The following is a 115343-nucleotide window of genomic DNA, read 5'->3' as shown; positions in this document are numbered from 1 at the left end:
CAACGCCAAGTTCCCCCGTTTCAAGGAAATGGTGGATTACATTCACTCCCTGGGCCTAAAAGCTGGTCTTTATTCTACCCCCTACATTTCGAGTTATGGCGGTTATGCAGGAGCTTCGTCAGATTCGGCACACGGGGGCGAAACCCACGAAACGATCATGGTGAACCGGCGGGCCTTCAATCACATCGGCAAGTATCGGTTCGAGGTCGAAGACGCCAAACAGATGGCCGAGTGGGGCTTCGATTTCCTGAAATACGACTGGCGCATCGACGTAAACTCGACCGAGCGGATGTCGACCGCGCTCAAGCAGTCGGGCCGGGATATTGTTTTCAGCTTGTCGAACAACGCGCCGTTTGAGAAAGTGACGGATTGGGCACGGCTGTCCAATATGTACCGGACTGGCCCCGACATCAAAGACAGTTGGACGAGCCTATACCTGACTACGTTTTCGCTCGATAAATGGTCACCATACACGGCACCGGGCCATTGGGCCGACCCCGACATGATGATTCTGGGCAAAGTGTCTATCGGCCCGGTCATGCACGACACTCGTTTGCTGCCCGATGAGCAGTACAGCCACGTTAGTATTTTCAGCCTGTTGGCGGCTCCCATGCTCATCGGCTGCCCCATTGAACAATTGGACGCGTTTACGCTGAATCTGCTGACCAACGACGAGGTGATCGAAATCAATCAGGACCCATTAGGCAAACCCGCCCGATTGGTAAAGGAAGAAAATGGTGTACAAATCTGGGCCAAACCACTGGAAGATGGGTCCGTGGCCGTTGGGCTGTTCAACACGGCTGAATACGGCAAGATGCCACAATCCTATTTTTTTTGGGGTACTGAAAAAGCCCGGCCGTACACCTTTGATTTTGCCAGCATCGGCCTGAAAGGTAAGTACAAGCTCCGCGACGTATGGCGGCAAAAGGACCTGGGTACGTTCGACGGCTCGTTCAAAACCGAAATCCGGCATCACGGCGTTGTGATGTTGCGGCTGTATAAGTGATGTTTTTCTGGTTTTTTTTCTGTCATTCCGACGAAGGAGGAATCTCACGGGCTTCTACCTGAGTAAGGCTTGAGATTCCTCCTTCGTCGGAATGAACTGTGTTAAGAAGCAATAGGTGAGGCTAATTTTTGATCAAAATTTAGTCCACTACGAGCCACGGCAAAACACTGACGAACTAATTTATGAGCCACCGCAATCAAGGCCACCAACTTCGGTTTGCCAGCCCCAACCAGCCGATCATACAACGACCGACAAGCCGGGTTAGCTTTTTTAGCCTGCATACTGGCCATGTACAACAACTGACGAATGCGGTTGTTGCCCAACTTGCAAATGTGTCCCTTGCCGTTCACCGAACTGCCCGACTCAAACACCCGGGGGGCTAGCCCCACAAAGCTCACTAACTGCTTAGCTGACTCAAAGCGGCTGAAGCCCCGGGTGAGCACCAATAAGCAAAGGGCCGTCTTGCGACCAATACCGGGGATGCTTTGCAAATGGGCATACAGCTTCGTATACTCCGTGTTGGCTAGCTGATCGAGTTGCTGCTCCAGGGTTTGAATTTGCTCATCCAGGTGCTCCAGACTCTTCTGTAAGGATTGCTCCAGGATGGGATTGGGTACGCCCGAGTGGGTAAAGGCCTCCTGCTGATTGCGCAAGGCGGTGCGTTGGTTGATATATTGCTCCAGTAAGGTCTGTAATTGAGTCAGTTGACTCATCAGTGTAGTGGGTGCCTGCCAGCATGGAGGGGTTTGATTAGCCCCAAACTGACTCAACAGGCGGGCATCAGCCTTGTCGGTTTTGGTTCGGCGCAGCAGCATCTGGGCAAACCGCCGGACCACCAGTGGATTAAGCACGCTCAGGGGTATGCGTTGGTGGGTAAGCCACAAGGCCAGCGGTAAATAATAGGGCCCCGAGGCTTCCAGCACACACTGGCTATGAGCAGGCAGCAGGTCGAGTAGTTGGCTAAATCCGGCCGGGTTGTTAGGCAGGCTATAATCCAGGAAGTGACCATTGGTTAGTGGTAGGGCCACTGTGAAGCTGGCTTTGGCGATATCGATGCCGATGTAGATTGGGGCCATAGGGGTAAGGGGTTAAAGGCGATTGACCAGTTGGCTTATCGATTCTAGATTCGGGCTTGTTGGCCCCACGAACTGTTCAAGCTGGCGGTCAAAACACTCCGTGGGCGACTCGCATTCCGAGCGGTCTAGTAGACCCTTGACAGAAGATAGTCTACCGACGGAGGCACTCAAAAAAGAACAAGTACAAACATAGAATGACAAAAAACTCCTTGAATTGCGGAGACACAGCCCATATAAACCTAACCCCATTCAATACATGAAAACCCTCGCCTTAGTCTTTATTATCTGCCTTACCATCGGCTCTGCACGGGCCCAGCAGCCGGAAGCAGTGTATGCCAAAAAATACACCTACGAAACCCTGTCACCCTACCAGAAACAGTTGTTTAACGACTTTCTGGCGGACGAGATTCCGGCGGGCAAAAAAGTGGCTGACGTCCTGACCAACCGAACCAGCCTCCGCAACAAAACCCGGCTGGCCGAAGCCCTGTTGTTTCGGAATAAACCCGGCGATAAGGAGAATGCGACCGAAATTCTGAAATGGATTCTGCAAAATCAGTACCGCGACGAAAACACGAAGATTTACGGCATCTGGAAAACGTCTATCGACGGCGACAACCTCGACCAGAACTGGCGGGAATTTATCGGCTGCGACTTGATTATCATCCGTAAAAAGTACAGCCATTTATTGCCCGACGACATTCGGAAAGAAATTGAAGTTGGCCTTACACACGCGGCAAAAGGTGCCCTGAAACGCAACGTCGCGCCCGACTACACCAACATTTCCATCATGAGTTCGTTTCTGATGGAATACGTCGGCACCGAATTCAAAATCGATGAACTGCGGAAAGCCGGGATCAAAAAAGCACATGACATTTTCGATCTGTACCAGCGGCATCATACCTTCAGTGAATACAACTCACCGACCTATTACGGCGTTACACTGGTAGCGATTGCGTTATGGCGCGAACTGGCTTTTTCGCCCGAAATGCGGCAGATGGGGCAGACACTCGAACGTGAATTCTGGCACGAGGTCACAACCGTGTATAACGCAAACCTGAAAAATATGGTGGGCCCCTATTTCAGAGGCTACGGCATGGACATGCGGAAGTACCTGTCCATCATAGGCATCTGGATTGCCATTGCGGTCGATAACGAAAAACAGGCCCCTATTCCACCCGGCAAAGGCGCTAAAAATGGTGAGATAAGCAACCTGGCACCCATTTTCAACCTGGGTCTGTCGATTCCGAAAGCTGATTTGGCCGCCTTGAAAGGCTTCACCGAACCGCGATTCATTACCCGAACCGTACCTAATTCCTACAAAGGCGATAGCATCAAACCCGTAACGGCCGTGCTTAACCGCGACTGGATGATGGGCGGTGTCTGGGGTAATCGGCGTGTGTGGAATCAGATCAAAACCGGAGCCATCCACTGGAAAACTGCCGACGGCGACATTGGCTGGCTGCTCGTTCCCGGCAGCGGCCAAACGAATGTAAAAGTCAGCAAAACAACGATGAGTGTGTACCTCGCCGACCCTACCGCTACAACCCTGGAATTGTACGTGTACGCGCCCAACGCAACGTCAACTGCTTTTTCAGACGCATCGTGGGCGCTTCCATCCATGAAGTTGCAGATTCAAACGTCATTGAAACGCACAGGGACAGAGTCGGTCGATACCCGGCAGTTACAAAAAGACATGGCCATTGCGGAAGCCTATCAGGGTGTTTTTAAGCTTGTCTACGAAATTCCGGCAGGTTGGGACCAGACGAAGCCCCTGCTGGAACTATCCCCATCAAACTAATCACAACTATGCACCGCCCCCTATTAATCCAGATGCTTCTCCGCTCAGCGACAGCCACGCTATGGATGTTTGCCGGCTGGATTGGCTTGAATTCATCACTTCATGGGGATGTTTGGGCCGGTATGCAGGTGAGCAAGTCGGCCCTGACGGTTGAGTATTGCGAGTTTAACCATACGGACCGATTTTTTCATCAGCCGATGAATACGTATTCCAATCTGGCCTATTTCTTCCTGGGTATACTGGTGCTGCAAATTGCCGTCAGCGACTATAAAACAGCGGGGAAACAACCCAAAAACCGGATGCAGGCTTTCCCGCTTTTATCGGCACTGACGGGCCTCTGTTTTATTTATCTGAGCGTCGGAAGTGCCTTTTTTCATGCCTCGCTTACCTACATTGGCCAGCGCGTCGATATGAACGGCACCTACGGCCTGACGCTTACGCTGGTAAGCATTGGCCTCTACCATGTGCTGCACAAAATCAACTTCAGCGAATCGGCCAAACAAATCTGGCTGGTTGCGTTAGTGGTACTCATTGTTCTGTTCTTTAAAATTTCGTTGCTGATCCCTAGCGGCATTTTGCTACCGACCCTGATTCTCAGCCTACTGCTGTTAACCGGGATTCATTATTTCCAATTCCGGAAAGAACGCTTCGGCTGGGTCGCCATTGCCAGTTTTATCCTGATTGTGGTGGCCATAAAGATTCGTACGCTGGATGTACAAAAGTTTGGCTGTAACCCCCATTCGCTGGTACAGGGCCACGCAATCTGGCATTTATTGACGGGGCTGAGTAGCTTTTGTAGTTATGCGTTCTTTCGTTTTACGAGATCTGATTCCTGAATCCCGACATGAAAACCAACTCATTACTCCTCGCCACGCTGGGCTTATCCGCACTGATTTATGCGTGTAAAGTGCAGATGAATGCTAAAGCACCGACCGGTGCCAACACAATGGTAAGCTCAGAGGTCTTTAGTAAAACCGAAAGTGACACCACACAGCCGTTGGCCCCCTTTTCGATTGTCCCGCTTACGCCAGAGCAGAGTCAGCGTGCGTTTGTGTTGCCCCCTGGCTACCACATGGAACTGGTGGCCAGCGAGCCGATGATTACCGAACCCGTAGCCATTGCCTGGGATGGTGACGCCCGCATGTATGTGGCCCAGATGGAAACCTACACCCAGGACGCCGACGGCACCGGAACGAAGGATAAGAAAAGCCGGGTAATGCTGCTGGAAGACACCAACAACGACGGCAAAATGGACAAGAGTACAGTGTTCATTAAAGACATGCTATTGCCGCGTATGCTCCTGTGTGTCAATCATGAACTATTGGTCAACGAAACGGATACGTACGACATTTTCAGCTACAAAGACACCAACGGCGACGGCGTAGCTGACCAGAAACGGCCCGTTTATGTCGTTGGTAAGGTAGCACCCGGTAACCTGGAACACCAGCGCAGTGGCCTGGTCTGGAACCTCGACAATTATATTTACCAAACTGTTGACCCGATTCGCTTCCGGTACGTCGGCGGGGTATTGAAACCCGATTCGCTGCATAGTGGCTCCAATGGGCAGTGGGGCTTAACCTACGACAATTATGGCCGGTTATTTTTTAGTCGGGGTGGTGGCGAAAACGCAGGGTCTGGCTTTCAGATCAACCCAAAATATGGAGCCCTGGAGTTTGCCGATGCCTACGACGAAGCCACCTTTAGCCCGGTATGGTCGCGGATTTCCAACCCCGAAGTACAGGGCGGACCTCCGCGCTTACGCCCCGACAGTACCCTAAACCATTTCACCTCAGGCAATGGTCAGTCGATATTCAGAGGTGACCGCCTGCCTGCCGATTTAGTGGGCGATTACCTGATTAACGAACCCGTGGCCCGTATTATCCGACGGGCGAAGGTGGTTAATCGGGCAGGCAAAACCCAGTTGGAAAACGTCTATCACAACAAAGAATTTATTGCCAGTACCGACTTCTTCTTCCGCCCTGTCAATACTTACACTGGCCCCGACGGACTGCTGTACATCATCGATATGAACCGGGGTATTATTCAGGAATCGAACTGGACTCAAAAAGGCACGTTTCTACGCAGCAAGATCGACTACTACGATCTGGCCAAAATAAATCAGCGTGGACGCATCTGGCGGCTGGTTCACGACGACTTCAAGCCCGGCCCCAAACCTAAGATGCTCGACGTTCCGGCGGCTAGTCTGATCAAGTACCTGAATCATCCGAATGGCTGGTGGCGTGATAACGCCCAGAAGCAGCTAATTCTCCTCGGCGACAAATCAGTCGTTTCTGACCTGCGGGCAATGGCTACGGGCCACAAGAACGCATCGGCACTCGGCCGCCTTCATGCCCTCTGGACGCTCGAAGGCCTGGACGCCATCGACAAAGAACTTATCAATGCAACTCTGACCGATACGGAAGCACAGGTCCGCAGAGCCGCCATTTGGGTTAGCGAACGGTATCTTAAACAAAACGACACCGACATGATTGCCCGCGTCGGGAAGCTGATAGACGACCCCAATTATGACGTTCGTACACAGTTGCTGCTGTCGCTGGGATCGAATAAAAATCCTCAGGCACAGCAGATTGCCCAGGAAATTCTGACCCGAAACCCTGATAACGAGATGTTGAACCGGGTCAAAAAGAGTATCGACCGTAACGAGGATTCCAAGATATATGGCATGAAACTGGGGAGTTTCCCGGCACCAGACCGCAAGCTGATTCTGGCCGGTAGCGAGATTTACAAAGGCATGTGCTCGCCCTGTCATGGTGGAGATGGAAACGGGCTACCGACCAATGCGGCCCCAGCCCTGCGCGGTGCCAAACACGTGAACCATGACCGGGACTTTGTGATTCGCATTCTGCTGCATGGTCTGAAAGGACCGATTGACGGGAAAGCCTTCCCCAGCGAGATGGCTTCGATGAAGGACAATTCCGACGAGTGGATTGCCTCTGTACTGAGCTACATCCGTTATGAGTTTGTAGGCACCTCGTCGCGGGCTGTTAAAGGGCGGCAATCGGCGGTTGTACAACCCGACGACGTAAAGAAAGTCAGAGAAATGTATGCTTCCGGTCGAGGAGCCTGGACGATTGACGAACTGGAAAAACTGATTATTCCCCCACCGACAGCCGCGAAATAAGCGCGGATTGCTGTATTGATACTACCTTTTTTGTCATCCCGACGATAGGAGGGATCTTAAGCCTTTCAGAGTTAGAAACTAATGAGATCCCTCCTATCGTCGGGATGACAAAATACACTAAATAGCTTATAATACATGCATAGAGCTTTATTCTATTTTTTCATCACAGGCATTGTAAACTTCGCCTACGGCCAATCTCTGCCTGCCCCGGCACGGCTCCGGTGCGACCTGCTGGCCAATACCCAGGCTGTCAGCCAGCGCGGTTTGCCGGTGTCGATACCGTTGGCCGAGGCCAGTAAGCAGCCGGGCCAGTACCAGTTTGCCAGCATTACCAGCAAGCACCCATCGTTTAGCTGGGAACTGGAAAAAAAGTTTCCACAGCAATCGGCGTATCGTCTGTTGGTGGCCTCTTCTCCGGCCTTACTAGCCCCCGGCAAAGCAGATTACTGGGACTCAAATCGCCAGAACGCGAAACAAACCAAAGCAACCTATGCCGGTAAACCCCTTGTAGCCGGTACTGTCTATTACTGGACGGTTCAGGTATGCAACGAGAAAGGACAACCAACGGCTTTGGCCCAAACCGCTTCATTTCATTATGGCGAACCAGACCCTGCCGAGCGTTTTGCCTATTACCCACTGGTAGCCGAGCCGCAAAAACCGCATCTGATTCATAAAAAGAGTCCGGGAACTTACTTTCTGGATTTTGGTAAAGACGCCCTTTGCCAGTTAACGCTTCGGCTCGAAAGCCCCGCCAACGATACGGTTTGGGTAGAAGTGGGCGAAGCTGTAGCCAGCCCTTACACCATTAACCCTAAAGCCGGGCAGCGTATTCGTTATCTTAAAACGGCTTTGCCGGTAAAACAGGGCACCCATGCCTACAAGATTAACTGGCCAGTCGATGCCAAACGCAACAGCCGCAACCCGGTGCTGATGCCCGACTACATTGGTGAGGTCTATCCATTTCGTTACGTAACGGTCTCCAACGTAAAAGGGCCCTTCGATCAGTCGTCGGTGGAGCGAACGATGGTGCATTACCCATTTGACGAAACAGCCGCCAGCTTTACTTCCAGCGATACGATACTGAATCAGATTTGGGACCTCTGCAAGTACTCCATGAAGGCTACGAGCTTTACGGGTTACTACGTCGACGGTGACCGGGAACGGATACCCTACGAAGCCGATGCGTTGATTAATCAATTGTCGCACTACGCCGTCGATGCCGAGTACAGCATGGCCCGGCGCAGCATGACCTACCTGCTGTATCACCCCACCTGGCCCACCGAATGGAGCCTCCAGAATGTGCTGATTGCGTGGAATGATTACCTGTATACGGGCGACGACCGATTGCTGCAAACGTATTACCCTGAGCTTCAGAAGAAAATTCTGATGCCACTGGCCGGGCCAAACGGCCTCATCAGCACTCGGACTAACAAGCAAACCGACGACTTTCTGACCTCGATCCATATTACAAAGCTATTCGATGGTCGGCGCGGGCTGCACGACATTGTCGACTGGCCGCAGAACGGCGAGTACATTAGCCCTGAAAAAGAACACAAAGGCGAAACCGATGGCTTTGTATTTACTACCTACAACTCGGTTATCAACGCCTATTACTACCGAAATCTGGTGCTTATGCAACGAATCGCCGAAGCCTTGCACAAGCCCGACGATGCCGCTTTCTATAAAACAAAGGCGCAGGATGTCTTTTCGGCGTTCAGAACGGTATTTAGAGATGAGAAAACGGGCCTGATTAAAGACGGTGACGAAACCAGCCATAGCTCGCTTCATGCCAATATGTTTGCGCTGGCCTTTGGGCTGGTTCCGGCGGAAGATGTAAAAACCGTTCGGGAATTTATCAAAAGTCGCCGGATGGCGTGTAGTGTCTATGGTTCTCAGTTTCTGATGGATGCCCTGTACGATTCTGGTATGGGCGATTATGCGTTCGATCTGCTAACGGCCACCACGCAACGAAGCTGGTATAACATGATTCGGGTTGGCTCAACGATCTCGATGGAAGCCTGGGACATTGCCTTTAAACCCAACCTCGATCTCAGCCATGCCTGGGGAGCGGCTCCGGCCAACCTGATTGTCCGAAAACTAATGGGTGTTGAGCCACTAACACCAGGCTTCGACACGTTTCAGATCAAGCCCCAGTTAGGCCGCCTGACACAGGCCAATGCCACTATCCCCACCATAAAGGGAGCCGTGACGGTGGCCATACAGAAAACAACGCATACTGAAACCCTGTCGGTAAGCGTGCCGGGAGGCAGTAAGGCTACGATTTATATGCCACAGTCGGCTGGAAAAACACGCCTGTTTTTAGATGGCAAACCGATTAGAAATCAACCCGATAATGGTTTTTTCGTAGTAAAGGATGTAGCCCCAGGGCAACATGTAATTGAGTTAAAATAAGAAGCTGTTTAAATTTTTAGGAAGAATCAAAAATGAACTTTTTTGTCATGCTGAAGAACGAAGCATCTTCGGAAGAAGCATTCTTATAGCTATCGAAGATGCTTCGTTCCTCAGCATGACAAAGAAAGACAACCCGTTTTAACGAAATCTGAAAAGTTCAAATAGCTTCTAAGTGTCTAAACCCCTTCAAAAACATATGGAAGAAAAACACGCTCTTAATCGCCGGGACTTTATCGGCAAAGCAGCCACCGCAGCGGCAGGCTTTATGATTGTCCCCCGTTTCGTACTGGGTGGCAAACGGCCCGACGGATCGAAGTACCTGGCCCCCAGCGACATGATTTCCCTTGGCTTTATCGGCACGGGCAAGCAGGGACGAGGGTTGACCTCTTCGTTTCTGGGTACCAACGAGACCCGGATTATCGCCATCAGCGAAGTGTATAAAGCCAAGGCTCAACTTACGTTGGACCGCATAAAGGCTCACTACGAAAAGACCCCGGATGCAGGCAAGTATTCCGACATTCCGGTGTACAATGATTTCCGGGAACTGCTGAACCGCAAAGACATTGATGCCGTCGTTATTGCTACCCCCGATCACTGGCACGCAGCCGTTGCCGTTCGGGCGGCCGAAGCTGGAAAAGACATTTACTGTGAAAAACCACTTTCGCTGACGGTGAAAGAAGGCCGGGCCATGGTGAATGCCACCCGAAAACATAACCGCGTTTTTCAGACAGGTAGTATGCAGCGTTCGTGGCCGGAGTTTCGGCAAACGGCGGAACTGGTGCGCAATGGCTACATCGGTCAGATTAAACAGATTAAAGTCAACGTTGGCCCACCGCCAAAGCCGTATGATCTCCCCGCCGAAACCATACCTGATGGACTCGACTGGCCAGCATGGCTTGGTCCCAACGAGCCGGTAGCGTTCAACTCCGAACTAGCTCCGCCAACATCCAAAGACATATTCCCCAACTGGCGCAACTACCGGGAATTTGGGGGCGGGATGGTCACCGACTGGGGTGCGCACATGTTCGACATTGTGCAGTGGGCGCTGGACATGGACAATAGCGGCCCGGTCGAAGTGATTGCGCCCGATGGCAAAGACCACCCTTTCCTGACCTACAAATACGATAACGGCATTGTAATGACTCACGAAAAGTGGGACTGGAGCAATGCTATTCATTTCATTGGAACAGAGGGCGACATTAAAGTACAACGCCGGAAAATTGAAACAACCCCTGCGTCGTTGGCAACGAAAGTAATCGGTGACAACGAAAAGCATGTATACAAAAGCGAGAACCACTATAAGGATTTCCTCGACGCCATGCGGAAGCGAAGTAAGCCCATTTGCGACGTTGAAGTTGGCCACCGGACAGCTTCGGTCTGTAACATTGGCAACATCGCCTACCGCCTGAACCGGGCGTTGCAATGGAATCCGAAGAAAGAGCAGTTCAAAGGCGATGCAGAAGCCAACGCCTTGCTGGGTCGCCCCATGAAAAACGAATGGGCCATCAGGATTTAATCTTTTAAACCACGGAGTTACACTGAGTTTTAGCACAGAGTGGCACAAAAAACTCGGTGTAACTCCGTGTTAAAACTTAGTGCTACTCCGTGGTTTAAACAAACAATGAAGACTCTTGCTAAACTTACCTGCCTTGCGGCTGTGTTACTTTCGCTGGCCCTGACAACTCGGCCCGAAAACAAGCAGCCGCCCAACATTCTCTACATCCTGGCCGATGACCTCGGCTATGGCGATGTGTCGGCTTACAATCCTGATGGGCAGGTAGCTACGCCTAATATCGACAAACTAGCCGCCCAGGGTATGCGCTTCACGGATGCCCACTCGCCTTCGTCGGTCTGTACGCCAACGCGTTATGCAATCCTGACAGGCCGATACCCCTGGCGCAGCCGACTGCCCGTGGGCGTATTGCGTGGCTACAGCCGTACACTAATCGAAAACGACCGCCCAACGGTAGCTTCATATCTGAAACAGAATGGCTATCAAACCGGCGTAGTTGGTAAATGGCATTTAGGGCTCGATTGGGTTCCCAAAAAAGGGAATGAACAGTTACTGTCCACGGCAAATTACGGTATCAAAACCGAAATGGACACCGCTGTGATCGACTTCCTGCAGAAGCCAACGCAAGGGCCGAATACCGTCGGCTTCGACTATTCCTACATTTTGCCAGCCTCGCTCGATATGCCGCCCTACTGCTACCTCGAAAACCAGAAACTGACCGAGCAACCCACGGGGTACACCAAAGGCAACAAGCTAGAGTCGGGTTATACGGGGCCATTCTGGCGGGAAGGCAAAATGTCGCCGTCGTTCGATTTTCATGAGGTACTACCCACGTTTGTCCAGAAAGCCAACGCGTTCCTGAAGCGGCAAACCGCTTCCAAACCGTTCTTTTTGTATTTGCCTTTTGCGGCTCCGCATACACCGTGGGTGCCTAAAAAAGAGTATAGTGGCAAGTCGAAAGCAGGTGAATATGGCGATTTCGTGCAACAGGTTGATGCGGCTGTCGGTGAAGTATTCCGCACGCTTGAGGCCTCCGGTCTGGCCGAAAACACCATCGTTATTTTTGCCAGCGATAACGGCCCTTACTGGCGGGAGAACTTCGTGAAGCAGTTCAACCATAAAGCAGCCGGTGAATTCCGGGGCATGAAGGGCGACGCTTTTGAAGGCGGTCACCGGATTCCGTTCATTGTACGCTGGCCGGGCAACGTGAAGGCTGGCAGTGTCAGCGCAGCCACCACAACACTGGCCAATCTGATGGCTACCTGCACAGACATCCTCGGCAGCACCGATACAAAATCGACGCCCGAAGACAGTTATAGCATCCTTCCAGTTTTGCAGGGTAAAGCCAAACAGGTTCCAAATCAGCCCGCCGTGGTACATAGCTCATCCATTGGGTTTTATGCTATTCGTAAAGGCGACTGGAAACTTATTGAAGGGCTAGGCTCTGGCGGCTTCACCGAACCGAAAGAGATCAAGCCTAAACCGGGCGAACCCGTTGGTCAGCTCTATAATCTGGCTAAAGACCAACTGGAAACAACGAATCTTTACCAGCAGAACCCAGAAAAAGTAAAAGAATTAACCGATCTGCTGACGGCTATTAAACAAAGTAAAACGAGGCTAGCCAGCCATTAGGGCAATGTTTAAGTTCGTCAACTCTGAACTTATATACAACTTTTCCTGTCGAGCTAAACGTTTTTTTTTCATCCCGACGCAGGAGGGATCTTCGGGTGATGGACTTGAATTTCTATATTCCGAAGAGCCCTCCTGCGTCGGGATATAGAAAAAGTACTAAATATTTGCTTCGTTTATCAAGGGAGAACAGCTTCATAGCAAAAAAGCCAGTCGACTTCTGTCAACTGGCTTTTTTGCACGTCTGGCAGTCACTGCCGATTGGCTTATTTCCAGCCACCACCCAGCGCCCGATAGGCATTAATCTGAGCATTCATCTGCTGCTTCCGGGTTTCGATCAGTTCCATACGCGCTTCCAGTACATCCCGTTGTGTTAGCAATACCTCCATATAATCCGCTCTGGCAGACGTAAACAACTTGAGCGATATGCTGGTCGATTGCGTAAGGGCCTGCACCTGGTTATTTTTTGAATCGTACTTTTTTTGCAGGTTGTCGATGTTCGACAACTGGTTGACTACTTCGATGTAGGCATTCAGAACAGTTTTCTCGTAGTTATAAACCGACTGAATTTGCTTGGCATTGGCACTCCGATAGGTGGCCGTGATCTCGTTTTTATTCACGACCGGTCCAATCATATCACCAACCAGCGAAGCAACCAGTGCTTCGGGCGTATACACCAGATAGAGAGGATTGTAGGCCATGATTCCCAGAAATCCCCTAAGTGTCAGCGACGGATAAAAATTTGCTTTCGCTGCCGCAACACTCAATTTATTTGCTTCCAGATTCCATTCCGCCTGCTTAATATCGGGCCGATTGGCGAGCAATTGCGAAGGCAGCCCAGCCTGAATTAGAGAAGGAGTCAGGTTGACAAATATTTGCGGATCACGTTGTACGTGCTGCGGAAACCGACCGACCAGAAAGTTAATCCGGTTTTCGGTTTCTACAATCCGCTGCTGAATCTCGTACTGGAGACTTACCGTTTTGGCAACTTCGGCCTCGAATCGACGAACGGCTAGTTCGGTTACTTTAGCCGCTTCTTTTTCCTGTTTGGTAATCCCCAACGCATTGTTCAGAATAACAATGTTTCGCTGGATGATGTCGAGCTGGTTATCCAGCGCCAGCAGCTCATAATACGAATTGGCAATTTCGGCAACCAGATTGGTAACCTGAAAATTCTTCCCTTCGATCGACGCCAGGTAACTGGATACGGCTGCTTTCTTCGCATTCCGTAGTTTATGCCAGATATCGATCTCCCAACTGGCTGTAGCCCCAAAGTAGAAATTTGGTAAAACGGCGGGCGTAGGCACACCGGGTTTAATTTCCGACACCTCATCAGCCGCTCCTTGACTCGTATAGCGAGACACTTTGTCGGCACCGGCACCACCACCCAGGCTAACGAAAGGCCGATAAGCCCCTGCTCTGGCTAGCACTTCGTTGTTGGCAATCTGAATTTCCTGTAACGTGATATTTAGTTCCTGGTTGTTATACAGGGCCGAATCGATCAGAGCCGTCAGATAAGGGTCCGTGAAATATTCCTTCCAGGGCTTCTTACCCGAGTTGGTGGAATCCTGCGAGCCATTGTAGCTCGCAGGTACTGATTTATTTTCTGTTTTTGTAACCAGACGAGGTGTAGTGCAGGACGAGATGCTCAGGATAGAGAACAAAATCCCAAAGCAACTCCATATTCGTTTATTAGTCATTGACTTCGCTTTCTTCAGGTTGGGGAAACTTATCGACTGAATGAACCAGATTTTCGGTTAACGAATCATCCTCTTCATCCTTAATCATCTTACGGCCATCCGCCAGATTACCAAAGATGTAGTATAGGCCGGGGATGATGATAACCCCGAAAATGGTTCCGAATACCATGCCACCCATAGCCGACGCACCAATGGTACGGTTACCAATAGCCCCGGCTCCCTTGGCCAGAATCAGCGGGATCAGACCGGCTACGAAGGCGAAAGAGGTCATCAGAATCGGTCGGAAACGAACCTTAGCGCCTTCAATAGCTGCATTGAGAATGGTTTCGCCCTGCTGTCGTTTCTGAACAGCAAACTCTACAATCAGTACGGCGTTCTTACCGAGCAATCCTACCAGCATGATCAGACCGATCTGGGCGTAGATATTGTTTTCCAGCCCCATAGCTTTCAGCAGGAAGAACGAACCAAAGATACCGACGGGCAGAGAGGTCAATACAGCCAGCGGAATGATAAAGCTTTCGTATTGGGCGGCCAGCACCAGGTAAACGAAGGCAACCACAATCAGGAACACATACAAGGTTTCGTTACCACGAATCGACTCATCGTACGACAACCCCTCGAAGGCAATGTCATAGCCTTTGGGCAACGTCTTGGCGGCCACTTCCCGAATGGCTGCGATGGCTTCGGCTGTGGTATACCCTTTTGCAGGTTGCCCCTGAATAGCTGCTGAATTATACAGGTTGAACCGGGTAATTTCGTTTGGCCCTTGTCCTTTTTTCAAGGTCATGAACGACGAGTAAGGCACCATTTCACCCGCTTCGTTTTTCACGAACAGCTTTAACAGATCGGATGGCAACCGGCGGAAACTCGGGTCGGCCTGTACGTATACTTTGAAGAACTGGTTGAACTTGATAAAGCCCTGTTCGTAGGTACTACCGATCATGATGTTGAGGTTATCCATCGCTTTTCCGATTGATACACCTTTCTGCATGGCCAGGTTGTTGTCGATTTCCAGTTCGTACTGTGGATAGTTGGCAGCAAAGAATGAGAACAAAGCAGTCAGTTCTTTCCGTTTAGCCAGGTTATCCATGAACTCTTTCTGGATTTTATCGAACAGGTGGTAGTCGGTGTCGGTGTTTTTATCCAGCAAACGCATCGAAAAACCACCCGACGTACCGAAACCAGGAATGGCAGGTGGCTCGAAAAATTCGACTGTCGCGCCCAGTCCTTTCGATTTTGCCTCCAGTTCCTCCATGATTTCCTTCACGTTCTTATCCCGATCGCCCCAGGGCTTCAGGTTGATCAGACAGGTACCGGCATTGGAACCCCGTCCTTCCGTCATGATCTCATAACCCGCCAGTGACGATACCGATTCGATGCCCGGAACCTCTTCGCAAATTTTCTGAAGTCGCCGGGATACTTCATTGGTTTTTTCCAGTGTAGACCCCGGAGGAGTCTGGATGATCCCGTAAATCGTACTCTGGTCCTCGTTCGGGATAAAGCCTGCTGGCAAAATCTGGTTCTCGTAGGCAATTCCTAAACAGAATGCGGCCAGAATCAGGAAGGTGACGAACCGGCGATTAACGATCAATTTCAACAGACTTACGTAGCGACCTGTCATTTTTTCGAAGCCACTGTTGAAGCTATCGAGTGCCCGTGTGAACAGGTTTTTCTTCTTCGCATGGCCGTGATGATTTTTCAACAGCATGGCGCACAAGACGGGGGTAAGCGTCAGCGCGATGAGGGCCGAAATCACAATGGAACTAGCCATCGTAATCGAAAACTGTCGGTAGAATGTACCAACCGGGCCCGACATGAACGAAATCGGCAGGAATACCGACACCATCACCAGCGTAATGGCGATAATAGCACCACTGATCTCACCCAATACTTGCCTGACGGCGCCAAAGGGCGTCAGGTGCGGCTTTTCCTCCATCTTGGCGTGCACCGCTTCCACCACCACAATGGCATCATCGACCACAATACCGATAGCCAGTACGAGGGCAAAGAGCGTAATCAGGTTAATGGAGAGCCCAAAGGCCTGGATCACAAAGAAGGCTCCCACCAGCGATACCGGCACCGCCAGAATCGGAATCAGGGTAGAACGCCAGTCGCCGAGGAAGATAAACACGACCAGCGCCACCAGGATAAACGCATCACGCAATGTATCAATTACCTGCTCGATCGACGCATCCAGGAAGTTCGATACGTCGTAGCTGATCTGGTAATCCATGCCTGGAGGGAACGACGTTTTCATAATCTCCAGTTTCTTTTTCACTTCTTCAATTACGTCGCTGGCATTACTACCATAGTTTTGCCGCAACACAATAGCGGCTGAGGCCTTGCCATCCAGGTTCGAATAAATATCAAAGAATTCACTTCCCAGCTCCACCTTGGCAATGTCGCGTAAGTGGATGCTTTCGCCCTGCGAGTTGGCCCGAATAATAATTCCTTCGTACTCTTCTGGCTTGTTATACCTCCCTTTATAGGTAAGCACATATTCCAGCGACTGAGCGGCAATACCCGAGCTTTGACCAATCCGGCCCGGTCGGCCAATGATACTTTGCTCGCCAATGGCCTTCATTACTTCTTCTACCGAAACGTTGTACGCCCGCATGCGCTCAGGATTCAGCCAGACCCGCATGGCATACCGGCGGCTACCCAGAATCTGCGCCCGCGCCACCCCACGAGTCCGCTGAATTTCAGGGATCATTTTAACCGTAGCGTAGTTGAACAGGAATTTTTCGTCCATGCTCTTTTCCTTGGAATAGAGATTGACGTACATCAGCATACTGGGCTGAATCGGTGTGATGATAACCCCTTCCCGTTGCACCAGTTCAGGCAAAAGCGGCATCACCTGGTCGACCCTGGTTTTTACCCGGATAACGGCATCGTTCGGGTCGGTACCCGGTTCAAAAATGATCCGCAGCGTAGCTTCACCGGCACTGGTCGCATCGGTGGCTATGTACCGCATGTCCTGCACCCCGTTGATGGCCTGTTCCAGCGTAATCAGCGTAGACTTCACCAATACGTCGGCACTGGACCCAGGGTAGGCAATAAATATGTTTACAGTGGTAGGCGCAATATCCGGAAACTGAGAAATCGGTAATTTCTTAATAGCCAATACACCTATGAAGACGATCATTACCGATATCACTATAGCGAATACGGGTCTTCGTATGAATTTACTAAACATGTCTTCTGGTTTTTAGTGTTGCTGGTTATTCGGCATATAATTCCAGATGAGAAATAACGGACTCAGGCTGAACGAATTTGTATGCTATCTTTTGATTTTCCCGTACCTGCCGTAAGCCTTCCAGAAGAATCTTATCATCTTTTTTCAGCCCCGACTTCACCACGAAGATGTGCGGTAGTTCGGCAGCTATTTCGATTTCTCTTGATCGCACTTTGTTGTCTTTGTCGATTACATAGACATATTTCTTTTCCAGAACCTCGAAGGTCGATTTCTGTGGAATAATGAGCGCGTTACGGAGAGGTAGCGTCATAAGAATATTACCTGTTTCCCCGTGCCGTAACAAACTATTGGGGTTGGGGAAGGTAGCCCGGAAGGCAATATTACCCGTCTCGTTATTGAAGTCAGCCTCAATAGTCTGAACTACCCCCGGATGGTTAAATACCTGGTTGTTGGCCATGAGCAGATTCACGTGGTTCAGGTTTTCCTGCTGAGCGTGGGTTTTATAATTCAGGTATTCAGCTTCTGGCACATTGAAATATACCCACATCTGGCTGTTGTCTGATAAGGTCGTCAGCAAATCACCCTCATCGACCAGACTTCCCAGTCGTACCTGAAAGTGGTCCATGATGCCATCGAAAGGTGCCCTTACTTCCGTAAAGCCCAAGTGCACTTTGGCCAAGGACACTTCGGCGTTTGCCTTATCGAGTTTCGCTTTTGCCAGCGCCAATTCATTTTTCGAAACAATATTGCTGTCGGCCAGAGCCTTTGTGTTTCGGAACTCAACACCCACGAAATTGGCTTCAGCTTCAGCTTTTTGTAGCTCAGCCTGGTATTGAATAGGCAGAATCTGGAACATAAGCTGTCCCTTCTTCACATATTGCCCTTCGTCTACAAAAATTTTCTGGAGGTATCCTTTTTCCAGAGCCCGTAATTCGATATGCTGGATCGACCGAATCTGACACACATATTGATTAGTAATCGTTGTGTCTCTCTGCAATGGGCTGGTAACCGAAAACTTGGTTTCTTCCTCCTTTTCTTCTTCTTTGTGCGAACAGCTTGTATTCCCCAGCACTACACCTAAGCTCATCAGAGTGAGCACGAATATTCTATTCTTCATAATCTTTCTTTACACGTAAATGACAGTATTTTTAAGGTGGGTATCGATCACGCGGATTGGCTGTATACTTGATAAAACCGTTTAGCGTATGTAGTCACGATCGGTCGGCAGCCTGCGTTGATGGGTTTGGGTTGACATACTTTTTTATTTTGATACAGTATGTCGAACGGTGGCAACTTTATTCGGTGGGGCGTTGGGAGCCTGTTCAAGCTGTCGAATCAGACTGTCTTTCTGCTGATTAGCTCGTTTGCATTCCAAAAGCTGCTGTTGCCAGTCGACACGGTCCAGCGGATGAATGGAGTTGGTCAATTCATATTCATAGGCGCTCCGCAGGTGATTTTGCTCGTACAGCAGTACCCCATTGTACACCAGCGAAAGTGCCAGTGCCAGGCCAAGACCGTAAAGCAAAATGGAAGGGAAATACCGACGTTGCATAGCTTATTTATGCGTTGAGCTATACAAATGAAGGGAGCCGACATTAAAACGGTATGAGAGGGAAATTAAAAACTATTGGAAAGATTATAATCTCACCCCATTTTTTGGACTAAATCAAACTATTATACCCAATAAATACTATTTTATATTTTAATGAGCCTAAATTTTGATTAAACTTAAGCGATTAGCTTTAAATAGATTAAAACGAGATTAAAGAAATAATTTAACTTCTTACTACAAAATTTCAGGATATATACATTGAAAATAGCCCTGTTAGTAACGACCAGGTCTGTAAGCAATCTTCCTGCAGATAAAACCCTGCTCCGTAGTAAATATCAGGTAGAGATCAGATCGGACTTGGTAATCGAATCGTAACAGACGTTCCCTGTGTCATAACAGAATGTATCTGAAGACTCCCTTGATGTAAGTCAATGATTTTTTGCGTTACTGCCAGACCAATACCATATCCAGGTACACCCTCTACGTTTTTCCCTCGGTAAAGCGGATCGAAAATGTGTGTTATATCGCTCTCAGAAATGCCCCGCCCCTGATCGGTTACCTTTATACTAATCTGACTTTCTTTGGCCTGCAATTCAACAGCGACGGCATCGCTGGAATATTTACAGGCATTATCCAAAACATTTAGAAACACCGTGGTCAAGAGCATCGTATTACCTTTTACGGTAAACGCTCCATCTTCCGCACTTGCCTTGAATTGAAGGGGTATATTCCGACCTGGATACCTGACTTGTACCTGACTAATGGCTGTAAGCAGACAATCATCTACCTGAACGGTCGTAAGGGCGACAGGGCCATCAGTTACTTTGGCTAAACCGAGCAATCCATTGGTTAGCGTAATCACTTTTTTAAGTTCTTCAATAGCCACTTCCATACTTTCTCGCCAGTCGGCCGGGTTCTGGTCGTAGCGAAGTGACGTTTCTAACGTGCCCAACGTGTTGGTCAGGGGAGTTCGGAGTTCGTGGGATGCATGAGAAACAAAGCTGCGCTGGGATACAAAGGCATCCTCCAGCCGAAAAAGCATCTGGTTGAAGGTCATGGCAAGCTGCGCGATTTCGTCGCGTTGATTACCCTCATTCACACGTTTGTGCAAATGCGTAGCTGTAATTTGTTCAACCTCATCGACAATGCGCGAAATCGGCTTCAATACTCTACCCGAAAAATACCAGCCTGCCAGTACAATTAGCGCAAAACCCAGCAGGTTGGCCAGTAACAGAATTTCCTGTAAAGTACCCAGCTTGGCAAACCCGATACGGTCGTACCCGGAAGCGAAGATATAGAACGTTTGCCCCCGATCCTGATAAGGAATAACGATGGATTCGAGATGGCCATGTTCAAACTCAAATAAGGAGTTGGTAGCCAGCAGCGGTATCTTCTCTTTATAATAATCCGACTCTTTTAAAGTACGGTTGGTAAAGACCAGATTGTGCCGTTGATCGAAAATACTGATCTGCTCCTCCACAATCGTCAGCAAATCCGTCCGTACCATATTCTTAAAAAAATCATCGTGCAGATGCCTCCGGGAAATCAGCACCCGACCGGCTACACGGGCTTTTCCTTCCAGCCGACTATAAAACTCTTCCTGACGATATAATGAATAAAAATACCAGACCAGCAAGGACAGCGTTATCTGAATAGCCATTGCGAGTAGGGTAAAAATGATTGTCAGACGATTGCGAATGAGCATGTGTTTGTCGTTTTAGCAAGGTGCAGCGAGTAATTTTACACCCAGCCCCTTGCTCCCTGCAGCTTACTCTTCCCGAAGCACATACCCCATGCCGACAATTGTATGTAACAGTTTGGGCGAAAAATCCTTATCAATTTTTTTGCGCAAATAGCTGATATATACATCGATCACGTTAGTACTACTATCCAGATTGAGACTCCAAACTCGCTCACTGATGTCGACCCGCGAAATGATTTTGCCTTTGTTAAGGATCAAATATTCCAGCAGCGCGTATTCACGTGTGGTCAGATCAATACGTTTGCCCGCTCGGGTAACCGTTTTGGTATCCAGATTCAGTTCCAGATCAGCCAGTTGAAGTCGTTGTTTCTGCTTAGGGCCGTTTCGACGGGTAAGCGCGCGGAGCCGTAAAAGCAATTCCTGAAATTCAAATGGCTTAGCCAGATAATCATCGGCTCCGGCGTTGAAGCCGTCGGTTTTATTAGACAGACTATCCAGCGCCGTCAGCATCAGCACTGGTACAACTTCATTTTCCGATCGAATCAACTGACATAAATCAAAACCATTTAGCAATGGAATGTTTACATCCAGAATGATAATGTCATAAATATCTCTGCGAAAAAGCGATAGCCCTGCCCGACCATCATAGGCCACATCGACTTCGTACCCCTCAGCCGATATGCCTTTGCGGATGAACGATGCTAACCGCTCTTCGTCTTCAACTAAAAGGACTTTCATGAAAAGATAGTGATGCGGCTTCAGGGTACTCCCTACAGTATCTGGCTTTCCTCAATCTAAACGCTACTTCACGCCCGACCCAGAGAACAGACCTCTGCCCCAAAATGTTGTTCATAAGCTATAAAGTACAATCTTAGTACGTTCTTCTCTACGAGCCAGATTTTTCTTTCAGGCATCCTAATAATACGAAATTTTAGACCAGGTAAACGATGTGGACACAACAAACTGGTCATAAAAAAACGCTGGCACCAAAGGCACCAGCGTTTAAAACCTAACCCATAAGAGCTTGCAGAAAGGCTTTCACCAATCTGCAATCGTGGGTACCAAAACAACAACCGGGCCATATCTGTCAAAAAAACCAGTATTCTGGCACCAGATTACTATACGGCCCAGTTTGCCATTAATCAGAGTAGAAGACAACTCATCTACAGACTACCTGTTATTCCCTTTATAAAATCATGGTCAATTTTTAGCTGTGACCTTGTGCTACAAAGCCCATTTGCTTATAGCTCAAGACCATTAATTATAATGTAGTGGATATTTCATCAGTTTTGCTTCGTCCTGATGGTCGATCAAATCAAGTAGAAAAACCAGATCATCGAAGTTTATAATTGGCACACTGAAATCCTGAAAAAGAAAGCTGCCTGTTTGTGGAATCAGACACCCCTGAAAGCGCTTGTACACATACTGATTTGGCTGGTCAGGTAGCTGCTTGAAACCGAGCGATAGTAAAATGTGGTGGGTTATAGTCATAAATTTTGCTGCAAAAAATTAACCAACAACGGTATAGGCAGTCGCTACTACTCTGATAACTAAGCCTAAACGGTGCAAATAGCGACTCAGGATGCCAGCGGGGCAGGACCAGCCAATTGATTCGAAATAGCGGCAATACGTCTACGTCCAACTGACAACGATACACCATCGGTCATAATCGTGAACGCTAAAACAGGTGATATTATCATCCAACGCCGTACATACGCCGGGTTAACGAGATACCCTTTGTGTATGCGAATGAACTGGGGCCACCGTTGATGGTACCATTTTAAGGTACGACTTGATAAAATCTGTTTACCTCCCTTCAGGTAAATGAAGCAATAATTGACATCGCCTGCTAAGTACATAACCTGAGACGGATCAAAGGCAGGCTGAGTTTGAACGGCTACTTGCGGCATATCGATCAGATGTGAATAGCTAAAAGAATGCGAAGTGGTTGGCCATTAGGGGCTGGCAGATAAAACCCCATCGGTTTAGCAGGCTGAGAGCGCTTACGGACAGGAATCGAAGTCGAGGAATTCGTTCTAAAACGGAAAGCTAAAATCAGGCAGTTAGAGGTTGGCATACTGGACGTGAACAGCCGTTAGAAAAGTTTTTGAAAAGAGCAGGTCACCGATTTAGGTAATGACCGGGGCAATTCTGCACGTTGCAGTAGGCCTACTGGCTAAGGCTTCGTGAATTAACTGCCCGATGTAAATTTCATCTTATGTTGGGCAGTAGGCTCTACTGAATCTGACAAAAACTCTACTCAAATGACCATTAGCCAACTTTTTATCACCAATACCTTAATTAGATAATATTACTATTAAATAATTCAGCAAAAAAGATTACTTAATTACACTTAATAAACTAGTCCTGTGTCGCTAATTACTACAGGCTCAATTGGCTAATTCTCATAACGGATGTGCAGATTTTATTGGCTACTTACTCTTATGAGCCGATGGAGCGTATCCATACTGATCTTTATACGCCCTGCCAAACGAAGACAAACTCCCAAATCCAACCGCATACGCAGCCTGTGTCGGTTGAACTCCTTGCGCCAGCATCTCATTAGCCCGCCGGAGCCGATACGAACGAATCGTTTCCCGCGTATTGAAGCCGAGAATGACCTTAAGTTTTCGGTTGAGGGTCCGGCTGCTTATCGCCAGCGCATCGGCCAACTGCTCAACGTCAAACTCAGACTGATCGAGGTGCTGCTCCAAAATCGTATATAATCGCTCTAAAAAAGGGGAGCTATCAGCCAAAAGCGGGGCTGAAAAGTCAGGGGTTTCCTGTCTATGCAAACTGGCCTGAGGTAGGCCACTCGTCAATGTCCGTTGCCAATAAGCCTGCTGGGCCGTCTGCCGCCGGAGGAGGTTCGTTAGCCGCACCAACAATTCGGCAGGCAAAAAGGGTTTGGTCAGATACTCATCCGCCCCTGTCGCAAGTCCTTTGAGCCGATTCTCTACGCTTGCTTTGGCAGTGAGCATTACTACAGGAATGTGATCGGTACGTGGGTCGGCCCGCAAAGCGGCACACAGCTCCAATCCATCAAGTCGGGGCATCATTAGATCGGTCACAATAAGGTCCGGGAGCAACTCAACGGCCATATCCAATGCCTGCTGACCGTCAGTTGCTTCGACTAATGAATAGTAAGTTGCCAGAATAATTCGCAGGTACAAACGGAGGTCGTCATTGTCTTCCACAAGCAAAAGAAGTGGCTTTTCAAATGAGTTTGCCAATCCATCCTTCTTAACACTCTGTTTTTCAGCACCTAGATCCAGTTCATTAACGCTATAGCCGATCAGATCCAATAGGTTGGCCGACGGTTCGTTTTCATTTACCAGGAGTTGCTCTTTCGCTTCCCTAACTGGTATCGACACATAAAATGTCGTTCCCACTCCAGGCTGGCTTTCCACTGAGATGACGCCCCCCATCAACCGGATCAGTTCATAGGTTATTGAAAGACCAATGCCTGTTCCAACCTCCAGTCGATTGACACGATCGCCCTGATAAAACCGATCAAATACTCTCGACAGCACTTTTTCCGACATGCCTGTACCTGTATCAGTCACATCGATGCTCACCTCCGTTGGCAGGTATGCAACGTCAATCGTAACAGAGCCTCCAGCGGGTGTATATTTAAGGGCATTACTAATCAGATTCGATAAAACTTTCTCAATTTTATCAGCATCGTACAAAGCAGACCAATGGGTTTGTGTCTGTCGTAAACTTATCTGTACCGATCTACTTTGCGCCAATGTACTGAACCCAGCTACCCAAGTCTGAATATCAGTAACCAGATCCCCCAAAGACGGAGAATGTTTCATCTGATGGGCATCCAGTTTAGCCAGATCAAGCAGTTGATTGATGAGTGTTTGAAGTCGACTAGCATTCCGGTACATAAGCCCGTACAGCTCATGGTCGGGGTAACGCTTGTACAACATTTGCAATGGCCCTAACAGCAGCGTAAGTGGGGTACGAAGTTCATGGGATACGTTGGTAAAAAAGTCGGTTTTAAGCCGGTCGAGTGCCTGAATGGTTTCGCGTTGTGCCTGTTCATGCGTAAGGCGCTCGGCCGTACGAATGCGTTCGCGGGTAGCCTGCCATAGCATTAAAACAACAAAAAACGGTTCGCTGGCAAAACAGCAAAACATCAGAAACCTGAGAGTTTCTTCACTGAGCGAACCGGTGAAAAAGCCAGCATTGCGTCCATAAAAATACGTATAGACCGGCAATGTAATCAGTAGAGCCAACACGTTCCAGATAGCGGGTCGTACTCCTCGCCAGTATAAACCGATCAAAAGCACCAGGGTAAAGCCCATCATAATTGCCAGCGTAGCAATTAGCGCCCAGGTTATATATGGGTGGCGGACAAAAAAACTGAGTACCGTATATACGACTCCTACGGCACCGAATCCCGCATACAACCAGACCAGCCGAGGAATGTGCTTTGTCAATTGATACGATTGAACGACGTAGTAAGCCAGCGTTGGCAGCAATAGGCCCACCGTTGCATAATGGCTTGTATGAGCCCAATAGGTTGACATGGGAAAGAATATACTTGAATAGCCCGAAGCAAATAATACACTTAGTCCCACTGCCAGCGCAAAAATGGCGTAGGACCGCAGCACCACATATTGATACATGAACAACAGCAGCGCAACTTGAAAGAGAGATAATAATATGGCCAGCGAAAACGTGATATAGCGATCAACATCCGGCAATCGATCCGTACGAAATGTCGCCTGATCCCACACACGCCATTGATAACTATGATGCTGCGTTGACTGAATACGGGCATAAAACGTTTGGGGAGTCGACTCCTGTACGCGTATAAATACGGTTGGATAGCGTGTTGGGGGTGTGCGCCGGGCCAATGGAATCAGATCGCCTGAATACTGAATGTGCCAGCCGCTACGCCGATCAGGTTGATAGAGCGTAAGGCTGTCAACATAAAAATTTGTCAGCTCAAGGGCATATCCGGAAGGTACATTCGTCGATTGCTGTACGATAAAGCGGCACCAGACCGGATGCGGTGTGAAGCCTAGAATTAGGCTTGAGTTGGGGGTAGATTGCCAGTGAAGCTGTGGATCGGTTATTTGCCCAATGGTCAATCGATCGGTGGTATCAACGAAATACTCAAAATGAATGATGGTAGGTTTGGCTGAATGAGAGCTTGGAAACCTATTTACCGATGGTTGCGCATCTGCTTCGAATCCACCCAAAAGTCCAACCAGACAGCCGATTAGCAACCCTGAGCGTACATATATCGTTTCAGCTTGCCGGAGAGCAGGAATTAAGACTAATAGTTGGTCAAGCCAACGCCAAATGCAAAACCACATATAACGTAAAAATCGATCATCCATGTGCCATTTCCACGCAGCTAAACAGAAATTTACCAAAGGCATATGATGGTGCTGAGATGGCTTGCTAGCCCGTGCGCGGCTGCTTCATTCGCAGTACAGATTAATGCCATTTAGCCTTTCCTTTATGACATTCCCCATTTGGTAGGGATTCAATCCAGTGGAAAAGGAAAAGCTGTCCGTAGCTGGTCACGTACACGGTTTCAGTCTGCCAGTCGTTTAGTACAAATCAGGCCGTATCTAATAAATACGGCCTGATTAACTCCCACCATTCACTAAATGAATTATTACAAAAATAACATATGATTGTCATTTTTCGTACATAAAATAGCTATATCCTTACGATTTAATTAGGATTAACAAGGGGTAATTGCTCTGGCTGTGAAGGAAAATTGATCAATTTTACCAGGTAAAGTAAATCTGTGAATTGAATAATAGGTAGTGTAAAATCGTCAAAGAAAAAAATACCGCTTTCAGGCTCCAGATGTCCTGAAAACGCTTTGTAGCTGTATTTCGGTGGTTGACCGGGTATCCACCGAAAACCTAAGCCAATTAGTAAATCGTGCGTTATTTCCATGCATTCAGGTTGTTTCCCTTAAAACACCATTTCTGCCCTTGAGTTAACGAATTTGACTATATAAAGCTTTTTCGTTACCTACCCACGCTGACAATGACTGAGTTTATGGCTACAACCTGTTTAGCCACTAAGACCTACAATTCTCTTGCTAAGAAGTCAATGTATGGAGAATTCGCTCGATTGATTTCTTGATCTGAAACGATTCCAGCAACAGATTCTCGTCCGTTTCTGCCGAAAGCACTATTTTGGGGCCTCGTCCCGTCAGTACATATCGCTCCGACAGGGTAGGCAACGCTGAACATAAAGCGAAGAGAATGCCCGTTGAAATCGTGGTTTGACCGGCCTTGTGTGCGTACAGTATCCGGCTTTCGACACCTATCAATTTGGCAGCCGAGTGAAGGTTATACCCCTGGGCTTCCAGAGCCTCTTCCAGCCATTTGCCATTTATGGCTGGTTTTCGTCCTTTATTCATCGGTTTCAATGTATAATTCGTCAATGGTGGCAATACGTTTACCTACAAAAAGGGTTTATCTAATCAGACAAACCCTTCTACACTCCTCTTACTTGAATCCTATATAAAATCGAGTCTATCTGGCTTCAACCTATGCATTTGAACAGTTACCTGATTTGTTTCCATCCGTGCTCAATTGCTTTACGACAGAATAAGCGTATCTGTTGCAAGCTATTTCATCCGTAGCCTGGATGGGTAATGCTACGAAAAGGCCAGTATCGATTCAATCTGAATTGAGTGGTTGGCGGTATTGAGCGAGTAATTGGTAAGAATGGATGAGTAGCAAAACCCTAATTGAATCGATTTAGGAGCACTTCCTTGCGGCTCCTTGAAACCGGAACGGACGAATTATCACTCATGATAACATACCCCCCTTCACCCCGTATATAGCGTTGTAGCTCATCCAGATTGATAAGATGCGACTGGTGAATCCGTAAAAATCCATCCCCCGCTAATAGCTCTTCGATCTCTTTCAATGTCCGGGATACTAATAGCGATTTGCCAGTCTTCAACACAACGTGGGTATAGTTATCATCTGCTTCACAGCGAATAATGATATCGGTCGGAATCACATCGAAACCATGCGCCGTTGGCAGAGCAATTTTTTGCCGGGCTTTTTTCGCACCCAATTTTTCGACCAGTATTTCGATCTGCTGGGCCATCTGGGCGATGGACTTTCGCTGAAACTTGCCTACTGCCTTCTGCAAATCGTCCCGATCAATCGGTTTGAGGAGATAATCCAGCGCACTGAATCGAATGGCTTTTATGGCATACATATCGTAGCCCGTCGTGAAAATAATGGCAAATGGTATGGCAGGTAGTTTTTCCAGTAACTCAAAACCGTTCATCAAGGGCATTTCAATATCCAGAAACAACAAATCAGGGGGTGTTTGCTGCAAATAGTGTAACCCTTCCGTTGCCGAAGGAAAAGAAGCGACAACGGTAATATCAGGGCAGTATTTATCCAACTGCATGGAGAGGGTTTCCCGGCAGTGTTCTTCATCGTCGATAATAACGGCTTTGATCATTGTGTTTTGAAAAGGCAGGCTCTATACGAGGGGAATGGTCAACACCACACGCGTACCGGCAGGCTCACCCAAGGCGTCGACCAGATCATGAATCGCGACGGTAGGCTGCTGCCCATACAAGGTTTGACTTAGCTTCAATCGGTCGGCCGTAATCTGCATCCCCTTCGACTTGGTATGCGTAGCCGACTTACTCTTCACTTCGGCCGCTCTCCTCCGGCCAACCCCATTATCTTCCACTGTGCCAATTAACTGCTTCCCCTGTTGCTGAATTCTGATCAAGATATGCCCTCCGGCTTCCTTCTGCATTAACCCGTGCCAAATAGCATTTTCTACGTAAGGTTGAATTAACATTGGAGGAATTTCAGTATACTCCGTCTCAATAGCCGGATCGACCTGAATAGCAAAGGTAAACCGACCTGAAAACCGGAGAGACTCCAGCTCCAGGTACAGCGAAAGCGTATCAAGTTCACTCTCCAGAGTAACCAGCGCAGCCGTCGATCGGTTTAGAATCAACCGGATTAGTTTTGAGAATTTTGACAGATAGGCCGATGCTGATTCCGACTCGTTTTTCATGATGAATCGGTTGATGGAATTCAGGCTGTTAAAAATAAAATGAGGGTTCATTTGGGCGCGTAATGCCTGCATTTCCAGTTCAGCCATCTTTTTATTCACCTCCGTCTTTTGACTTTCTTCCAGCTGAATCTGCCGTACCCGGTATCTAAAACCCAGGTATACTCCCCCAACTATACCACTGATAAGCAGCAGTATGAACCAAGCTGTCCGCCAAAATGGGGGGCTGATGGTAATGGGTAGTGACGTCCCCACCTGATTCCACAGACCATCGTTATTGGAAGCTTTTACCCGAAACTGATACGTCCCTGGTGGGAGGTTGGCGTAACTAACAAACCGACGCGTACCACAGAAAATCCAATTCTTATCGACACCTACCAATTGATAGGCATATCTGTTTTTTTCAGGATGAATAAAGTTTAGTGCCAGAAAATCGAACGAAAGGTAGTTATCGTCGTGAGCCAATACCAATGAAGTTTGCGGTAGCGGCACTGTACGAGCCCCAATCTGTACTTTGGTAATGTATACGGGTGGCTTACGGGTGTTCGTCTGAACGCTGCGGGGCGAAAATACACTAAACCCATTCGCGCCACCCATCAGTAATTCATGATGAATACCCCGAGCATACGCTTCCTGAAATTCATTCCCCTGTAGTCCATCACTTTTATCATAATTCTGACAAAGTCCGGTTTCAGGATTGAATCGACAGATACCCTGATTGGTCGCTAACCACAAATTACCTGCTTCGTCATCCAGAATACCAGCAATATGATTGCTGGGCAATCCCTGATGCGTAGTAAATGCGCTAAAGGTGTCGGTACTGGGGTTGTACAGATTTAATCCTCCCTGGTTGGTCCCTATCCAGATACGCCCCCGCCGATCCTGATAAATACACCGTATATCCTTATCATTCAATGCATAGGTAAATTGCCGATAATCGGGTTGATAACGTCTGAAACGGCCTGTTTTGATCGAAAGCCGACTGATACCCCTCCGGGTCGAAGCTGCCCAGACCGATCCATCACGGGTAGGCAAAGCCAGTATTAACCCCTCATCACCTAAACTAGCCGGGTTTTTCGGATCATGGCGATAGTAGGTGAATTGATGGGTTTGTTTATCAAAACGAGCCAACCCGTTTCCAGCAATCCAGAGTTCCCCAGCAAATCCTTCCCGAATGCTCCTGACACTGATGGCGCAGGGATACCGAATAAACCGATCGGTATTGGGGTCATACTGGTGTAGAAACGGCCCCGCTCCAATCCATAAACCCCCGCTTTGGTCACACCAGATTGCATTGACCACATGGCTGTACAACTGCCCAGAAACCGCTGGGTTAGCCGGATAATACCGGTACTGCCCTGTCGATGGCAGGAAGGAAACTAACCCATCCGACTCGTTGGCCAGCCAGATTCGCCCGGAATGATCCTGCGCAATCGCCCGAATACTGTTTTGTGGTAACCGAACGTGACTGATGTTGGGGACAATTTGATAAGACCGAAATTTATCAGGAATCGGGCTTACTTTATCTAACCCATTGTTGGTACCCACCCACAGTATACCTTCCTGATCCTGGAATAAGGCAGATATCGTATTACTACTCAGGCTCCCAGGCTGCATCTGATCGGCCTGATACTGAACCCACTGATGAGAGGCCGGATTCAGTCGTAGTAGACGATTAAGCCCTGGGGGAGCAGCCCATAGCTGCCCAGCCCGATCTTTTAAAAGCGCTCCAGCGAGCGAATTAACTCGAGGCTGTAGCTGTTCAGGCTGGGGTAAAGGGCACCGAACGGCCTTTCCATCTGCGTCGATTCGGTACAGATGGCCTGCATTAGCCTCAACCCACAGCGTACCACTGGGCTCGGCCAACATCGTTGAAATGGATCGATTGGTATCAGTAATGGTTACAGGAAGTGGTACTCTCGTTGGCGTTTTTGTCTTCGGATCGAATCGATATAAGCCGTCCTGGGCCCCTACCCATAGCTGGCCATGCTTATCTTCCTGTACAGCATATATATCAGGCTTTGTAGGATTGAAGCTGTCGTATAGGGTAAAGGTTCGGGAGTTTGGATTAAAGCGGGTAAGTCCTTCCCGGGAGGCAATCCACAACATTCCCTCATGGTCCTCTTTAACCGAATACATCACATTTCGTAAGGAAATGCGCTCTGGGTTAATGATCCGGTAAGCGGTTGCCTTTCCACTTCGTCGGTCGAACAGGTGCAGTCCACCCCCTAATGTGGCCACCCACATCCTTCCCGTCCGATCCTCGCAAATATCGGTGATTACATTGTGCGAAAACGTATTGGCGGGATCAGAAGGGTCTGGCTTATAAACCGTAAAGGAATAGCCATCATATTTATTTAGGCCATCTCGAGTACCCACCCACAGAAACCCTTCCTTGTCCTGCCAAATGCAGAGAACCGCATTCTGAGAGAGCCCCTGCTCAGCCGATAAATGCGAAAAATGAAGCCCTTCGTCAGCAGAATTAATCTGACCCACACTGACGCTTGCGGAAGCAAGCCATATACCAAGCAGGAGAATCTTGCGAATGCCCATGAATCGCATTACCGGTAGCTTTCTACTACCCTAAGTTATTGATTTCTCAATAAAGTAAGACGGGCGAACATTCTCATTACCCACAACATGCGGTTCCTGGCTGGCAGGTATAACCTAGTCCATCAGCTAATCTCCTCCAAACTACTGATCGGTACTGCACACAAGTTAAGCCAGCTTTACCTCAGCCACTGCATAGTCATTCCAGTGGGCTGTGGCAGATCGCAAATATGGCAGCCGTAAATGACCAAGTACATCGTGAATACGTCGACGGCTAATGGTCATAGTAGCGCCATTTTGCATGGTAATCTGTGCCAGTATGCAGGAAATCACATGGCAACTCTGAATATACTGTGGGTTAATTAGCGTAGCCTTATGAATACGAATAAAGTCTGGCCACTTGGTATGATACCATTTCAAAGTTCTACTCGACAGAATGGCCGTTCCGTCGCATAGATAAACCGTACTGTAGTTTACATCTCCAATCAGATAGAGAATCTGGTCCGGTTCAAACTTATGCTGAATCTGGGCAGCAGATGACCGTTTCATAGGTTGACAATGGGGAAGGGGTTTGCCAGGCAAGCTATAAAAATAACTTATAGTTACCAAATACAAATTAAAATAAACTTCAAAATTACCTATAATAGTATATTGCAAATAAATAATTTACTATTTATCCCTTATAAAGTTTTACCTATTGACCGTTTCTGCTTCATAAAGCCCTAGAAAATTGGCCTGAATTGGGTGCTTTTCCAGCCATGTCCTTCGCTTTCAATCTATTCAGACAGCGAATTTGATAGTTGATTTAAAAGACCTACGACGCAACTCTGGTAGTCCAACCTCATCCCGATCTTATTGAGGCAAATTAGGTCGATTTATTACTTGAGTCAGTAGGTTCGCTACTAGACGGGAATGCGGGGAAGAAACTGGCTATGCTTCTTGGGGAAGGGATCACAGACCCGGAGGCTATTACAAGATCGCAGCCAGAAATCGAGTGACTGGCCAGTTGCTGGGCGTGAAAATCAAACAGACCCCCACCGCCTTTGCGTCGTTACTAACAAAGCTCGTTGATGACGATAATTCCGAAGGAAGCTCCGAATGCAGACTTATCCTTCTGGTAGACAACTTAAAATACCCAGTGAATCAGGTTTACAGCGCATCAATTAGAAAGCCCCAACCTGCAACGGTAAGGGGCTTTCTTTCATAGGTTGGTTTTCCTCAAAACTATACCTTTCCGCCTATACGCCAAAAGAACGCCAATCGTTGCACTTCATTCCAAATAGAATTGATCATTTGGCAGGTTTGATAACTATACTGTCCTGGCGACTAGCAGGTCATACGCTATAGAAAACCTCAATATGAGCCTTTGAAAACGCCTAATTTCCACAAAAATTCCCTTACTTGCTGGATACCGGCTAACCCTACTTGTTGGGCATACTAACTGGGTTCAAAGACGAATAGCCAGCTCAATCATTTTCACGCTCGGCAAATGCTGGAAAAGCAATTCCTGCGTTATGAGTACATACGCTCGGTACCATTCACCTTTTTCGTAAAACATTTTTCTTTAACAAATGGACTTTAAAGCCAAATCGACACAAGTAAATATGGTTCTAGTAGTTGACGAACAGGATCATGTACTGACTACCGCCGAAAAATGGCAGGCTCATGCAGATGGGTCGCTTCATCGCGCTTTTTCAGTCCAGATTTTCAATCAGCAGGGGGATTTTTTACTACAGCAGCGGGCTTTTGAGAAATACCATTCGGGTGGGCTGTGGTCGAATAGCTGCTGCGGGCACCCATTGCAACCAGCCGATACAATTGGTGATGCAACACGTCGGCTGGAGGAGGAGCTGGGGTTTCAGACAACGTTGCAACCTGTGTTTACCTTCCAGTATCGGGCAGATGTGGGAGACGGACTGATTGAAAACGAAATCGACCATGTATTTACCGGGGTATATGATGGTCCCATTCCGTTCAATCCGCAGGAAGTATCGGCTATTCGTTGGGTCAGTGCTACCGACCTGGCCGAGGAAATGGCCCAGCATCCTTCCAACTTTACAGTCTGGTTCCGAATTCTGTTCGAGCAGTTGATGAACTACCAAATCTCTCCTGCGAATTAAAAAATCCGTTCAAATGGGTTATCTGCCAGCCAGTAAGCTCTTCTCGCGATAAGGGTTGGGATAACAAAAGTGGGGTAGGCTTTTAAACCTACCCCACCGAACAACTCTAGACAAATACAAGTCGTATGTCGAAAGTTACTTCTGCTCGTATTTATCCTTATACGTTCTGTAAAGTCGCTTGTGACGATCATCCAGGTCTACTTTCCGGCCTTGAATAAACACTTTCTCGATCACATTTGTCCGCATATCCAGAGCATCGCCAGCCGATACGAAGAGCGTCGCTTGCTTACCCTTTTCCAGCGTACCAACCAGATTGTCGATACCCAGAATTTTGGCGGTATTTGAGGTAACCATTTTGAGGGCTTCCTCACGTTCGGTCACCCCAAACCCGGCGGCTGTTCCAGCCTGAAAAGGCAGGTTACGGGTCCGCCACCATTCATCCGCATAGCTCAGTCCAACCAAAATACCGGCCTTTTGCAGAATGCCCGGTAACCGATATGGCAGATCCACATCTTCGTCTTCCCGAGTGGGTAAGCGATGCATTTCCCCCAGAATAACCGGCACATTGTTCTCTTTCAGGAACGTAATAGCCCGGTGTGCATCTTCTCCCCCAACAATCACCACTTTCTGAACACCAGCCCCTTTCGCAAACCGCACAGACTCGATAATATCCTTCCCGTTATTGGCCCGGATATAAAGATTCTGTTTCCCCGAAAACAATCCCTTCATGGCTTCCAGCTTCAGGTTCATCGGCGTCGGATTGGCCAGGGCGGCATAGGCACGAGCATCGGCAAAAGTGGCCTGTAGAGCGGCAATGGCTGCTTCCCGACGTTCGTTTTTGCGCACTACTGTCGAAAAGTCCTCCAGGTTAAAGTCGCGGGAAAAATAAGCAGGCCAGTTCAGCCAGAGCCCATCATCCTTTTTCAGTACAGCATCCTCCCAGTTCCAGCCATCCGACATCATGACACTTGAACTACCCGAAATAGTCCCACCCTGCGGAGTAGCCTGCGAAAACAAAACCCCGTTATTTCGAATGGTCGGAATGATCTCTGAATCCGTGTTGTAGGCAATCAACGCGCGGATATGCGGATTCAGGTTGCCGATCTCCTGCTTATCGACAGTAGCCCGTACGGCTCCGGTTTCCTGCAAACCAACAGTAGATACTGGGGAAATGAAGCCAGGATACACATGCTTACCCGATACATCGATAACCTCTACATCATTTAGATTCAGCCGAACGGTAGTGCCATCGACAACGTTGGTAATGACGCCTTTATCGAACAGGACCACACCATTGGGAATTACCTGGCCGTTACCGATGTGAACAACCCCGCCCATTAAAGCAATGGCTTTCGTTTGGGGTTTGGCCGGAGCCGGGTTCTGACCAAAGCTCGTAAGCGCAGCCAGAGAAAATAGGATTGACAGTGTTTTTTTCATCGTTCGTTTATTTGCTCTCTGCGTTTTCTTCTTCCCCTTCGGCCATCACGCCCTCAATGTCTTCGCAATGCCACATACGTGCCCGACGGAACGTTGGGCGAACGGTTGATGCCCCACCCGCTTTGGCAGCCAGCATTTTCTGAATGATTCGGGAGCGTTCGGCATGAAGTGCATCACGTTTTGCCTCTTCATCCTTGAGGCTAAAGTACGTAGCACCTTCGATCATCGTGATTTCAGGCCGTGCATAAATCGACAGCGGGTGTGCATTCCACAATACCAGATCAGCATCTTTACCGGCCCGAATGCTACCCAGACGGTTATCCAGGTGCAAAAGTTTCGCCGGGTTGAGCGTTACCATTTTCCAGGCATCCTCCTCGCTTACGCCACCATACTCAACCGTTTTAGCGGCCTCCTGATTCAGTCGACGGGCCATTTCAGCATCGTCGGAGTTGATCGATACCACCACACCCTGGCGATGCATCAGCGCGGCATTGTACGGAATGGCATCGTGTACCTCCATTTTATAGGCCCACCAGTCGGCAAACGACGAACCACCTACTCCATGTTTCGCCATTTTGTCGGCAAGTTTATAGCCTTCCAGAATGTGCGTAAACGTGTTCACTTTGAAGCCGAGCGAATCAGCTACTTTAAGGAGCATATTGATTTCCGACTGCACGTATGAGTGGCAGGTAATGAACCGTTTTGCCGCCAGAATTTCAGCCAGTGCATCCAGTTCTATATCCCGACGGGGCGGGATAGCCGTTGCTTTTTCTTTAGCCGATAGCTTGTTGTAGGTTTCCCAGCCTTTCGCGTATTCTTTGGCCCGGGTGAAGTGGTCCATATACACCTGCTCAACACCCATCCGCGATTGCGGGAAACGGGTCAGCACGTTCGGGTTGGGGTAATTGGACTGCTTTACGTTTTCGCCGAGTGCAAACTTGATAAACCCATCCGCGCCTTTGATCAGCATGCCCTCGGGCGATTCGCCCCATTTCAGTTTCACCAGCGCCGACTGCCCTCCAATAGAGTTGGCCGAACCGTGGAGCAGTTGGGACGTGGTTACGCCACCGGCCAGTTGCCGATAAATATTAATGTCTTCGGGGTTAATCACATCCGACATCCGCACTTCGGCTGAACTTGACTGCCCGCCTTCGTTGATAGACAGCAGGGCAATGTGTGAATGTTCGTCGATAATGCCGTTGGTCAGGTGCTTGCCCGTCCCGTCAACTACCTTTACACCAGCCGGAGCCGTCAGCCCCTTCCCTACTTTCGAAATCTTCCCATCTGTCACCAGCACATCGGCACCGGTTAATACGCCATCTTTCTCGTTCGTCCAGACGGTGGTATTCCGAATGAGCACGGATTCGGCCTTGGGTTTCTGAGCATTACCCATCCCGACAAACGGAAAAAGTAGCGTAGCTGTGCTGCTAGAGGGTGTTGTAGCGGTTGTTGACGCCATAGCCGATGTCGAACTAGTCGCCGAAGTGGACGTTGCAGTGGTCGATGCCGGGGCATCGCCCGTACGAACTGCCGACCATTGGATGATTTGACCATTGGGCATTTCACCATCGCCTTTGAAATCGGTGGGCGACGTCCGGTAGCCAGTCAGGCGAGTTGTTCCTGGCTGCCGCCGATTCAGTTGAATCTGCATCGAGATCAGTTCGCCACTGACCGCTACTTTGGGGGTTATACGGGCCGTATCGGCTACGATCTGGTAGTCGAGTTTATCAGGCGTTTTCCCAGTGATGTTCAGCTTCAGGTTGCTCCGATCCCCGATGGTCAGCGCCCAGGCACCACGCAGGTCTACAGGTGCTTTGGTCGTTACGATATACTGCTTACCCCGTGTCCAGCTTTCGTAGATCACGTTATCGGCACTAAACAGATTGCCTGACGTAATAATGAAATTGGCTACATTTCCTTTCTGCAAGGTTCCGAGCATATCTTCAGCATGGATCAGTTTGGCTGGAATGATGGTTAGTGCTTCCAGTGCTTTTTGCTCCGACAGGCCATTTTCGATGGCTTTCCGCAGGTTCGGCCAGAAATCTGCCTTGTTGCGCAACCCAGCCGTGGTTAGCGCAAACGGAATATTGGCAGCGGCTAGTCGACCTGCATTCGAAGAGGCCATTTCCCAATGCTTGAGTTCAGCCAGCGACACGTTATCAGCATCCCAGGGGTCTTCAACATCGTAAGGTTGCGGAAAATTCAGCGGCACAATCAGCGAAGCCCCTGTAGACTTTACCTCATCAATCATCTGGTACTCATCACCCGTACTGCGGATAACATACTGAATACCAAACTCGTCCCCAATTTTATCGGCCCGCATGATACCCAGTTTGTCATTGGCTTCAAAAATGGTCGGCAGGCTGCGAATTCGGTTGAGTGCTTCGAGCGACATATTTGCCTGCTCTTTACTACCTGCCCGTTTGTACCAGTCGGCATCATACATAGCCTGCCGTAGTAAAGCTACCACCCCCATCATAGAGTTGGGGTATTGCTGGGTAGATGTTCCTTTGCTGAACGAATAATGCGCGGTTGCATTGGGTTTAAGCACCAGCGTATTTTCCCGATCATCAGCCAGGGTTACCAGCGCTCCCGTACCACGGGCAATACCATCGTGTGGATGCACCAGCACAGCACCAAAACCCAGTTTACGTAACTCATCGGCTTTGGCTGCATTGGCTTTAAAAATAACACCAGCCTCATTTTCAGGCTGAATGGCCTGGTTCCAGTAATACGGCCCCTTCTTGTTCGATTCGTACTGGGGAGCACCAGCCCCACGGCCACCACCAGGTCCACGCGTAACCTCCGGCATACCGTAGTCAGAATCAATGTCGATAAGCGCCGGGTAAATTCGTTTGCCTTTCAGGTCGGCTACGACGGTTCCGGCTGGAACGGAAACGTTTGTTCCAACCGCTTCGATACGCCCGTTACGGATAAGCAGGGTCGCGTTTTGCAGGGTCGTTTTGGGGTCTACAACGATGGTTGCGCTGGTAAAGGCATACAGCCCCGGCCGCTCGTCGTAAACACCATTTTGTGGGAAGGTTGTCTGAGCCAAAGACCCATAGGCCAGACTGACTGCAAGCAGTCCTGTCAGGGAATGTTTTATCATGAAAGACTAGTTGATGATTGGGTTAACTGCCAAAAATACAGAAATAAAAACGCCTTTGGGTATCAGAACCAAAGAAGATTTTGCGAATTAAGGCGCTATGACATGATTTATTTCCAATGAAAATTTGTTTCTTTATTCCTTGATAACCATTCTATTTATTTTCCTATGCGTTTTTTTCTTTTCGCCTTTTGCCTGGTCGGATCGATCCCAGCGTTCTCCCAGGCACAAACCGAATACATGGCCCAAACGACTCGGGATCGTATCAATTTTACGAACCTGAACGTTACCAACAACGCCACACTCTTTACTATTAAAGGAGAGTCTGGCAAACTCATCGGCGATCCGTATCTGGATACCACCTGGCAGGCTGGTAATGTAAAATTCTACAATAAAGTAGGGGTTTCTCTGACAAACGATTCGCTGGCCGGTGTACCCGTTCGGCTCGACTTGTCGACGAATGAAGTCGAGATTAAAGCCGGTCCTAAATCCATTAAAGCGGTCAAATCCTCGGCTGTACGCTACGTTGACCGGAACAACCTGTTTGGGTCAGTTAGCCGATTCGTCAACGTGCATGAATACCAGGGAGAAGCAGAATCGTTGAATGGATTTTTCGAGCAATTGGTCAACGGTGGCAAACTGGACCTGTTGCAATACCCTTCGGTTTACATCCGCAAAGCCAACTTCAATGTGGCCATGAATACCGGAACGAAAGACGATGAGTATATGAAAAAGATGGACTGGTACGTTGCCCGCGATAAAAAAGCCGTAAAATTCTCGCCCGGTAAAAAATCCATTCTGGAGCTGATGGATGATAAAAAAGAGCAGGTTGAAGCGTTTATAAAGACGCAGAAGCCCGACCTGAAATCACGGTCGGGGCTGATGACCGTGTTTGCCTATTACAATAAGCTATAACTTTGTCGCATAGTTTTCACTAGCTCTAAAGGTCGTTTTTCGAGCAACAGAGCTAGTGACAGGTATTTTTGCAACGTTCAGGTAGTATTTAGCGTTTTAATGGCTGTAGTTTCTGTGGCATAGATACCACAGCACTCTTGCTAACGCCCTCATTGACAAACTATGCGATCTTTCTGACCCACCCATGAAACTCCTCTACTGTTCGTTTGTGGGTTTACTGTTACTGATTGTATCGGATAGTACCTGTCTGGCTCAAATGCCGCTTTCGGATACGGCTGCCCTCTCATTTAGGCTGCCCGTTACGCAGTCTGTTAGTCCTACCCGCGATGTAGCCGATTTAGTTAGTCGTTGGTTTCCGCGTCTGCACATTACCCCTCACGATTCGGCAAGTCTACATGAAGGGAAGCGATTTCTGATCGTCATTCCACAGATTGGCTATACGTTACAAACGCAGTTACTGGCGGCCGTTCTGTTGAATACACCGTTCCGCCGATCAGGGGCTAACATGTCGACGATTAGTACACAACTGACTTATACGCAGAATAACCAGGCGTTTCTTACAGCCATTTCGCAGATTTGGAGCCGCAATAATCGCTTTCTGTGGACCAACGACTGGCGGCTGATGCATTACCCGCAGGCCACCTACGGGCTGGGTATGTATACCTCAACCGACCGACGGGTAGTGGATATGGATTATGCCTATCTGCGTATGTACCAGAGCCTGCTACGACAATTAGCACCTAATTTCTATGCGGGTATCGGCTATCATCTGGACCTACACTGGAACATCGAAAGTTACAACGCCTTCCGGGAGTTTACACGTATTTCGGGCTATCCATACGGAGTTCAGGGTCGTTCGGTTTCTTCAGGCCCAACCCTGCATATCTTGTACGACAACCGCCAGAACTCCATCAATCCGACCGGCGGTTTGTATGCCAACGCTGTGCTCCGCAGCAATATGGAGTTTCTGGGAAGCGATGATACCTACCAATCGTTGTTGCTGGAGCTGAGAAAGTATATTCCGATTTCTCTGCAATCGGGGAATATTCTGGCGCTCTGGTCATACAACTCATTTACGCTGGATGGGAATCCACCCTTTCTCGATTTACCTAGTACAGGCTGGGACAGCAACGGTAATCTGGGTCGTGGTTTCATTCAGGGGCGTTTTCGGGGCAAAAACCTGCTCTATGCCGAGGCAGAATACCGCTTCCACATCACAGATGATCGCTTATTGGGGGGCGTTATCTTTGCCAATGCCCAAACCGTAACCGAACAGGCAAGCCGACAATTTGAAAAGGTAGTCCCTGCTGTAGGTGGCGGGTTACGCATCAGGATGAACAAAATTTCCCGCACGAACTTATCTATCGACTATGGCTTCGGTATGGATGGATCGCACGGTCTGTTTTTCAACCTGGGTGAGGTGTTTTAGCTTTTCAGGTCAATCGTAATTTTCCGCCCGGTGTCGGCAGCCTGTAGAATCGCGCCGATCAGCTTCATATCTTTCCAGCCTTCTTCTCCCGAAGCTTCGGGCGTGGTTTTGTTCCAGATCGATTCAACAAAAGCGTCCATTTGCGCTATTTGCTGGTAGTTCGGGGAGGCTACATTCATTGGACCTTTGCTGGTTAGGCCCTGTGCCCCCGTTGCATTATACGCAGGCTCAAGCTTATACCAACCCCAACGTTCACAGGTAACATACAGTCGATCAACATACGACGAATAGGTAGTTCGGCAATCGGCAATAGTTCCACCGGGAAACTCAAACTGCCAGAATACCATCTCATGAACGTCTTTAAAATGCTCTTTATCGTAAGTAAATGCCTGAGCGGTTACGCTGATCGGGTCCAGATTGAGTGTTCGTCGGGCACCCTGTATAGCATAAATACCCAGATCCATAATCGCTCCGCCCCCACCAATCTTCTTATCTAATCGCCATGAGTTCGGTCCTGGAACGGTGAACCCCAATGCCGATTCAATCACTTTCACCTGCCCAAATGCCTTCTCGGCTACCAGTCGGCGCATTTCCAGATGATGTGGCTCAAAATAGAGCCGATACCCTACCGACAACTGAACACCCGCTTTCGCACAGGCTATAATCATCTGCCGAGCCTCGTTGGCATTCATCGCCATTGGCTTCTCGCAGATCACATGTTTACCGGCCTGCGCTGCCCGGATGGTGTATTCGGCATGCAGGAAATTCGGCAACACTACATAGATGATGTCAATATCGGGATTGTTCCGAATCTGATCGAAGGTCTGGTAATTGTAGATGTTCTTCGCCGGAATATTGTATTTAGAAGCCCAGGTTTTGGCTTTGTCGGGCGAACCGGTTACAATACCGGCGAGGTAACAATGCTGGGTTTCCTGAAGTGCTGGAGCTAGCTGATTGGTTGCATAATTTCCCAACCCAACCAGGGCTATCCCTAACTTTTTAGGTGCAGACTCTCCGAACGACAACCCACTTACCGATTGAGTGAGTAAGCCACCGACCGCAATTGAAAGGGTTTGCAGAGAAGTTCGTCGGGAAATGAGCGTATCCATAGGCACAGTCTATTCGCCAGTAGCTGAGGGGTTGGCAGGCGAAGCCGTCCGAGCAGTCCCATTGCCGGGTGCGTCACTCTTTGGCCCACGCCGACGTTTTTTCCGGCGTTTCGTTTTACCAACTGGCTGCTCTTCGGCATTTACTGGAACAGACGGTTTTTCACCCTCCACTGTTGCATCAGGGCGAGGTTTAGGCGCAGTCTTTTCGCTCCGCTCCCGACGATTGGCCGGGCGTGCTTCACCCGATGCCCCCGGTTCCTGCTTTCGTCGTTCGTCAGTCCGACGTTTATCCCGACCACGACCCGATCCTCGTCCACTTTTGCCACGCAGTCCACTAAACCGACGTGGATCAAATACGGGCGATTTGCCCATACCCAGTTCTTCGGTAATGGACTGTTTGTCAACCTCCCGTTCGATGAGTCGTTCGATATTGACAATCCGGTTCTGATCCTGATCGCTGATGAAGGTGATGGCCGTTCCGGTGGTGGCGGCCCGTGCCGTCCGACCAATCCGGTGAACGTAATCTTCCGCATCACGGGGAATATCGTAATTGACAACGTGCGTCAGATTATCAATATCGATCCCGCGCGACAGTACATCGGTAGCGACCAGAATAGGGAATGCTTTGTTTTTAAAATCCCGCAGTACCACTTCCCGATCATCCTGCTCCAGATCGGAACTGATTCCTCGCGCTTCATAGCCTAGTTTGCCTAATGCCCGAACTATACTGTTTACTTCGGCTTTTTTGGACGTAAACAGCACCATACTTTGCACGGGTGTACGGCTATGTTGAATAAGGTGTACCAGCAAAGGTAATTTCTGAGCGTCGTAGGCTAGATAAAACTGCTGATCGATACCGGCTGCGGGTTTGGAAACGGCCAGCCGGATTTCGTCAGGCTCCGTTAGAATACGTTTCGAAAATTCCCGAATTTTGGGCGGCATGGTAGCCGAGAACAGTAGCGTTTGCCGCTTGGCAGGCAGTTTAGCCACAATATTCAGGATGTCGTCCGAAAAGCCCATATCGAGCATTTTATCAGCTTCATCCAAAACCAGGTAATCGATTTTGTCGAAGTTGACATACCCCAACTGCATATGGGCAATAAGTCGGCCAGGCGTAGCAACAATAATGTCGGCTCCGGTTTCAAGCGCTTTACGCTGCTTGTCCCAGTCATCCCCCTTACCTCCCCCATAAATAGCAATACTGCGTGCCTGCACAAAATAGCCAAAACCCTCAACCTGTTCATCAATTTGCTTGGCAAGTTCGCGCGTGGGAACCAGAATAAGCGTGCTGGTATGATCGTGGTTGGCGTGTGAAATTCGATCAAGGAGTGGAATCAGATAAGCCGCTGTTTTACCAGTCCCAGTCTGCGCACTGGCGATGAGATCGCGCCCTTCAAGGATTTTAGGAATGGCCAGCTCCTGAATGGGCGTGGCCTTAAGGTAGTTCATCGCATCCACACCGGCCAACAGGTCGTCGTGGAGATTAAATTCTTGAAACGTCAAGATACAGCTTCGTGAAGGTGAAAACTAACTGACCTTGACATCCCGGCCAGCTTTCTGCTTGATTGGAAACAAATATATCGAAAAAATCGAATTTTATCCAGTATTCTCCTTCGCGGGTGGCCTTTCCTGAAAGAATATTCCTTCCCGAAGCCATGCACCGCCGACAGTTTCTCCATTCAGCCATCTTCAGTAGTAGTTTGTTGGCAAATGCCGAGCCGTTTGGTTCGATGCTGACACCAGCCGACGATTTTCCCGTGTGGCCCCTGCCTGATTTGCACCACGTACTAGCCAGCCCAGTTCTCATTCGCTCGGTCGAGTTATTGAAAACACAGGGACAACTGATGCTGGTCGCTACGGCTCAGGATGGTACACGGGGCATTACCCAATGTAACGACCGAATGCCTAATTTATCGTCGCTGCTCAAGGGGCTGGTTATTGAGTATTTCATTGAAAAAGACGCCCGGGATCTGCCTCAGTTAGTCGATCATGCGTATCGACTCAATTCAAATTATAAATATGCCGGGATGCCGCTCTGGAACTGCATCGGTTCGGTTGAGCTAGCGGTCTGGGATTTGCTGGGCCGACTGGCGAAAAAGCCGGTTTATCAACTTTTGGGAAAGCCGGTACGAACCCAGTATGACGTCTACATCTCCGACTTCGACCGGGGTACGCTAACGCCCGATGCAGTTGTTGATCAGCTCGCCCAAAAGTTAGCGGCTACAGGTGCCAAAGGTGTAAAAATTAAGGTCGGGGGTAGAATGCAGAATACACCCGACGACGAGCGCCGGACAAGAGCCTTTGTTCCATTAGTCCGAAAAAAACTGGGTGATTCGATAACCATTTATGCCGATGCCAATGGTTCATATACCCCTAAGGAAGGCATTGCCATTGGGCACATGCTGGAAGATAATGGCGTAGCTATTTTTGAAGAACCCTGCAATTTCGAGGATGAAGACGGCCTGCGAAATGTCAATCGAGCGCTGACCAAACTTCGGCTGGCGGGTGGCGAACAGGATACCAGTCTCTATCGTTTCGACCGACTGGCCCGCACCGATGTGTACGATCTGCTGCAACCCGATTTGTACTATAACGGTGGCATACTTCGGGCCTTACAGGTAGCCGAAATTGCCCGAAAATACAATAAATCCATTGCTCCTCATACGCCCAAGGCCGATCCATTGATTGCCCCCTTCTGGCACCTGGCAGCAGTTTGCCCTAATTTATATGGGTTACAGGAAACGGTGTTCGATCTGGCCAGTAAACCAGTAACCTGGTATACTCCTCCCATTCGGATTCAAAACGGGGCCATTCAAATTCCAAACTTACCGGGCCTGGGGATTACTTACGACGAAACAATCTGGAAAACGGCCGAGCGAATTGTCTGAAGTCAACACAATTCGATGACTCTGGTTATATTAGTATGAAAACACTTTCCGTTACTCTTTTCTTTTTACTGAGCTCATTCATTGCATCGGCTCAATCGCATCCATCTACTAAGCTGGAAACCGTCGCTCAGTTTGGCAGGCACCAGCCCATAGGATTAGGCGTCTCGCAGGACAACCGCATCTTTGTTACATTTCCTAAGAATCCAATCAACTATGATTATGGTTTGGCCGAAATCGTACATGGGAAGCGTATACCCTACCCTAACGCCGAATGGAATCAGTGGGATTCGCTGAACCCGCAACATCGGTTTATTAATGTTCAAGCCCTGTTTGTCGATCAAACCAATGACCTTTGGGTACTTGACCCGGCCAGCCCATCGGGCCAGAAAGCGATACCTGAAGGCATTAAACTGCTCAAGATCAATTTAAAGACCAATCAGGTGGAACGTGTTTACCGTTTCGAGGACTTACCCCGCGAACGAACGGGGCTGAATGATGTCCAGATCGATACCAGACGGCAGAAGGCGTACCTATCCGATCCGGGCCGGGGAGCGATTGTTGTGCTCGATTTACGTTCTGGAAAAAGCCGAACGGTGCTGGATACGGCTCCATCGACCAAAGCCGATCCTGATTTTGTGCTCACCATTGATGGGAAAGAAGTTCGGGATAGCCGGGGCAATCCATTTCGGAGTAATGTCAACGGTATCGCCCTTACGCACGATTTCAAGTACCTTTATTTTCGCCCGATCACCCAAACTAAACTCTATCGGATTACCGTTGACGATTTAGTCAATCTAAACCTATCACCTGCGGAGTTGTCGGGGCGCGTCGAATCGATGGGCGAAACGGGTGTGTCGCATGGGATGATTGCCGACAAAGCGGGGCGTATTTACCTCACCGATTCCCCGGATAAAGCCATTCGGTATGTCACTCCCGGCGAGTCTACGGCTGAACGGCGGCTGCGCGTCCTGGTTCAGGACAACCGATTACTGTGGCCGGATAGTTTCGGCATCGGAACGGATGGGTATTTGTATGTAACAGCCGCCCAGATACATCGTACCCGTCGCTACAATAATGGGGAAGACAACGTGGTCTATCCGTTTGGTCTATACCGGGTGAAATTGCCGGAGTAGATTGAACGATAGCTTTAGCTTTTTCAAAGGCCAACTGCGCCATCTGGCACCGGCTTATTTCTGAACTCCCTTAATACCCTATCGGTTTGGGTTGCGTAGAAAGGGCTGTAATAAAAGGAATTACCTTCATAAACAAGCACTTCATATCTCAGCGTAAATCGCTTATGTCCGGCTGATTCACATGACAGAAAGGGCAACCAGTCCCCCTGGTGATACACGCAGGCAGCACTTTGCAGTTCCGACATCACCCGCAGGTAAGTCTCATTAGCCTGATCACGTTCTACCTCGCTTTGATCAGCATACGGCTGCCACAGCAGAGAGCCTGCCAGCAATGCAACGATTATCACACCGCCTGCTGCCAGTTGAAGCACCCATTGCAGGGTATGTATGAGCCGTAGTCTCAGGCTCTTCTCCTGTAAAGATAAAGCTTGCATACTACGTTACTTGTCAAATTTAGTGCCAGAAAAGAATCATAGTATATAATCTTATTGATCAAAAATGGTGCTTACGCCAAATACAAGAATCAATCCGCCTTTCACTGAATTTTTATGCAGGCGGTTTGATTACTGGATTACTGGCTCGATTTTATCTCATTCAGAAACCTTGTTTCCCGTTATTCGATGTACTTTTACAAGGCATAGCCGTCGTTTTATGTTCAACAACTACCTACTCTTACCCCTAACCCTTTGCCTCATCAGTCCTGTTCGTCTACTGGGCCAAACACCAGCTTCGTCCTTAGACGATACCCTGCAATTGAACGAGGTTGTTGTGCGCGGGTATGCCACCAACCGGCGGTTGCTGGAAACGCCCGCTTCGGTGGGCGTACTGACACGACGGGATTTGAACCAACGCTTTGGCATACCCACCATCGTCTCTTCGTTAAACACCATTCCCGGTGTACGGGCCGATGAACGTTCGCCCGGAAGCTATCGGCTGGCCATTCGGGGAAGTGCTATCCGATCCCCTTTTGGCGTGCGAAATATCAAAACCTACTGGAATGAATTACCACTGACCGATGCGGGTGGCAACACGCCCCTCAATGCACTCGATGTGCGGGCTCTGGGCCGGATCGAAGTTATAAAAGGTCCCTCTGGCAGCTTGTATGGCGCAGGCACAGGCGGCACCATTCTCTTTAGCGGTCTGGCCGTACCTGCCAATAAAAGCAGTGTCGAGCTTTCTGCATTAGGTGGCTCCTATGGCTTATATGGCAATGGCATTTCCCTGCAAACCGGCAAAGCCAATTCAGCTATATCCCTAAATTACAACCATTTGCAGTCGGACGGATACCGCGATCAGAGTGCGGTCGTGCGCGATAACCTAAGCTTTATTGGCTCTTTCAACGTAAACCCCAAACGGACGGTCTCGCTACTGGCGCTGTATTCCGACCTCCATTATCAAACCCCCGGTGGACTGACCGAAGCCCAGTTTTTACTCAATCCAAGAGCATCCCGACCAGCCACACCTACGTTGCCCAGTAGTGCCGCTCAGCAGGCAGGTATCTATCAGAAAGTCGGGTATTTTGGCCTGTCGCATGAATACCGCTGGAACGACCGCATTCAAAACACGACGGTCATTTACAGTTCCACCACTGATTTTGCCAACCCGTTTATTACCAATTATGAAAAACGGACCGACCTGGGAATTGGGGGCCGTTCGGTAACTCAATTCAAATTCCCCAATAGTCCGCTGCCAACGGTTGTTACGGTTGGTGCCGAACTCTTGCGCAACTTCACCGTAGATCGAAACTTTGGCAACCGAGCTGGCTTACCCGACACCATTCAGACTGATGAAGAACTAATTTCCCGGCAAACCACGCTGTTCGCTCAGGTTGAAACCGAACTGCCTGCCCACTTCCGACTGACGGCAGGCCTGAGCCGAAACGATGTTCGGTATGATTTTACCCGGTATATGGTGCGTTCCAATGGGTTACCGACGGCCATGATCACCCGAACGTTCACCCCTGTCTGGCTACCCAGGGTCGCTCTCTTACGCACCTTTGGTCCTAATTTATCAGCTTTTGCGAGCATCAGTACGGGTTATTCGGCTCCATCGAGTCAGGAAGTGCATCCCTCGGCAGGTGGCTTCAGCACATCACTCAACCCCGAGCGTGGCATTAGCTATGAAGTAGGTGTTCGCGGATCTGCCCTAAACAGCCGTCTGCGGTTTGATGTGGCCCTCTACAAGCTACAACTCCGGGAGACAATCGTTCGTCGATCCGACGCGGCTGGTGCCGATTATTTTATCAATGCAGGACGCACCGACCAGCCAGGTCTGGAAACTCAGCTTAGCTATGACTTTGTGCTGCCCAATACAACCCAATCGCTGACCTTACTTCGTCTTTGGAATAACCTGACATTGACCAATTATCGATACCGCGATTATCGGCAGGGAAACGTCGACTTGTCGAATAACCAGATTCCGGGCGTAGCCCCAACGGCCAACACAACGGGGATTGATGTCGAAACGCGCTCAGGTTTTTATACGCATCTGACGTATCTATTTCTGCTGGAATTTCAGTTGAATGATGCCAATACAGCCTTATCGAACCCGACGCAGCTCCTTCAGGGCACCCTGGGTTTTCGTCGTAACCTGGGCGCGCATTGGACACTGGATGTGTATGCCAGTGGCGATAATCTGCTGGATCGGGCCTATTCGCTGGGCTATGATCTGAATGCGGTCGGGAATCGATATTATAATGCGGCCCCCGGCCGGAATGGACTGGCAGGCGTCCGACTTAGCGTAAAATGGTAGGGGTTTCGCGCATGGCTCGTGAGGAATGGTCAGCCGAAATGACAGAAGGGAATTCGTCTGCCTGAATTCATTCTTATTTTTGGTGCTTATCAATCGAATCGTCCTTGCTGACTGTATCCAACTTCACCAAAGCCTACAACGGTCGAACGGTACTGGCCCTACCAGAGCTGGCATTTTCATCAGGCATCCATTATTTCCGGGGTGGCAATGGCTCCGGCAAAACCACCTTTTTCCGAACCGTTGCCGGACTCCTTCCCTTTTCAGGAAAAATCTGGCTGAAAGACCAGTACGAGATTAACCGCGATCCGGTCGCCTACCGCCTACGGGTCAACTATGCTGAAGCCGAACCGCTGTATCCATCGTTTCTGACACCTCGTGATCTGGCCGGATTCGTTGGTCAGGCGAAACAGGCCCCATCGGGGCAAGTCGAACATATCGCCAGTATTTTGGGCGTCAATACCTTCTGGACGCAACCGACAAGCACCTTTTCGAGTGGGATGCTTAAGAAGTTATCCTTGTTGCTGGCGTTGCTAGGATCTCCAACACTCGTTTTACTCGATGAACCCCTGACGACCCTCGACGTTGCAACGGCAGCAAAACTATTCGATTATATCCGTCAACTTCATACAGAACAGGGGGTTTCGTTCTGGCTTACCTCACACCAGGATGTCAGCCTAACCGGCTTAACCCTAAGCGGTATCTGGCAGGTGGGCGATGGGGGCATTGTACCGACAACCTAATCTGTCTTATGCTGACGTTCCTGAATCGAATTTTTGTTGGCCCCTTTTACGCTCGCAACGCCGGTACATTTCTGGTCATTATTCTGCTGGCCTTTGGCTTTCTGAGCGCCCGCGAACATAAAGCCTTAATTACCGCTTGTCTGGGTTCCTGGTTTTTAATGGTCCTGGTATTCATCCTCTGGGGGCTTTATTTAGTAAAGGTCAGTTCATTTGTCCGCCAGGAATTAGCCGCGCCCGAACATTTGTTTCTGCAATACCTTTGGCTGGTACCCACGCCTTCACGTTATGCGCTCTGGCTCGCCCTTCAAATAGGATTGCTAGCCCCTGTGATTGCCTACGGAGGCTGGATGGTTCAACTGGCAACGGTGTATGAAAAATGGGATTCACTAACGGCTATCGTTGCCTACCTGTTGTGCCTGATTGGCGTTGGCGCCTATCTAAATGATTACCGCCTTCGGCATCCCGGTCCCGATGTGCTCCGCCTTCCCCATCTCCGCATCAAGCTCGCTTACGAACTGTTTTTTCCCGTCTACTGGCTCCGGCATGAACCACTTTCGCTGGTATTGACCAAAGCATTTTCGTGCTTACTGCTGGCGGGTGTTTGCCGACTCTACCCCACCGACGATTACGACCAGCGGCTGTTGCTCATTGGGCTATTGCTGGCGATACTGGGGCATGCGCAGGTGGGCGGTCAGGTGAGCACCTTTGAGAAAAAATACCTGCTCTTACTCCCCAATTTACCCTTTTCCTGGTGGCAACGACTCGTGCGGTATGCCTTTACGTATGGACTTATCTGGCTTCCTGAACTCCTGATTTTAGGGCGAAATTACCCGGCTGAAATTCAACCCGACTACGTTATCTGGCTTTGGCTGACGGGATGGGGCTGGTTACTGTTTCTGCATAGCCTTGCCTACGGGTACGATATCCTTCCCGAACGCTGGCTTTCAGGCATTTTTGGCGGCTTCATCGGTGGCCTACTCCTGATTATGTTCGGCGTACCCATAGGAGCCTGGTTAGCTATAGGCTGGTTGGGCGCTGTATGGGTTTGGTACCGATTTTCCGTGACTAAGGTAGTGACGCAAGGGAATGCGTCACTACCTTAGTCACTTTTCAATACCTTAGCTGGGTTTTTTCGGGCGGCATTCAGCGTCTGTGACACAATCATCAGGAAAGCCGGAATCATTACAACCAATACACTAATGACGAGTTCATTCACCCGAATGGGTTGGTGATAGGCAAAGTTGACCAGAACGACCTGATCGAAAAAGAGATAGGTTGCTGGAAGAGCCACGAAAGCAGCTAGCAGAAGCAAATTCAGGAAGCTTTTACTCAACAGATAGACCAATCCTCCTTCGCTGGCTCCGAGTACTTTGCGAATACTAACTTCTTTCAGCCGGGTTTCGGTCATAAATACGACCATGCCCAGCAGTCCCAGAAAAGCGATGCAGATGGCCAGAAACGCAACAAAGCCAATCACCTTAAGCATAATGGCGAACTGCCGGTAGGCCTCTTCAATCTGATCATCATAAAACTTGGCTTCCATCGGATGCATTTTATCCAGCTTGCGCCAAACCTCCTCAATACTCGCCAGGGTAGCGGGCAAATCGGTAGTAGCCACTTTTACATTCAGATATCCACCCGTTTGATCTGTAAAGTACCGGAACATGACGGGCTCAATTTGTTTCTCCATCGTTCCGTAATGGAAATCCTTTAACACACCGACAATCGTGAGCTTCTTTTTATCGACAACCACCTGTTCGCCCAGTGCTTTCTGCGGGTTTCGTTTGGCAATGTTGAATCGTCGGATGACCTGCTCATTCACAATAACTTCGCTCTCCTCCTCTCCTTTTTTAGGATGTCGGGTAAAATTTGTTCCAGCCAGGAGTTTGTGCTTATGAATTGGCAAATAATGTTCGTCAACCATATTATGCCAGACCAGCGCAGAGTCCTGACTATCTTTGTACTTCATGGTCGTTCCGCCCATGCTGCCCAGGCTGGTGATCAACTGCGATTTCGATACCTCGGCCACGCCGGGAATCTGGCTCAACTCGTTCGCCAACACCGCCCCTTTATTTCCTTTCAGGTTTATATTCAGAATATTGTCGGTCGTAAAGCCCAGGTCGAAAGTTAGAAAGCTCCGGTACTGCGCATAGCCGATCAGGGTTGTTGCGATGAAGACAAGAGACAACCCGTACTGAATGATAATCAGCGTTTTACGCAGGGTAAGCCGCCGAAATACTTTCAGGGCCGATCCATCTCTTAACACCTGCACCGGTTTGATTCGGGAGAAAAACAGGGCAGGTAAAATTCCGGCTAACAACCCTACAAGAATGGCCAGTAAAATAAAATAAAGAATGATCCGAACCGAAACCTCTAGCGACACCATATTATTAATAAACGGATCGAGTGCCAGAAACTGAGTTCGAAGAAATAAAAAGAGCCCAAACGAGATTACCAGCGCCATTAACGCAATAATGACGGATTCGGCCATGAACTGGCCTAACACATGACTTTTCAATGCCCCGATAATTTTACGAACTCCTACTTCCCGCGAACGACGAAGGGACCGGGCAATTGACAGATTAGTGTAATTAAAACAGGCCGACAGGATAATAACCAGCGCCAGTCCACTCAAAACCCAGATCACAATCGGTATCATCGTAGGCCCAATCGCATTGTGTAGCTTCCGTCCCAGCGATGCTTCTTTCAGCGGCTGAAGCGATACCGAAACCGTTCGATTTATCAATCCGCTGTTTTCCTGTTTATTAAACGTATTCAGGGCCTGCAATACCGATTCGGGTTTAGTCTGCACGGGTAAAACCATGTAGACATAATTCTGCCAGATGTTATCCCATCCATAAAAATTAGGGTCTTTTCTGGTAAACTGCGCTTCTGCTGTTGAGAAAGAGGCTAATGCTTCGAATTGAATATGAGACAATTTCGGAACATCTTTCATTAAGCCTGTCACGGTATAGTTCAGCGTATCCAACCGAACTGTTTTGCCCAGTGGATCGACATCGCCGAATAGCTTTTTGGCCGTTTTTTCAGTCAATATCAGTGAGTATGGGTCTTTCAAGGCTGTGGCGGGATTACCTTCCAGTAAGGGAAAGGTAAATACCTTGAAAAACGAAGCATCGGCCCAATGCCCACCTAGGGGAACCGTTGTCTCACCCACGGTAGCATCCCCACCAAAGCCATTACGAAGTATGGTTAACGCGTCAATTCCTGGTACACTTTTGCGAAGGCGCTGTCCCACTTTTACCGATGTTGAAGCCAGATCGATTGACGGTTGTTCCGGCGTTTTAAAGGCTGTGATCACCCGGAAAATCCGATCTTTATTTTCGTGAAAATCGTCGTAGGCGAGTATATCCGTAACGAATGAAATAACCAGTAAACCCACCGACATACTAACGGCCAGCCCGATGATGTTGATGAAAGAAAATAGTTTGTTACGCACCAGGCTCCGCCGGGACGTTTTGAGGTAACTGCCAAGCATAATCCAATGGATAAAAAGGTTAATAAAATCAGGTTTACGAATGGTATACAGACGAAAAAACTTCAGCACATCCAGGCAGTAAATCCACCGGGCTTTCCGTGGCCCTTTAGTCGTCAGGTTGCGTTCGAAGTACTCATTCAGGTCCCCCTGCAAGTCTTCCAGTATGTTGGGGCGGCAGTACCAGGCCAGCAACCGTTGCGCCCACCGGGGTGGTTGTGTTGGTTCTGTTTCCTTCGAATTGGCGTTGAATGATCTCATAACGAGCCTTCCAGATTGAAACCGGGGATGATATTCCAGAGCGACTCGCGCACTTCTTTGGCTTTTATCAGGGTAACTTTCCCAGCATGGGTCACCTCATAGTAGCGTTTACGTTTGCCTCCTCGGGCGCTGGTCGCATCGCCCAGGCGGCTTTTTACAAATCCCTTCTCTTCCAGTCGGTTCAATACCGCATGTACGACGCCAAGTTTAGCTGCCCGACCCGTGTGTTTTTCAAGCTCATCACAGATGGCAACACTATAGGCATCATTGATCAATGCCGCAATGGTCAGTAGAACCAGTTCTTCAAACTCGCCCAGGTTAGTGCCCTTCATGAATCGATAGTCAAGGTCAATGCATATTTATTCAGTAAATGTATGTAAAATACATTTACAACTCTCTATTTGTATGTAAAATATTTTATCACCGGTCAGGAAACGCCAGCGACCATACCTGGCGTTTCCTGACCGGTCTCTACGGGGCGGTTATCCAGTCGAGGATTTGGCTGGACCGTATTCCGGTTTCACCTGTGCTTGGGCTTTTGCCTTCTCCCCGCAGTTCCTGTACAATTAATTCGATCAGGGGTTGCTGAACGTGTTCGGGAAAGGGAACAGTGATTTCTTCGGCCCCCGACTCGGTTTCGAGCTTAATGACGAAGTTTTCGAAAAATGAAAAGGTAAGCTTCCCTTTTGAGCCTATCAACTGCGTTTGTTCAAGCCGCTGCTCTTTGTTGACTGTCCAGCACCAGTTCCCGGAACCTAGGACACCCGATTCGAATGCAAAACTGGCGACTACAAGATCATCAGCTTCATAAAGTCCGGCCTGATTTCGGGTTATACCACTGGCCGATTGTATAGGCCCCAACAAAAATTCCAGAAAATCGAACTGATGGGAAGCCAGGTCATGCAACAACCCGCCCCCCGAAACCGCTGGAGTAACTCGCCAGTTGGGAACGGCAGCCTTTCCTAATTCCCTATCTGCCGGTTCCCAGTTCAACTGGATATGCACATACCGAACGTCGCCAATTGCCTTTTGATCAACCAACTCTTTCACCTTGAGAAAATATGGGAGGGCCCGACGATAAAAGGCGACAAACAGTGGAATACCCGTCTCCCGGCTTACCCGGTTCATGGCTTCGCATTCGGCCGCATTCAAAGCCATTGGTTTTTCAACGTACGTTGGTTTACCGGCCCGCATAGCCCGAATGGCATAATCAGCATGACTGTCAGGTGGCGTTGCGATATAGATAGCATTAACGTCGGGGTCGTTGATAAGCGCATCAGCATCGGTATACCATTTCGGTACCTTATGACGCTGCGCATAATCAGCCGCTTTATCGGCATCTCTACGCATAACCGCTACCAGACTCGAATGGGGTACTTTATTAAATGCCGGGCCGCTTTTTACTTCGGTTACGTCGCCACAACCGATAATGCCCCAGTTCAAATGAAACATAAATGTGATGGAGATAAATTTAAAGCGAGCGCATTGCGCTCCTCCTATAAACACAGGCCACCCAATAGTTTACCTTATCTAGTGCATTGATTCACTGAAGCTGTTTCAAAGGGCATTCTGCTAGGTACCGTTGCTAGCCGTTCGGATCGCTCTTACCCAGATAAGCCCAAACTACCCTAGCGGGTAGCCCCTGAATCCATCGAACCGGACGATTGACGCTGGTATATTGAGTTGAAACGCTTTGTTTTGCCATCGATTACGTGATGCCTGTGCTCAACAAAGCGGTAATGAAGTCGTTTGTGTATTATCTGATTGTGGCTGGCTTAACCATGGCCGCGCTTTTTTGCTTCCATTTCCTCACCAAATATCAGCCCCGTGAATGCCAAGTGGAAAAACTTGTGCTTTGCGGTATTTCAGCTTTTATGAACGTGTTTGTCCTGACTTACCACGTCAACCATCCGCCCCACCCTAAATTTTTTCTGTCGATACAACGACGAACGTTGCTTTACCTTCATATCGGATCAGGCTGTCTGGAATTGGTCAGTTGCCTATTGGCTTATCTGATGGGCCACGCGGGCTGGGCTCTACTGGCAGCCGCTGTAGCTCTGGCGGGTCATATACCCACCTCGTTTTATCAAACTGCCATTGTATCGGGCTCCAAAGCGATTATGATACCGAGCTATGTATTTGTGACGACGCTCCATTTGTTCTGCGCGCTTCATCTGCTGATCGATCCCCAATCGACCTACTGGCTACTCAATCTGTTTCTGGTACTGAATACCTACGTCTGGGTTCGGGTATTTTATTTTCTGTTTGGCCGGATCGGCCTTTTCACCGAATCATTGTATACCAACTCGGTACTCTTTGCAGTGTTGCTGGTTCTACCCGCTGTTTTAGGGTTTGTCGGCAACGGTTTATTCGTCGGCTATCTTATTGCTACGGTGAGTATCTATTATCTGCTCATGCGACCCAATGGCCAGAAACGTTCTCAGTTGATCATTGAAAATGCGCGCCCATTGCTGGTTAGTAAGGCGTTATATGAGCAGGACTAAGCGGTTGATTACAGGAACAAAGAAAAATCCCGTAACGAGTCAGGTTACAGGATTTTTCTTTGTCAGCTTTTCTTTTGTTTTCCGGCTAGCGCTTGTTTTTCCGATATAGCCGTAATGGCGGTGACGAGTCTGTCGAGGTCTTTGGGCGTATGATACACGTGAGGAGTTACCCGCACGCCTTTGATGTTTTCCCACTCGATGGCCGTCGTATGGATTTTATATTTATTCAGGAGTTGCCCGTCAATCTCTCCGGGTTTCATGCCATCGATCGAAAACAGCGCTACAGCCCCAGCAAATTCTGGCTTCAGCGACGTATGAATTTTCACGCCCGGCAAATCCTTCACCCGTTCCATCCAGTAATTTTTCAAGTAGTGCGCACGGGCAAACTTCCGGGCCGTTCCAATGCTGTTGTGAAAGTCGATGGCTGTACCGATGGCCATTTCAGAGGCAAACGAACGCGTACCCAGACTCTCAAACTTGCGAATATCTGGTCCATCGGGTTCATTGTTGGACAAGAGTGCCCAGATGTTGCGAATCTTGTTTTGCTTAATGTAGAGCATGCCACTGCCAAATGGCGCACATAGCCACTTATGTAGGCTGGTTGCGTAATAATCGGCCCCCAGATCAGGGATTTTGAAATCGAACAGGGCAAACGAGTGGGCGCCATCGGCAATCACCTCGATACCGCGTTTATGGGCTTCGTCAGCAATTTTCCGAACCGGCATTACCTGCCCAATCCAGTTGATCATGTGCGTCACATGAACCACTTTAGTGCGGGGCGTAAAGGCCCGGATATACTGCTCAGCCAGCGCATCCTCATTCTCGCTCGGCAAATTCAGGTCCAGAAAAACCAGTTTGATACCATCCCGTTTTTCGCGCTGCTTCCAGGCGTTGAGCATATTCGGGTAATCCTGTTTGGTCAGCACGACCTCGTCGCCGGGTTTCAGGTTTAAGCCGAAAATGACCGTATTCAATCCTTCCGTTGCATTTCGATTGATGGCGATTTCTTCGGGCGAGCACCCACCCAGATCGGCCAGTTTTTCCCGCAGCGACTCGCGGCCCTGATCCAGAATCCGCCACATATAATACGACGGCGCTTCGTTGCAGTACTGATAAAACCGGATATGTGCGTCCTGCACAACCTTAGGCTGTGGGCAAACCCCTCCATTGTTCAGATTCAGCAGATTAGGCGACACCGTGTATTCCGATTTTACCCAGGCCCAGAAATCTTCATCTTTGGCCCACTCCGAAGCCAATTTGAGCCCGGCATCGGCCGTTGGCATCGGGCTGGCGAAGGTTTCCGGAAGAAACGACGGAAGAGTAAGGGCGCCGGTAGCTGCGGCTGCAGACTGGCGAAAGAACGCTCTGCGGGTCGACATAATAGCTTATGTATATGAGGATGAGTGCTGTATCGGTAAATCTACAGGTTTTTCAGTTATTCTGTCAAAAAGAAACTGATTAGTTTTGCCTATGCCAACGACTGACGCAGTTAACACCTATCGCCCTTTGCTTTTTTCCATTGCATACCGGATGACGGGTGAAGTTATGACCAGTGAAGATATCGTTCAGGATACATTGACGAACTGGCTTAGCCGGTCACCAGACTCCGTTCAGGATCCGAAAGCGTATCTGGCCAAAAGCGTTATGAATGCTTCACTCAACCACCTGAGTGCCGTAAAACGCCAGCGGGAGGCTTACAAAGGCACCTGGCTACCCGAACCTATCAGTTGGCCCCACCCCGTACTGGATGCCAAACTGGATATTTCCTATGGTTTCTTATTGCTCCTGGAAAAACTGTCGCCCCTCGAACGAGCCATTTTCCTGTTAAAAGAAAGTTTCGAGCTGGACTATGCCGAACTGGCAGATCAGTTCGATATAACAGAAGCGAACTGCCGCCAGCTTTATCATCGGGCCAAAGAAAAAATAGCCAGCTCAACCCGTCGGTTTACAATTGACCCACATCATCAGCAAACCTTGCTCGAAGCCTTTTCGCAGGCCAGTACTACAGGCGACATCGACAGTTTCATGCAGTTACTGAAAACGGACGTTGTGCTGTATTCTGATGGGGGCGGTAAAGTACGTACAGCTATTAATCCGTTGTTTGGCCGTACAGTGGTGGAACGGTATCTACGATCGATGATCGAAAAGCGAGGGGCTGCACTAACCGTCAGAACGGCTCTGATCAATGGGTCGATTGCCTTTTTATTCTCCGATCAGGACACTCAACTACTGACAACGGTTATGGTACTGGACATTGACGAACAGGGTATTGGTCACATTTTCTCACTCCGCAACCCTGATAAATTAGCTCACCTCCAGAAAAATTAATCGAGGTCTGTCACAAAATGAACAGTTGGTTTGTCTTGCGCGAAACATATCTCAGGTTTCACGCATATGGTACAAAAACATCCCCGCTGGGTGCAGGCCATCCTACTTTATTTTACACTGGCCAACAGCCTACCCGGCCTTTGGGCGTTCTTCATGCCCTTCGATTTTTACAATCATTTTCCAGGTTTCGGACATAACTGGGTTGCGGTCGATGGCCCCTACAATGAACATCTGATTCGTGACGTTGGCGCTTTCTTTCTGGCGTTTACCTGCCTTAGTTCATTGGCCCTTTTCGTTCCACATACCGTAACTGCCAGAGCCGTAGCCATTAGCCTGCTTTTATTTAATATACCTCATTTGTGGTATCATGTAAAGCATTTACATAGGCTACCCGTAGCCGATCAGATTGGCAATGTAGTGACTCTCTCGCTGAGTGTACTACTGCTAATCCCGCTTCTGTTATATAAGCCTCATCTTGTTCAACCCAAACATGCCTGACTCTAAAAATGACTAAAATCTTAATTCTTGGTGGTACGGGGGTACTCGGTTCGGCGATGGCCAACTGGCTACATACCAAACAGGCGGATTATCGAATTGGCAGTCGTCATCCAGTCAAAGCCCAATCGTATAGCATTGTCAATCAGACAGCTACCGACACCTGGACGTATGTCGACCTTGTTTCAGGTGAAGGGCTAATGGAAGCAATGGCGGGTGTCGATACTGTTTTGCATCTGGCCAGTGGAAACGGAAAGATTGGTCGGGATTCGTTCGAATCCGTTCTTACACGGAACATCCTGAAGGCTATCCCCAAGTCAGACGTAAAGCACCTGATATATTGCTCGATCGTCGGTATCGATAAAATTCCGTACGCCTATTACCAGGCCAAGCTCGATTCGGAAGCATTGATCCGTAACAGCCAGGTTCCTTACACGATTCTAAGGGCTACGCAGTTTTACAACCTGATCGATTTTTTTATTAGTAAGCTCATGCAATTTCCCATTGGCTTTTTGCCCGGAAAACTACTGGCTCAACCCATTCATGTCGACGCGGTAGCCGATAAGCTCTACCAACTGACCCTGGCCGGAAACCAGAATACAATCCTGAATCTGGGAGGCCCACAAGTATTGGACTTTCAAACCCTTGCTCGGTCATGGATGACGCACCGACATATATCGAAACCGGTTCTTCCGATACCTATACTGGGCTCACTCATGAATGGTTTAATAAAAGGGTATAACACTTGCCCGGAAATGGCTACCGATTCAAAAACATGGAATGACTATTTGCAGGACATGTACGGCATGCCTTCATCCTGATAGCAGGTGATTTTGCGGTTCGTCTGGCCTATTGAGAAGGTATTTGTATCCATCGACTTCTCAGTAGGCCAAGTTAGTTACAACAACGACTATGCGGAAGTTGAATTAGCCGATGTGCTAAAGTAGGAATTCAGTCAATGCCAATAATCCCAGGCAGCTTTGGCAATCCGGGCGATGACAGCTTCTCGTGTTGTCGCGTCGGCTTTAGCATCGGAAACGAGTACGGCAATGGCGATATGACGCCCGTCGGGCAGGGTAAGGTTACCTACGTCGTTTGTAGCGGCTGTTATGCCATCGATTGTCCAGGAAGTGCCGGTTTTATGGGCTACCAGACTACCTGCCGGGAGTAATCCTTTGAGCCGTTGACGTCCAGTCTGTGTATCGGTCAATAGATGGAGCAGCAAGGCATGGCTTGTTCTGGATAATCCTTTACCCGCCTGAACGGCCTTCAATAAAGCGACTAACTGGCTCGGCTTAGCCCAGTTACGATATTGAACGGCATTGTCACTACCGATTTCTCTCTCCGTATTCAGAACCATCACGCCTGTTATACCCAGCGTCCGCAAATAGTTCATCACCACCTCTGCCCCACCCAGAACCCGCAACAGCACATCACTGGCCGATCCGTCACTTTCTGAAACGGCGTAACGAAGGAGTTCAGCAAGGGTTATGTCGGCTCCCTGAGGGAATTTATCCCGTATGGGGCTATGTTGCCGTTCAGATATATAATCGCTCTTGGATACATGAACCAATTGTGCCAACACTAGCTTCCCTTGATCAACCTGATGCAGGACAGCCATACCGATCGGCAGTTTGTAAACGCTCTGCATCGGGTATTGCTCATTTTCATGAAACCCGACTGACTCCCCCGTCTCCAGCAACGTAGCGGCAACCCCTACTCGCCCCTGGGCATCCTGCGCAATCTGCTCGATTTTGGTACGGAATTGCTCGATGGAGTTTGTGGTCCGCTTTGCCGTCTGGGCATACGTAGACAAAGCCACAAGTAATACCGCCAAAACGAGAAGATTAATTCTGAAAATGAGATGATACACCATAATTGCTTTTGGTAAATCCGCCGGAAAATTAATCATATCGCTCTACTTCCCGACAATCAACCTACTATAGAGCCATCTATGTAAAATAGATGCTACCCCATACACTTTGCCTGTATATTTCATCAGTAGTCAAATCGTTCCATTACAGACCGCTATAAATCAAACGCATAATTTACGCACTCTTTATGTTTGGCAAGAAAACAGAGACCACTGGTAAAGCTATTAAACCTAAAAAGTCGCCCCTTCGGGAATGGCTCGACTCGATTCTGTTTGCGGTCATTGCCGCCACCCTTATCCGGTTCCTGACCTTTGAAGCCTTCGCCATTCCGACCCCTTCCATGGAGAGTGACCTGATGGTGGGCGACTATCTGTTCGTCAGTAAGCTTCACTATGGTGTACGGACTCCAAAAACGCCGTTACAGGTTCCGCTTACCCATCAGAAAATCTGGGGCACTGAAATTCCGTCGTTCAGCAAAGCGATTCAGTTACCCATTTATCGTTTGCCGGGCTTTACGAGCGTCAAAAATGGGGATGTAGTCGTTTTCAATTACCCACCACCTAAAACGGGCGAAACGGACTACCCTACCGACCTGAAAACTGATTTTATCAAGCGCTGCATTGGTATTCCGGGCGATGTTATCGAAATCCGGCAGGAGCAGGTTTATGTGAACGGCAAGGTGATGCCTACTCCCGAACGGGCGCAAACTACTTACTTTCTTAAAACAACCGAAGAGCTTGACGAGCGCTTTTTTCGCAAGTACGACATCGTGAATGATTTCAAATCGCCGGAGGGGCCTTTCATCAATTGGCAACCCCTTGCCGTTTACAACGATACCACGAAAACGTATAAACTGGTCGGTTATCGGGTCAATACCACCCAACACATGATTACCAAATTCAGGGGATTCGACTGGGTGAAAGGCATCGAGCCGATGACGGAACCTGCTGGTCAGGTAGGGCCCGGTATTTACGGAAGTTCAGCCTATGCCTGGAATCAGGATAATTTTGGGCCGCTCAAGGTTCCGAAAGAGGGCATGACCATTCCAATTAACAAACAAACGATTGCGGTATATGGCCCTGTCATTGAACGGTATGAAGGCAATGGAAAAGTAGAGATAACTGCCACCAGCATTCAAATCAACGGCCAGCCAATTACGTCGTATACCTTCAAACAAGGCTACTATTTCATGATGGGCGACAACCGACACAACTCGGAAGACTCGCGTTATTGGGGCTTTGTTCCGGCCGACCATATTATCGGTAAGGCCGTGTTTGTCTGGATGTCTATCGATCCGGTCCCGGCCGACGTATGGCACAAAATCCGCTGGAATCACCTGTTCCGATTGATCAATTAAGGATGCCTTCGATGGGAATAGATTTCTCCTGTGTATCGTGCAATGTGCCGAATTAGCCTAGCCAGTAGATATACTTATTAATCATAAATGCCAGAATCACTTAGTGAAATTCTGGCATTTATGATTAATACCAATTGATAATCAGCAAATTACAAACGACAATACATGTAACTTAATAGACCATCTCATTTCAGCCTGAAAATCAACCATAATTATTTTTGAAGTTCAAAAACCCCGATCCACCACCCAAAATCGGGCATTCGGCAACATTCATTTTCTGGCGATGATACTCCGTAGCAATTTCGTCCCAACGAAAAAGCACCTCACTACAGCGGAGTACTACCATGAAAAAAATACTTCTTTTATTGTTTATAAGCAGTACAGCTTTTGCTCAATTCGGCCCTGGGGGCGGTGGACCCGGTGGTGGGCGATTTGGCGGACCAGGCGGCCAGGATGGATTTGGCCAGAAAAAAGAAAAAACATTCATTCCAGGAACCGATACTGATACACAGCCTAAAGGAAATGGTAAGATCTCAGGTATCCTGATGGATTCAACGACCAGCAAACCCGTCGAATACGCTACCATAGCCCTGATCAATACCCAAACCAACAAGCCAATCGACGGTACCACAGCCGATGAAAAAGGACGATTTACACTATCGAAACTGGCTCCAGGCACCTACAAACTGCAATACTCCTTCATCGGTTATAAGAACCGTCTGTCGGCTCCGATTACGATTGCCAAAGGTTCCGAAATCAATGTAGGGGTTATAAATCTCCCCCCTGATGTCCGCACACTGGCCGAAGCCACCGTAACAGGTCAGGCGTCGATGATTGAAGAAAGGGTGGACCGCCTGGTGTACAATGCCGAAAAAGATGTAACCACCAAAGGTGGAGACGCTTCGGATGTAATGCGGAAAGTCCCCATGCTCACGGTTGATCTCGACGGGAACCTGACCCTTCGGGGTAGTAGCAACATTCAGGTGTTGATCAACAACAAGCCTAGTACCATTGTCGCCAGTAGCGTCGCCGATGCATTGAAACAGATTCCGGCCGACATGATCAAGAGCGTTGAAGTCATTACCAGCCCGTCGGCTAAGTACGATGCTGAAGGATCGGGAGGTATCATTAACATCGTGACCAAGAAAACGACTTTACAGGGTCTGACACTTGACGTAAACAGTGGAGTGGGCAACCGCGGCTCGAACCTGGGTTTGAATGCCAATTACCGCACCGGCAAAATGGGATTTTCGCTCAGCGGCTTCGGACGGGCCGAGTACAATGTAAAAGGTGAATTTGAAAATACCCAGACCACCAAAACGGCCAATGGCAACCAGGTTACGATTCAGAATGCCAGTACCCTTACACAGCGGCTGTTTGGTAACTATCAGTTGGGCTGGGATTATGACATTGACAAAAATACGTCGCTGACAGCTAGCGTACGCTACGGAGCCCGCAATGGCACCTCAACGCAAAATGGGCTGCTGACAACCACCTACTTGCCGGGTGTCAGCAATCCCGTTCTGAATTTACGGGACGTTTCAACAAAAGACATTAACGGCAATCTGGATGCCAATGTCACGTATACCAAAACATACAAACCTCAACAGGAACTAAGCATCCTGGGACTTTTTAGCCAAAACAACCGTCAGAATGATTTTACGGCCGATCTGCTCAGCCCAACCGATATGCATACCATTCTGTCGCGGCAGCGGAACGACAACCCCAGTCAGAATAAAGAATCAACCTTACAGATTGATTACCAGACACCGTTGAGTCAGAAAACACTGCTCGAATTTGGTGGCAAAGGCATCCTCCGTCAAGTTAATAGCGACTATACCTATTTTCTGGCTCAAGGTGCCACAGGCGATTACGTTGTCGACAATACCCGGCAAAACAATTCACTGAATTACCAACAGCAAATTCTGGGCGCCTATGCTTCGATTACGGCAGCGTTACCTAAAAAATTCACGCTGAAAGCGGGAGCGCGGTATGAATATACGCTGTTGGATGCCCGGTTTGGATCCGAACAAACTGGCACGCCCATCTCCCTGTCGAACTACGGTAATCTGGTACCCAGTATCAATATTTCGAAGAGCCTGAAAGGGAACAAAACCCTGAAGCTGGCCTACAACCGCCGGATTCAACGCCCTGGGATCCAGTTCCTGAATCCAAACGTCAACTCGTCGAACCCAACAAACATAAGCCAGGGGAACCCCTACTTATCGCCCGAGCTGACCGACAACGTGGAGTTGAGCTTATCCATGCCGTTGAAAGCCGTTTATCTGACCACTTCACTCTTTGCCCGTCGGACCAACAACGAAATCACCAGCGTGCGCGACACGGCTACGGTACTGGTAAACAATGTGGCCCAAACAGCTATTCGGACTAACTACCAGAACGTCGGCTACGAAGATACCTATGGCATGAACGTGTTCGGGAATATCAACCTCTCATCAAAACTCCAGCTCAATGGTGGCTTCGATCTGATGCATGTTAACCTGACCAACAACAACGCAAACCCGATTTATGCGGCCTCAAATTCCGGCTGGGTACTGGGCGGACGGCTCTTCGGCACCTATACCATTGGAAATGGCTGGGGACTTCAGGGCGGTGGTGGTATGATGGGACGCCGGATTCAGTTACAAGGCTATCAGGGTTCGTTTGCCTTTTATAACATCGGTTTCCGGAAAGAAATCGCTCAGAAAAAGGGAAGCATTGGCCTGGTTGCCGAAAACTTCCTGAACCATCCCTTCACCGTTCGTTCGGAATCAAGCTCGTCCATCCTAAGTCAATCGAGTGTCAATAGCTTCTATAACGCTGGTGTTCGGCTAACCTTTAGCTACAAAATTGGTAAGATGAAGTTCGTCGACAGCAAGCGGAAGAAGTCGATTGAAAATGACGATGTAAAAGGTGAAGGCGGTGGCGGCAACGATGGTCAGCAACAGGCAGCCCCGGCTGCTGGTGGTGGCGGTCGCCCTCGTTCATAAGATAGCTTTTGAACACTATAGTTTGTAAACAGATTTGGCCTCATTTCGATGAGGCCAAATCTATTTATAGCCCTGATGGTACTAATTCGTGGCGAGGTTCAGCACCATCAGGCATGTACCTAGCTAGTTGCTATTATTTGTAAAGGTTTTTTTTATCTTTCGCTGATCAATTTCAATTTACTGTCGTCTGGAAGTCGTTATGCGAGTCAGGGATTTTATCGGCTACTTCCTGCTAATCTTAGCTATCTTCTCTCAGGCAACACCTAAAGGCGTAGCGCAAGCTATCCAGAGAGATAGCCTCACTACGCCCTCCGCTTCCATTGCCCAGATCAAATGGTTGCGAAAAAACCTGCAACTAAACAATCGACCACTTAATCCCTTCACTGCCGACTCGCTGCTTCGAGCTGCCCGTCGGCTCAATGATCGCGCAAGCCAACTTGTGGCACTTTGCCAGTTAGCCAGTAGTCAACGGCAGGAAGGTAGTCAATCACAAACGGCCAATACACTCCAGGCCGAAGCCCTATCTTTGGCAGCCCAATTACTCGACGTTCGAGAGGTTAGCTGGGCCCTATCAATGGCAGGAGATTTGATGAAGCAGGATACGAATGCTCGTTTGCTACCTGTCGTCCATGCCTTAAGCATAAGTATGAAACAGGCTGCAGTCAGGAGGAAAGAAAAGCCACAAAGAGGGCGGTTCTTCCAACCGAATAACGATGAACTATCCAAAACCCCTTTCCCGACAGCACGACCTAATCTACCCTCCCATCGATTTAATCCCGAAAAATCCACTCAGTTTACACCACCTTCTTCTATACACTTTACGGAAAGTTGGCTCGATAGTTTGGTCAGGCTAAGTGGTCAACCCTCGCCCGACCTCACGAAATTAACCGAAAAGAAGAAGATCCGGGATTCGAGTCATCAACTGAGTCAGAGATTTGCCCAACGTGGCGATTACGCACAGGCCTATAACTATTATGTACAGTATACTGCCTACAAAGATAGTCTGGCGGCAGAAGTAACGGCCCGTCAACTGGCCGCTATTAAATTCCGGCAAACCAGTCAAAAGAAAGAAGCCCAGATCAAACTGCTGGTCGCCGAACGCAAACTTCGTGAACAGGATGCCCTGCAACAACGTCAGCTATTGTTACTCCTGGTCGGTCTGGCTTTCCTGCTACTAGCCTTTTCGATTACGCTGATCCGATCAAATCGGCAACGTATGCGAACAAACCAGCAGTTACATGACCAGAAAGAAGCCCTTCAACATACCCTTAGTGAGCTAAAAACAACACAAAACCAGCTTATTCAGTCTGAGAAAATGGCCGCACTCGGCGAACTGACCGCCGGTATTGCTCATGAAATTCAGAACCCGTTAAACTTCGTTAATAACTTTTCGGAAGTATCCGCCGAGTTAGTCGATGAGCTTGTAGAGGTTCAGCACGAAACCGGCCCAATCGATGAGTTACAGGCGGAGTTACTAGCCGATCTGAAACAGAACCTCCAGAAAATCACCCAACATGGTGGGCGGGCTTCAGCAATTGTAAAAGGCATGCTCGAACACAGCCGAAAAGTTACGGGCGAAAAAGAGCCAACGGACCTTAACAGCCTGGCAGAAGAGCAACTCCGGCTGACCTATCATACGATACAACGAAACGATTCTACATTCGAAGCCAATCTAACGACTGAACTCGATACGAACCTGGGTCTGACGAATGTAGTACAGCAGGAAATTAGCCGGGTTTTAATCAATCTGTACACCAATGCTTTTTATGCCCTTCAACAGAAACTTGCCTTAAATCCAACCGGTTTTACACCAGAGCTACGAGTCCATTCAGAACGCAGGGGAAAGTATATCCTGCTCTCGATCTGGGACAATGGCACAGGAATCCCTGAGGCAGTCCGAGAAAAAATATATCAGCCTTTTTTCACAACCAAGCCCAACGGAGTTGGCACTGGACTGGGCTTATCGCTCAGCTATGATATTATCACGAAAGGCTACGGCGGCACATTAACTCTATCTACCGAATACGGACAATTCACCGAGTTTACGATTACTCTGCCTGCATCCGATTAACAGTCTTATAAAACGTATATAATTATCAACTTATTTACTAAACCATATACGTCTTATAACATATCTTTGGCAATCGTACACAAGATGGCTACCTTGGAACCGCTAAATTTTTTACCGTTATGACGATTACGTTTACTCCGATTGAACTTCCTTTCAAAGTAGGTGCTACTGTTTATGTCAATCAGGAGCACGGCCAACGGCGTCAGGATGAGAAAGGGCCCACCTACCCTTATTTCGAGGCCCAGATTGAGCGTATTTTCTTCGATGGCCGACTGGAGGAAATGAGTGTGATCGATCAGCCGGTGGATGTCTATGAATTGAAAGTAGCAACCGCCGTATACGAACTTAAGCCAATCGGCCAGTATGAAGATCTGGTCAAAATGCCGCTGAAATTGAAATTACCTGTGAAAGAACCCAAGCTTTTCGGTAGTGAGCAGGAACTGATGGATTATCTGAAGTCCCTCGAGCATATCGAACAGCACGTAATTCCCACTAAGCCTGACCCGGAAGGCGAACTGTCTTAAACCAGTACTCCCGAATACTAATGACAATATCCAGCAGTTGACTGTGGGTAGAGGGTTTCACAATAACGGATTGAGCTCCTAGTTGATAGGCCAGCGACACTTTATCGACATCTTCAACGCCCGTTAGCATAATAACCGGAATGTCGGCCCATTGTCGGTTAATCTTTAGGTTCATTAGAATTTCCAGCCCGTCGGGGTATGGCATATGCATGTCCAGAAAAATCAAATGGGGTCTGGCTGTTGGATCAGCCAATACCTCCAGAAGAATCAGGCCATTGTAAAAAATGCGTAAACGACAATTGGGAATAATTTCATGAATGGCCATTTCAAACAGAATGGCATCTTCCTCATCATCGTCTACTAAATACACTACTCGACTAGGGTCACTTTTGGGTAGAGATGATGTTGTCATAAGTTGAGATTTCCAAAGTATGAATAACTAATTATTCATACATAACTAAAGTGGCCCCTGAACGTCCCTGATAAATTTAAATTTTAGGCCAAATCTATGACATTCTTAGCGATAGACCATATCAAATACGGATAAATAGGTAGAAAGTAACTGATTGGTTTCCGCTACGCGGTTCACAATAGGATAATACCTTCGTATTCGTTTACTGTAAACCGTATAGCGGATTTTTTTCCCTATTATGGAAATTTTGGAAACTTACTGAAGTCAGGTTTACGCTTTTCCAAAAACGCGTCTTTTCCTTCTTTGGCCTCCTCCGACAGATAATAGAGCAACGTGGCATCACCAGCCAACTGTTGTATACCGGCCTGCCCATCCAGTTCAGCATTGAACGATGCTTTCAGCATCCGAATGGCAATAGGGCTTTTTTCAAGAATTTTCCGGCACCAGCTAATGGTTACCTCTTCCAATTGCTCAAGGGGTACAACTTTATTGACCAACCCCATCTCCAGGGCCTCCTGCGCATCGTATTGATCGCACAAATACCAGATTTCGCGGGCTTTTTTCTGGCCAACCACCCGGGCCAGGAATGAAGCGCCAAAGCCACCATCGAATGATCCCACCTTTGGACCCGTTTGGCCAAAGCGTGCATTTTCGGCGGCAATCGACAAATCGCAAATCACGTGTAGAACATGGCCACCGCCAATAGCATAACCCGCCACCATTGCAATCACAGGCTTTGGAATACGACGGATTTGCATTTGCAGGTCCAATACATTCAATCGTGGCACTTTATCTTCCCCAACGTACCCGCCATGTCCGCGCACCGACTGATCACCACCTGAACAGAAGGCTTCGCCCCCTTCACCTGTCAAGATAATTACGCCAACCCGTTCATCCTGTCGGGCTATTTCCATCGCTTCCGACATCTCCTTAACGGTCAATGGCGTAAAGGCGTTGCGCTTATGCGGTCGGTTGATACTGATTTTAGCAATCCCGTCGTAATAGCTGAACAGGATTTCTTTGTATTCTTTAATGGGTTCCCAAGGGTAGTTACTCGTCATAATGATTGAATTACTGAATGATCGAATGATTGAATGGCAAACGAATCGAAGTTCGCAACAATTCACTCATTCGATCATTCACTCATTGAAAATTCTGTTTCATGATACTGCACATCCCACGTATGATCGGCCATCATACGGACCGTGGCGAGGCAACGCTCAAAAGGAAACTTACGACCCCATTCATTGGGTGCCACCATTGAGAGAAGGTCTGTACCATTTTTACGCTGATAAAAATAATAGGTATGCCCAACTACGGGTTCAAAACTCATTTGTGCCGCATAAATACGCTCCGATATTTCGACCCGATTCCGAATGGCCGTAGCCTGCTCAGCCAGCAACTGCATCTGTTTATATAGTTGACTGAGCTGCATATCGGTTTGCTCACGCATGGCTGCTACAGCCCGCCCTGTAATTTTACCTTTGTCTTCGGGTCGAATGATGGCTCCACCGACCGAGTGAGCATAGGCCAGCAATCCTGGCGATTCGGCAACTTTATCCGGTGAAATCGGATTGATGAAAACTTTCGCTTCTTCCATATTTGTTAATTGGGTAACCGCCCGGCAAACGTATTTGTTTGCTGTCGTTGAATGACAAAAAATAACGCATATTTACACCGATGAATCCGGCATAATGCCACAAAAGTACATCAAAACCACTATGGATACTACGTTTCTGCCCTCAGATCAGCCAACAATGCACCGTCAGGATTTTTTTCGGCTGGTTGGAACCAGTATTGGCGCCATAGTCCTTAAGCGCTGTATGATTGGCTGCAGCGATCAGGCGGATGGCTCTCCACCGCCCACACCTACTACAAAAAAAGTTGACTTTACATTACGGCTGGATGATCGGGCCAACGAAAATCTGACCGTAAAGGGAGGCTATGTAATCGCCAATGGAGTGATTGTTGCACAAACTAAAGATGGGCGGTATATAGCTGTTTCGGCCAACTGTACCCATCAAAACACTCAACTGGTTTATAAATCCGTAGAAAATCAATTCTATTGCCCACTCCACCTCTCCCGCTTCGCTACGAATGGCGATGTCATCGCTGGTCCGGCAGTCGTTCCGCTCACTCAATACACGGTTGAGACCAACCTGGCGGCAAAAACCATTCGAGTCCATAATTAAGCGATTATACCAGCTGTGCGCAATCGGGTTAGTTACGGACTCCTACTGGTCGGCGTCGTTGGGTTCGGGCTGGCATCACGATGGCTTCCAGGTCCAGACTCGTTCATCCGGAATTATGCAGGTGATACATTATGGGCATTGATGGTATTTCTGGGTTTTGGATTCCTGTTCCGCCGACGGTCAACCACCACGATTGCACTGGTCGCCCTTCTGTTTTCTGTGTGCATTGAACTCAGTCAATTATACCACGCTCCCTGGATCGATTACCTGCGATCAACCCGACTGGGAGGTCTGGTACTAGGCTTTGGCTTTCTCTGGAGTGATCTGCTCTGCTATGCCATCGGTATTGCAGCCGGAGCCTTTACGGAATTGGCGCTCTTACCTTCTTTAAGTCATTCTAACAATCAGACACAGGGCGCGCATACTTAATAGTCATTTTATACCATGCATATTCTGTCACCGTCCTATTGGCCCCAGCCTGCTACGCCCTATGAATCCGAAGCGCTGGATTTTTGCAAAGCCTGGCAAAGTGGGCAAACAGAATTTGTTCTCCATACGTCGGGATCGACCGGGACGCCTAAACCGATTCGACTGACGCGGGCGCAGATGCAGGCCAGCGCCCGCCTAACCGGACAGACGCTTGATTTACAGGCAGGCGACGCAGCACTGGTTTGCCTGAATATTCGGTATGTGGCCGGTACCATGATGCTGGTACGAGGGCTGGAGCTTGGTCTGCCGATGACCCTCCTTGAACCCTCCAGCAATCCACTAGAACACCTTGACCCGACAACATCCCATTTCGCTTTTACGGCCCTGGTCCCCCTGCAACTACAAACAATTCTGGAACAATCGCCCGACAAGCTTCCAATTCTGAATGGCATGAAAGCCATACTGGTAGGCGGTGCAGCTACCAGTATGGCTCTGGAGAAGGCATTACAAGTGATTACTGCCCCTGTTTTTGCCACCTATGGCATGACCGAAACAGTCTCTCACATTGCCCTCCGCCGATTGAATGGCCCCGACGCATCGGCTATATTCAAGGCGCTTGATGGCGTAACTCTGGGTACCGACGAACGAGGCTGTTTACATATTACATCGGCCGCCACCAATTTTGAGCGTGTCCAGACCAACGACGTGGTTGAATTACTAGATAATCTACATTTTCGTCTGCTGGGCCGGGCCGATGCCATCATCAATTCAGGCGGGGTTAAACTACAACCCGAATTAATAGAGCAGCGAATCAGTCAAGTATTAACCAACTACGGTCTATCCCATCGGGTTATCATTGCGGGTCTACCCGATGAACAATTGGGACAGCGTGTAGTAGCTTTCATTGAACTGATTCATTCTACCCCGTCCGAATCATTTTGGCAAGCATGGGAAACAGCGGAGGCCGACATCCGCCAGACAATCGGTAAATATGTCATTCCCAAAGATGTCATTATTGTCCCTAATTTTGCTGAAACCCCTACGGGTAAAATTGATCGCCGGGCAACCGTCGCCAACTATCTTGACCAATCACCCTCCTGAGGGTTGGTATTCTATCAACATGTATGTTTAAGCACCTTCATATTCGCTATCAGACCGCTCGCTCGTTACCAGCTCCATATGCCTATTTTTACACCCTCTCGGCCCGTCCGGTTAGTAGCAATGCCTTACAGATAGAGTTAGTTATTACCTATCCCGACCGCGACGACATTGACGACGATGAATTACAGGCTGAGGGGTATACCCGCGATGACGATTTTAGCTGGAAAGGTCAGTTGCCCAAAACCTGGCTGGACACGATGACGACCTTGATTCGCAAAACTGAATTGCAGCCGCTGGAAGAGGATTCGCTGGAAGAAGACGACGATTTCTGGAGTATGACCATCGAAGCCAATAATACCCGACAAGGCCAGCCAAACAACATCGACGATTGGCACTATCTGGTCCAGGAACTCATGCAGGCGACCTATGAAATTACAGGTCGCGAACGCCCCTTCGAGCTAACCTACCTCGATCTCAACAGCCGCCAGGGTGATAGTGAAATCTACCTGACAGGCTCTTTTGCGGAACGACAGGTAACGATCCGCAGCGTACAGCAGCGACGTGAACGTTCGCGTACATTCCCCTGGACAACCCTCCAGCAAATCATGAGTAAGGTGTACGCGCATGACTTCTCGCCGGATGATGCACTACTCAAACGCCCAAAGCGGGACGGGCGGTGGTTAAATCTGGGAGGTGAAGAGTGGTATGATATTCATGCGATACCTGCCTTAACCAAAGTCTTCAGCAACTTATAGACCCAGCGCAGGCTACCGCACCCAAACATCAGTAGCCACCATTCCTTTCAGATGGTGCCCCTGCTCCCGTGCTGATAAGTTAGCTGCTGCAAGCACCCGTTGCCAATTGGCTAACTGTCGGGTCGGGATACCCGCTGTCAACCGAAAAAACTGGATCATCATCCAAAGTAATGTTCGTTGCCATCCGATGGTGGTTGGTACAAAGTCGGTAACCAACCATAAGCCACCCGGTTTCAGCACACTGTATAGCTGAGGTACGAATGAGTTTTGTAGAAACGATTCCGAAAAGAGATCCAATACAAAAGGCGTCAGTATCACATCGAAACGGTCTTTATCGGTCAAACTGGTTTCATCCCCCAATCGAAATTCGACACTACCCATAACCGACTGCCGTACCATCCGCCGACTGGCACGGGCGAGCATCTGGGCCGAGGCTTCCAGATAAACCACCCGCTTTGGCAGGCAACGCGTCAATACCTGCTGCAACAGCCAGCCCGTTCCACCACCGACTAGTAGTATTGTAGCCCCTATCGGAATCCGGTTTAGCCAGGTCAGTTGTGCCTGCTGTAGCTTACGACCAAACACAACGAAGGCGAGGAAATCGTAAACGGGTGCAACCGCATTAAAGTTTCCGACAGCCTTCTGTTTGGTTTCCATCTGTTTCTGATTCGTTTAGCCAATTTTAGGTACTCATCTTACCGAGAACGTGCCTGGCTTATTTTTCCAGACCCTCGCCAAACGACAGGAAATCTTTGTACATCGCACATTCGCGAATCATTTCCTGATTGAACGGGCTATGCGTGTGATTGTTGAAAAAGTCTTTGTAATACTGAGCATATTTCGTTTTACGAAGAGCCAGCATTTTTTTTACAAAGGTTGAATCCTCTTCATACACATAGCCATTCCGAACCTGCTCGATGGACTTCTGCAACGAAAAAGCATTGGCTTCACACCGGGCTGCCATATAGGCCGAACGATCGGCCAGAGCGGGAGTATTAGCCGATTTTGCCGACTTTTCGAAATAGGTACGGGCTGTAGTCGTCGTGTAATAGTCCGTGTGCATCAGTTCATCGAAACGCTTTTGTTTCTGAGTGGGATCGGTTGGCGTATCATAAACGGGTGGCTCGCCCCCACTCCAGAACGACTTTGTTACGAGCCAGGCATTACCGTACCAACTCATATTCCAGGCACCACACCCTAACAGATAGTAGAGTTCAGCCGCTTTATCGCCCGAAGCCGATTTCGCCTGCTGTTCCAGTTCGGCCATGCGTCGGGCAAAGCTTACTGGAGTGTATGGATTGTCTTCAGACTCAGCGGGGAAGTTTACGCCCCTTCCTTGCAAACGGGGCATTTTTATGGCAAAGGGATTATGCGTAAAGAACGTTGTGAAAGCATCGTTCTTCCACGTTTTCGGGTCTACTTTGGTAAATACGTCGGCAGCCTCGGCATAGTGATGTTCCATCATAAGTCGTCGGCCAAGGAGCAGATTCAGGTAGTCACTGGTCAGGCCCGACAGTTTTAACAGTCGCTTATCGAAATCAGTCAGGCTGGCTTGACTGGCATAGGCAAGCGTTTGTCGAACGGTAATCGACGGCACCGAATCTTCAATGGCGATCGGGTCGGCAATGCTCGAAAAATCGCCATTCCCCTGCGTTGTCAGCATGGTTAACAGGTACGCTTTCGCCTGACTCGGCCCATCGACATCGGGGGTTTTCGAACGCGTACAACTGGCGAACCAACCCTGTTTAGTCTCTACTTTCTGCTGATAAATAGCCGCAAACTGTTTGCAGGTCGCCACAAACGCGTTGTTCAGCCGGAAGCTCTGGGTCGTATCGAACTCCTCCAGGTAACCAATTAGCAGATGCTCAACGTCGGGTGTCATGACTGATGTTTGAGCAGCCAGCAGCAGCATGCGTTGTAAGGCAATCTGTTTTTTCAGATTCGGATTGCCGGTCGGAAGCTGGGCTGCCTGATCCAGATGCGTTTGTGCCTCTTTATAGTCTTTTCCAATATAGTCCAGGTAAGCAGCAGCTGTGTACCAGAATGCGCCATCGCCAAGCGCCTTATTCTCAGCCGACTCAAGCGCAAACGCCCGAAGTTTATCGAAATAGGATACGGACTCGGCCCGACGGCCAACGAACCCAAGCGAATCTGGCTCAGAACTGTAGGTGCTGTGCATGTACTCAGGTCCATCCATGAAAAAATAATATTCGTTGCGGTTGATTTCCCGCGCCATAACCAGTTCGACCAGTGGATTTTTGGGAGCCAGATGCACGAGTGCTTTGAGCAGATCCAGTGCGTCCTGCCCTGGCTGAATGGCACATAGGGCATAAACGGCCGCTCGTTCTCCATCTGTTTGGGCGTACTGTAGCGCTTCGTCGCGAAACGTGATTCCATATTTTCGCAGGCTCGTTTCAGCAGCCCTCCGGCGCGACGGGCATCGATCAAACACCTGAGCAAATTCGTAAATTGCCCTTGCTGTGTCGCCCAACGCCAGCGTCGCTCCCGCCCGACGGCAAAGTGCCCAGTCGCTTATGAACGTTTTCTTTGGTAAAGGCTTTATAAGCTGATCGTACAGTTGAAAAGCCTGCTTGTAATCAGCCCGTTCGCACGCTAGCTTAACCGCCTGAAACGCATACCGTTCTTTTAAAAAAGCATCGCTGGTCGTTTTATAAGCAGACTTGGCCTCTTCCAATAGTTGCGGCAATCGTGCACTATCGACAGGCGTAGCATCTGTGGACCAGGGATTCGCCTGTCCATTGTCGGCCGACCAGGCGAATTTCAGGTACGATACGGCCTGATTTTTAGACGTTTCAAGAGTTGAGGTCAGCTTCGTAACGGCGTCAGGATCTTCTTTGTAAAGAGCCTTACTCACTTCGGTTTCAGACAACTGCCCCCCGGCATACGCAGCCCAGGCCCGTACATTTTCGTCGATCACCAAGGTATCTTCATACGAAACACCCCATTCAGTATCGGCATAGAGCTGGGGAGAAAACACAAACCCTCGGTCGCTCGGCAGCATGGCAGCCGATTCGGGCTGAAAAAAACTCATAAACTCATTTGGATCAAATGAGGGGCCGCAGGCAAAACCCAGCAGCACAGCTACAGACAAGGCAATTTTACGGAATCGGACGGAGGAGGGTTTGGATGGTTTCACGAGAATAGGCCGCTAAAACGGTAGAATCGAGGTGGTACAAAGCAAATGTAAGGGTCGGGTTTTTAATCTGCCGAAGAACCCGTTCTTTTTCCGTCAGCAGTACTTCGGAAGAAACAGCTTCCGTTCGGAACAGATCGCCCCGGCGGATGGAAAACCCAAAAGCGGATGTATCGCGATTTGCTATAAAACGAACACTTTCTGGCTGGGCAGTCAGAAACAGGCTGTTTGCCAATTTCCCCCGATCCAGATTATTCAAAAACGTTAGAAAACGCCCGTTTCGATACACGACCGTCCAGCGAAACAATGGCATCACCAGGTCAAGGGGTAACGGATAGGTTTTCACGAACGACAGGTACTGGGCTGCCACATCGACATCATAGATAGAGTTACGCGTATCGGCTTGTTTCCAGTCGGCCACGTTGTAGAGCATGAGCATGCCACGACTTACGGGCGGTATTCCCGTCTGGTCGGTGTATTTGATCTGATGCAGGCGAATGGTTGCCGACAGTGGGCAACGTAGCTGATTCGATAACAGATTCAGGAGCCGGAAATACCGATCTCGGGTGCGCGCACTCCAGTCGCAATCGAACTGCACTTCATGAATAGTAATACATTGCTGCTGACAGATTCGCCGGACGGTTTCCGAAATATGCGTAGCCAGATCAGGCAGTCCCTCCGACGTCAGGTTTAACAGTGTCCGATTGGTGATGAACAGGACCGGCACAATATTACCCACCGGCTTTTGCTGAAATCGAATCAAAGCCTTAGGAATAGCCTGGTGGGTTTTCGGGTCCCAATCCACATCGAACAGATGCAGATAAACCTTCTTAACCGTCATTTTTTGTAGCAATTCCAGCTCCGACGGTGTAGGATTATAGGTTGATTTCCAGTGGTAAAAAGCGGTAGTGAGTTGTTTGGGGGAATCGGTCGGTTGGCAGGAAAGCAGAAACAAACTTATTGCAGTCAGGCGAAATATATTTATAAAAAACCGTTCCCAATTACCCATTTGGCGTAGCAATACAATCGTCAATAGAACACGGATTATTAGGATTGTTATAATTTACACCGGTCTTTATCAATCCTAATAATCCGTGTTCTATTACAACTTATCGATATAATTTAGATGGATTCTCCAGATTATTGATCCATTGCCGAACCTCTTCCAGGGTACCCATCATGGTACCGGACTGGCCTTTTACCCAACCCTGATTAGCCTCGGCATCCAACGTTACTTCGCAGGATAGCAAACCCGGATAGAGCCGAAGATGCATCGTAACGGTTGAAGGGCCAATCCAGTTCACACCATCGCCCGACCAAAGATAGTCGAGACTAAACAACGTTTCATCGTCACTCACCCGTATTAAATAAGGCTGATCAATCCAGTGACTCATACGGATTTCATTACTGGCAAAACTTACTTTGTAGCGTTGATCGGGAGAAAAAAATTCATCCATCGGTAGTTGTGTTTGTTGGCAACAAAAATAGTAGGGCCCTGGCGGTATCCTCCACCCCCATTTAGTATCTGGCTATCCTGCCTGAATAGTTGGCACAGAAAGCCAAACCGTTTACACCTAAGCCATCCTGTCGACCAACACGCTACTCAATTTCGGATGAAACGGACCATCAGATGTGTTATCTGATCAACGGAAGGGCAACGACAAAATCGGTTGCCGTTTCCTCTACCGTTGGGGTCTTTTGCCCCAGAAGCTGGTATTTCGACAGAATATTCAATAACCCTTTCTGAGTTGAGTTGACCCGGCTTGCCGATTTACGCTGAAGGGTATTGCTTACCTGTAACCACCCATCCTGGTTGGTTACCAACTGAATTAACAAAGGCCGATCAGCCGAAACGATGTTATGTTTTACCGCATTTTCGAGCAGCAACTGAAGCGTTAAGGGAGGAAGCTTATACTGCAAAAAGCGCTCGTCGACGGTTGTATTCAGGTTTATGCCAGCGCCATACCGGGTTTTAAGCAGGTGATAATACGACTCCACAAAGCCCAGTTCGGTTTGCAGCGTGGTCAGTTCACTCCCATTATTACGCAACAGGTATCGATACACACTCGACATTTCATCCACAAATCGTTCTGCCTGTTGTGGATCATCGGCAATCAGCGACGACAGGGTATTGAGACTATTGAATAAGAAATGTGGATTAAGCTGAGACTGTAAGGCCATCATCTGCACCGCCGACATTTGCTGCTGGAGTTTTTCGGTTATCAGTTCCGATTCCAGCCGTTGTCGTTGCAGCTGTTCGCGTTCGCGAGCCAATCGCTGCTCCACGATAGCGCTTTTTATAGCCGCCCTCCGCTGCCGATAACCTAAAATCAATGTAAAGCAGATAAGCTCGGCCAGTATGCCAAACTCAAAGTAGGTAAGTGGTGCATCCAGAAATGAATCCGGCGTTTTCATCTTCACCCCGACTGCTGTCAGCAGCATCGAAGCGGCCCCGCCAGCCAGAATAAACCCGGAGCCTAGCGCTACATACTTGGGTACGATGCCATTCAGTCGACTGATCCGCCAGACGCCATAACCTGCCAGACCAATCATGAATAGCCGCATCAACGTATGGGCCGTGTCGTACAGAGTCGGATACCATTCATCGACAACAAAGCAAAGCAACCCCATCAATACGACATAGGCCAGAATGAGCCCTTTGGCGAACGTAAACCACCGAAACAACCCCGGCAATCGGTCGCGTATCTGAATCAGCGCGTTCGCAAAATCGAAGTAAACAAAATAGGCGAACATGGGCGCAGCAACCCGCACAAAATACCAGGTACTATTCGAAACGTAGTGATAAATCTCAGCCACCCGCAAACTAAAATACACCAACCAAGCCAGCATATACAGCGTGTAAAGGCCATAGAGACGCTCGCGGTAAATGCCCCACTGCACGATGTTCAGCAACAAAATCGAGCTGACCATACCCGTAAACAGCAGATTCCAGGTGGTAAATGTCATGAAGTACGATCTCAGTTAGGTAAAAGGGCTTAAAATGGCCATTTTCGGCAAAATTCGTCAACCTCTTACCGGATGAACCGGAAGTTCCTGCGCATGAAACGTCATAAAGCAGGTTTGAACTTGAATTCGGTTATTAAAACAATCATCAGGCAAATGTATAACACACTATAGCATTCCGCATAAGGACTTTCGTCATACACACGGCCATAAAAAATGGGCTTTCTGTTGCCGTGCAGCTTAGAAAACCCATTTTCAGTTACAAACTGCCTAAACAGTGGCTAAGCCCCTGCTTTAGTTGCAACTGTTTTTTTGCTCTCTGGTTTCACCACAATCTCTTTTCCAAGCACGTGAAGCGTTATTGGTCCGGCAGAAAAATTTTGCACCGTTACATCGGCCTGTGTGGTCGTCACCTCCAGCAATGCTTCACGGAATCGAATCTTAAACGAGAAAGCGGTCCACTTATCGGGACAATACGGGTTCAATAACAATTGCTGCTTTTCGACCCGTAACCCACCGAATCCTTTCACCACAGCCAGCCAGGTTCCGGCCATACTCGTAATGTGGCAGCCATCTTCCGTATCATTGTTATAATCGTCCAGGTCGAGTCGGGCGGTGCGTAGGTACATTTCGTACGCTTTATCTTTTAGACCCAGCTTTGCGGCTAAAATGCTGTGAACGCAGGGCGAAAGTGACGATTCATGCACCGTCATGGGTTCGTAAAACTCAAAATTACGTCGGAGGGTATCCGTATCGAATTCATCTTCAAAGAAGTAGATCCCCTGCAGCACATCGGCCTGTTTGATGAAACATGACCGCAGGATTCGGTCCCACGACCAGTTCTGGTTGATCGGACGCTGCCCTTTCGGAATATCCGTCACGGGCATCAGGTCCTTATCCAGAAACCCTTCCTGTTGCAAAAACACGCCCAGTGCTTCATCAGACGGCAGGTACATCTTATCGATAATCTGCCGGGCGGTTGCCAGCTCTTTCTCTTCGCGAAAATGAATCCGGTCGATTAGCTCGGCATATTTCGCAGGGTCCAGCCCCTTTACTTTGGCAACCGATTCGGAGGTATACCGGAGCGTCCAGGCGGCAATGTAGTTGGTGTACCAGTTGTTGTTGACGTTGTTTTCGTATTCATTCGGCCCCGTCACGCCCAACATTACGTACTTTTCTTTAGCCTTCGACCAGTTGACGCGCTGGCTCCAGAACCGACTGATGGCAATCAGGACTTCCAGCCCATACTCAACCAGATACTGCTCATCACCCGTGTACCGAACATAGTCGTAGATGGCGTAGGCAATGGCCCCATTCCGGTGTATTTCCTCAAACGTAATTTCCCATTCATTATGGCATTCTTCACCGTTCATGGTCACCATCGGATACAATGCCGCCCCTGCCCGAAACCCTAGTTTCTGGGCGTTTTCGATGGCTTTACCCAATTGCTTATACCGATAGACGAGCAGATTTCTGGCCACTTTCTGATCGGCAGTGGCGAGGTAGAAGGGTAAACAGTACGCTTCGGTGTCCCAATAGGTTGACCCTCCGTATTTTTCACCCGTGAAGCCTTTCGGGCCAATATTAAGCCGTTCGTCTTCGCCGGTGTAGGTCTGATTCAACTGAAAAATATTGAACCGGATACCTTGCTGCGCGGCAATATCGCCTTCAATAACGATATCAGCCATTTTCCACTTATCGGCCCAGGCCTGCTTTTGCTCAAACAGCATTTTATCGAAGCCCTTGCGCATAATTCGCTGGATATACTGCCGGGCATCTTTAAGAATCGTATCCGAATCGTAGTTCAGCGACGATAGGTTAACGCCATATTTATAAATGACCGTTTCCTGCCCCTGCCGACAGTCGAGCGTGATTCGGTTGGCTACGTACTTTTCATACTTGATCGGCTGCGACTGATAATCGACCCGTACGCCGTCCTGCTCAATCTCGACGCACATACCCGTAGCCACATGAAAGCCTGTTTTGCGTGTCCGAAGTTCGATGTAGGCTTCACCATAGCCCGTTTCCTTGCGGACCTCATCCCAAAAGGTTTCGTCATAGTTGGCGTCGCGGTTGCGGATATCGCCGTCGATATAGGGAGTTATGGTGATTTTGGCGTCGAAGTTCAGCGGTTTTATGGCATACCGAATGGCGCCCGATTCATCATCGACGATGGAACAGAATCGCTTGGCCACAACTTGTATTTCCTTACCACTTTTCAGCCTGGCGATAAACGAACGCTCCAGGAAACCTTCCTGCATATTCAGCACCCGCCGGAAATCACGGACCTCGCAATGGGCCAGATCAAGGGTTTCATACTCAATATCGATGTCGATACCAATCCAATTGGCAGCGTTCAACACTTTGGCAAAGTATTCGGGGTAGCCGTTTTTCCACCAGCCTACGCGGGTTTTATCAGGATAATATACCCCGGCTACATAATTACCCTGCAAGGTTTTTCCGGTAAATTTCTCTTCAAAGTTGCCCCGCTGCCCTAATCGACCATTCCCGATCGACATCAGGCTCTCGGTTATTTCGTTATAGTCACGGTGAAAACTCTCTTCAATAATGTTCCAGGGGTCTTGGGTCAAATAGTGTTTCATTCAAATCATAGGTTATTTATTACTTAGAGGGCATTCGGATTCCAGGTAATGTAGCCTAGTTCACGAGCCAACCCGTAGGTATCAGGATACTGAATAATTGCAGTTAGCTGTTCAGTTCCTTTTTCATTTGTATAGTATTTGACTAATGCTGAGGAGTCAAAAAAATAAATCATAGTCTATCCTCGCGTTCGATAATAATAGACTGGCCCATCGAACCGCTAACGTCCTCCAAAACCTTCCGTACGTTCAAATATGCGTTATTCTTAATACGTCGGGGAGGCAATAGACCCTTTAATTCTATAATATACTGTGAAACCTTTGCCAGTTCCGCTTCTGACAGTTGATTCAACTGAGAAGATACTTGTTCTTTAAGACTCATAATCCGTTTTCAGTTAGACTGAGCAAAAGTACCCATTTCTGCTTTAACCCGCATAGCTTGTTTCAGATGCCGTTCGGTATGAGCTACTAACATTAGGAACGCGTCGCCCAGCCGAATCTTGACCCAGTTTCCAAATAGGGTCATGACTTTTTCCCGATTCCAGTCGAGGTAACCAGCTTTATTTAGCAGACTATGCAGTAAGGTTTGTAATTCCATAAATTGCCCGAGTACATCAGCCGGAATCAGGTCAGCCGCTGTTCGGGGACGTACCACACCAGGAGCAGGCAGTTTCAGTTTTACCTGTGGGTCTACCGCAAACAACAGCGCCTTCCCAACCCAATCGCTTTGTAGGGTCTGATCGGTTGGCATTGCCTGAACCAATCCCAGTTTGTCCACTTTATGCTGGATATTCCGAATGTAGAAGCGCTCGGCCAGATTCAGGTGCTGAAGGCATTCAACAATACTCCAGCGATCTGGCGCTGGTTTCCAGCGAAGCTGCTCGTCGGAAAGAGGAGCAAATTCCCGATCCACCGTTTGCAGGATCGTCGAAAGACGCGTCTGAAGATCTTGAATTGTCGTAAGTTTTTGCATAGGAACGGCTGCGACGGATGATCAACCCGAAAATTTAACGAGCAATATATCAATAAAAATTTGTGTTCCTGCCGTATCCCAAGTGTATCGTTACTTATTGCGCTTCCAGCTGTGCCTGTTGAAACAGTTCGATATCACGCTTGGTGTTCAAGTCAATAGCTCCGGCCTCAAACGGCACTTCGGCACAATCATCACGATGCCGAACAATGATCCATTGCAGGCTTTTATCCCCTTCCAACTGAAGCAATTCCGTAATATAGTCCCGATTAAAAATGGCAGGAACCCCGATTTGGGTACCATATCGGCAGGCGATAATTCCTTTGCCCGACTCATTCCGCACCTCCAGCATATGCAATAACAACCCCATCGATACCAATGGCTGATCGGTATGCAAGACCAACACCCCATCAATATCTTTATGCGTCAGATAGAGGGCCGCCAACCCCGTTTTGAGCGACGATGCCTGACCTGTAGACCAGCCGGGGTTATCGATAACGGTGATGGGTAAGCCTGCCAGCTCCGGTATAATTTGCTCGCGCCTGGCTCCCAGTACCACCACCACAGGGCCACGTTGTAAAGCTAGCGCACTCTCGGTAATCCGCCGAATCAGGGTCTGCCCTTTATAGATAAGCAGTTGTTTGGGTTCGCCCCCCATACGAGATGATTCCCCAGCGGCTAATATGATAGTTCCTATTCTCAAGTGGTTTTCTTTTTAGGTCAAGACGAATGTAGGAAAAAGGATTGAGGAGTTAGGAGCGAGTAGTGAGAATAGCGAGCGCGATACAAAATTATGCGTCAGCTATTCTCACTACTCGCTCCTAACTCCTCAATCCTTTTTTACCAAACACCTCGGCCGGATAGCCAACCTGCACCAATGATAGCCCCTCAGCAGGAGCAGCACGACCAGCCTGTCTTCGGTCGCGGGCCAGGATGATTCGTTCAACATCAGCGACGAGGAGCCGCCCCTGCCCTACAGCCAGCAATGTTCCAACAATCGCTCGTACCATACCATGTAAAAAGCGATTAGCCCGAATATGAAATACTAAATCACCATTTGTCTTTTGCTCCCAATACGCCCAGTCGATCTGACAGTTGAACGTTCTGACATCGGTTTTTACTTTACTAAAGCTCTCGAAATCGGTGTGATTCAATAAAATAGCCGCAGCTTCGTCCATCTGGTCTACAGCCAGTAACGGCGTAAACACGTAGGCAAGCCCCTCCTGAAATGGGTCTTTCCGCCGGATGATCTGGTACTGATAATACCGAAACGTAGCCGTGTATCGAGCATGATCGTCGGCTCGAACCGGAAAACAATCATAAACAGCTATATCAGGTGGAATAAGGCTGTTTAACGAACGTAGTAAATGCGGTGGCAACGCATCGTCGGTTTCAAAATGGGCAAATTGCTCACGGGCATGTACGCCCGTATCGGTTCGGCCACTCCCGACAATCGATATGGGTTTTCGGAATACAGTCGAGAGCGCTTTTTCAAGCACTTCCTGAACGCTTACCCCATTCGGTTGACGTTGCCATCCGTGGTAGTTCGTTCCTCGATAAGCCAGTTGAAGGAAATAACGCATAGCCGCAAAAATACGGCCTGGACATTGGATATAAGTAGTAGGGGCTTTGGTATCCGTGAAAATCCGGTGTCCAAAGCCCTACTCCAAGAGGAAGGGCCGAAAAAACGGTACGAAATCAATCGATTGAACGAACTTGTCAATCACCTATCGTACCGGGCACCGCTCATTTACATTTCAAAGCAGGTTGTTGCTTTGTTATACTACCTAACTACTATTCATTAGATAGGGTTTTATAAAACCGGACAAAAAAAGCAACCAATCCGTTCATCAGGCTGACTTTATCCCTACTTACCCCACTGAACTATCAAAGCCGCTCCACTTCGAATCGCATCTCGTCGATCAATTGACGAAGTCGATCCGTATTGGGCGGTGGTGGCGGCATGGTCTGACTAACAAAAGCGCAGATTTCCCAGACTTCCAGCACATCCTTCAAGGCAATTTCCTGATTAGGAATATCAGCCCGGTCGGCAGTCAGTAATAGTGTCCCTTTTATCTTCACCTGATTGTATACACGACGGCAGCAAATCCCCGACCCAGACGAAGGTTGCGCAACCAACAGCACATATTGTTTCCCATCGGCAATATCGAACCAGTTTCGAATAAACCGCCCTACCAGCAAGGCTCCGGGAAATACGAAATCATCCCCAGCCTCAAAAGCCCGGTAATGGCCTTCGGGCAAGGTGGGCAGGTGCATGGCGGGCAACCGATAGATGAAATCGGGTTGCTGATACCGCTGTTTGTACTCTCCAAACAGCCGTTGCACAACCACTGGAATACTGGGAGCGATGGCTTGGGGGGCAGCCGCCGGCTGTGTCGACCCAAACGATTCCTTATATACGTTATTAAAGGTCAATGGCTCCTCCGGCCGGGAATTGGGCATGGTAGGCCGCGGCCCCGAAGGCTGGCCAAACAACTCATCAACAGAAGGTTGGGCGGGCGGACTAACTGACCGAGCACTTGGCGTTACAGGCTGAAATGAAGCCGATTGCCGCGACTGGTCCGGCCGGATGGGCGAGGTAATCACCGGCGGCCCCGGCATAGTATGGTCGGTTGTTCGGCGGGGTTCTTCCTGCGTTTTGTAATATTTATTCAGCACCGACGACAGTGGCTGAGGTTCAGGTACCGAAGAAGATGGCTGGGCAAAAATATCCGGGAAATCGGGATGTTGAAATGGGTCGTTTTCATCCGCATCAAGCTTTCCGTCGGTACGAATAGTCGATGGTCGTGAATCGATTGGTTTGGCTGATTGCCCAAGTGGTATACTCAGATTAGGGGTTTCGCGGATTTTCCGTAAATCCTGCCGCGTCAACAATTCAACGGTTGTATTGAAGGCTCTGGCAATTGCCTGCATATTCTGCTGATTCGGGTTGGCACGACCTTCCTCGTAAGCCCCTAATAATGAACGCTTAATATTAATCTTTCGGGAGAACTGCTCCTGCGTCAACCCATTGAGCTTACGTAGGTAGCGGATATTATCACTAACGAGCGACATCCAGTATTGGTGATAAAGTTTCAGCTAAGATAAACGATTCATCCTGTAAATCCATATCAACCATTATTTTGTATTTTTATCGTAAAAAGTAGTCCGTTTACGCTTTTCTGTTTACTGCTCAAAATTTTTGCATGTATCAGGGTCTGTTTTCAAAAAAGGACTAGCGATAAACAGGCCATTGCATCAGTCGGCAGTAAGCTGAAAATCACAAACTAAAATTCAATACCCGTACCCCTATGACCACCCCCGCTCCGAAATTTGATGTGTATACGACAATTCAGTCGGCTTTTGATGCACAACGTCGGCACGCTCCCCAACAGGCGCAAACCACCGTTGAACAGCGTCGTGAGCGACTCCGTCGTATTCAGTCCTGGATTACGGTTCATGAAAAGGAGATCCAGCAGGCCATGTACACTGATTTTCGGAAGCCTTCGGCCGAAGCTATGCTCGGAGACCTGATTCCTCTCCATGCCGAAATCAGGTTTGCTATCCGCCACTTGAATCAATGGATAAAACCGCAGCCACTGCCTACACCATTGCCCTTGATCGGAACGCGTAGCTATATTCATCATGAAGCCAAAGGGAATATCCTGATCATCTCTCCCTGGAATTATCCGGTTTCGTTGAGTATTCGCCCACTGGTACTAGCCCTTGCAGCTGGTAATGTAGTGATTCTGAAACCTTCTGAACTAACACCGCATACGTCTGCGCTACTCAAACAGATGATTAGTGAGTTGTTTCCGCCCGAAGAAGTTCTTGTTATCGAGGGTGATGCAACGGTATCACAGGCCCTGCTTGACCTGCCGTTTAACCATATCTTTTTCACCGGAAGCCCGGCTGTCGGGCGGGTTGTGATGGCGGCTGCGGCCAAACACTTAGCGTCAGTAACCCTCGAACTCGGTGGTAAGTCACCGGCCATTGTCGATGAATCCGCCAATCTAACCCAGGCGGCCGAACAACTTGCCTGGGGTAAATGCCTGAATGCGGGCCAAACCTGCATTTCACCCGACTATGTATTGGTTCATGAGTCGGTCAAAACGCCTTTTCTGAATTTGCTTAAAGAGCGATTGCAAAAGATGTATAGTCCAGATGGCCAGCCCATTGAATCATCCACTAGTTACGCTCGTATTATTAATAACCGCCATTTTCAACGGTTGAAACAAACGCTCGATGATGCGTTATCCAAAGGAGCTACGGTTACGTTTGGCGGGAAGGTCAATGCAGCTCAAAATTTCATGGAACCTACGGTACTGGAAAACGTGACAGATGCGATGCAGGTAATGCAGGAAGAAATTTTTGGCCCCATCCTTCCTGTTATTTCGTTCAACAACCTTGATCAGGCTCTACAAACGATCAACCGACGCGAAAAACCACTGGCACTTTATATTCACAGCCGAAACCGAACCCATACACGCTACATTTTGGATCATACATCGGCTGGTGATACGGTCGTAAATGATACGATGCTTCAGTTTTCAACCATCGACCTGCCATTCGGGGGGGTCAATCACAGTGGCATCGGTAAGTCGAATGGAATTCACGGATTTCAGGAATTTTCGAATCAACGGGGGGTGATGTACCGTGATTTCGGAACGATGAAATTCATCTATCCGCCATATACCGACACGGTAAAAAAACTCATCAATTATATAGTGAAGCTGTTGTAAAGGGTAGAACGGCATTTGCCTTACGCTTACTTTTGGGCAAAAATCCAGCATAGCCGAGTGTCTGACGGTCTCTCTGATGGCGCTCTGCCCAACGTTACGCTATGTCAAGTTCTTCGGTAAATAATCTGCTGGCCCGGGTTGGCCTCGACTGGTTTATTCTGGCCCTACTGGGCATGATCGGTCTAGCAAAACTCTGGCCTGAGCCCGGCATTCAGGATGGAATTTTGTCGCTTTCGGCCATTGCTACGTATGGCGTTTCGTTTATTTTCTTCTTCTACGGGCTTCGCCTGAACATGGATCAGTTGCGGGCGGGGTTACGTAATCATCGGCTGCATCTGGTGATCCACCTGACTACATTCATCCTGTTTCCGGCCATCGTCCTGCCTGTCCGTTCCCTGTTGATGACGCCCGAAACTTCCTTATTATGGCTGGGGATTTTTTATGTAGCCGTCCTGCCTTCCACCGTATCGTCGTCGGTTGTGATGGTATCCATTGCAGGGGGCAATCTTCCGGCAGCCATTTTCAATGCCAGCATTTCGAGTCTGATTGGGGTGTTTATAACGCCCCTCTGGATGAGTTTCCTGCTAACCAGCACCAGCGGACAGTATGATCTGGCGAGTGTCATTGGTAAATTGACCGTTCAGGTCATCGTACCCGTTCTACTTGGCCTTTTGCTTAACAAACGGTTGGGCTGGTTTGCTAACCGCTACAAAACCTATCTGCGCTATGGCGATCAGCTAACCATTCTGCTTATTGTGTATACCTCTTTCTCCGAATCGTTTTCTCTAAATCTATTTGCCAATTACTCATTCAGCGATCTGGCGTGGCTCTCGTCGCTGATGCTGGGCCTATTTTTTCTCGTCTTTGGGCTGGTGTATTTACTAGGCAGGTTGTTGAATTTCTCCCGGGAGGACAACATAACGGCCTTATTTTGTGGCTCAAAAAAATCGCTGGTGCAGGGCAGTGTCATGGCCAAAGTCCTGTTTCCGGCTACAACAGCCGGGGTTATGCTGCTACCGATTATGATTTATCATGCGCTCCAGCTTATCATAGCCAGCATACTAGCCCAGGCCATGGCCCGTCAGACGACAAGTTCGAAAGTCATTCAGAAGTAATTTCAGGGACTTCGACAGATCGAAATCGGCATTCAGCCAGAATGGCCTATAGAGCGATTAAACGCAGGTGCGGACTTTCCCTCTAAGAATCAGTAACGCACAATAAAACAGATACTGATCATGAAAAAGACAATCGCCACCGCCCTTACATTTTTCGCTTTTGCAACTACTGTAACCTTCGCTCAGGGCGTATATTCAAAACCTTTCGACAACCGCGCTCCCCAATATGGAGGCCAACGTTACGACAGGGATCAAGTTCAGGATGAACTCAAAATCGACCGGATCGATGCCATCGTTGGCCTATCTCGCCGTCAGGAAAAACAATTGCATAAGATCGAGGACAATTATGACCGCATCATGCAGACATCCCGCATGAGCCCCGATGGCCTTCGTCAGCTTCAGCTCCGCAAACGTCAGGATATGCTGGCCGTACTGACCTCGGCCCAACGCGATCGGTTGTTTGCCGCCCAAACCAATACCCGCTACAACCGCAATGTGCCTCCTTTTGGCCGTCGCGGCTAATAAGAAGTATAGTAATGGATAATGGACAATGAATAATGGTAGACTATTAACCATTATTCATTGTCCATTATCCATTACTATACTTCTGTATATTAAATTATCGGGTTGGGGATTATCTTTTTAGGGCAACCCGGTAGTTTTGCGCGTTCAGCCAACAACGCCTATACGCTGTGTTACCTCACTCAACGCTACAAACCGATTTTGACCGTCATGCCTTCGGCCCTGATTTTACCTGGGGTACTGCCACAGCCGCTTATCAGATTGAAGGGGCTGTTGACCGCGACGGACGCACCCCTTCAGTATGGGATATATTCAGCAAGCAGAAAGGAAAAATAAAAACCGGCGAAACCGCCGAGATTGCCTGCGAGTTTTACGACCGATACGAGTCCGATCTTTTACTTCATAAAGAGCTGGGATTTAATGCCTTTCGCTTTTCATTATCGTGGCCCCGAATTCTGCCCGATGGGATTGGCCCTCAGGCGGGGGGGCGTATCAACGAAGCGGGTATTGCCTTTTACGACCGACTGATCGACCACTGTCTATCGCTGGGCATAACCCCCTGGATTACGCTGTATCATTGGGATTTGCCCCATGCCCTCGAACAGAAAGGTGGCTGGCCGAACCGAAAGATTGTCGATTGGTTTGCCGAATTCACCAACATATGCACCCTGGCTTTCGGCCATAAGGTAAAACACTGGATTATTCTGAATGAGCCCCTGGCATTTTCGGTACTTGGCTATTTTACCGGGCAACACGCTCCAGGTCGGCGGAGTTTTCGGAATCTGTTGCCTGCTATTCATCATACGGCTCTGGTTCAGGCCGAAGGCGGTCGCATTGTCCGCCAAAATGTACCCGATGCGCATGTCGGCACCACCTTTTCCTGTTCGCCTATTGATCCGTTTACCCCACGCGATCAGGCAGCTGCCACGCGAGTCGATGCGCTCATGAACCGACTTTTCATCGAGCCAGCCCTTGGCCTGGGATACCCTACCAGGGAGTTACCGTTTTTAAGCGGCATTGCTAAAAAGGTTGCGCAACCCGGCGACATGGAAAGGCTGGCGTTCGACTTCGATTTTATCGGCCTTCAGCATTATTTCCGGGCGGTTGTCGAGCAGTCATATTTTATGCCCTATCTCTGGGCAAAAGATGTTTCGCCCCTCCGACGCAATGTGCAGACAATCACCGAGATGGGCTGGGAGGTAAATCCCGAGACTATGTACCGCATCATCCGCCAGTTTGGGCAGTACGAAGGAGTGAAACAAATCTACATTACCGAAAGTGGAGCGGCTTTCTACGATACAGTTCAGCAGGGCATGGTTCACGACCCGGCTCGCGTTAGTTATCATCAGGATTACCTGAAAAGTACCCTCAGAGCTAAGCAGGAAGGCTTTCCTGTAGCAGGCTATTTCGTCTGGACCTTTCTGGATAATTTTGAATGGGCCGAAGGCTATCGACCCCGTTTTGGCCTTGTTTATGTTGACTTTCGGACTCAGAAACGGATTATCAAATCGTCAGGACGCTGGTTTCAGCAGTTCCTCAATGATTAATGTCAGGCATACCGCCCGTAGTTGTCACAAAAACAGGAAGGATCGGTCGGTAGTTTTGCCTTCGAGTTCATTCATTTTTGACTAATACAACCACACAATGGCGTTTCATTTGCCCATTACCAGTCCAGAAAGAGCCGTTTCGGCTATTCAGTCCGGCAATCGCGTTTTTATTCATAGTGTTTCCCAAACTCCGCATACGCTCATTAATGCCATGGTGGCCCGCGCCGATGAACTGCGCGACGTAGAAATATGCCATATGCACACCGAAGGGCCGTTGCCTTATTTGGACCGGCAATACCAGGCCTCGTTCAAACCTAATTCTTTCTTTATCGGAGCCAATATGCGGAAGCAGTTGGCCGAGGGTATCGGCGATTACGTACCGATCTTTCTGAGCGAAATACACCTGCTTTTCCAGCGCAATATCCTGCCTATCGACGTAGCGCTTATTCAGGTTTCGCCCCCCGATGAGCATGGCTACTGCTCGCTAGGCGCTTCGGTCGATATCTCACTGGCGGCTATTCATTCGGCTAAGTACGTAATCGCTCAGATTAACCCACGTGTACCACGTACCCACGGCGATGGACTTATCCCCGTTTCCTTATTACATGCGGCCGTCGAAGTCGATACGCCTATCTATGAAGTATTGCCCGCCCCGATCAGCGATCTGGATCGAAAAATTGGTCGCTACATTGCCGGGCTGGTCGATGATGGAGCTACGCTTCAGTTGGGCATTGGTGGCATTCCGAACGCTACGGTGGCTGAACTCATCCATCATAAACGGCTGGGTATTCATACCGAAATGTTTTCGGATGGTGTTATCGATCTGATCGAACGGGGAGTTGTTACAGGCGAACACAAAGCTGTACTCCCTTATCGGGTTGTTTCTTCCTTCGTGATGGGGAGTCAGCGTGTGTATGATTTTATTAACGACAATCCCGGTGTTGCGATGAAGCAGACCAGCTTCACCAACGATACAGCTATTATTCGGCGAAACCCTAGGGTAACGGCCATCAATTCAGCCATTGAAATTGACCTGACCGGTCAGGTCTGCGCCGACACCATTGGAACGTACCAGTATTCGGGCGTTGGCGGGCAGATGGACTTTGTTCGGGGAGCGACCCTGTCGGAAGGAGGCAAACCCATCATTGCGTTAGCCTCTACAACTAGCAAGGGAGAAAGCAAAATTGTTCCTTTCCTGAAAGAAGGGGCGGGCGTAACCACCACCCGTGCGCATGTGCATTACATCGTGACGGAGTATGGTATTGCCGACTTGTACGGAAAAAATCTCCGTCAACGCGCCCGTGCCCTGATCGACATTGCCCATCCCGAACATCGGGAAGTGCTGGAGCAGAAAGCGTACGAACGGTTAAAATAACGGAGGGGTATCACGGTAGGCCTACCCCAGGTTAATCCATTCTGCCGTGATGGCGCTTTCGGCAGCGACCGACTTAGCAAATGGCATATGGCCTTTAGGGGTAAACAGGTAGAGTTGCCCCCCTCCAAGCAATGCTAATTGATTGAGCAGTTTGAGCTTGGATATTAACCCATCCACCGGGTCGGTTTTAAGGACGACTGTAAAGTAGGATTTCTGCTCAAACTGCTGAGCTGTTACATCGGGAATAAATGTTTGACCATCCTGTTGGCGACCGAAGCCTCCTGGTTTTGGATAGCCATCTATATTGGCCTTAATGTCAACAAAACCACGGGATCTAGCCCAGGCAACTGCCTGGGCAATGTACATCTGTTTGCTCATTTGCAGGATTGAATTGTTTTAAGAAAGTTGCTTATGACTATAACGAAAAGGCCTGTTCCAGCTCAGAAACAGCCCGTCGGATATGCCGGTTCAGATAAACTCGCTGGTCGTCGATAAAGAAAGCCTGTTCATCATCGAATCCAACGGAGAAAAAACAGCCGTTGGCAAAATACCCCCAGCCCTCATTCGTGTATCGGTTTAAGCGATTCGCAGCAAGCTGGCCAGACTTTTCGCCAGATAACCCGGGCAAGCAATCATACATCCAGTTAATCAACGAGGTAATGTCCTGTATTTTACCGTTTACACCCACATCGTCCAAGAAATCAACGCGTTTACCCGCCTGATCTGCCAGCACCAATACGTTGTGGAGCAACTTAATGAGTTGAGTAAATTCTGATTTCCAGGGATAGTTTTCGGATATATTGAGGTTGAATACGGGCGAATTCAACGCTTTATGTATCGCTATTAAATGATTTTTGAGCGGATTGCTATTGGGCTGCATGTTATAGGGAGTATACATTAAAACTTAGGATGGCTCATACGGATAAACTTCGTATACCATTGCCGATGTAGTTCCGTCGGAGAACTGAAGTGTTTTCAGCAGACGAAGAATGCCTTGATTATAATCCGTCGGCGTCTGATTGAAAGCCACATAAAACTGACGATAGGTTATTTCTGTTTCACTACCCGATTTTACCTGCAGGCTCACCTCATAGCCATCCGTGTCAATAGCGCCTAGTTGAGATCCTTTGGGCAGACCCACTTCGTTGAAACCAGCAAACAAGGTAATCGTAAGATCCGTAAACATGAGCAGACTTTCGTTAGCAACTGGCGGTCAAAGACCAAACTGCGGAATTAGGTCGTGCCGTTTAGCGGCCTGTTCCGCAGTCAAATACAAGACCGTGCGTGGCATATCCCGTACTAAATAAGGTTTTTTACTGGCTTCAATCAGTTGATGAGCGGCTAACTGCCGTTCTCTTGACGTTGTTTTCATGCGTTCGTTAAAGATTATTAATTTTTTACGGGTATAATAACACGCACCGGCCAAAGACGATAAAGGTCAAGGCTAACGAAGCTGTTGATGAACAGGTACCAAACGGACCATTGACACAATAGACCCACCTGCGTTGTGGAAGGGATAACAGTTGGGATAGAAAAAAGGAAGGCTAATCTCTCCAGTAAAATGGGTGCGAGTTGCAACCCTTCCGATTGGATCACCTAAAGCAGTGGTTGCCAACCTAACCAGCAACGGGTTGCTCCAGATCCACTTGAGAAAATTTACCCAGATCAGATGCGAGGCAGTAAGGGGATGGGTAATCCAATTGGCAACCAGATAGTCAATCATGAGCAGGGCATTTGACCGCCGGTTAGCACACACGCAACAACGTAGTATTCTTTAAACGCGTTATCACCTAAAAAGATTACAATTTCACCTACTATTTAATGAAATTTATAAATAAGGACAAAAAAGATGGCAATTTCGAAAATACTTTGAAAATCAATAGGATAGTTCGTTTAATACCTGTAGATTTACACAATCTTAATAATTAGAAGAATGCAAATAGGAACCGTTAAATTTTTTAATGAACTCAAAGGATTTGGGTTTATCAGTCCTCAAGACAATCAAGCCGATATCTTCGTTCATGCCTCCGGTCTGATTGATCAAATCCGGGAAAATGACCAGGTGAAATTCAATGTCATCGATGGCAAGAAGGGCGTAAACGCTGTGGATGTAGAAGTAATTTAAGTTGCTTTACTATATACTCAAGACTTGTTAAAACATGCCCAATGGCATGTTTTTTCGTTTTATACCATATTGAAAATGGGGCTGACGTATCTGTTCCTTCAGCCTAACAGCTGGTTAAACTGGGGAGGCTGATCACCAACCCATTGCCAGGCCCCCATACTAACTCCATGATATCTACCTCAAACGAGTTAATGTGCTGGTGAAGGTAAGCTCCGTTTCAGATGAGCCCGTTGTGCCCGTCAGGGGGGCTGCGTCAGCAGTGTCGGGTGAACAGGCTAACGGAATATGACCTTCCGTAGCGAGCATGCCTGACGTTGGGTCAAGACCAATCCAGCCTGCTCCTGGCAAATACACCTCCGCCCACGCATGTAAGTCCAGCGAATTTACCACATCATCGGCACTGTCATCTTTTGATGAATCGTTTAGCCCTACCTGGGCCAGATAACCCGAGACAAAACGGGCAGCTAACCCTAACGATCGTAGTAACTGCACCAATAGCCAGGCCGAATCCCGGCATGAACCAATTGCCCGGCGGAGCGTCACGTCCGCCGGTTGCACTCCCGCCTGAAGACGAACCTGGTAGGTAATGGCCTGGTTAACCTGCTGGTTCAGACCAATCAGAAAATCGAGGGAGTTTTGCCTGGGGTGCTGTTTAATTTGATGGATCCACTGAGTCAGATAGTGTCCCTGTTCCGTAATTTCCAGATAAGGCATCAACGCTTTTTTGAGCGGGGCCTCATACTCAAACGGAAAAGAACTGGCGTATGCATCAATAAAAAAATCGAAGGGATTAATGGGCTCCAGATTCGCAATCAACTGAACACGAATCGTCATAAATGCCACAGAACCCGAAAAATCGACTCGTGTCACAAAATTGCCAAAAGGGTCCTGCATCTCATGCACCACATGGTTGGCGGGTTCAATAGTCAACTGATACGATTCAATCAACGTGCGGCAATGAGCAGCCGGTTTAAGCCGTATCTGTTGGGGTGATAAAAAGACCGGTCCGTTATACTGGTACAGGGTTTGGTGAATAAGCTCGACACGGATGGCCATATGGATAGATAGAGTAAGGGCAATACGTTAAATTTTTTCAAATACCATCCGGTAATGCTCCATCGTTTCCTGCTCAAAACATACTCGGTTGGGGCTAACCCGAAACACAGCAATCAAATCCCGGAAGGCTTTATTGGTTAACATCTTGGGCAGGAGCGAAGCATAGAGCCCATATTTTTGCAGGTCAAACGCACGAAAGCGTTTTCGCCACTGCCCAATGGTTTCAATATAATCTAGTCGGCCGCTACTTTTCGAGATGAGTTTGAAATGAGGTTGCGCATTGCGGGTAACCTGCTCGGCTCCATAGGGCAGCCAAGACCCGGGAAACTGAGCAATCATCAGTGCCAGCGCATAGGAGGGCGAATCTTTGGGTGCATCCAGGCTGATCTCTTCGAAAGGAATCATGTTCTTACCAAAAACCATAGTCTGTATGTAAGCTCTGCCCCCAACGGGTAGTAAGTCATTTAGCCTGGCGAAGAAATCGGTGTAAACTGCGTCCTGCTGCCCTGCCAGGTATTGCTCAACCGAACAGAAATGCTCCATGGCCCCGACACTACTAATCGCGTCAAATGTGCCGTAATCAGCGGGCGTAATCAGGCGACAGTCTTTAATGTCGACTATCAGGCCATTTGCCCGGCAGGCAGTGGCCTGCCCCTGCGAAAGCGTCACGCCCTGCCCCATGGCTCCTCGTTCTTTTACATATTGGAGAAATGGGCCCCAGCCGCAACCCAGATCCAGTACCCGCGAACCGTCCCTTATCCGCAAACTATCAGCAATGAACTCATGTTTCTGGCGCTGTGCTTGCTCCAGCGTTAGTGAGAAATCGCCGTTGTACATGGCTCCGCTGTAATCGCCGGTTTGTCCCATGCTCAAACGGAATATTTTATCAATCGTTGTGTAGGTAAAATCAAGGTCTTGTTGAGAAGCCATACGTTGAGTTGTTAAAAAGAGAATAGAATGTTACATAAATTGTGATACGTCGCTCTAGGCGGGTCGTCCCAAGGTTTGTAACAGGCGAAAATGGGAATAAAGTGCTGAGCCGAAGCTACGATTCTCCAAATAGGGCAAACCAAATTCATGTGCCGTACGTCTGACAATAGCCGTAATAGCCGGATAATGAATGTGGCAAACCTTAGGGAACAAATGGTGCTCAATTTGGCGGTTTAAGCCGCCACAGATAAAGGCCGCCAAGGCTGAGTGGGGGGCAAAGTTGGCCGTCGTGTACAACTGATGCATCGCCCAGGACTCCTGTAAATTACCTTTTTCGTCTGGTACAGGGAACGTGGTACCTTCTACGGTATGGGCTAATTGAAAAACAAGCCCTAATACCAGCCCTTCGGCCAGGTGCATGACCAGAAATCCGATTAGTATCTGCCACCAGGCTAAGCTGAGCACAGCAAACGGCAGCACCAGAAAGAAAACATAATACAGTACCTTGGCCACGAATAGCTTAACATATTCGCGTCGAGGATGTGAGGTTGTATCGTGTTGGCCAATCCGGCTCTTAAAAAACTTGACATAATCTTTCCGCAAAACCCACGATAGCGACGCCAGGGCGTATAGCGGAAAGGTATACCACTGCTGATAGCGATGCCAGGGCCGAAGCGGCTCCTGAGGGTCCAGTCGGACCAGTCCCGGTGCTACTTCAATATCTTCATCATGACCGGGAATGTTGGTAAAGGTATGGTGAACGATGTTGTGGGTAATTTTCCAGACGTAGGGGTTAGCTCCCAGTAGGTAAAAACTTCCACCTAACAATTTATTTACCCATGGACGAGCCGAAAAAGCACCGTGTAATGCATCGTGTGAAACGTTAAAACCGATACAAGCGGCAAACACACCGAGTAAAACGGCTAGTACCAGCATGGTGCCCACTCCAAACTGATTGGACAGAATAAGCCCGTAGAGCAGGGCATAACCTACCAGAAAAAATAGCGTCTTAGCCCACATGGCTCCATTGGCGTGGGGCGAAAGAGCGTGTTCAATGAAATACGCATCGACCCGTCCGCGAACGGTAGTAAAAAATGTAGACCGGTTAGTATTGGTAAATTTAAGTTTAGTTGGCATAAAAAGCTGTTAAGAGATGAGTGGGCTGATCTGTTGAATCTGCCTCGGCAGTGATAAGAGAGAACGGCCTTTTTCAGTACTTGTGGATTCCACGCAGAAGGTCAGGCTCAGAGTACTATAGAGTTGCCAATGGCGCAACTGATCAACAAGGCCTTACGGATTAAAGGCCGATTAAGTGCAACGCGCAATTGAAATTACTCATCGTTATAGTTCGAAGGTGTTCGCTGAACCAGGTCAGTGGTAAATAGGCATTAAACACATCTACCAAGTACCTGGTTGCAAATGACTTACAGCCAGAAAACCAAAATGAGGCCGATTGACCAAAGAAGCAGGGAATATGTGTTCTTTAAAAATAGGCAATAAGAATAATGAGAAAAGAAACCGTAATTTGTTGAATGAGACTGAGAACGTAATGGGAGTAAATGCCGAACAGGCTAAAAGAAGGGCGTCTAAACTGTAAGTAGAAGCTATACGGATACTTACAAAAACAACCAGAAAAGTAGCGAGTGAGGAAGATTCACTTTCTACGTGAATCCATGTTCTAATAGTAACTGGCTAATGGATCGGTTTGTTCATAACCTGCCCAATATATATATCATCTGCACTATATATAAAAAGTCGGTAAAAACGAGGATAGGGAACCGCGTTTTCACCGACTATGTACGAAAAAACTACAGACCGCATATGTTGCGTACCTGGCTAAACTTACAATCAGGCTCTTCGTCCGTCCAGAAGCGAACGTTGGTCAAGATGCATTTTAAAGAGCCTGCGTAACTCGTTTTTGAGCCAATCGACGATCTATTTGATGCTCTGTCTGCCCTCTCCCCTACATCGTTTTCAGCTTGTCGATATTTCGGTAGCTGATGGCGATGGATTCGAGTGGAGGAAGTTTGCAGACATCCTGCTCAACGAAGTAGTGCGTCATACCCGCCGTTTTCTTCTCGTCGAAAATGCGCTGGAAATTGATGGAACCTGTACCGACCGGAGCAAACGCCCGTTCGGCCGTTTTCTCCATATCTTTCACGTGCCAGAGTGGGAACCGGCCGGGATGCTTTTTGAACAATGCAACCGGGTCCTGGTTGGCAAATGTAGCCCAGTACAAATCCAGTTCGAGTTTGACCAGCTTTGGATCGGTGCCACTTAGGAGTACGTCGTAGGGCAGCTTCCCATCCATCTCTTTAAACTCGAAATCATGGTTGTGGTAGCAGAACTGCATTCCAGCGGCTTTAACCACTTCCGCCGACTTATTGAACAGATCGGCAAATTGCTTGTAATCGTCTAGTTTTGTTCGTTCGTTGGGGAACAGGTACGCACAAACCATGTATTGCTGACCCAGAGCAGCCGCATCGTCAACAGCCCGTTTCCAGTCGTTGGTGAGCGTACCCTTCACGTTGGGCATCGTTTTGCCGGTTGTATAATGCCCACTAGGCACGGCCAGGCCGAGATTTTTCAGAATAGCCGAAAACTCCTTCGGGGTTTTACCGAAGAATTTCCCATCAGCATACCCAAACAGTTCAACCTCTTTATAACCAATTTCAGCCACTTTTTTAAGTGTGCCCTCCGGGTCTTTTGCCATCAAATCACGCAAGGTGTACAACTGCAAACCGACTTTCTTGGGCGTCATCGCCAAAGCATCCAGATTGGGCAGAAGAGCTGCCGAGGTTGCCAACGCACCAAGTTTAATAAATTGCCTACGGGTAATGTTCGACGAATGATTCATAATGATGGAGTCGGTTAATGAGAACAGTGGCAGGCTACTTACCTACTCACATAGTGGCTAAAGAAGCAGAAAGTCGCTGTTTACTGTTCTGATTGGCCCTTATTGAAGAAGGGCGACCGTCAACCTGCGTTTAACCTCGCCTACTAAACGAATCGGCGGAGCGTTTCCGCATTCCTTACGGCATTTCCCCCCCCATCATTGTTGAAATAGACAAAAACCTCTTTGCCCATCCTATCCCATTCATGCAGTCGGTCGGCCCACCAGTGGAGATCATCATCGGAGTAGGAGCCACCGTATAAGTACTGTGTATCGGGGCCGTGCATACGTATGTATACAAAAGGCGCGGTGGCCCGCAGAATACAGGGCAGATGTGCCCCACTCATGATGCAATAGGCGGTCTGGTGTTGCTCCAGTAATTGAAAAATGGACTCCTGTTGCCAGCTCGTATGTCGAAACTCCACTGCCACCCGCATCCAATGCGGAATTTGTTCCAGAAAATAAGCCAGTCGATCATAATCACAAGCCTGATTAGGCGGAAGCTGAACCAGCAACACAGCCCGCTTTTCACCCAGTTCATGCCAGCAGGCTTTAATTCGATCCAGCCAGACTTCGGGTGCGTACAATCGTTTGGCATGAGTAAGGCCCCGTGGCGCCTTCACCGTGAGCAGGAAGCCGTCGGGCAAACGCTGCCGCCAACCGGCAAAGGTGGTCTGTTTTGGCCAGCGGTAGAAACTACTATTCAGCTCGACCGTCTGAAATCGTTGCGTATAATACGCCAGTCTGCGATAAACAGGAGTTCCGGGCGGGTATAAAACACCCTGCCAATGCTCATAACTCCAGCCTGAAGTGCCAATATGAAGGCCCATAAAAAACGGGTAAGGATTTTAAAACCTTACCCGTTTGAACGCCCAGCGTGCCAAACTGTTACTTTTTTTTCGAAGCAATCGGTTTGCGGGCCGATGACGGAGCCTGATAGCTGATTTTAAACAAGGTTCCATGCAGGTCGTCTGTCACATAAAGTGATCCATCGGGGCCCTGCGCCAGTCCACAAGGGCGATGCTGAACGGGGCCGGTCGGTTTCTCAAGATCGATGCCCGCAAAATTATCAGCAAAGATTTCCCAGGGGCCCGATGGCTTACCATTTTTAAACGGTACAAAACCAATCATGTATCCTTTATGGATCGGCTGCGACTGACTATGAAAGGCAATAAAGGCCCCATTCCGATAACGCTCCGGGAAAGCTGTGCCGGTATAAAACAGAAGTCCGTTCGGGCCGAGGTGGGCCGGAAACGCCATAACCGGGTTGATTGCTTTTTCTCCACCCGTTTTCTTACCATCACCACCATATTCAGGAGCCAGAATTTTCTTCTTCTGCACTGGATCATAATAAATATACGGCCAGCCCGCATCATCGCCCTGGTGGAGTTCATACATGGTTTCGGCAGGCAGTTCTGCACTCATTTGGGGCGTGTAATACTGCGGATAAAAATCGTCGAATTTCCCCCGACCATGCTGCATCACAAACAGCGTGTTGGTTTTGGTGTTCCAGTCCAGTCCTACTACATTTTTCAATCCGGTCGCATACCGGATTCCATCGCCATAGGTTTGATTCGATGCATCGGCTTTGAACCGCCAGATGCCAGCCGCCGAATCCAGAATGGAACAGGGCGTCATGCCTTTGCCGGTACCCGCTTCCCGGCACGCATCATTGTACGAAGCAACGTTGACATACACGTAATTCTGGTTATCGACAACGATGGATTTCGACTGATCCCGATCTCTCAGGACTAATCCCGAAACCAGCTTTTCGGGCTGATCGGGGCTGATGACTTCTTCGTTAGCGTCCAGCTTGTACCGAAAAATGCTATTGTTCGACGAACTATAGAGATAGCCATTTTTAAGATAGATTCCTGTGCCTGGGTAATCGCCAAACCCAATCTGTTCATCAATCAGTCCGTCTTTGTTGGTATCCCGAAGCCGATAAATCCCTTTCCCGTCTTTTAGTTTCGACAGTTTTACATAAATGTCTCCTCTTTTTGTAATCGCAATGTGCCGAGCTGGCCCCAGGTCTTCGGCCACAATGGTTCCTGTAAAACCTGACGGTAATTTTAAGGCAGGCGGAGCATCACGTTTCTTTTCGTTCGTCGAGCCCGGTTTGGAAGGTTTACTGGGGGTAGGTGTACCGTTACCATCTGTAGCCAGCATAATCGCCAGCAGACATACAATGCCCAAAAAAGGTTTATTCATGGTTTTTGAAAAATAATAGGCAGACCAGATTGAATTGTTGAAGCCACGTTATTAAAAGCGACTTCTCGTCTGGAAATACTGAAATCATCCTTCGGCTATTACCCACAAAAAAGCCGCATCAGTGTTCAACACACTGGTACGGCTTTTACAAAAACTGTACGTTCAACGAATAATCAGGCTTAGACCAGCCCTTTTTTCAATCCCTTAACGGCGTAGTCGGCAGCGCGGGCTGTCAGGGCCATATAGGTTAGCGATGGATTTTGAGTCGACGTCGAGGTCATACAGGCGCCATCGGTCACAAACACATTTTTACAGTGGTGAACCTGATTCCATTTGTTGAGAATCGAACTCTTCGGGTCTTTTCCCATGCGGGCACCACCCATCTCGTGAATGTCGAGACCGGGGTTGCGATGATCATCCCGGACGCGGATGTTTTTGAAACCGGCTTCGGTAAACATTTCCGTCAGTTGCTCCTGATAATCCTTCACCATCTTGTCGTCGTTGTCGTCGTAGACAATGGCTATTTTCAGTTGCGGAATGCCATACGGATCTTTCAGCGTTGGGTCGAGCGCTACGTAGTTGGTTTCTTTAGGAATGGTTTCGCCCATCATATGCGAACCAACATACCAACCACCCAATTTCGGATTGAGGAGGCTCTCTTTCAGGTCGGCCCCTACTCCACTCTGATCCGTGCGCGAACTACGGCCAGCCGAGAAACCAGCCGCATACCCCCGCAGAAAGTTCGTTTCCTGCTTTTCAACATTGCGGAAACGGGGAATGTATGGCCCATTCGGACGGCGGCCATCGGTAGTCGAATCCAGGTCACCATCGTACTCAGCCGAAATTCCAGCCCGGTAATTATGAAACGCGACGTATTTACCTAATACGCCACTATCGTTACCAAGCCCATTCGGGAAGCGATGTGAAGTTGAGTTCAGCAGAATCAGATTGGAGTTTAAAGCAGCCGCATTCAGGAAAATGATGCGGGCATAAAACTCATGCATCTGTTTCGTTTGCGTATCCACCACCCGAACGCCCGTTGCCCGTCCCTTCGCTTCATCGTAAATAATCGAATGCACAGTCGAGTGCGGCCGCAACGTCATTTTACCCGTTTTGGCTGCCCAGGGAATCGTACTGGCATTGCTACTGAAATAGCCCCCGAATGGGCAACCCCGCTCGCAAATGGTTCGATGCTGGCATTGCGCCCGGCCCTGCTGGAAATGAATGGGCTGCGGCTGGGTAATGTGAGCGGCCCGGCCCATAATCACATGCCGATCCTTATACCGGGTCGCTATCTTTTTCTGAAAATGCTTTTCAACGCAGTTCCACTCATGGGGAGGCAAAAATTCACCATCGGGCAAGGTGGCTAAGCCGTCCTTATTGCCGGTAATACCCGCAAATCTTTCGACGTAACTGTACCAGGGAGCAATGTCGGCATACCGGATCGGCCAATCGACTGCGAATCCATCGCGGGCAGGCCCCTGAAAATCGAAGTCGCTCCAGCGTTGAGTCTGGCGGGCCCATAGCAGCGATTTACCACCGACCTGATAGCCCCGAATCCAGTCGAAGGGTTTTTCCTGAACGTAAGGGTGCTCGGCATCTTTCACAAAAAACTGCTCGGTACCTTCGTAAAAGGCGTAACATTTACTGACAATGGGATTCGCTTCCCGAATATCCCGTTTGAGCTGATTCCGGTGCTCAAACTCCCAGGGCTGCATATTCGTCGTTGGGTAATCGGTTACATGTCGAACATCGCGGCCCCGTTCGAGTACCAGCGTACGCAATCCTTTTCCGGTAAGTTCTTTAGCCGCCCAGCCCCCGCTGATTCCTGAACCAATAACGATGGCATCGTAGGTATTCTGAGCCTGGGCGTCAATATTAAAATAAGACATAGTTTATAGGAGTGAGGAGTGAGGAGCGAGAAGCTTGTACGCAGTTTTTCTTGATGCACCAAACCTCCTCGCTCCTGATTACTTTTTAGAAACAGGAACACAACCGTAATAGTGGCCGGGAATAAATTGGTAATGGGTCAGATTCGTCATCACATACTCCGACGTCATATAACCCCGGATGGTTAGTCCTTTGACGAGTCCGTAGAAATCTTTCTGGGCCGAATCGGCTGATTTAGACAGCTGGGTCATCAGGCCAGTACGTTGTGCCACATCGCCCTGGCTGAACGGCTTTCCAAACGATTTCTGTGCCCAACTATCCAGTGATTCAAGCCCGTTTTTGAACCGGTCCTGGGCCGATTTGTCGTAACAGTCAGCTACCATCTTCTGAACAAACTGATGAACATTCAAGGCTTTAGCTCCCGGCGTGTCCGTCGCTGGAATAATGGTTTCGACCATTTCGGCCAGCAATTCGGTCTGCTCGGCAGAGATAAACGGTTGTACTGAACGGACCGATTCAGCCGTCCATCCATTGGCCCAGGCGGGCAGGCTAATCAGCCCTCCAACGGCACCCGCCATTGTTTTTAATGCATTACGTCTTTCCACAGGTTTGCTTACACTACTGGTTGAGTTGGTACTATCTATTCTTGTAAAGATACAACGTAAATGCAATTACTGTATGCGGGTGGTATGTAACGCGGGTGGAAACGCGGAATTCAGCTTGATGGTGTGGGTTTCCAACCACATTACAATGACTCTATTAAACGTTGATTAAATCCAATGCAAACGAACGAGTGCTGCAACATTCTTTGTTGTTATAACGTAAGCATTAGTAGATAAGCCTTTTCGCTTATTCGACTTAATCTATAGAACAACAAAATATGAATTACGTACATAGCGTAACAAAACATCTACTCGCCAACCGCACGTCTTTGTTTCGGTGGTTATTTGTAGCCGGATTTATTGTATCGGTATCTGCCTGTCAGCAAAAATCAGAGGATGTTACTCCGCAAACCTCGGCTTCGACCAGTGAGAACACGACCATCAACGACTGGATTTTACAAAATATGCAGGAAGTGTATTACTGGAATGATAAGATTCCGGCTAACCCTGATAAAACGCTTTCGCCCGACCTGTTTTTCGATTCGCTTCTGAATAAATACGATGCCACGACCAACCCAACCGGAGACCGCTTTTCGTGGATTGAGGAGGATGCCAACACCCTAACGGCTGAACTTAGTGGACAAACAACCACAACGGGTATGGAGTATAATTTATACTTACGGTCGTCGGGTTCTTCTAATGTTATTGCTCAGGTATTGTATGTGCTACCCGGCTCGCCAGCCGCGCTGGCCGGAATCAAACGGGGCGATATTATCTCGAAAGTAAATGGACAGTCGATCACGACCTCCAACTATTCGGATCTGCTGTTTTCAGGAACCAACTTTTCGTTTGGTTTTGCGTCGGTCAGCGGTTCAGCGCTGGTCGATACCGACAAAACCGTCAGCGTAACGGCTACGACGTTCCAGGAAAACCCTGTCTTTCTGGATTCGGTTTATACGGTTGGCAACAAAAAAGTTGGCTATCTGGTCTATAACCAATTCGTCCCAGGAGCCAATGGCAGTGATGCGGGTGAATATGATAGTCAGGTCGATGCCATCTTTAGCAAATTTAAGACGCAGGGCGTCAACGAACTCGTCCTTGATTTACGCTACAATCCAGGCGGCTACACATCTTCATCGGCCAACCTGGCTAGTCTGATTGGCAAAGGCGTTAGCTCCAGCAAGTTGTATTTCCGCGAAGAATGGAATAGCTCGATTACACCTGAACTGCAAAAACAATACGGCTCCAGCTTTTTCATCCAAAACTTCCTCGACAAATCGCAGAACATCGGCGCCAATCTGTCGCGGGTATTCGTGTTAACTACTGAGCACACAGCCTCGGCCAGCGAGCTAATTATCAACGGTTTGCGTCCTTACATGACTGTAACGACGATTGGCACGACGACATACGGAAAAAATGTCGGCTCCATTACAATCACCGACGACAGTGGCAAAATCAAGTGGGGGATGCAGCCAATTGTGTTCAAATCGTACAACAGTGCCGGTACATCGGACTACTCAACGGGTTTTACACCGAATATAGAAGTAGAAGAACCAATCAATCTGCTGCCCTTAGGCGATACCAACGAAGCCATGCTCAAAGCCGCTTTGAGTCAGATTTCGGGCAGTACAGCCAATGCCCGTCAGGCAGTCAGTGAACAGAATTCGTTGTTACAAGTGGGTTCATCCATTCAGCGTAAAGCTGGTGGAAAATCAATGATTCGCCCCATTAAAAATCTGAATTTGTAGGAAACTAATGCCGTTCGCAGTGAAACCACGCGCTTCAGGTTAACATTTTTTAACAGGCGCTATTCCCAACGGCCCTGACATGAAGCGGGTCTTTATGTCAGGGCCGTTGGGCTTTTTTAATCTATTGTTAACCTATCTCTGTATAATTAAGAATTTTTATGAAAGAGACTCATTGGTTAGTAAACCCCGTTTACTGTAATTTTGCAGGAATTAGTTGATACGCTTTGCTACCTGAATCGGCCAGTCAATTCGTTTGTTCAGGACAATCAGGCTGTCGATACCGTCGTTTTTAACGCAAATAGGTGTACCTTTACGTTTTCGTTCGTTTGATCACGCTCGTTTTTCATGATTCATTTACCATTTCGATTTCTTTCGGCTCAAAGCTCCCAGTCGGAATCTGTATCATCTGAGACTCCTTTCTCTACCAACAAGAAGACCTCACGTGTCAACTGGATATTAGGCTTGCTCTGTGCAGGTTGGGCAGGAACACTCATTAGCTGTTCCACATCGGATACCGTATCAACGCTGGGCGACTGGACGGTAAAATCCGAATTAGAAGGTGTGGCTCGCTACGGAGCCGCCAGTTTCGTATCCGGCAATATTGCTTACATGGGCACAGGTGCTGATGCCAGTAACAACCGCCTGAAAGACTTCTGGGCGTATGATCCTTCGCGAAATGCCTGGACCCAAAAGGCAGACTTTGGCGGGGCAGCCCGTAACATAGGTGTCGGCTTTGCTGTTGGTACCAAAGGCTACATCGGCACCGGTATCAACGCGAACGGCGATCGTCTAAAAGATTTCTGGGAATACAATACAGCTACCAACACCTGGAAGCAGGTAACTGATTTCGGCGGTACCGCCCGTCAGGGTGCTATTGCGTTTGCTATTGGAACAAAAGGGTATGTTGGCACTGGTTTCGACGGCAACTACCTGAAAGACATCTGGTCGTACGATCCAACGGCCAATGCCTGGACGAAAGTAGCCAGTTATGGGGGTTCTAAGCGAATTGGGGCTATTGCCTTTGTCATCAACAACAAGGCATATGTGGGTACAGGCAACAACAATGCTATTGTCCAGAAAGACTGGTATGAATATGATCCAGCACAGGATCTGTGGACACAAAAGGCTGATTTCACCACAGATCAGTCAACTATTGCCCGTAGCAATGGTATCGGGTTTTCCATCAATGGTTTAGGCTATATTGTTACCGGCGATGGCACAACGTCCACGAAAGATGTTTGGGAATACAATCCCTCTGCCGATACCTGGACAACCAGAGGTGTGTTTGAAGGGGCTACGCGTTCGTATGGTGTGGGCTTTGCCATTGGTAATAAGGGGTATGTCACAACAGGTCGTAATGGCACCTCTCCCCTTGATGATCTGTGGGATTTTGATCCAACTGTCGCTCAGGTACAATAATGCCAGTTGCCCCTACCCCTACGCAACCTAAACGGTCACGAGCACGTCTTATCCAGCAGGGATTGTTGTTGATACTGGTTGGTCTGGCCTGTTTGACAGTCTATCAATGGTATACACAGCGTGAATCGGAACTTCGGGTTGAAGTGACCAAAACACCGGGAGGCTGGGGCTACGATATCCTGAAGAATAATAAATTGGTTATTCATCAGCCTACCATTCCAGGTCAACCTGGTATGGTAGGCTTTACCAGCCAGGAACAGGCCCAGCGGGTTGGTGAACGGGTGGTTGAAAAAATTAAGCAGACGAAGGCCTTGCCGACGCTGACTAACGAAGAATTACGCCAGTTAGGCGTAAAAATTCCCTGAATTCTTTACATATGCGTACTTTCTGGTACGCCGGTTTGCTCTTGCTGACCGGTATGGTGCTATTTGCTTGTCAGTCGGGCGATCTCCTTGTCGGACAGTCAATCATCAATCCTAAGGAATTGGTGATCCAGTCGGTCGATACGGTGACGGTTCAGACGTCTACGGTTATGCGGCCCGACTCCTTCGTTACCTCTGGCGATGTCAATCTGCTGGTGGGTCGCTGGTCCGATTCGCAGACTGGTACAATGACTGCCCGGTGTTTCGCAGCCGTTAACTATGCGTCCAACAACTTTTCAACGCAAACGAATCTGCGGCTCGACTCAATGGTGGTAGAACTTAACTATGCTTTTGTTCATGGCGATAGTACCTCGTTGTTTGATCTGAGCGTACATAAGCTGAGCAAGGAACTGCTGATTCAAGCCTACTATAACACCAGTACAGTTGGGTATGACCCAAAGCCGTATTTACGGAGAAGCGTTCAGCCGCAGCCGCAAAGCCGGACGAAACAAATCCAGCTTCGTATACCCGACGATCTGGCGCAGGCTTTCTTTGACAAATTAAGTTCGGGTCAGATTACCGATGCAACAACTCTTTCGGAATTCATGCCGGGTTTTGCATTCAACTGTAATTCTACTGCCAATACGTTTGTCGGGTTTACAGCGGCTACGAGTGGGTTACGGCTCTATTATCACACTACCGATCTGGACCGTGTATCTTCCAACCTGCTGTTTCCGTTCTCGTCCATTTATTTCTCTCAGTTAATAAATGACCGGACGGGTACCCCATTAAGCGCGTTAAAAAGTCGGGCCGATATACTCAGCAGCCGATTGACCAATAATACGAGCTTCGTAGTGCCAGGCGCTCAACTGTACACCCGCATTGAGTTTCCTTACCTCAACGACTTTATTCGTCCAGAGCAATATGCCGATCTGAATAAAGCGATCCTGGTTCTTAAACCCGTTCGGAAAAACCTGAACGATAATGCGCCCCCACCAACGCAACTGGCTCTGTATTTCACAAACAATCAGAATGACATTTTGTCGACGGCTGTTCCAGCTGGTATTGCAGGCACAACATCACCATTGACGACGTATAGCTACGACCCAACGGCGATAATTCTGGAAGATGCCTACAAGTTTGACCTTACCTACTACATTGGTCAGGTTATCAAACAAAAAGCCCGAATTCAGCCGCTTTTGCTGGGTGCGCCTACCAGTTCCTATACGCTTAAAGAATGGGTGCAACGGGTAACTCTCGGTAACCAGCAAAATACCAACGATAAGCTCCAGTTGCAGTTATTTATGACGTCAGGCTCTTAATCCTGCTGACTCTATCAACCAAAAGCCCCTGCTAAACTGGTTTAGCAGGGGCTTTTGGTTGATAGTCAAAATTTATTGTCCAAGCACCTCATACACTTTGCCTTTCAGCGTTGGAAATGAAGTCAGATACCCAATCGACGCTGCTTTCGACTGTGCTTTGATCCCTTTTACAGTGACAGGCCGGGCCGTTCGAATGGTACACAGTTCGCCATTAACCGATTTGATGGTTGCTGCCGTTAACCGATGCGCCTTCCAGCGAATACCAACCTCAAACCCACCCCGTGCTTTTAAGCCCGAAACCGTCCCTTCTTTCCAGGTATCGGGCAAGGCAGCCAACAGGTGAATATCGGATAAATGACTTTGGATCAGCATTTCGGCCATACCGGCAGTGCCACCAAAATTCCCATCGATTTGGAAAGGGGGGTGTGCATCGAAAAAGTTGGGATAGGTACCGCCCCCTTCTCGTCCACCATATCGTGTATCTGTCTGGCTCGAATAATTGAGCAATTGTCGGAGTAGTAGGTACGCATGATTGCCATCGAGCAGTCTGGCCCAGAAGTTTATTTTCCAGGCACGGCTCCAGCCCGTTCCGGCATCGCCCCGAATTTCCAGCGTTTTTTTGGCAGCAGCCGCAAACTCTGGAGTAGTGGTAGGAGCTATCTGCCGGCCTGGATGCAGCCCAAACAGGTGCGACACGTGCCGGTGCTGTGGGTCTAGATCTTCCCAGTCTTTGTTCCACTCCTGCAAATTTCCCTTATGACCGATGTGCAATGGGTAGAATTTCTTCCGCTTGTCGATCAGCAACTGGCGGAACTCGGGTTCGATATTGAGAGCAGTACAAGCATCAATCAGGTTCGTAAACAGATCCCACATGATCGACATATCCATTGTGGTTGCGACCGAAATGGGTGACGGCTTTCCTTTGGCATCGATAAAATCATTCTCTGGCGATACGGAGGGTGACACCACCAGGTATCCATCTTTATCCTCAATCAACCAGTCGAGATAAAATAGAGCCGCTCCTTTCATAAGTGGGTATGCCGTTTCTTTCAGGAAGGTTTTGTCACCTGTAAATCGGTAATGCTCCCACAAATGCTGACACAACCAGCCTGCTCCCTGATTCCAGTTGGCCCATTTCGGATCACCCTGCCCTTTATCGCCGACCGGATTCGAGATGGCCCAGATATCCGTATTATGGTGAGCGACCCACCCATGCATATTGTAAAACTCTTTGGCAGTTGCAGCTCCATTTTTAGCCAGTTCGCCAATAAAGCGTAACAACGGCCCATGCATCTCCGACAGGTTGGTCACTTCAACAGGCCAGTAGTTCATCTGGGTATTGATGTTGATGGTGTAGTTTGAACTCCAAGGCGCTCTTAACTCTTTATTCCAGATCCCCTGAAGATTGGCAGGCACGCCCGGTACGCGTGAAGACGAAATGAGCAGGTAACGACCGTACTGACAGTATAACGTCTCTAAACCTGGGTCATAAGCTCCACCGCTGTAACCCTCCAGGCGCTTATCGGAAGGCAAGGCTGCATTAGCATTGGTTATTGTGGTATCGGCCAGTTGAAAGGTAAAACGGTTAAAATAGCCCTGATAATCGGCTATATGGCGATTTAACAGTGTTAGATAGGTTTTTCCAGCCGCTTTTCGGATAATCTCTTCCGCCAGTTTTGCTTCATCTTTCCCATCTTTATCAGGGCATTTGTCGAAGCCATTGAAACTGGTCGTAGCCGCTACCAGTAGCACAACTTCCGTAGCATTTCGGATATGGATTCCTGCTGTGTCCGACTGCATAGCCCCCCCCTGAAGCATAGGTTTAATTCGTAGCTGAAAACGCATCCCTTTACAACCATCCGTATCTTCATATACTACCGGCTGACGATCTTTCGGATTGTAATAGTTAGGTTCAACCTGGGCCGGCGCTTTCCCACGCATCACCCATTCGCCCGCTGGGTAAGCTTTATTCTGCGTACGCAACTGACTACGGGTCGATAGGTCGAAGCTCAGTTGACCAGGTTTACTGGCCGTTAATCGGATCACCAGGACCTGATCGGGAGCTGATGCCAACAGCTCCCGCTTGTATTCGATGCCGTTCACCGTAAAGCGAGTAGTTGCCACAGCTTTCTGAATATCCAGATCCCGGTAGTAGGCCGACGGCGTTGCCCCATTCAGATTCTGCTTTAACAATAGATCGCCTAAGGGCAAGTAAGACTGGGTGTATAGCCCCTGCATATGTTTGACGAGTTCGACAGCTCGATTGTATTCCTCTTTTTCCAATGCCTGACGCACCTGTGGCAGATAGGTGGGTGATTCGGGATTAACCGGCCCGCTTACCGGACCACCCGACCATAACGTACTTTCATTGAGTTGAATAAGTTCGTTATCGGGCTTTCCAAAAATCATAGCGCCTACCCGGCCATTGCCTATGGGCAGGGCTTCGGTCCAGACCTCGGCGGGCTGATTATACCAAAGTTTCAGATTAGATTGCGCCAACAGCGATGTTGTACAGAAAAAAAGGAGCAGATTCAGATAGGTTTGTTTCATCATTGCCATAAAATAATCAGGCTATAAAAAGCAGCAACTGGTGTTTTTATCACGGATTGGCGGAGAGCCTCCCGAAACAAATTGTTTAAAAAAGCTTAAATCCTTGAATTGAGCGAAGATTGTCGCCACGAAAACCCTTCCCGGCTCGTACAGACAATAGTACGCAAAAGCACCAACATACTCACCAAAAAGCCAATTTTGGCTATCTGCTTACCAATTTCATCAAGTAATCAAACTCGACACGTTGTCGGATGATTGTTAAAAAAGACTAAAAACAACGGAATTGAAGCTCATTCCTCTAACCTGCATAAGCGATTGACAAACCTGTACGTTACCTGTTTAAACCGAGAGACAGCGGAGAATCTGAATAACTCAACTCATGCAACGTACACCCGTCAACACGCCTGCCGAAAACAACACGCCTAGCTTACAGGCGCTTTTATCCCAATCCGAAGATGGGTTTTACGGCAGCCTTCAGCGAATATGGAATCATGTACTACAACTGGAAGACATGGGCCTGATCCGTCAGGAAAATGACAAATTTGTGTATGCCTATCGATTCGCCGAAGCCGAACTACAACGTGCGTATTCTGCCCCTCCTTTGCCTCATCAATCACCCTTATTGTAATATGAAGTTGGATTTAAGGTTCGCGATTGACCTACCAGGGAGCAGTCTGAGCCAGCTTCAAACGTTACGGCTTACCATCTGGAACAAATTGTGTATGAAAACCTACCGGAACGAACACGTCTGGGTGGACGTTGATTGCAGCATCCATTTACTACGTCAAACCTGGCTTGGTGTGCCTACCAGCGAACATTTCCGAGACGGCTCACTTGCCATCTTAGCGCTGGCCAAACGACATCGCGTGAAACGGTGGTTAATCGATCTTCGGCCACTCCGGCTGTTCAATCCGGTCGATCTGCACTGGTTCATTGAGCACTGGCTACCTCAGGCTAATTCGGGCGTGGGTTTAACCCAACAGGCACGGATTGCGGTTGTATTAAATGATCCCAATCAATTTGGGAAACTTGGGGCCGACTTAATTTTAAGGGCATCTGGACGGCTCAATGAGTCATTATCCAGTCGTTATTTTGTTGATACCGAAGATTACCACCAGTGGCTTCTTGACGATTAATCGTTCGGCTTTTAACCAATTTTTCACCTCATCAAACCCCTGTTGCAACGGAGGCTATTTTGTCTGCGTACAATCGGTATAAAGCCGAACTATGTACGCTACATGAAAGTCCATACATTACTCTTTTTTATTGGATCGCTACTCTGGATCGGGCTGGCATGCCAGCCTAAATACTCGGATGTAGCCCCCAATACAGGCAGTGCTACCAATCCCGACTGGACCACCGAATCGCATAGTGGTGATGCTCCCCCTAGTTATTCCGTCGCGTTCTCGCAAACAGACGTGAAAACGATGGAGATAACGATGACCGCCGATCAATGGAAGTCGATCCAGACTGATATGGCCGCTAAATCCTGGGGAACGTTTGGCGCTGGAAACACGGGTGGAGTTGGCATGCCGGGCGGTAATCCGGGAGGAGGCTCGTTTGGCGACGATCCAGCGTATGTAGCCCTGCCGATTCGCATCAATGGCAAGCTTTGGGCCAATGTAGGATTCCGGCTCAAAGGTAATTCAAGCCTCGCTACGGCCTGGCGATCGGGCATCTACAAATTACCTTTCCGGCTCAAAATGGATGCGTTTGAAGATACGTATCCCGACATCAAAGACCAGCGATATTATGGTTTCAAAGAACTGAGTATGTCGCCGGGCTTTAGCGATAATTCGTTACTAAGAGAAAAAATAGTAGCGGACATTTTCCGGCTGGCTGGTGTACCAGCGGCTCAAACTGCTTTCTATCGGGTATATATTGACTTTGGTTCAGGTAAAAAATACTGTGGTGTGTATACGATGGTCGAAGTGATCGACGATACGATGGTAAAAACCCAGTATGGCGAGAAAAAAGGAAACATCTATAAGCCCGAATCAACCTTACAAACGTTCGTACAAAGCCAGTTCGAAAAGAAAAACAATGAAGATAAAGCCGACTATTCTGATGTTCAGGCGTTTGTAGCGGCCCTCAATGCAACCAATCGAACCACGGACCCGGCAACCTGGCGTGCGAATCTGGAGAAGACGTTCAATATGGACCTTTTTCTTAAATACCTGGCGGTTAACAACACTATTGTGAACTGGGACAGTTATGGGGCTATGGCGCATAATTATTACCTCTACAATTCCCCCACGAATCACCTCACTTGGATTCCCTGGGATCACAACATGGCCATGAGCAGCACTGCTGGTAATGGAACCGGTGGCGGCAAAGCCGTTTCGCTCGAAATGACCGAAGTAAGTAGTAATTGGCCACTTATCTATGATATAACGCGTGACCCCGTTTACTATACCCGATATAAGCAGTATGTCAGAGATTTTAGGGACAACGTGTTTACGGCAAGCAATATAAACGCCATTATCGACCAGAATTATTACCTGATTGCCCCTTACGTGACGGGCACCGAACCTGAACAAAAACCTTATTCCTACCTGATCAGCACAATTGATTTCACAACGGGAATCATGGCGCTGAAAAACCACGTAACCAGCCGTATCCAGGCCGTCAACTATTTTCTAAAATAACCCTGTTGATTCTCCCTGAAAACGGCAGCACAACAACCTTTCACAACCAGTTCTAAAGCTTTAATTGTCAGTCATCTGCATTCAGTCGACTAAGTAAATTTAACCAGTACACAAGTATCTGGAACTGTGCCACGTTTTAGTAGCAATACACGTATTGGTAATAAAGGAGCAATACATGACGACGTTATATCGGCCATAGACAGTGTATACGGCCCATCACTCTCGCCAGTAAAATACTGAAAATAAACACATTAACCTTGAAACCAATTCATAAACTCAACCGATGGAAGTGATTCGTCTTTTCAGTTACCAAACTGTGAGCTGTAGATAGATAAATTTCAGCATACCCGTAAAAACAACTAATACTAATTAAGAAAACAACGCTTAAGTTACACATACCCGCTCGCTTGTATGACTCGCTTAGAATTTTTAAAATCAATGGGCTTTACAGGTTCGGCCCTGATGGCGTTACTGACTTCCTGTGTGCATGAAGAAGATACGGTAGTCAATGCACTATCCTTATCTGGTACAACCACAACAACCCCATCAACGACTACAACAGGGACATCAAATAGTACCGTTACCAGTGGAACTACCACTAATGGCACCGACCTGATTAGTATAAAAAATCGACTACTCACCATCGACCTGACTTCCTCGGCGGCTTCTGCCCTAAAAACGGTTGGTGGCTATATTACCCAGAACGGTATTGTAGTGGCTCAGTCTACGGCAGGTGTTTACGTGGCAGCAACCCAGACCTGTAGCCATGAACCCAAAAAGGCCATCATGTTCAACAAGACAGAATACTACTGTACACAACACGGCGCCCGTTTTGACCTGACTGGTAAAGGGAAAAACAGCTTCGGCAGTAAAGGTATAACGGTTTATAAAACGGCCACTGACGGCAAAACGCTGGTCGTTTACAGTTAATGCATTTATCCAATTAACAAGCCAACCAAACCACGATGAAAGCCTTATTAGCAGTCGTTCTCTTTAGTTTCTTAACGAACACGATTAACTGGCAGTTGAATTTCGATCAGGCCAAAACCGAAGCAACTCAGACCCATAAACTTATTCTGCTCAACTTTTCGGGGTCCGACTGGTGTGGCCCCTGTATCAAACTCAAAAAGACAATCTTCGAATCGGATGAGTTTAACCAGTTTGCGACCGATAACTTAATTCTAGTTCGAGCCGATTTCCCACGCTTATCGAAAAATCAGCTCGATGCCAAACAGACCGCTCATAACGAAGCCTTAGCCGAAAAATACAACCGGCAGGGTAAGTTTCCGCTTACGGTATTGCTCAATGCCGAGGGCAAGGTTCTGAAAGAATGGGATGGTTACCCGCAATCCATGACGATCTCGTCGTTTATCGAATCCATTCAGGCTGTCCGTTTGGCAACGAAATGAGCGATATCCCTGGCATTCATAAACGCGTACAACGACTCATGGGCAATCGCTTTGAGTTGAGCGTTGTCAGCACAGATGCAACCTGGGCCAACGATTGTCTGGATGCCGCCATTGACGAAATCAGTCGAATCGAACGGCTACTGACCACCTTTCGCGACGATAGTCAGACGAACCAGATCAATGTCAATGCGGGAGTACGGCCCGTTCGGGTAGATGCCGAGGTGTTTGCTTTAATCGAACGATCGCTGCGGTTATCCGCGCTGACACAAGGGGCGTTTGACATTACCTACGGGTCACTGGATAAGCGATTCTGGAATTTCGATACCACCATGACGGCCTTACCCGACCCTAAAACGGCCCGGCGCATGGTTCGATTAATCGACTATCGAAATGTACTTCTCGACCCTACCCAGCAAACGGTATTCCTCAAGGAAAAAGGAATGCGCATTGGGTTTGGTGGTATTGGCAAAGGTTATGCGGCTGAACAGGCTAAACGGATTTTACGGGAGCGAGGGGTAGAAAGTGGCATTGTCAATGCAGCCGGTGACCTGACTACCTGGGGCATGCAACCTACTGGTAAGCCCTGGACCATTGGCATAGCCGACCCCAATCTATCGTCCCACGAAGCATTTTCATACCTGGCTATCAGCAACATGGCCGTGGCTACATCGGGCAATTATGAAAAATATGCCCTGATCAACGGAAAGCGATATGCCCATACCATAGACCCCAAAACGGGCTACCCAGTATCGGGTATTAAAAGCGTTACCATCATTGCGCCGAATGCCGAGCTAGCCGATGCCTTAGCTACCCCGGTTATGGTTATGGGCGTTCGGGTCGGTCTGGACCTGATCAATCAGATGAAGCACATTGCCTGTATTATTATCGACGATTCCGATAGGCTCTATACATCGGCCAATATCCGGCTTATGGCACCCACCGTAACATCTTAACTTGCATAAACCTACGAAATGAATAAGAACCCGTTTCTCAAAACACTAGGACTGACGGTGTGTATAGGCCTTCTCAGTCTAACAGGTTGCACGACAGTCAAAGAATATCAGAAAAGCCGGATCAACGATGCCGAAATGGAATTATCGGCTCGTAAGTCGGAGAAGTTCGAACAAAATTTTTACCTCTATCGTGAAGGAGCCGCCGGCGCGAATGGCGGCAAAAGTGGTGGTGGCTGTGGCTGTAACTAACAAACGCGAACCATGAAAAAAATCTGTATTTCGGTTGGCGTTTTGCTTAGTCTACTCCAGGCGGGGTACGGTCAGTCGACCACACAGCCTGCCTATGAAAAACGTAAACTCAAAGTGGAGGAAATCAACCTGGTATCCTCCTACTATCAGCAGGATGGTAATAACTCGGCCGTAACGGGGGGAATTGGCACGGAAAAACTGACTGATTTTGCCCAGTCATTCGACCTTGTGCTGAAAACGACAGACCAGCGAAA

Annotated in this window: 96 protein-coding genes (2 of these 96 only partly in view); 45 read left to right on the top strand and 51 right to left on the bottom strand. The window is 48.6% G+C overall.

Annotated elements, in window-relative coordinates:
• Positions 1-1006, top strand: the 3' portion of a protein-coding gene (locus tag B5M13_RS14210; RefSeq protein ID WP_080056309.1) for an NPCBM/NEW2 domain-containing protein. 995 nt of this gene lie to the left of the window's left edge; 1006 of the gene's 2001 nt are visible here — the last part of the coding sequence; its start codon lies off the left edge, out of view; it ends in the stop codon at positions 1004-1006.
• A 101-nt stretch (positions 1007-1107) separates the two neighbouring features.
• Here B5M13_RS14210 and B5M13_RS14205 read toward each other — a convergent pair whose 3' ends face one another.
• Positions 1108-2082 (bottom strand): IS110 family RNA-guided transposase, encoded by a 975-nt coding sequence (locus B5M13_RS14205; protein WP_080056308.1) that lies wholly within the window; start codon positions 2080-2082, stop codon positions 1108-1110.
• A gap of 256 nt (positions 2083-2338) precedes the next feature.
• On the opposite strand from B5M13_RS14205, the gene B5M13_RS14200 reads away from it, so the two are divergent.
• The 6 genes from B5M13_RS14200 (at position 2339) to B5M13_RS14175 (ending at position 12579) form a co-directional block, all read left to right on the top strand.
• Positions 2339-3880, top strand: a complete 1542-nt coding sequence (locus B5M13_RS14200; protein WP_080056307.1) for a hypothetical protein — start codon at positions 2339-2341, stop codon at positions 3878-3880.
• Between the two features lie 8 nt (positions 3881-3888).
• Positions 3889-4716 carry a ceramidase domain-containing protein gene (locus tag B5M13_RS14195; RefSeq protein ID WP_080056306.1) on the top strand — a complete coding sequence of 276 codons (828 nt, stop codon included), beginning with the start codon at positions 3889-3891 and terminating at the stop codon, positions 4714-4716.
• 8 nt (positions 4717-4724) lie between these two features.
• Complete coding sequence (locus B5M13_RS14190) at positions 4725-7022, top strand: DUF7133 domain-containing protein (RefSeq protein ID WP_080056305.1); 2298 nt, start codon at positions 4725-4727, stop codon at positions 7020-7022.
• Between the two features lie 135 nt (positions 7023-7157).
• Entirely contained in the window at positions 7158-9434 is a 2277-nt protein-coding gene (locus B5M13_RS14185; RefSeq protein ID WP_080056304.1) for an alpha-L-rhamnosidase-related protein, read from the top strand.
• 196 nt (positions 9435-9630) lie between these two features.
• Entirely contained in the window at positions 9631-10950 is a 1320-nt protein-coding gene (locus B5M13_RS14180) for a Gfo/Idh/MocA family protein (protein WP_080056303.1), read from the top strand.
• Between the two features lie 105 nt (positions 10951-11055).
• Positions 11056-12579 carry a sulfatase family protein gene (locus B5M13_RS14175; RefSeq protein ID WP_080056302.1) on the top strand — a complete coding sequence of 508 codons (1524 nt, stop codon included), beginning with the start codon at positions 11056-11058 and terminating at the stop codon, positions 12577-12579.
• A gap of 263 nt (positions 12580-12842) precedes the next feature.
• Here B5M13_RS14175 and B5M13_RS14170 read toward each other — a convergent pair whose 3' ends face one another.
• The 13 genes from B5M13_RS14170 to B5M13_RS14105 all read right to left on the bottom strand — a co-directional run bounded on the left by B5M13_RS14170 (position 12843) and on the right by B5M13_RS14105 (position 31868).
• Positions 12843-14276, bottom strand: coding sequence for a TolC family protein (locus B5M13_RS14170; RefSeq protein ID WP_080056301.1), 1434 nt, complete (start codon positions 14274-14276; stop codon positions 12843-12845).
• Positions 14269-17472 carry an efflux RND transporter permease subunit gene (locus B5M13_RS14165; RefSeq protein WP_080056300.1) on the bottom strand — a complete coding sequence of 1068 codons (3204 nt, stop codon included), beginning with the start codon at positions 17470-17472 and terminating at the stop codon, positions 14269-14271. The genes B5M13_RS14170 and B5M13_RS14165 overlap by 8 nt, the downstream gene beginning before the upstream one ends.
• A gap of 25 nt (positions 17473-17497) precedes the next feature.
• Entirely contained in the window at positions 17498-18589 is a 1092-nt protein-coding gene (locus B5M13_RS14160) for an efflux RND transporter periplasmic adaptor subunit (RefSeq protein ID WP_080056299.1), read from the bottom strand.
• 144 nt (positions 18590-18733) lie between these two features.
• On the bottom strand, positions 18734-19024 hold the full coding sequence (locus B5M13_RS14155; protein WP_080056298.1) for a hypothetical protein: 291 nt from the start codon (positions 19022-19024) through the stop codon (positions 18734-18736).
• A 346-nt stretch (positions 19025-19370) separates the two neighbouring features.
• On the bottom strand, positions 19371-20729 hold the full coding sequence (locus B5M13_RS14150; protein ID WP_080056297.1) for a sensor histidine kinase: 1359 nt from the start codon (positions 20727-20729) through the stop codon (positions 19371-19373).
• A 63-nt stretch (positions 20730-20792) separates the two neighbouring features.
• Positions 20793-21464: a response regulator gene (locus B5M13_RS14145; protein WP_080056296.1), complete on the bottom strand. Its 672-nt coding sequence runs from the start codon at positions 21462-21464 to the stop codon at positions 20793-20795.
• A 519-nt stretch (positions 21465-21983) separates the two neighbouring features.
• Positions 21984-22217 carry a hypothetical protein gene (locus B5M13_RS14140; RefSeq protein WP_080056295.1) on the bottom strand — a complete coding sequence of 78 codons (234 nt, stop codon included), beginning with the start codon at positions 22215-22217 and terminating at the stop codon, positions 21984-21986.
• A gap of 86 nt (positions 22218-22303) precedes the next feature.
• Positions 22304-22636 (bottom strand): LytR/AlgR family response regulator transcription factor, encoded by a 333-nt coding sequence (locus tag B5M13_RS14135; protein WP_080056294.1) that lies wholly within the window; start codon positions 22634-22636, stop codon positions 22304-22306.
• A 522-nt stretch (positions 22637-23158) separates the two neighbouring features.
• Positions 23159-26062, bottom strand: coding sequence for an ATP-binding protein (locus B5M13_RS14130; protein ID WP_170061132.1), 2904 nt, complete (start codon positions 26060-26062; stop codon positions 23159-23161).
• Positions 26063-26808: 746 nt separating this feature from the next.
• The gene (locus tag B5M13_RS14120; RefSeq protein WP_080056291.1) at positions 26809-27132 is read right to left on the bottom strand and encodes a hypothetical protein; all 324 of its coding nucleotides are present in this window, start codon (positions 27130-27132) and stop codon (positions 26809-26811) included.
• 329 nt (positions 27133-27461) lie between these two features.
• Positions 27462-28199, bottom strand: a complete 738-nt coding sequence (locus tag B5M13_RS14115; protein ID WP_080056290.1) for a LytR/AlgR family response regulator transcription factor — start codon at positions 28197-28199, stop codon at positions 27462-27464.
• A gap of 21 nt (positions 28200-28220) precedes the next feature.
• Positions 28221-31322 carry a ligand-binding sensor domain-containing protein gene (locus B5M13_RS14110; protein ID WP_170061131.1) on the bottom strand — a complete coding sequence of 1034 codons (3102 nt, stop codon included), beginning with the start codon at positions 31320-31322 and terminating at the stop codon, positions 28221-28223.
• Between the two features lie 165 nt (positions 31323-31487).
• Positions 31488-31868: a LytR/AlgR family response regulator transcription factor gene (locus tag B5M13_RS14105; RefSeq protein ID WP_080056288.1), complete on the bottom strand. Its 381-nt coding sequence runs from the start codon at positions 31866-31868 to the stop codon at positions 31488-31490.
• 1055 nt (positions 31869-32923) lie between these two features.
• On the opposite strand from B5M13_RS14105, the gene idi reads away from it, so the two are divergent.
• Positions 32924-33439 (top strand): isopentenyl-diphosphate Delta-isomerase, encoded by a 516-nt coding sequence (gene idi / locus B5M13_RS14100; protein WP_245860002.1) that lies wholly within the window; start codon positions 32924-32926, stop codon positions 33437-33439.
• 135 nt (positions 33440-33574) lie between these two features.
• On the opposite strand, the gene B5M13_RS14095 is transcribed toward idi, so the two are convergent.
• Both B5M13_RS14095 and B5M13_RS14090 read right to left on the bottom strand, forming a co-directional pair.
• Entirely contained in the window at positions 33575-34876 is a 1302-nt protein-coding gene (locus tag B5M13_RS14095; protein WP_080056286.1) for an amidohydrolase family protein, read from the bottom strand.
• 7 nt (positions 34877-34883) lie between these two features.
• Positions 34884-37985: an amidohydrolase family protein gene (locus tag B5M13_RS14090; protein ID WP_080056285.1), complete on the bottom strand. Its 3102-nt coding sequence runs from the start codon at positions 37983-37985 to the stop codon at positions 34884-34886.
• A gap of 165 nt (positions 37986-38150) precedes the next feature.
• Between B5M13_RS14090 and B5M13_RS14085 the strand changes: the two genes are divergently transcribed.
• Both B5M13_RS14085 and B5M13_RS14080 read left to right on the top strand, forming a co-directional pair.
• Entirely contained in the window at positions 38151-38897 is a 747-nt protein-coding gene (locus tag B5M13_RS14085; protein ID WP_080056284.1) for a hypothetical protein, read from the top strand.
• Positions 38898-39081: 184 nt separating this feature from the next.
• Entirely contained in the window at positions 39082-40326 is a 1245-nt protein-coding gene (locus tag B5M13_RS14080) for a BamA/TamA family outer membrane protein (RefSeq protein WP_080056283.1), read from the top strand.
• Here B5M13_RS14080 and B5M13_RS14075 read toward each other — a convergent pair.
• Both B5M13_RS14075 and B5M13_RS14070 read right to left on the bottom strand, forming a co-directional pair.
• Positions 40323-41435, bottom strand: a complete 1113-nt coding sequence (locus B5M13_RS14075) for a Gfo/Idh/MocA family protein (RefSeq protein WP_080056282.1) — start codon at positions 41433-41435, stop codon at positions 40323-40325. The genes B5M13_RS14080 and B5M13_RS14075 overlap by 4 nt on opposite strands.
• Before the next feature lie 9 nt (positions 41436-41444).
• On the bottom strand, positions 41445-42884 hold the full coding sequence (locus B5M13_RS14070) for a DEAD/DEAH box helicase (protein WP_080056281.1): 1440 nt from the start codon (positions 42882-42884) through the stop codon (positions 41445-41447).
• Between the two features lie 206 nt (positions 42885-43090).
• Between B5M13_RS14070 and B5M13_RS14065 the strand changes: the two genes are divergently transcribed.
• Together B5M13_RS14065 and B5M13_RS14060 are read left to right on the top strand one after the other, a co-directional pair.
• The gene (locus tag B5M13_RS14065; RefSeq protein ID WP_080059924.1) at positions 43091-44323 is read left to right on the top strand and encodes a mandelate racemase/muconate lactonizing enzyme family protein; all 1233 of its coding nucleotides are present in this window, start codon (positions 43091-43093) and stop codon (positions 44321-44323) included.
• 35 nt (positions 44324-44358) lie between these two features.
• The gene (locus B5M13_RS14060) at positions 44359-45456 is read left to right on the top strand and encodes an L-dopachrome tautomerase-related protein (RefSeq protein WP_080056280.1); all 1098 of its coding nucleotides are present in this window, start codon (positions 44359-44361) and stop codon (positions 45454-45456) included.
• Between the two features lie 23 nt (positions 45457-45479).
• Here B5M13_RS14060 and B5M13_RS14055 read toward each other — a convergent pair whose 3' ends face one another.
• Positions 45480-45890 (bottom strand): hypothetical protein, encoded by a 411-nt coding sequence (locus tag B5M13_RS14055; RefSeq protein ID WP_080056279.1) that lies wholly within the window; start codon positions 45888-45890, stop codon positions 45480-45482.
• 217 nt (positions 45891-46107) lie between these two features.
• Between B5M13_RS14055 and B5M13_RS14050 the strand changes: the two genes are divergently transcribed.
• The 3 genes from B5M13_RS14050 to B5M13_RS14040 all read left to right on the top strand — a co-directional run bounded on the left by B5M13_RS14050 (position 46108) and on the right by B5M13_RS14040 (position 50050).
• A complete protein-coding gene (locus B5M13_RS14050) occupies positions 46108-48207 on the top strand; it encodes a TonB-dependent receptor (RefSeq protein ID WP_080056278.1) in 2100 nt (699 codons plus the stop codon).
• A 104-nt stretch (positions 48208-48311) separates the two neighbouring features.
• Positions 48312-48947, top strand: coding sequence for an ABC transporter ATP-binding protein (locus B5M13_RS14045; protein WP_080056277.1), 636 nt, complete (start codon positions 48312-48314; stop codon positions 48945-48947).
• 8 nt (positions 48948-48955) lie between these two features.
• Positions 48956-50050 carry a hypothetical protein gene (locus B5M13_RS14040; RefSeq protein WP_080056276.1) on the top strand — a complete coding sequence of 365 codons (1095 nt, stop codon included), beginning with the start codon at positions 48956-48958 and terminating at the stop codon, positions 50048-50050.
• Here B5M13_RS14040 and B5M13_RS14035 read toward each other — a convergent pair.
• From B5M13_RS14035 to B5M13_RS14025, 3 genes are all read right to left on the bottom strand, one after another.
• Complete coding sequence (locus B5M13_RS14035) at positions 50047-52701, bottom strand: ABC transporter permease (protein ID WP_080056275.1); 2655 nt, start codon at positions 52699-52701, stop codon at positions 50047-50049. The genes B5M13_RS14040 and B5M13_RS14035 overlap by 4 nt on opposite strands.
• A complete protein-coding gene (locus tag B5M13_RS14030) occupies positions 52698-53033 on the bottom strand; it encodes a PadR family transcriptional regulator (protein ID WP_080056274.1) in 336 nt (111 codons plus the stop codon). Before B5M13_RS14030 ends, B5M13_RS14035 begins: the two co-directional genes overlap by 4 nt.
• A gap of 139 nt (positions 53034-53172) precedes the next feature.
• Positions 53173-54153, bottom strand: a complete 981-nt coding sequence (locus B5M13_RS14025; protein ID WP_080056273.1) for a Gfo/Idh/MocA family protein — start codon at positions 54151-54153, stop codon at positions 53173-53175.
• 263 nt (positions 54154-54416) lie between these two features.
• Here B5M13_RS14025 and B5M13_RS14020 point away from each other — a divergent pair, with 263 nt between their 5' ends.
• Positions 54417-55205 (top strand): hypothetical protein, encoded by a 789-nt coding sequence (locus B5M13_RS14020; RefSeq protein ID WP_080056272.1) that lies wholly within the window; start codon positions 54417-54419, stop codon positions 55203-55205.
• A 62-nt stretch (positions 55206-55267) separates the two neighbouring features.
• Here the strand turns inward: B5M13_RS14020 and B5M13_RS14015 are convergent, their stop codons facing one another.
• Positions 55268-56584 carry an aminotransferase class V-fold PLP-dependent enzyme gene (locus tag B5M13_RS14015; RefSeq protein WP_080056271.1) on the bottom strand — a complete coding sequence of 439 codons (1317 nt, stop codon included), beginning with the start codon at positions 56582-56584 and terminating at the stop codon, positions 55268-55270.
• A gap of 91 nt (positions 56585-56675) precedes the next feature.
• On the opposite strand from B5M13_RS14015, the gene B5M13_RS14010 reads away from it, so the two are divergent.
• The 3 genes from B5M13_RS14010 (at position 56676) to B5M13_RS14000 (ending at position 58849) form a co-directional block, all read left to right on the top strand.
• Positions 56676-57533 (top strand): sigma-70 family RNA polymerase sigma factor, encoded by an 858-nt coding sequence (locus B5M13_RS14010; RefSeq protein WP_080056270.1) that lies wholly within the window; start codon positions 56676-56678, stop codon positions 57531-57533.
• Positions 57534-57599: 66 nt separating this feature from the next.
• Positions 57600-58031 (top strand): hypothetical protein, encoded by a 432-nt coding sequence (locus B5M13_RS14005; RefSeq protein WP_080056269.1) that lies wholly within the window; start codon positions 57600-57602, stop codon positions 58029-58031.
• An 8-nt stretch (positions 58032-58039) separates the two neighbouring features.
• A complete protein-coding gene (locus tag B5M13_RS14000; RefSeq protein ID WP_080056268.1) occupies positions 58040-58849 on the top strand; it encodes an SDR family oxidoreductase in 810 nt (269 codons plus the stop codon).
• Positions 58850-58983: 134 nt separating this feature from the next.
• On the opposite strand, the gene bla is transcribed toward B5M13_RS14000, so the two are convergent.
• Positions 58984-59865, bottom strand: coding sequence for a class A beta-lactamase (bla, locus tag B5M13_RS13995; protein ID WP_245860001.1), 882 nt, complete (start codon positions 59863-59865; stop codon positions 58984-58986).
• 224 nt (positions 59866-60089) lie between these two features.
• Between bla and lepB the strand changes: the two genes are divergently transcribed.
• The 4 genes from lepB (at position 60090) to B5M13_RS13975 (ending at position 66844) form a co-directional block, all read left to right on the top strand.
• Positions 60090-61259: a signal peptidase I gene (gene lepB / locus B5M13_RS13990; protein WP_080056267.1), complete on the top strand. Its 1170-nt coding sequence runs from the start codon at positions 60090-60092 to the stop codon at positions 61257-61259.
• Positions 61260-61603: 344 nt separating this feature from the next.
• Positions 61604-64249, top strand: coding sequence for a TonB-dependent receptor domain-containing protein (locus B5M13_RS13985; RefSeq protein WP_080056266.1), 2646 nt, complete (start codon positions 61604-61606; stop codon positions 64247-64249).
• 199 nt (positions 64250-64448) lie between these two features.
• Complete coding sequence (locus B5M13_RS34150) at positions 64449-66320, top strand: sensor histidine kinase (RefSeq protein ID WP_245859999.1); 1872 nt, start codon at positions 64449-64451, stop codon at positions 66318-66320.
• Positions 66321-66439: 119 nt separating this feature from the next.
• The gene (locus tag B5M13_RS13975; RefSeq protein WP_080056265.1) at positions 66440-66844 is read left to right on the top strand and encodes a hypothetical protein; all 405 of its coding nucleotides are present in this window, start codon (positions 66440-66442) and stop codon (positions 66842-66844) included.
• On the opposite strand, the gene B5M13_RS13970 is transcribed toward B5M13_RS13975, so the two are convergent.
• The 3 genes from B5M13_RS13970 to B5M13_RS13960 all read right to left on the bottom strand — a co-directional run bounded on the left by B5M13_RS13970 (position 66813) and on the right by B5M13_RS13960 (position 68856).
• Positions 66813-67256 (bottom strand): response regulator, encoded by a 444-nt coding sequence (locus B5M13_RS13970; protein ID WP_170061130.1) that lies wholly within the window; start codon positions 67254-67256, stop codon positions 66813-66815. The genes B5M13_RS13975 and B5M13_RS13970 overlap by 32 nt on opposite strands.
• A gap of 236 nt (positions 67257-67492) precedes the next feature.
• Positions 67493-68317: a 1,4-dihydroxy-2-naphthoyl-CoA synthase gene (gene menB, locus B5M13_RS13965; protein WP_080056263.1), complete on the bottom strand. Its 825-nt coding sequence runs from the start codon at positions 68315-68317 to the stop codon at positions 67493-67495.
• 74 nt (positions 68318-68391) lie between these two features.
• Complete coding sequence (locus B5M13_RS13960) at positions 68392-68856, bottom strand: DUF2452 domain-containing protein (RefSeq protein WP_080056262.1); 465 nt, start codon at positions 68854-68856, stop codon at positions 68392-68394.
• 121 nt (positions 68857-68977) lie between these two features.
• Here B5M13_RS13960 and B5M13_RS13955 point away from each other — a divergent pair, with 121 nt between their 5' ends.
• From B5M13_RS13955 to B5M13_RS13940, 4 genes are read left to right on the top strand one after another with little or no spacing between them, the layout of a single operon-like run.
• A complete protein-coding gene (locus B5M13_RS13955; RefSeq protein ID WP_245859997.1) occupies positions 68978-69448 on the top strand; it encodes a QcrA and Rieske domain-containing protein in 471 nt (156 codons plus the stop codon).
• A gap of 15 nt (positions 69449-69463) precedes the next feature.
• The gene (locus B5M13_RS13950; protein WP_080056260.1) at positions 69464-69877 is read left to right on the top strand and encodes a ribosomal maturation YjgA family protein; all 414 of its coding nucleotides are present in this window, start codon (positions 69464-69466) and stop codon (positions 69875-69877) included.
• Between the two features lie 15 nt (positions 69878-69892).
• A complete protein-coding gene (locus B5M13_RS13945) occupies positions 69893-70978 on the top strand; it encodes an AMP-binding protein (RefSeq protein ID WP_080056259.1) in 1086 nt (361 codons plus the stop codon).
• A gap of 23 nt (positions 70979-71001) precedes the next feature.
• Positions 71002-71733: a hypothetical protein gene (locus B5M13_RS13940; protein WP_080056258.1), complete on the top strand. Its 732-nt coding sequence runs from the start codon at positions 71002-71004 to the stop codon at positions 71731-71733.
• A gap of 12 nt (positions 71734-71745) precedes the next feature.
• Here the strand turns inward: B5M13_RS13940 and B5M13_RS13935 are convergent, their stop codons facing one another.
• The 11 genes from B5M13_RS13935 to B5M13_RS13880 form a co-directional block, all read right to left on the bottom strand.
• Positions 71746-72390: a class I SAM-dependent methyltransferase gene (locus B5M13_RS13935; protein ID WP_080056257.1), complete on the bottom strand. Its 645-nt coding sequence runs from the start codon at positions 72388-72390 to the stop codon at positions 71746-71748.
• A 58-nt stretch (positions 72391-72448) separates the two neighbouring features.
• Positions 72449-74890, bottom strand: a complete 2442-nt coding sequence (locus tag B5M13_RS13930; RefSeq protein WP_155297249.1) for a tetratricopeptide repeat protein — start codon at positions 74888-74890, stop codon at positions 72449-72451.
• Complete coding sequence (locus B5M13_RS13925) at positions 74853-75842, bottom strand: hypothetical protein (protein ID WP_245859996.1); 990 nt, start codon at positions 75840-75842, stop codon at positions 74853-74855. The genes B5M13_RS13930 and B5M13_RS13925 overlap by 38 nt, the downstream gene beginning before the upstream one ends.
• Before the next feature lie 154 nt (positions 75843-75996).
• Positions 75997-76344 carry a hypothetical protein gene (locus B5M13_RS13920; RefSeq protein ID WP_080056254.1) on the bottom strand — a complete coding sequence of 116 codons (348 nt, stop codon included), beginning with the start codon at positions 76342-76344 and terminating at the stop codon, positions 75997-75999.
• A 178-nt stretch (positions 76345-76522) separates the two neighbouring features.
• A complete protein-coding gene (locus B5M13_RS13915) occupies positions 76523-77854 on the bottom strand; it encodes a sensor histidine kinase (RefSeq protein WP_080056253.1) in 1332 nt (443 codons plus the stop codon).
• 278 nt (positions 77855-78132) lie between these two features.
• Entirely contained in the window at positions 78133-80454 is a 2322-nt protein-coding gene (locus tag B5M13_RS13910) for a glycoside hydrolase family 65 protein (protein WP_080056252.1), read from the bottom strand.
• 23 nt (positions 80455-80477) lie between these two features.
• Positions 80478-80627 carry a hypothetical protein gene (locus tag B5M13_RS13905; protein WP_245859994.1) on the bottom strand — a complete coding sequence of 50 codons (150 nt, stop codon included), beginning with the start codon at positions 80625-80627 and terminating at the stop codon, positions 80478-80480.
• A 215-nt stretch (positions 80628-80842) separates the two neighbouring features.
• On the bottom strand, positions 80843-81424 hold the full coding sequence (locus B5M13_RS13895) for a DinB family protein (RefSeq protein WP_080056250.1): 582 nt from the start codon (positions 81422-81424) through the stop codon (positions 80843-80845).
• Between the two features lie 94 nt (positions 81425-81518).
• On the bottom strand, positions 81519-82079 hold the full coding sequence (locus B5M13_RS13890) for a nucleotidyltransferase family protein (protein ID WP_245860068.1): 561 nt from the start codon (positions 82077-82079) through the stop codon (positions 81519-81521).
• Positions 82080-82242: 163 nt separating this feature from the next.
• Positions 82243-83004 carry a tRNA pseudouridine(38-40) synthase TruA gene (gene truA / locus B5M13_RS13885; RefSeq protein WP_080056248.1) on the bottom strand — a complete coding sequence of 254 codons (762 nt, stop codon included), beginning with the start codon at positions 83002-83004 and terminating at the stop codon, positions 82243-82245.
• A 304-nt stretch (positions 83005-83308) separates the two neighbouring features.
• Positions 83309-84496: a helix-turn-helix domain-containing protein gene (locus tag B5M13_RS13880; protein ID WP_080056247.1), complete on the bottom strand. Its 1188-nt coding sequence runs from the start codon at positions 84494-84496 to the stop codon at positions 83309-83311.
• A 236-nt stretch (positions 84497-84732) separates the two neighbouring features.
• Between B5M13_RS13880 and B5M13_RS13875 the strand changes: the two genes are divergently transcribed.
• From B5M13_RS13875 to B5M13_RS13855, 5 genes are all read left to right on the top strand, one after another.
• Complete coding sequence (locus B5M13_RS13875; protein ID WP_080056246.1) at positions 84733-86163, top strand: aldehyde dehydrogenase family protein; 1431 nt, start codon at positions 84733-84735, stop codon at positions 86161-86163.
• 101 nt (positions 86164-86264) lie between these two features.
• Complete coding sequence (locus B5M13_RS13870) at positions 86265-87278, top strand: bile acid:sodium symporter family protein (RefSeq protein ID WP_080056245.1); 1014 nt, start codon at positions 86265-86267, stop codon at positions 87276-87278.
• 120 nt (positions 87279-87398) lie between these two features.
• Positions 87399-87800: a hypothetical protein gene (locus B5M13_RS13865; RefSeq protein WP_080056244.1), complete on the top strand. Its 402-nt coding sequence runs from the start codon at positions 87399-87401 to the stop codon at positions 87798-87800.
• A 170-nt stretch (positions 87801-87970) separates the two neighbouring features.
• Positions 87971-89347 carry a GH1 family beta-glucosidase gene (locus tag B5M13_RS13860; RefSeq protein ID WP_080056243.1) on the top strand — a complete coding sequence of 459 codons (1377 nt, stop codon included), beginning with the start codon at positions 87971-87973 and terminating at the stop codon, positions 89345-89347.
• 97 nt (positions 89348-89444) lie between these two features.
• Positions 89445-90722 (top strand): acetyl-CoA hydrolase/transferase family protein, encoded by a 1278-nt coding sequence (locus tag B5M13_RS13855; RefSeq protein WP_080056242.1) that lies wholly within the window; start codon positions 89445-89447, stop codon positions 90720-90722.
• A 21-nt stretch (positions 90723-90743) separates the two neighbouring features.
• Here B5M13_RS13855 and B5M13_RS13850 read toward each other — a convergent pair whose 3' ends face one another.
• From B5M13_RS13850 to B5M13_RS33720, 4 genes are read right to left on the bottom strand one after another with little or no spacing between them, the layout of a single operon-like run.
• Positions 90744-91100, bottom strand: a complete 357-nt coding sequence (locus tag B5M13_RS13850) for a hypothetical protein (RefSeq protein WP_080056241.1) — start codon at positions 91098-91100, stop codon at positions 90744-90746.
• A gap of 37 nt (positions 91101-91137) precedes the next feature.
• The gene (locus B5M13_RS13845) at positions 91138-91620 is read right to left on the bottom strand and encodes a hypothetical protein (protein WP_080056240.1); all 483 of its coding nucleotides are present in this window, start codon (positions 91618-91620) and stop codon (positions 91138-91140) included.
• A 6-nt stretch (positions 91621-91626) separates the two neighbouring features.
• Positions 91627-91908 carry a hypothetical protein gene (locus B5M13_RS13840; protein WP_080056239.1) on the bottom strand — a complete coding sequence of 94 codons (282 nt, stop codon included), beginning with the start codon at positions 91906-91908 and terminating at the stop codon, positions 91627-91629.
• A gap of 27 nt (positions 91909-91935) precedes the next feature.
• Complete coding sequence (locus B5M13_RS33720) at positions 91936-92094, bottom strand: hypothetical protein (RefSeq protein WP_170061129.1); 159 nt, start codon at positions 92092-92094, stop codon at positions 91936-91938.
• Positions 92095-92655: 561 nt separating this feature from the next.
• Between B5M13_RS33720 and B5M13_RS13835 the strand changes: the two genes are divergently transcribed.
• A complete protein-coding gene (locus B5M13_RS13835) occupies positions 92656-92847 on the top strand; it encodes a cold-shock protein (protein ID WP_020598062.1) in 192 nt (63 codons plus the stop codon).
• A gap of 174 nt (positions 92848-93021) precedes the next feature.
• Here the strand turns inward: B5M13_RS13835 and B5M13_RS13830 are convergent, their stop codons facing one another.
• The 8 genes from B5M13_RS13830 to B5M13_RS13795 all read right to left on the bottom strand — a co-directional run bounded on the left by B5M13_RS13830 (position 93022) and on the right by B5M13_RS13795 (position 102405).
• Positions 93022-93903 carry a transglutaminase family protein gene (locus tag B5M13_RS13830; protein WP_080056238.1) on the bottom strand — a complete coding sequence of 294 codons (882 nt, stop codon included), beginning with the start codon at positions 93901-93903 and terminating at the stop codon, positions 93022-93024.
• A 27-nt stretch (positions 93904-93930) separates the two neighbouring features.
• Positions 93931-94833: an SAM-dependent methyltransferase gene (locus tag B5M13_RS13825; protein WP_080056237.1), complete on the bottom strand. Its 903-nt coding sequence runs from the start codon at positions 94831-94833 to the stop codon at positions 93931-93933.
• Positions 94834-94887: 54 nt separating this feature from the next.
• Positions 94888-95970, bottom strand: coding sequence for a fatty acid desaturase family protein (locus B5M13_RS13820; RefSeq protein ID WP_080056236.1), 1083 nt, complete (start codon positions 95968-95970; stop codon positions 94888-94890).
• 826 nt (positions 95971-96796) lie between these two features.
• Positions 96797-97690, bottom strand: a complete 894-nt coding sequence (locus B5M13_RS13815; protein WP_080056235.1) for a sugar phosphate isomerase/epimerase family protein — start codon at positions 97688-97690, stop codon at positions 96797-96799.
• 143 nt (positions 97691-97833) lie between these two features.
• A complete protein-coding gene (locus B5M13_RS13810) occupies positions 97834-98556 on the bottom strand; it encodes a DUF72 domain-containing protein (RefSeq protein ID WP_080056234.1) in 723 nt (240 codons plus the stop codon).
• Between the two features lie 58 nt (positions 98557-98614).
• Positions 98615-99937, bottom strand: a complete 1323-nt coding sequence (locus tag B5M13_RS13805; RefSeq protein ID WP_080056233.1) for a PQQ-dependent sugar dehydrogenase — start codon at positions 99935-99937, stop codon at positions 98615-98617.
• Positions 99938-100116: 179 nt separating this feature from the next.
• Entirely contained in the window at positions 100117-101829 is a 1713-nt protein-coding gene (locus B5M13_RS13800) for a GMC oxidoreductase (RefSeq protein WP_080056232.1), read from the bottom strand.
• Positions 101830-101907: 78 nt separating this feature from the next.
• A complete protein-coding gene (locus tag B5M13_RS13795) occupies positions 101908-102405 on the bottom strand; it encodes a gluconate 2-dehydrogenase subunit 3 family protein (RefSeq protein ID WP_080056231.1) in 498 nt (165 codons plus the stop codon).
• A gap of 302 nt (positions 102406-102707) precedes the next feature.
• Between B5M13_RS13795 and B5M13_RS13790 the strand changes: the two genes are divergently transcribed.
• The 4 genes from B5M13_RS13790 to B5M13_RS13775 all read left to right on the top strand — a co-directional run bounded on the left by B5M13_RS13790 (position 102708) and on the right by B5M13_RS13775 (position 107280).
• On the top strand, positions 102708-104177 hold the full coding sequence (locus B5M13_RS13790; RefSeq protein WP_080056230.1) for a S41 family peptidase: 1470 nt from the start codon (positions 102708-102710) through the stop codon (positions 104175-104177).
• 345 nt (positions 104178-104522) lie between these two features.
• Complete coding sequence (locus B5M13_RS13785; protein ID WP_080056229.1) at positions 104523-105596, top strand: Kelch repeat-containing protein; 1074 nt, start codon at positions 104523-104525, stop codon at positions 105594-105596.
• A complete protein-coding gene (locus B5M13_RS13780; protein ID WP_080056228.1) occupies positions 105596-105961 on the top strand; it encodes a DUF4907 domain-containing protein in 366 nt (121 codons plus the stop codon). The genes B5M13_RS13785 and B5M13_RS13780 overlap by 1 nt, the downstream gene beginning before the upstream one ends.
• A gap of 11 nt (positions 105962-105972) precedes the next feature.
• Positions 105973-107280, top strand: coding sequence for a DUF4270 family protein (locus B5M13_RS13775; RefSeq protein ID WP_080056227.1), 1308 nt, complete (start codon positions 105973-105975; stop codon positions 107278-107280).
• 72 nt (positions 107281-107352) lie between these two features.
• On the opposite strand, the gene B5M13_RS13770 is transcribed toward B5M13_RS13775, so the two are convergent.
• Positions 107353-109833, bottom strand: a complete 2481-nt coding sequence (locus B5M13_RS13770) for a glycoside hydrolase family 95 protein (RefSeq protein WP_394334309.1) — start codon at positions 109831-109833, stop codon at positions 107353-107355.
• A gap of 376 nt (positions 109834-110209) precedes the next feature.
• Here B5M13_RS13770 and B5M13_RS13765 point away from each other — a divergent pair, with 376 nt between their 5' ends.
• From B5M13_RS13765 to B5M13_RS13730, 8 genes are all read left to right on the top strand, one after another.
• Positions 110210-110458, top strand: a complete 249-nt coding sequence (locus B5M13_RS13765; protein WP_080056226.1) for a hypothetical protein — start codon at positions 110210-110212, stop codon at positions 110456-110458.
• A gap of 94 nt (positions 110459-110552) precedes the next feature.
• Complete coding sequence (locus B5M13_RS13760) at positions 110553-110966, top strand: hypothetical protein (RefSeq protein ID WP_080059920.1); 414 nt, start codon at positions 110553-110555, stop codon at positions 110964-110966.
• A gap of 102 nt (positions 110967-111068) precedes the next feature.
• Entirely contained in the window at positions 111069-112478 is a 1410-nt protein-coding gene (locus B5M13_RS13755; RefSeq protein ID WP_080056225.1) for a CotH kinase family protein, read from the top strand.
• A gap of 411 nt (positions 112479-112889) precedes the next feature.
• On the top strand, positions 112890-113408 hold the full coding sequence (locus B5M13_RS13750) for a Rieske 2Fe-2S domain-containing protein (RefSeq protein WP_080056224.1): 519 nt from the start codon (positions 112890-112892) through the stop codon (positions 113406-113408).
• A 35-nt stretch (positions 113409-113443) separates the two neighbouring features.
• Positions 113444-113887 (top strand): thioredoxin family protein, encoded by a 444-nt coding sequence (locus B5M13_RS13745; RefSeq protein WP_080056223.1) that lies wholly within the window; start codon positions 113444-113446, stop codon positions 113885-113887.
• Positions 113884-114840, top strand: coding sequence for an FAD:protein FMN transferase (locus B5M13_RS13740; protein ID WP_080056222.1), 957 nt, complete (start codon positions 113884-113886; stop codon positions 114838-114840). Before B5M13_RS13745 ends, B5M13_RS13740 begins: the two co-directional genes overlap by 4 nt.
• 18 nt (positions 114841-114858) lie before the next feature.
• Positions 114859-115089, top strand: coding sequence for a DUF4266 domain-containing protein (locus B5M13_RS13735; protein WP_080056221.1), 231 nt, complete (start codon positions 114859-114861; stop codon positions 115087-115089).
• A 12-nt stretch (positions 115090-115101) separates the two neighbouring features.
• Positions 115102-115343: the 5' portion of a DUF3570 domain-containing protein gene (locus B5M13_RS13730; RefSeq protein WP_080056220.1), read on the top strand. Its footprint extends 964 nt past the window's final position; 242 of the gene's 1206 nt are visible here — the first part of the coding sequence; it begins with the start codon at positions 115102-115104; its stop codon lies beyond the right edge, outside the window.

The organism is Spirosoma aerolatum (genome assembly GCF_002056795.1).
Lineage (GTDB): Bacteria > Bacteroidota > Bacteroidia > Cytophagales > Spirosomataceae > Spirosoma > Spirosoma aerolatum.
Note: the sequence above shows the minus strand (reverse complement) of the source record. Positions and strands in the feature narration are given on the sequence as shown.

Bases quoted from the DNA above. Each gene is read 5' to 3' on its own strand.
- B5M13_RS14205 (WP_080056308.1), bottom strand. From the start codon at position 2,082: ATGGCCCCAATCTACATCGGCATCGATATCGCCAAAGCCAGCTTCACA.
- B5M13_RS14200 (WP_080056307.1), top strand. From the start codon at position 2,339: ATGAAAACCCTCGCCTTAGTCTTTATTATCTGCCTTACCATCGGCTCT.
- B5M13_RS14195 (WP_080056306.1), top strand. From the start codon at position 3,889: ATGCACCGCCCCCTATTAATCCAGATGCTTCTCCGCTCAGCGACAGCC.
- B5M13_RS14190 (WP_080056305.1), top strand. From the start codon at position 4,725: ATGAAAACCAACTCATTACTCCTCGCCACGCTGGGCTTATCCGCACTG.
- B5M13_RS14185 (WP_080056304.1), top strand. From the start codon at position 7,158: ATGCATAGAGCTTTATTCTATTTTTTCATCACAGGCATTGTAAACTTC.
- B5M13_RS14180 (WP_080056303.1), top strand. From the start codon at position 9,631: ATGGAAGAAAAACACGCTCTTAATCGCCGGGACTTTATCGGCAAAGCA.
- B5M13_RS14175 (WP_080056302.1), top strand. From the start codon at position 11,056: ATGAAGACTCTTGCTAAACTTACCTGCCTTGCGGCTGTGTTACTTTCG.
- B5M13_RS14170 (WP_080056301.1), bottom strand. From the start codon at position 14,276: ATGACTAATAAACGAATATGGAGTTGCTTTGGGATTTTGTTCTCTATC.
- B5M13_RS14165 (WP_080056300.1), bottom strand. From the start codon at position 17,472: ATGTTTAGTAAATTCATACGAAGACCCGTATTCGCTATAGTGATATCG.
- B5M13_RS14160 (WP_080056299.1), bottom strand. From the start codon at position 18,589: ATGAAGAATAGAATATTCGTGCTCACTCTGATGAGCTTAGGTGTAGTG.
- B5M13_RS14155 (WP_080056298.1), bottom strand. From the start codon at position 19,024: ATGCAACGTCGGTATTTCCCTTCCATTTTGCTTTACGGTCTTGGCCTG.
- B5M13_RS14150 (WP_080056297.1), bottom strand. From the start codon at position 20,729: ATGCTCATTCGCAATCGTCTGACAATCATTTTTACCCTACTCGCAATG.
- B5M13_RS14145 (WP_080056296.1), bottom strand. From the start codon at position 21,464: ATGAAAGTCCTTTTAGTTGAAGACGAAGAGCGGTTAGCATCGTTCATC.
- B5M13_RS14140 (WP_080056295.1), bottom strand. From the start codon at position 22,217: ATGACTATAACCCACCACATTTTACTATCGCTCGGTTTCAAGCAGCTA.
- B5M13_RS14135 (WP_080056294.1), bottom strand. From the start codon at position 22,636: ATGCCGCAAGTAGCCGTTCAAACTCAGCCTGCCTTTGATCCGTCTCAG.
- B5M13_RS14130 (WP_170061132.1), bottom strand. From the start codon at position 26,062: ATGTGGTTTTGCATTTGGCGTTGGCTTGACCAACTATTAGTCTTAATT.
- B5M13_RS14120 (WP_080056291.1), bottom strand. From the start codon at position 27,132: ATGAATAAAGGACGAAAACCAGCCATAAATGGCAAATGGCTGGAAGAG.
- B5M13_RS14115 (WP_080056290.1), bottom strand. From the start codon at position 28,199: ATGATCAAAGCCGTTATTATCGACGATGAAGAACACTGCCGGGAAACC.
- B5M13_RS14110 (WP_170061131.1), bottom strand. From the start codon at position 31,322: ATGGGCATTCGCAAGATTCTCCTGCTTGGTATATGGCTTGCTTCCGCA.
- B5M13_RS14105 (WP_080056288.1), bottom strand. From the start codon at position 31,868: ATGAAACGGTCATCTGCTGCCCAGATTCAGCATAAGTTTGAACCGGAC.
- idi (WP_245860002.1), top strand. From the start codon at position 32,924: ATGGTTCTAGTAGTTGACGAACAGGATCATGTACTGACTACCGCCGAA.
- B5M13_RS14095 (WP_080056286.1), bottom strand. From the start codon at position 34,876: ATGAAAAAAACACTGTCAATCCTATTTTCTCTGGCTGCGCTTACGAGC.
- B5M13_RS14090 (WP_080056285.1), bottom strand. From the start codon at position 37,985: ATGATAAAACATTCCCTGACAGGACTGCTTGCAGTCAGTCTGGCCTAT.
- B5M13_RS14085 (WP_080056284.1), top strand. From the start codon at position 38,151: ATGCGTTTTTTTCTTTTCGCCTTTTGCCTGGTCGGATCGATCCCAGCG.
- B5M13_RS14080 (WP_080056283.1), top strand. From the start codon at position 39,082: ATGAAACTCCTCTACTGTTCGTTTGTGGGTTTACTGTTACTGATTGTA.
- B5M13_RS14075 (WP_080056282.1), bottom strand. From the start codon at position 41,435: ATGGATACGCTCATTTCCCGACGAACTTCTCTGCAAACCCTTTCAATT.
- B5M13_RS14070 (WP_080056281.1), bottom strand. From the start codon at position 42,884: ATGAACTACCTTAAGGCCACGCCCATTCAGGAGCTGGCCATTCCTAAA.
- B5M13_RS14065 (WP_080059924.1), top strand. From the start codon at position 43,091: ATGCACCGCCGACAGTTTCTCCATTCAGCCATCTTCAGTAGTAGTTTG.
- B5M13_RS14060 (WP_080056280.1), top strand. From the start codon at position 44,359: ATGAAAACACTTTCCGTTACTCTTTTCTTTTTACTGAGCTCATTCATT.
- B5M13_RS14055 (WP_080056279.1), bottom strand. From the start codon at position 45,890: ATGCAAGCTTTATCTTTACAGGAGAAGAGCCTGAGACTACGGCTCATA.
- B5M13_RS14050 (WP_080056278.1), top strand. From the start codon at position 46,108: ATGTTCAACAACTACCTACTCTTACCCCTAACCCTTTGCCTCATCAGT.
- B5M13_RS14040 (WP_080056276.1), top strand. From the start codon at position 48,956: ATGCTGACGTTCCTGAATCGAATTTTTGTTGGCCCCTTTTACGCTCGC.
- B5M13_RS14035 (WP_080056275.1), bottom strand. From the start codon at position 52,701: ATGAGATCATTCAACGCCAATTCGAAGGAAACAGAACCAACACAACCA.
- B5M13_RS14030 (WP_080056274.1), bottom strand. From the start codon at position 53,033: ATGAAGGGCACTAACCTGGGCGAGTTTGAAGAACTGGTTCTACTGACC.
- B5M13_RS14025 (WP_080056273.1), bottom strand. From the start codon at position 54,153: ATGTTTCATTTGAACTGGGGCATTATCGGTTGTGGCGACGTAACCGAA.
- B5M13_RS14020 (WP_080056272.1), top strand. From the start codon at position 54,417: ATGCCTGTGCTCAACAAAGCGGTAATGAAGTCGTTTGTGTATTATCTG.
- B5M13_RS14015 (WP_080056271.1), bottom strand. From the start codon at position 56,584: ATGTCGACCCGCAGAGCGTTCTTTCGCCAGTCTGCAGCCGCAGCTACC.
- B5M13_RS14010 (WP_080056270.1), top strand. From the start codon at position 56,676: ATGCCAACGACTGACGCAGTTAACACCTATCGCCCTTTGCTTTTTTCC.
- B5M13_RS14005 (WP_080056269.1), top strand. From the start codon at position 57,600: ATGGTACAAAAACATCCCCGCTGGGTGCAGGCCATCCTACTTTATTTT.
- B5M13_RS14000 (WP_080056268.1), top strand. From the start codon at position 58,040: ATGACTAAAATCTTAATTCTTGGTGGTACGGGGGTACTCGGTTCGGCG.
- lepB (WP_080056267.1), top strand. From the start codon at position 60,090: ATGTTTGGCAAGAAAACAGAGACCACTGGTAAAGCTATTAAACCTAAA.
- B5M13_RS13985 (WP_080056266.1), top strand. From the start codon at position 61,604: ATGAAAAAAATACTTCTTTTATTGTTTATAAGCAGTACAGCTTTTGCT.
- B5M13_RS34150 (WP_245859999.1), top strand. From the start codon at position 64,449: ATGCGAGTCAGGGATTTTATCGGCTACTTCCTGCTAATCTTAGCTATC.
- B5M13_RS13975 (WP_080056265.1), top strand. From the start codon at position 66,440: ATGACGATTACGTTTACTCCGATTGAACTTCCTTTCAAAGTAGGTGCT.
- B5M13_RS13970 (WP_170061130.1), bottom strand. From the start codon at position 67,256: ATGACAACATCATCTCTACCCAAAAGTGACCCTAGTCGAGTAGTGTAT.
- menB (WP_080056263.1), bottom strand. From the start codon at position 68,317: ATGACGAGTAACTACCCTTGGGAACCCATTAAAGAATACAAAGAAATC.
- B5M13_RS13960 (WP_080056262.1), bottom strand. From the start codon at position 68,856: ATGGAAGAAGCGAAAGTTTTCATCAATCCGATTTCACCGGATAAAGTT.
- B5M13_RS13955 (WP_245859997.1), top strand. From the start codon at position 68,978: ATGGATACTACGTTTCTGCCCTCAGATCAGCCAACAATGCACCGTCAG.
- B5M13_RS13945 (WP_080056259.1), top strand. From the start codon at position 69,893: ATGCATATTCTGTCACCGTCCTATTGGCCCCAGCCTGCTACGCCCTAT.
- B5M13_RS13940 (WP_080056258.1), top strand. From the start codon at position 71,002: ATGTTTAAGCACCTTCATATTCGCTATCAGACCGCTCGCTCGTTACCA.
- B5M13_RS13935 (WP_080056257.1), bottom strand. From the start codon at position 72,390: ATGGAAACCAAACAGAAGGCTGTCGGAAACTTTAATGCGGTTGCACCC.
- B5M13_RS13920 (WP_080056254.1), bottom strand. From the start codon at position 76,344: ATGGATGAATTTTTTTCTCCCGATCAACGCTACAAAGTAAGTTTTGCC.
- B5M13_RS13915 (WP_080056253.1), bottom strand. From the start codon at position 77,854: ATGACATTTACCACCTGGAATCTGCTGTTTACGGGTATGGTCAGCTCG.
- B5M13_RS13910 (WP_080056252.1), bottom strand. From the start codon at position 80,454: ATGAAACACTATTTGACCCAAGACCCCTGGAACATTATTGAAGAGAGT.
- B5M13_RS13905 (WP_245859994.1), bottom strand. From the start codon at position 80,627: ATGATTTATTTTTTTGACTCCTCAGCATTAGTCAAATACTATACAAAT.
- B5M13_RS13895 (WP_080056250.1), bottom strand. From the start codon at position 81,424: ATGCAAAAACTTACGACAATTCAAGATCTTCAGACGCGTCTTTCGACG.
- B5M13_RS13890 (WP_245860068.1), bottom strand. From the start codon at position 82,079: ATGGGGGGCGAACCCAAACAACTGCTTATCTATAAAGGGCAGACCCTG.
- truA (WP_080056248.1), bottom strand. From the start codon at position 83,004: ATGCGTTATTTCCTTCAACTGGCTTATCGAGGAACGAACTACCACGGA.
- B5M13_RS13880 (WP_080056247.1), bottom strand. From the start codon at position 84,496: ATGTCGCTCGTTAGTGATAATATCCGCTACCTACGTAAGCTCAATGGG.
- B5M13_RS13875 (WP_080056246.1), top strand. From the start codon at position 84,733: ATGACCACCCCCGCTCCGAAATTTGATGTGTATACGACAATTCAGTCG.
- B5M13_RS13870 (WP_080056245.1), top strand. From the start codon at position 86,265: ATGTCAAGTTCTTCGGTAAATAATCTGCTGGCCCGGGTTGGCCTCGAC.
- B5M13_RS13865 (WP_080056244.1), top strand. From the start codon at position 87,399: ATGAAAAAGACAATCGCCACCGCCCTTACATTTTTCGCTTTTGCAACT.
- B5M13_RS13855 (WP_080056242.1), top strand. From the start codon at position 89,445: ATGGCGTTTCATTTGCCCATTACCAGTCCAGAAAGAGCCGTTTCGGCT.
- B5M13_RS13850 (WP_080056241.1), bottom strand. From the start codon at position 91,100: ATGAGCAAACAGATGTACATTGCCCAGGCAGTTGCCTGGGCTAGATCC.
- B5M13_RS13845 (WP_080056240.1), bottom strand. From the start codon at position 91,620: ATGTATACTCCCTATAACATGCAGCCCAATAGCAATCCGCTCAAAAAT.
- B5M13_RS13840 (WP_080056239.1), bottom strand. From the start codon at position 91,908: ATGTTTACGGATCTTACGATTACCTTGTTTGCTGGTTTCAACGAAGTG.
- B5M13_RS33720 (WP_170061129.1), bottom strand. From the start codon at position 92,094: ATGAAAACAACGTCAAGAGAACGGCAGTTAGCCGCTCATCAACTGATT.
- B5M13_RS13835 (WP_020598062.1), top strand. From the start codon at position 92,656: ATGCAAATAGGAACCGTTAAATTTTTTAATGAACTCAAAGGATTTGGG.
- B5M13_RS13830 (WP_080056238.1), bottom strand. From the start codon at position 93,903: ATGGCCATCCGTGTCGAGCTTATTCACCAAACCCTGTACCAGTATAAC.
- B5M13_RS13825 (WP_080056237.1), bottom strand. From the start codon at position 94,833: ATGGCTTCTCAACAAGACCTTGATTTTACCTACACAACGATTGATAAA.
- B5M13_RS13820 (WP_080056236.1), bottom strand. From the start codon at position 95,970: ATGCCAACTAAACTTAAATTTACCAATACTAACCGGTCTACATTTTTT.
- B5M13_RS13815 (WP_080056235.1), bottom strand. From the start codon at position 97,690: ATGAATCATTCGTCGAACATTACCCGTAGGCAATTTATTAAACTTGGT.
- B5M13_RS13810 (WP_080056234.1), bottom strand. From the start codon at position 98,556: ATGGGCCTTCATATTGGCACTTCAGGCTGGAGTTATGAGCATTGGCAG.
- B5M13_RS13805 (WP_080056233.1), bottom strand. From the start codon at position 99,937: ATGAATAAACCTTTTTTGGGCATTGTATGTCTGCTGGCGATTATGCTG.
- B5M13_RS13800 (WP_080056232.1), bottom strand. From the start codon at position 101,829: ATGTCTTATTTTAATATTGACGCCCAGGCTCAGAATACCTACGATGCC.
- B5M13_RS13795 (WP_080056231.1), bottom strand. From the start codon at position 102,405: ATGGCGGGTGCCGTTGGAGGGCTGATTAGCCTGCCCGCCTGGGCCAAT.
- B5M13_RS13790 (WP_080056230.1), top strand. From the start codon at position 102,708: ATGAATTACGTACATAGCGTAACAAAACATCTACTCGCCAACCGCACG.
- B5M13_RS13785 (WP_080056229.1), top strand. From the start codon at position 104,523: ATGATTCATTTACCATTTCGATTTCTTTCGGCTCAAAGCTCCCAGTCG.
- B5M13_RS13780 (WP_080056228.1), top strand. From the start codon at position 105,596: ATGCCAGTTGCCCCTACCCCTACGCAACCTAAACGGTCACGAGCACGT.
- B5M13_RS13775 (WP_080056227.1), top strand. From the start codon at position 105,973: ATGCGTACTTTCTGGTACGCCGGTTTGCTCTTGCTGACCGGTATGGTG.
- B5M13_RS13770 (WP_394334309.1), bottom strand. From the start codon at position 109,833: ATGATGAAACAAACCTATCTGAATCTGCTCCTTTTTTTCTGTACAACA.
- B5M13_RS13765 (WP_080056226.1), top strand. From the start codon at position 110,210: ATGCAACGTACACCCGTCAACACGCCTGCCGAAAACAACACGCCTAGC.
- B5M13_RS13760 (WP_080059920.1), top strand. From the start codon at position 110,553: ATGAAAACCTACCGGAACGAACACGTCTGGGTGGACGTTGATTGCAGC.
- B5M13_RS13755 (WP_080056225.1), top strand. From the start codon at position 111,069: ATGAAAGTCCATACATTACTCTTTTTTATTGGATCGCTACTCTGGATC.
- B5M13_RS13750 (WP_080056224.1), top strand. From the start codon at position 112,890: ATGACTCGCTTAGAATTTTTAAAATCAATGGGCTTTACAGGTTCGGCC.
- B5M13_RS13745 (WP_080056223.1), top strand. From the start codon at position 113,444: ATGAAAGCCTTATTAGCAGTCGTTCTCTTTAGTTTCTTAACGAACACG.
- B5M13_RS13740 (WP_080056222.1), top strand. From the start codon at position 113,884: ATGAGCGATATCCCTGGCATTCATAAACGCGTACAACGACTCATGGGC.
- B5M13_RS13735 (WP_080056221.1), top strand. From the start codon at position 114,859: ATGAATAAGAACCCGTTTCTCAAAACACTAGGACTGACGGTGTGTATA.